Annotated in this window: 111 protein-coding genes, 1 pseudogene and 1 riboswitch (1 of these 113 cut by a window edge); of the genes and pseudogenes, 62 read left to right on the top strand and 50 right to left on the bottom strand. The window is 67.3% G+C overall.

Annotated features, from left to right (window positions below):
• The 6 genes from OCH239_RS08065 to OCH239_RS08040 all read left to right on the top strand — a co-directional run.
• A protein-coding gene (locus tag OCH239_RS08065) for a thiamine ABC transporter substrate-binding protein (RefSeq protein WP_037260796.1) crosses the window boundary here: on the top strand, positions 1 to 176 show its 3' portion. Its footprint begins 808 nt before the window's first position; only the last 176 of its 984 coding nucleotides appear in the window; its start codon lies beyond the left edge, outside the window; the stop codon is at positions 174 to 176.
• Positions 152 to 1,666: an ABC transporter permease family protein gene (locus tag OCH239_RS08060; protein WP_037260794.1), complete on the top strand. Its 1,515-nt coding sequence runs from the start codon at positions 152 to 154 to the stop codon at positions 1,664 to 1,666. The genes OCH239_RS08065 and OCH239_RS08060 overlap by 25 nt, the downstream gene beginning before the upstream one ends.
• A complete protein-coding gene (locus OCH239_RS08055) occupies positions 1,653 to 2,351 on the top strand; it encodes a thiamine ABC transporter ATP-binding protein (protein ID WP_037260793.1) in 699 nt (232 codons plus the stop codon). The genes OCH239_RS08060 and OCH239_RS08055 overlap by 14 nt, the downstream gene beginning before the upstream one ends.
• A gap of 151 nt (positions 2,352 to 2,502) precedes the next feature.
• A complete protein-coding gene (locus OCH239_RS08050) occupies positions 2,503 to 3,210 on the top strand; it encodes a DUF484 family protein (RefSeq protein ID WP_037260918.1) in 708 nt (235 codons plus the stop codon).
• Positions 3,207 to 4,133 carry a tyrosine recombinase XerC gene (locus OCH239_RS08045; protein WP_037260790.1) on the top strand — a complete coding sequence of 309 codons (927 nt, stop codon included), beginning with the start codon at positions 3,207 to 3,209 and terminating at the stop codon, positions 4,131 to 4,133. Before OCH239_RS08050 ends, OCH239_RS08045 begins: the two co-directional genes overlap by 4 nt.
• 61 nt (positions 4,134 to 4,194) lie before the next feature.
• Positions 4,195 to 4,800 (top strand): glutathione S-transferase, encoded by a 606-nt coding sequence (locus OCH239_RS08040; RefSeq protein WP_037260786.1) that lies wholly within the window; start codon positions 4,195 to 4,197, stop codon positions 4,798 to 4,800.
• Between the two features lie 79 nt (positions 4,801 to 4,879).
• On the opposite strand, the gene OCH239_RS08035 is transcribed toward OCH239_RS08040, so the two are convergent.
• On the bottom strand, positions 4,880 to 5,551 hold the full coding sequence (locus tag OCH239_RS08035; RefSeq protein ID WP_037260783.1) for an outer membrane protein: 672 nt from the start codon (positions 5,549 to 5,551) through the stop codon (positions 4,880 to 4,882).
• Positions 5,552 to 5,777: 226 nt separating this feature from the next.
• Between OCH239_RS08035 and petA the strand changes: the two genes are divergently transcribed.
• Genes petA through OCH239_RS08020 form a run of 3 tightly spaced genes read left to right on the top strand, consistent with a single transcriptional unit; the run spans position 5,778 to position 8,499 of the window.
• Positions 5,778 to 6,341: a ubiquinol-cytochrome c reductase iron-sulfur subunit gene (gene petA, locus OCH239_RS08030; protein ID WP_037260780.1), complete on the top strand. Its 564-nt coding sequence runs from the start codon at positions 5,778 to 5,780 to the stop codon at positions 6,339 to 6,341.
• 11 nt (positions 6,342 to 6,352) lie between these two features.
• Positions 6,353 to 7,699: a cytochrome b gene (gene petB / locus OCH239_RS08025; RefSeq protein ID WP_037260776.1), complete on the top strand. Its 1,347-nt coding sequence runs from the start codon at positions 6,353 to 6,355 to the stop codon at positions 7,697 to 7,699.
• 14 nt (positions 7,700 to 7,713) lie between these two features.
• Positions 7,714 to 8,499, top strand: a complete 786-nt coding sequence (locus tag OCH239_RS08020) for a cytochrome c1 (protein WP_037260773.1) — start codon at positions 7,714 to 7,716, stop codon at positions 8,497 to 8,499.
• A 139-nt stretch (positions 8,500 to 8,638) separates the two neighbouring features.
• On the opposite strand, the gene fsa is transcribed toward OCH239_RS08020, so the two are convergent.
• The gene (fsa, locus tag OCH239_RS08015; protein WP_037260770.1) at positions 8,639 to 9,292 is read right to left on the bottom strand and encodes a fructose-6-phosphate aldolase; all 654 of its coding nucleotides are present in this window, start codon (positions 9,290 to 9,292) and stop codon (positions 8,639 to 8,641) included.
• A 109-nt stretch (positions 9,293 to 9,401) separates the two neighbouring features.
• Here fsa and OCH239_RS08010 point away from each other — a divergent pair, with 109 nt between their 5' ends.
• The 7 genes from OCH239_RS08010 (at position 9,402) to OCH239_RS21655 (ending at position 17,229) form a co-directional block, all read left to right on the top strand.
• The gene (locus OCH239_RS08010) at positions 9,402 to 11,591 is read left to right on the top strand and encodes a primosomal protein N' (protein WP_037260767.1); all 2,190 of its coding nucleotides are present in this window, start codon (positions 9,402 to 9,404) and stop codon (positions 11,589 to 11,591) included.
• A gap of 107 nt (positions 11,592 to 11,698) precedes the next feature.
• Positions 11,699 to 12,496, top strand: coding sequence for a S49 family peptidase (locus tag OCH239_RS08005; protein ID WP_037260764.1), 798 nt, complete (start codon positions 11,699 to 11,701; stop codon positions 12,494 to 12,496).
• 1 nt (position 12,497) lies between these two features.
• Positions 12,498 to 12,665: a hypothetical protein gene (locus OCH239_RS23270; RefSeq protein WP_037260761.1), complete on the top strand. Its 168-nt coding sequence runs from the start codon at positions 12,498 to 12,500 to the stop codon at positions 12,663 to 12,665.
• A gap of 1 nt (position 12,666) precedes the next feature.
• A complete protein-coding gene (locus OCH239_RS07995) occupies positions 12,667 to 13,614 on the top strand; it encodes a calcium/sodium antiporter (RefSeq protein ID WP_037260758.1) in 948 nt (315 codons plus the stop codon).
• A 16-nt stretch (positions 13,615 to 13,630) separates the two neighbouring features.
• Positions 13,631 to 14,425, top strand: a complete 795-nt coding sequence (locus OCH239_RS07990; protein ID WP_037260755.1) for an SDR family oxidoreductase — start codon at positions 13,631 to 13,633, stop codon at positions 14,423 to 14,425.
• 328 nt (positions 14,426 to 14,753) lie between these two features.
• Positions 14,754 to 16,628: an excinuclease ABC subunit UvrC gene (gene uvrC, locus OCH239_RS07985; protein WP_037260752.1), complete on the top strand. Its 1,875-nt coding sequence runs from the start codon at positions 14,754 to 14,756 to the stop codon at positions 16,626 to 16,628.
• A gap of 148 nt (positions 16,629 to 16,776) precedes the next feature.
• Positions 16,777 to 17,229: a PRC-barrel domain-containing protein gene (locus OCH239_RS21655; RefSeq protein WP_051489361.1), complete on the top strand. Its 453-nt coding sequence runs from the start codon at positions 16,777 to 16,779 to the stop codon at positions 17,227 to 17,229.
• Here OCH239_RS21655 and OCH239_RS07975 read toward each other — a convergent pair whose 3' ends face one another.
• Genes OCH239_RS07975 through OCH239_RS07965 form a run of 3 tightly spaced genes read right to left on the bottom strand, consistent with a single transcriptional unit; the run spans position 17,230 to position 19,338 of the window.
• Positions 17,230 to 17,661: an acyl-CoA thioesterase gene (locus OCH239_RS07975; protein WP_037260749.1), complete on the bottom strand. Its 432-nt coding sequence runs from the start codon at positions 17,659 to 17,661 to the stop codon at positions 17,230 to 17,232.
• Positions 17,662 to 17,665: 4 nt separating this feature from the next.
• Positions 17,666 to 18,424, bottom strand: coding sequence for a TIGR02186 family protein (locus tag OCH239_RS07970; protein ID WP_037260746.1), 759 nt, complete (start codon positions 18,422 to 18,424; stop codon positions 17,666 to 17,668).
• Positions 18,421 to 19,338, bottom strand: a complete 918-nt coding sequence (locus OCH239_RS07965) for a sulfite exporter TauE/SafE family protein (RefSeq protein WP_037260743.1) — start codon at positions 19,336 to 19,338, stop codon at positions 18,421 to 18,423. The genes OCH239_RS07970 and OCH239_RS07965 overlap by 4 nt, the downstream gene beginning before the upstream one ends.
• Positions 19,339 to 19,589: 251 nt before the next feature.
• Between OCH239_RS07965 and truA the strand changes: the two genes are divergently transcribed.
• The gene (gene truA, locus OCH239_RS07960; RefSeq protein ID WP_037260740.1) at positions 19,590 to 20,357 is read left to right on the top strand and encodes a tRNA pseudouridine(38-40) synthase TruA; all 768 of its coding nucleotides are present in this window, start codon (positions 19,590 to 19,592) and stop codon (positions 20,355 to 20,357) included.
• Positions 20,358 to 20,421: 64 nt separating this feature from the next.
• Positions 20,422 to 20,637 (top strand): hypervirulence associated TUDOR domain-containing protein, encoded by a 216-nt coding sequence (locus tag OCH239_RS07955; protein ID WP_037260737.1) that lies wholly within the window; start codon positions 20,422 to 20,424, stop codon positions 20,635 to 20,637.
• A 20-nt stretch (positions 20,638 to 20,657) separates the two neighbouring features.
• Here OCH239_RS07955 and OCH239_RS07950 read toward each other — a convergent pair whose 3' ends face one another.
• The 3 genes from OCH239_RS07950 to OCH239_RS07940 form a co-directional block, all read right to left on the bottom strand.
• On the bottom strand, positions 20,658 to 22,184 hold the full coding sequence (locus tag OCH239_RS07950) for a cryptochrome/photolyase family protein (protein ID WP_211241973.1): 1,527 nt from the start codon (positions 22,182 to 22,184) through the stop codon (positions 20,658 to 20,660).
• Entirely contained in the window at positions 22,181 to 22,846 is a 666-nt protein-coding gene (locus tag OCH239_RS07945; protein ID WP_037260734.1) for an SDR family NAD(P)-dependent oxidoreductase, read from the bottom strand. The genes OCH239_RS07950 and OCH239_RS07945 overlap by 4 nt, the downstream gene beginning before the upstream one ends.
• 75 nt (positions 22,847 to 22,921) lie before the next feature.
• Positions 22,922 to 24,373, bottom strand: a complete 1,452-nt coding sequence (locus OCH239_RS07940) for an MORN repeat-containing protein (RefSeq protein WP_051489360.1) — start codon at positions 24,371 to 24,373, stop codon at positions 22,922 to 22,924.
• Positions 24,374 to 24,554: 181 nt separating this feature from the next.
• Here OCH239_RS07940 and OCH239_RS07935 point away from each other — a divergent pair, with 181 nt between their 5' ends.
• Together OCH239_RS07935 and OCH239_RS07930 are read left to right on the top strand one after the other, a co-directional pair.
• Positions 24,555 to 26,216, top strand: a complete 1,662-nt coding sequence (locus tag OCH239_RS07935) for an NAD+ synthase (RefSeq protein ID WP_037260910.1) — start codon at positions 24,555 to 24,557, stop codon at positions 26,214 to 26,216.
• A gap of 34 nt (positions 26,217 to 26,250) precedes the next feature.
• Positions 26,251 to 26,691, top strand: coding sequence for a phosphate-starvation-inducible PsiE family protein (locus tag OCH239_RS07930; protein WP_037260733.1), 441 nt, complete (start codon positions 26,251 to 26,253; stop codon positions 26,689 to 26,691).
• 4 nt (positions 26,692 to 26,695) lie between these two features.
• Here OCH239_RS07930 and OCH239_RS07925 read toward each other — a convergent pair whose 3' ends face one another.
• Entirely contained in the window at positions 26,696 to 27,085 is a 390-nt protein-coding gene (locus OCH239_RS07925) for a metallopeptidase family protein (RefSeq protein ID WP_037260730.1), read from the bottom strand.
• 129 nt (positions 27,086 to 27,214) lie between these two features.
• Between OCH239_RS07925 and wrbA the strand changes: the two genes are divergently transcribed.
• The gene (wrbA, locus tag OCH239_RS07920; protein ID WP_037260729.1) at positions 27,215 to 27,808 is read left to right on the top strand and encodes an NAD(P)H:quinone oxidoreductase; all 594 of its coding nucleotides are present in this window, start codon (positions 27,215 to 27,217) and stop codon (positions 27,806 to 27,808) included.
• A gap of 102 nt (positions 27,809 to 27,910) precedes the next feature.
• On the top strand, positions 27,911 to 28,462 hold the full coding sequence (locus tag OCH239_RS07915) for a 2OG-Fe(II) oxygenase (protein WP_037260726.1): 552 nt from the start codon (positions 27,911 to 27,913) through the stop codon (positions 28,460 to 28,462).
• A 16-nt stretch (positions 28,463 to 28,478) separates the two neighbouring features.
• Here the strand turns inward: OCH239_RS07915 and thpR are convergent, their stop codons facing one another.
• Positions 28,479 to 29,033: an RNA 2',3'-cyclic phosphodiesterase gene (gene thpR / locus OCH239_RS07910; protein WP_051489359.1), complete on the bottom strand. Its 555-nt coding sequence runs from the start codon at positions 29,031 to 29,033 to the stop codon at positions 28,479 to 28,481.
• Positions 29,034 to 29,232: 199 nt separating this feature from the next.
• Here thpR and gltX point away from each other — a divergent pair, with 199 nt between their 5' ends.
• On the top strand, positions 29,233 to 30,567 hold the full coding sequence (gltX, locus tag OCH239_RS07905; RefSeq protein WP_037260725.1) for a glutamate--tRNA ligase: 1,335 nt from the start codon (positions 29,233 to 29,235) through the stop codon (positions 30,565 to 30,567).
• On the opposite strand, the gene OCH239_RS07900 is transcribed toward gltX, so the two are convergent.
• Both OCH239_RS07900 and OCH239_RS07895 read right to left on the bottom strand, forming a co-directional pair.
• Positions 30,564 to 31,796 carry a DUF2254 domain-containing protein gene (locus OCH239_RS07900; protein WP_051489358.1) on the bottom strand — a complete coding sequence of 411 codons (1,233 nt, stop codon included), beginning with the start codon at positions 31,794 to 31,796 and terminating at the stop codon, positions 30,564 to 30,566. The two genes, gltX and OCH239_RS07900, sit on opposite strands and share 4 nt — an antisense overlap.
• Positions 31,793 to 32,359: a gamma-glutamylcyclotransferase family protein gene (locus OCH239_RS07895; RefSeq protein WP_037260724.1), complete on the bottom strand. Its 567-nt coding sequence runs from the start codon at positions 32,357 to 32,359 to the stop codon at positions 31,793 to 31,795. The genes OCH239_RS07900 and OCH239_RS07895 overlap by 4 nt, the downstream gene beginning before the upstream one ends.
• Positions 32,360 to 32,444: 85 nt before the next feature.
• On the opposite strand from OCH239_RS07895, the gene OCH239_RS07890 reads away from it, so the two are divergent.
• From OCH239_RS07890 to gcvP, 4 genes are all read left to right on the top strand, one after another.
• Entirely contained in the window at positions 32,445 to 32,915 is a 471-nt protein-coding gene (locus OCH239_RS07890; RefSeq protein WP_037260722.1) for an RrF2 family transcriptional regulator, read from the top strand.
• A gap of 56 nt (positions 32,916 to 32,971) precedes the next feature.
• Positions 32,972 to 33,060, top strand: a riboswitch (glycine riboswitch).
• 190 nt (positions 33,061 to 33,250) lie between these two features.
• Entirely contained in the window at positions 33,251 to 34,501 is a 1,251-nt protein-coding gene (gcvT, locus tag OCH239_RS07885) for a glycine cleavage system aminomethyltransferase GcvT (RefSeq protein WP_084782273.1), read from the top strand.
• Positions 34,502 to 34,526: 25 nt separating this feature from the next.
• Positions 34,527 to 34,889, top strand: coding sequence for a glycine cleavage system protein GcvH (gene gcvH, locus OCH239_RS07880; protein ID WP_037260721.1), 363 nt, complete (start codon positions 34,527 to 34,529; stop codon positions 34,887 to 34,889).
• 104 nt (positions 34,890 to 34,993) lie between these two features.
• A complete protein-coding gene (gene gcvP / locus OCH239_RS07875; protein ID WP_037260719.1) occupies positions 34,994 to 37,837 on the top strand; it encodes an aminomethyl-transferring glycine dehydrogenase in 2,844 nt (947 codons plus the stop codon).
• 68 nt (positions 37,838 to 37,905) lie between these two features.
• Here the strand turns inward: gcvP and OCH239_RS07870 are convergent, their stop codons facing one another.
• From OCH239_RS07870 to OCH239_RS07855, 4 genes are all read right to left on the bottom strand, one after another.
• Entirely contained in the window at positions 37,906 to 38,205 is a 300-nt protein-coding gene (locus OCH239_RS07870) for a hypothetical protein (protein ID WP_037260717.1), read from the bottom strand.
• Positions 38,206 to 38,485: 280 nt separating this feature from the next.
• The gene (locus OCH239_RS07865) at positions 38,486 to 39,352 is read right to left on the bottom strand and encodes an inositol monophosphatase family protein (RefSeq protein ID WP_037260716.1); all 867 of its coding nucleotides are present in this window, start codon (positions 39,350 to 39,352) and stop codon (positions 38,486 to 38,488) included.
• An 88-nt stretch (positions 39,353 to 39,440) separates the two neighbouring features.
• Positions 39,441 to 41,957: an ABC transporter permease gene (locus tag OCH239_RS07860; protein ID WP_037260714.1), complete on the bottom strand. Its 2,517-nt coding sequence runs from the start codon at positions 41,955 to 41,957 to the stop codon at positions 39,441 to 39,443.
• Positions 41,954 to 42,649, bottom strand: a complete 696-nt coding sequence (locus OCH239_RS07855; protein WP_037260712.1) for an ABC transporter ATP-binding protein — start codon at positions 42,647 to 42,649, stop codon at positions 41,954 to 41,956. The genes OCH239_RS07860 and OCH239_RS07855 overlap by 4 nt, the downstream gene beginning before the upstream one ends.
• A gap of 22 nt (positions 42,650 to 42,671) precedes the next feature.
• On the opposite strand from OCH239_RS07855, the gene OCH239_RS07850 reads away from it, so the two are divergent.
• Both OCH239_RS07850 and OCH239_RS07845 read left to right on the top strand, forming a co-directional pair.
• Positions 42,672 to 43,367, top strand: coding sequence for an arylesterase (locus tag OCH239_RS07850; RefSeq protein WP_037260711.1), 696 nt, complete (start codon positions 42,672 to 42,674; stop codon positions 43,365 to 43,367).
• Position 43,368: 1 nt separating this feature from the next.
• Positions 43,369 to 43,968, top strand: a complete 600-nt coding sequence (locus OCH239_RS07845; RefSeq protein ID WP_037260708.1) for an SOS response-associated peptidase — start codon at positions 43,369 to 43,371, stop codon at positions 43,966 to 43,968.
• Positions 43,969 to 44,032: 64 nt separating this feature from the next.
• Here the strand turns inward: OCH239_RS07845 and OCH239_RS07840 are convergent, their stop codons facing one another.
• On the bottom strand, positions 44,033 to 44,239 hold the full coding sequence (locus tag OCH239_RS07840; RefSeq protein WP_037260706.1) for a cold-shock protein: 207 nt from the start codon (positions 44,237 to 44,239) through the stop codon (positions 44,033 to 44,035).
• A 252-nt stretch (positions 44,240 to 44,491) separates the two neighbouring features.
• On the opposite strand from OCH239_RS07840, the gene OCH239_RS07835 reads away from it, so the two are divergent.
• Positions 44,492 to 44,752, top strand: coding sequence for a hypothetical protein (locus OCH239_RS07835; RefSeq protein WP_037260705.1), 261 nt, complete (start codon positions 44,492 to 44,494; stop codon positions 44,750 to 44,752).
• Between the two features lie 7 nt (positions 44,753 to 44,759).
• Here OCH239_RS07835 and OCH239_RS07830 read toward each other — a convergent pair whose 3' ends face one another.
• Both OCH239_RS07830 and OCH239_RS07825 read right to left on the bottom strand, forming a co-directional pair.
• Positions 44,760 to 44,963 carry a hypothetical protein gene (locus OCH239_RS07830; RefSeq protein ID WP_037260703.1) on the bottom strand — a complete coding sequence of 68 codons (204 nt, stop codon included), beginning with the start codon at positions 44,961 to 44,963 and terminating at the stop codon, positions 44,760 to 44,762.
• A 146-nt stretch (positions 44,964 to 45,109) separates the two neighbouring features.
• Entirely contained in the window at positions 45,110 to 45,673 is a 564-nt protein-coding gene (locus tag OCH239_RS07825) for a L,D-transpeptidase (RefSeq protein ID WP_037260701.1), read from the bottom strand.
• Between the two features lie 329 nt (positions 45,674 to 46,002).
• On the opposite strand from OCH239_RS07825, the gene OCH239_RS07820 reads away from it, so the two are divergent.
• Together OCH239_RS07820 and OCH239_RS07815 are read left to right on the top strand one after the other, a co-directional pair.
• Entirely contained in the window at positions 46,003 to 46,437 is a 435-nt protein-coding gene (locus OCH239_RS07820) for an FKBP-type peptidyl-prolyl cis-trans isomerase (protein WP_037260700.1), read from the top strand.
• Positions 46,438 to 46,444: 7 nt separating this feature from the next.
• The gene (locus tag OCH239_RS07815) at positions 46,445 to 47,296 is read left to right on the top strand and encodes a dienelactone hydrolase family protein (protein WP_037260698.1); all 852 of its coding nucleotides are present in this window, start codon (positions 46,445 to 46,447) and stop codon (positions 47,294 to 47,296) included.
• Between the two features lie 3 nt (positions 47,297 to 47,299).
• Here the strand turns inward: OCH239_RS07815 and metG are convergent, their stop codons facing one another.
• The 15 genes from metG to OCH239_RS07740 all read right to left on the bottom strand — a co-directional run bounded on the left by metG (position 47,300) and on the right by OCH239_RS07740 (position 60,837).
• Positions 47,300 to 49,009 (bottom strand): methionine--tRNA ligase, encoded by a 1,710-nt coding sequence (gene metG / locus OCH239_RS07810; RefSeq protein ID WP_037260696.1) that lies wholly within the window; start codon positions 49,007 to 49,009, stop codon positions 47,300 to 47,302.
• Between the two features lie 68 nt (positions 49,010 to 49,077).
• Positions 49,078 to 49,497 carry a DUF1284 domain-containing protein gene (locus OCH239_RS07805; RefSeq protein WP_037260694.1) on the bottom strand — a complete coding sequence of 140 codons (420 nt, stop codon included), beginning with the start codon at positions 49,495 to 49,497 and terminating at the stop codon, positions 49,078 to 49,080.
• The gene (locus OCH239_RS07800; RefSeq protein ID WP_037260692.1) at positions 49,494 to 50,060 is read right to left on the bottom strand and encodes a biotin transporter BioY; all 567 of its coding nucleotides are present in this window, start codon (positions 50,058 to 50,060) and stop codon (positions 49,494 to 49,496) included. Before OCH239_RS07800 ends, OCH239_RS07805 begins: the two co-directional genes overlap by 4 nt.
• A 66-nt stretch (positions 50,061 to 50,126) precedes the next feature.
• Positions 50,127 to 50,750, bottom strand: a complete 624-nt coding sequence (locus OCH239_RS07795) for an ImuA family protein (RefSeq protein WP_037260691.1) — start codon at positions 50,748 to 50,750, stop codon at positions 50,127 to 50,129.
• Positions 50,751 to 50,852: 102 nt separating this feature from the next.
• Positions 50,853 to 51,818 (bottom strand): ABC transporter permease, encoded by a 966-nt coding sequence (locus tag OCH239_RS07790; RefSeq protein WP_037260689.1) that lies wholly within the window; start codon positions 51,816 to 51,818, stop codon positions 50,853 to 50,855.
• Between the two features lie 19 nt (positions 51,819 to 51,837).
• Complete coding sequence (locus tag OCH239_RS07785) at positions 51,838 to 52,947, bottom strand: ABC transporter permease (protein WP_037260686.1); 1,110 nt, start codon at positions 52,945 to 52,947, stop codon at positions 51,838 to 51,840.
• Positions 52,940 to 54,544 carry an ABC transporter ATP-binding protein gene (locus OCH239_RS07780; RefSeq protein ID WP_037260685.1) on the bottom strand — a complete coding sequence of 535 codons (1,605 nt, stop codon included), beginning with the start codon at positions 54,542 to 54,544 and terminating at the stop codon, positions 52,940 to 52,942. Before OCH239_RS07780 ends, OCH239_RS07785 begins: the two co-directional genes overlap by 8 nt.
• A gap of 78 nt (positions 54,545 to 54,622) precedes the next feature.
• Positions 54,623 to 55,627: a BMP family lipoprotein gene (locus OCH239_RS07775; RefSeq protein ID WP_037260683.1), complete on the bottom strand. Its 1,005-nt coding sequence runs from the start codon at positions 55,625 to 55,627 to the stop codon at positions 54,623 to 54,625.
• Positions 55,628 to 55,769: 142 nt separating this feature from the next.
• A complete protein-coding gene (locus tag OCH239_RS07770) occupies positions 55,770 to 56,201 on the bottom strand; it encodes a GNAT family N-acetyltransferase (protein WP_037260681.1) in 432 nt (143 codons plus the stop codon).
• The gene (gene tsaB, locus OCH239_RS07765) at positions 56,191 to 56,757 is read right to left on the bottom strand and encodes a tRNA (adenosine(37)-N6)-threonylcarbamoyltransferase complex dimerization subunit type 1 TsaB (RefSeq protein ID WP_037260678.1); all 567 of its coding nucleotides are present in this window, start codon (positions 56,755 to 56,757) and stop codon (positions 56,191 to 56,193) included. Before tsaB ends, OCH239_RS07770 begins: the two co-directional genes overlap by 11 nt.
• Positions 56,747 to 57,316: a NifU family protein gene (locus OCH239_RS07760; protein WP_037260675.1), complete on the bottom strand. Its 570-nt coding sequence runs from the start codon at positions 57,314 to 57,316 to the stop codon at positions 56,747 to 56,749. The genes tsaB and OCH239_RS07760 overlap by 11 nt, the downstream gene beginning before the upstream one ends.
• 134 nt (positions 57,317 to 57,450) lie before the next feature.
• Complete coding sequence (locus tag OCH239_RS07755) at positions 57,451 to 57,906, bottom strand: universal stress protein (protein ID WP_037260672.1); 456 nt, start codon at positions 57,904 to 57,906, stop codon at positions 57,451 to 57,453.
• A gap of 81 nt (positions 57,907 to 57,987) precedes the next feature.
• Complete coding sequence (locus OCH239_RS07750; RefSeq protein ID WP_037260669.1) at positions 57,988 to 58,860, bottom strand: branched-chain amino acid aminotransferase; 873 nt, start codon at positions 58,858 to 58,860, stop codon at positions 57,988 to 57,990.
• 73 nt (positions 58,861 to 58,933) lie between these two features.
• Positions 58,934 to 59,410, bottom strand: a complete 477-nt coding sequence (locus OCH239_RS07745; RefSeq protein WP_037260666.1) for a VOC family protein — start codon at positions 59,408 to 59,410, stop codon at positions 58,934 to 58,936.
• Between the two features lie 101 nt (positions 59,411 to 59,511).
• Complete coding sequence (locus OCH239_RS07740) at positions 59,512 to 60,837, bottom strand: ABC1 kinase family protein (RefSeq protein ID WP_037260663.1); 1,326 nt, start codon at positions 60,835 to 60,837, stop codon at positions 59,512 to 59,514.
• A gap of 112 nt (positions 60,838 to 60,949) precedes the next feature.
• Between OCH239_RS07740 and OCH239_RS07735 the strand changes: the two genes are divergently transcribed.
• The gene (locus tag OCH239_RS07735) at positions 60,950 to 61,630 is read left to right on the top strand and encodes a rhomboid family intramembrane serine protease (protein WP_037260661.1); all 681 of its coding nucleotides are present in this window, start codon (positions 60,950 to 60,952) and stop codon (positions 61,628 to 61,630) included.
• Between the two features lie 4 nt (positions 61,631 to 61,634).
• Here the strand turns inward: OCH239_RS07735 and OCH239_RS07730 are convergent, their stop codons facing one another.
• From OCH239_RS07730 to OCH239_RS07715, 4 genes are all read right to left on the bottom strand, one after another.
• On the bottom strand, positions 61,635 to 63,203 hold the full coding sequence (locus tag OCH239_RS07730) for a phospholipase D family protein (protein ID WP_084782266.1): 1,569 nt from the start codon (positions 63,201 to 63,203) through the stop codon (positions 61,635 to 61,637).
• Positions 63,127 to 64,674 carry a murein biosynthesis integral membrane protein MurJ gene (gene murJ, locus OCH239_RS07725; RefSeq protein WP_037260660.1) on the bottom strand — a complete coding sequence of 516 codons (1,548 nt, stop codon included), beginning with the start codon at positions 64,672 to 64,674 and terminating at the stop codon, positions 63,127 to 63,129. The genes OCH239_RS07730 and murJ overlap by 77 nt, the downstream gene beginning before the upstream one ends.
• Positions 64,675 to 64,823: 149 nt before the next feature.
• The gene (locus OCH239_RS07720) at positions 64,824 to 67,661 is read right to left on the bottom strand and encodes a [protein-PII] uridylyltransferase (protein WP_084782264.1); all 2,838 of its coding nucleotides are present in this window, start codon (positions 67,659 to 67,661) and stop codon (positions 64,824 to 64,826) included.
• Positions 67,621 to 68,796, bottom strand: a complete 1,176-nt coding sequence (locus tag OCH239_RS07715) for a penicillin-binding protein activator (RefSeq protein ID WP_037260658.1) — start codon at positions 68,794 to 68,796, stop codon at positions 67,621 to 67,623. Before OCH239_RS07715 ends, OCH239_RS07720 begins: the two co-directional genes overlap by 41 nt.
• A 100-nt stretch (positions 68,797 to 68,896) precedes the next feature.
• Between OCH239_RS07715 and rsmI the strand changes: the two genes are divergently transcribed.
• The 4 genes from rsmI to OCH239_RS07695 all read left to right on the top strand — a co-directional run bounded on the left by rsmI (position 68,897) and on the right by OCH239_RS07695 (position 72,028).
• Positions 68,897 to 69,757: a 16S rRNA (cytidine(1402)-2'-O)-methyltransferase gene (gene rsmI / locus OCH239_RS07710; protein WP_037260656.1), complete on the top strand. Its 861-nt coding sequence runs from the start codon at positions 68,897 to 68,899 to the stop codon at positions 69,755 to 69,757.
• A complete protein-coding gene (locus tag OCH239_RS07705) occupies positions 69,747 to 70,130 on the top strand; it encodes a YraN family protein (protein ID WP_037260654.1) in 384 nt (127 codons plus the stop codon). Before rsmI ends, OCH239_RS07705 begins: the two co-directional genes overlap by 11 nt.
• A gap of 63 nt (positions 70,131 to 70,193) precedes the next feature.
• Positions 70,194 to 71,132 (top strand): glutathione synthase, encoded by a 939-nt coding sequence (gene gshB / locus OCH239_RS07700; RefSeq protein WP_037260652.1) that lies wholly within the window; start codon positions 70,194 to 70,196, stop codon positions 71,130 to 71,132.
• Positions 71,129 to 72,028 carry an alpha/beta hydrolase gene (locus tag OCH239_RS07695; protein WP_037260650.1) on the top strand — a complete coding sequence of 300 codons (900 nt, stop codon included), beginning with the start codon at positions 71,129 to 71,131 and terminating at the stop codon, positions 72,026 to 72,028. Before gshB ends, OCH239_RS07695 begins: the two co-directional genes overlap by 4 nt.
• Here the strand turns inward: OCH239_RS07695 and OCH239_RS07690 are convergent.
• Positions 71,995 to 73,510: pseudogene (locus OCH239_RS07690) on the bottom strand (YifB family Mg chelatase-like AAA ATPase). The gene OCH239_RS07695 and the pseudogene OCH239_RS07690 sit on opposite strands and share 34 nt — an antisense overlap.
• Before the next feature lie 302 nt (positions 73,511 to 73,812).
• Between OCH239_RS07690 and OCH239_RS07685 the strand changes: the two are divergent.
• The 17 genes from OCH239_RS07685 to OCH239_RS07605 all read left to right on the top strand — a co-directional run bounded on the left by OCH239_RS07685 (position 73,813) and on the right by OCH239_RS07605 (position 89,736).
• Positions 73,813 to 74,691 (top strand): RNA polymerase factor sigma-32, encoded by an 879-nt coding sequence (locus OCH239_RS07685; protein ID WP_037260648.1) that lies wholly within the window; start codon positions 73,813 to 73,815, stop codon positions 74,689 to 74,691.
• A gap of 35 nt (positions 74,692 to 74,726) precedes the next feature.
• Positions 74,727 to 75,479: a ChaN family lipoprotein gene (locus OCH239_RS07680; protein ID WP_244430323.1), complete on the top strand. Its 753-nt coding sequence runs from the start codon at positions 74,727 to 74,729 to the stop codon at positions 75,477 to 75,479.
• Between the two features lie 63 nt (positions 75,480 to 75,542).
• The gene (coaBC, locus tag OCH239_RS07675) at positions 75,543 to 76,736 is read left to right on the top strand and encodes a bifunctional phosphopantothenoylcysteine decarboxylase/phosphopantothenate--cysteine ligase CoaBC (RefSeq protein WP_037260646.1); all 1,194 of its coding nucleotides are present in this window, start codon (positions 75,543 to 75,545) and stop codon (positions 76,734 to 76,736) included.
• Positions 76,733 to 77,194 (top strand): dUTP diphosphatase, encoded by a 462-nt coding sequence (gene dut / locus OCH239_RS07670; RefSeq protein ID WP_037260644.1) that lies wholly within the window; start codon positions 76,733 to 76,735, stop codon positions 77,192 to 77,194. Before coaBC ends, dut begins: the two co-directional genes overlap by 4 nt.
• Positions 77,194 to 78,264, top strand: coding sequence for a HesA/MoeB/ThiF family protein (locus tag OCH239_RS07665; protein WP_037260643.1), 1,071 nt, complete (start codon positions 77,194 to 77,196; stop codon positions 78,262 to 78,264). Before dut ends, OCH239_RS07665 begins: the two co-directional genes overlap by 1 nt.
• A 125-nt stretch (positions 78,265 to 78,389) precedes the next feature.
• Complete coding sequence (locus OCH239_RS07660) at positions 78,390 to 79,034, top strand: hypothetical protein (RefSeq protein WP_037260641.1); 645 nt, start codon at positions 78,390 to 78,392, stop codon at positions 79,032 to 79,034.
• A gap of 24 nt (positions 79,035 to 79,058) precedes the next feature.
• Complete coding sequence (gene ybgC, locus OCH239_RS07655; protein WP_037260892.1) at positions 79,059 to 79,445, top strand: tol-pal system-associated acyl-CoA thioesterase; 387 nt, start codon at positions 79,059 to 79,061, stop codon at positions 79,443 to 79,445.
• Positions 79,446 to 79,564: 119 nt separating this feature from the next.
• Positions 79,565 to 80,260: a protein TolQ gene (tolQ, locus tag OCH239_RS07650; protein WP_037260639.1), complete on the top strand. Its 696-nt coding sequence runs from the start codon at positions 79,565 to 79,567 to the stop codon at positions 80,258 to 80,260.
• 1 nt (position 80,261) lies between these two features.
• On the top strand, positions 80,262 to 80,765 hold the full coding sequence (gene tolR / locus OCH239_RS07645) for a protein TolR (RefSeq protein ID WP_037260635.1): 504 nt from the start codon (positions 80,262 to 80,264) through the stop codon (positions 80,763 to 80,765).
• A gap of 10 nt (positions 80,766 to 80,775) precedes the next feature.
• Entirely contained in the window at positions 80,776 to 81,900 is a 1,125-nt protein-coding gene (locus OCH239_RS07640; protein ID WP_037260632.1) for a hypothetical protein, read from the top strand.
• Positions 81,901 to 82,042: 142 nt separating this feature from the next.
• Positions 82,043 to 83,365, top strand: a complete 1,323-nt coding sequence (tolB, locus tag OCH239_RS07635; RefSeq protein ID WP_051489356.1) for a Tol-Pal system beta propeller repeat protein TolB — start codon at positions 82,043 to 82,045, stop codon at positions 83,363 to 83,365.
• 133 nt (positions 83,366 to 83,498) lie between these two features.
• Complete coding sequence (gene pal, locus OCH239_RS07630; RefSeq protein WP_037260629.1) at positions 83,499 to 84,038, top strand: peptidoglycan-associated lipoprotein Pal; 540 nt, start codon at positions 83,499 to 83,501, stop codon at positions 84,036 to 84,038.
• 11 nt (positions 84,039 to 84,049) lie between these two features.
• A complete protein-coding gene (gene ybgF / locus OCH239_RS07625; RefSeq protein ID WP_037260626.1) occupies positions 84,050 to 84,940 on the top strand; it encodes a tol-pal system protein YbgF in 891 nt (296 codons plus the stop codon).
• The gene (gene tilS, locus OCH239_RS07620) at positions 84,937 to 86,277 is read left to right on the top strand and encodes a tRNA lysidine(34) synthetase TilS (RefSeq protein WP_037260625.1); all 1,341 of its coding nucleotides are present in this window, start codon (positions 84,937 to 84,939) and stop codon (positions 86,275 to 86,277) included. Before ybgF ends, tilS begins: the two co-directional genes overlap by 4 nt.
• Before the next feature lie 79 nt (positions 86,278 to 86,356).
• On the top strand, positions 86,357 to 88,279 hold the full coding sequence (gene ftsH, locus OCH239_RS07615) for an ATP-dependent zinc metalloprotease FtsH (RefSeq protein ID WP_037260623.1): 1,923 nt from the start codon (positions 86,357 to 86,359) through the stop codon (positions 88,277 to 88,279).
• Positions 88,276 to 89,055 carry a methyltransferase domain-containing protein gene (locus tag OCH239_RS07610; protein ID WP_037260620.1) on the top strand — a complete coding sequence of 260 codons (780 nt, stop codon included), beginning with the start codon at positions 88,276 to 88,278 and terminating at the stop codon, positions 89,053 to 89,055. The genes ftsH and OCH239_RS07610 overlap by 4 nt, the downstream gene beginning before the upstream one ends.
• Positions 89,056 to 89,139: 84 nt before the next feature.
• Positions 89,140 to 89,736, top strand: a complete 597-nt coding sequence (locus OCH239_RS07605) for an MOSC domain-containing protein (protein WP_037260617.1) — start codon at positions 89,140 to 89,142, stop codon at positions 89,734 to 89,736.
• Between the two features lie 3 nt (positions 89,737 to 89,739).
• Here OCH239_RS07605 and OCH239_RS07600 read toward each other — a convergent pair whose 3' ends face one another.
• From OCH239_RS07600 to OCH239_RS07590, 3 genes are all read right to left on the bottom strand, one after another.
• Positions 89,740 to 90,150 carry a PaaI family thioesterase gene (locus OCH239_RS07600; RefSeq protein WP_037260615.1) on the bottom strand — a complete coding sequence of 137 codons (411 nt, stop codon included), beginning with the start codon at positions 90,148 to 90,150 and terminating at the stop codon, positions 89,740 to 89,742.
• Positions 90,147 to 90,836 (bottom strand): ligase-associated DNA damage response endonuclease PdeM, encoded by a 690-nt coding sequence (gene pdeM, locus OCH239_RS07595; RefSeq protein ID WP_037260613.1) that lies wholly within the window; start codon positions 90,834 to 90,836, stop codon positions 90,147 to 90,149. Before pdeM ends, OCH239_RS07600 begins: the two co-directional genes overlap by 4 nt.
• Before the next feature lie 159 nt (positions 90,837 to 90,995).
• On the bottom strand, positions 90,996 to 93,440 hold the full coding sequence (locus tag OCH239_RS07590) for a ligase-associated DNA damage response DEXH box helicase (RefSeq protein WP_037260611.1): 2,445 nt from the start codon (positions 93,438 to 93,440) through the stop codon (positions 90,996 to 90,998).
• Positions 93,441 to 93,517: 77 nt separating this feature from the next.
• Between OCH239_RS07590 and OCH239_RS07585 the strand changes: the two genes are divergently transcribed.
• From OCH239_RS07585 to pnp, 4 genes are all read left to right on the top strand, one after another.
• A complete protein-coding gene (locus OCH239_RS07585) occupies positions 93,518 to 94,045 on the top strand; it encodes a DUF1643 domain-containing protein (protein ID WP_037260609.1) in 528 nt (175 codons plus the stop codon).
• 148 nt (positions 94,046 to 94,193) lie between these two features.
• Positions 94,194 to 94,463 carry a 30S ribosomal protein S15 gene (gene rpsO, locus OCH239_RS07580; protein ID WP_037260607.1) on the top strand — a complete coding sequence of 90 codons (270 nt, stop codon included), beginning with the start codon at positions 94,194 to 94,196 and terminating at the stop codon, positions 94,461 to 94,463.
• Positions 94,464 to 94,653: 190 nt separating this feature from the next.
• Positions 94,654 to 95,505, top strand: a complete 852-nt coding sequence (locus OCH239_RS07575) for a hypothetical protein (RefSeq protein WP_037260604.1) — start codon at positions 94,654 to 94,656, stop codon at positions 95,503 to 95,505.
• Between the two features lie 241 nt (positions 95,506 to 95,746).
• Entirely contained in the window at positions 95,747 to 97,891 is a 2,145-nt protein-coding gene (gene pnp / locus OCH239_RS07570; RefSeq protein WP_037260603.1) for a polyribonucleotide nucleotidyltransferase, read from the top strand.
• Between the two features lie 486 nt (positions 97,892 to 98,377).
• On the opposite strand, the gene OCH239_RS07565 is transcribed toward pnp, so the two are convergent.
• The 6 genes from OCH239_RS07565 to OCH239_RS07540 form a co-directional block, all read right to left on the bottom strand.
• Positions 98,378 to 98,860 (bottom strand): YciE/YciF ferroxidase family protein, encoded by a 483-nt coding sequence (locus OCH239_RS07565; RefSeq protein ID WP_037260602.1) that lies wholly within the window; start codon positions 98,858 to 98,860, stop codon positions 98,378 to 98,380.
• Between the two features lie 161 nt (positions 98,861 to 99,021).
• Complete coding sequence (locus tag OCH239_RS07560) at positions 99,022 to 99,504, bottom strand: YciE/YciF ferroxidase family protein (RefSeq protein ID WP_037260600.1); 483 nt, start codon at positions 99,502 to 99,504, stop codon at positions 99,022 to 99,024.
• 191 nt (positions 99,505 to 99,695) lie between these two features.
• Positions 99,696 to 101,981, bottom strand: a complete 2,286-nt coding sequence (locus tag OCH239_RS07555) for an outer membrane protein assembly factor BamB family protein (protein ID WP_037260598.1) — start codon at positions 101,979 to 101,981, stop codon at positions 99,696 to 99,698.
• The gene (locus OCH239_RS07550) at positions 101,978 to 102,337 is read right to left on the bottom strand and encodes a hypothetical protein (protein ID WP_037260595.1); all 360 of its coding nucleotides are present in this window, start codon (positions 102,335 to 102,337) and stop codon (positions 101,978 to 101,980) included. Before OCH239_RS07550 ends, OCH239_RS07555 begins: the two co-directional genes overlap by 4 nt.
• Before the next feature lie 113 nt (positions 102,338 to 102,450).
• Positions 102,451 to 103,155 (bottom strand): winged helix-turn-helix domain-containing protein, encoded by a 705-nt coding sequence (locus OCH239_RS07545; RefSeq protein ID WP_037260593.1) that lies wholly within the window; start codon positions 103,153 to 103,155, stop codon positions 102,451 to 102,453.
• Positions 103,127 to 103,402 carry a hypothetical protein gene (locus OCH239_RS07540; RefSeq protein WP_037260590.1) on the bottom strand — a complete coding sequence of 92 codons (276 nt, stop codon included), beginning with the start codon at positions 103,400 to 103,402 and terminating at the stop codon, positions 103,127 to 103,129. The genes OCH239_RS07545 and OCH239_RS07540 overlap by 29 nt, the downstream gene beginning before the upstream one ends.
• 175 nt (positions 103,403 to 103,577) lie before the next feature.
• Between OCH239_RS07540 and OCH239_RS07535 the strand changes: the two genes are divergently transcribed.
• From OCH239_RS07535 to OCH239_RS07520, 4 genes are all read left to right on the top strand, one after another.
• Positions 103,578 to 104,201, top strand: a complete 624-nt coding sequence (locus OCH239_RS07535; protein ID WP_037260588.1) for a hypothetical protein — start codon at positions 103,578 to 103,580, stop codon at positions 104,199 to 104,201.
• Positions 104,202 to 104,242: 41 nt separating this feature from the next.
• Positions 104,243 to 104,872: a ribonuclease HII gene (locus tag OCH239_RS07530; protein WP_037260586.1), complete on the top strand. Its 630-nt coding sequence runs from the start codon at positions 104,243 to 104,245 to the stop codon at positions 104,870 to 104,872.
• A 105-nt stretch (positions 104,873 to 104,977) separates the two neighbouring features.
• Entirely contained in the window at positions 104,978 to 106,078 is a 1,101-nt protein-coding gene (locus OCH239_RS07525; RefSeq protein ID WP_037260887.1) for a site-specific DNA-methyltransferase, read from the top strand.
• A 224-nt stretch (positions 106,079 to 106,302) separates the two neighbouring features.
• Positions 106,303 to 107,190, top strand: a complete 888-nt coding sequence (locus tag OCH239_RS07520) for a DMT family transporter (protein WP_037260585.1) — start codon at positions 106,303 to 106,305, stop codon at positions 107,188 to 107,190.
• A gap of 3 nt (positions 107,191 to 107,193) precedes the next feature.
• Here OCH239_RS07520 and OCH239_RS07515 read toward each other — a convergent pair whose 3' ends face one another.
• Positions 107,194 to 107,517, bottom strand: coding sequence for a hypothetical protein (locus OCH239_RS07515; RefSeq protein WP_037260583.1), 324 nt, complete (start codon positions 107,515 to 107,517; stop codon positions 107,194 to 107,196).
• Positions 107,504 to 109,456, bottom strand: a complete 1,953-nt coding sequence (locus OCH239_RS07510) for an OmpA family protein (RefSeq protein WP_037260581.1) — start codon at positions 109,454 to 109,456, stop codon at positions 107,504 to 107,506. The genes OCH239_RS07515 and OCH239_RS07510 overlap by 14 nt, the downstream gene beginning before the upstream one ends.
• Between the last annotated feature and the right edge of the window lies 1 nt (position 109,457).

Below are 109,457 nucleotides of genomic sequence, written 5' to 3'. Positions count from 1 at the left end.
AGTCCATGATCGCGACAGGCAACTGGTCGTTCCCGGCCAAGCTCCCGCGGGAGGACTGGCCCGAGGGCTTCCGGCAGCTCGAGCTTCCCGAAAAGGTGCTGTTCTACACCGAGGACGAGGCCGCCGAACTCAAGGATCAGGCGATCGAGGCATGGCGCAGCGCCCTCTCGCGCTGATCGCGGGGGCGCTCGTCTGCGCCCTGACGCTGGTGCCCGTCGGAGCGGTGCTCTGGCGGGCCGACGGGCTGTCGGCGTTCGGGCCGGGCGCGTGGCAGGCGCTTCGCTTCACGCTCTGGCAGGCGATGCTGTCGGCGGCGCTCAGCGTCCTTCTCGCCATCCCGGTGGCGCGCGCGCTGGCGCGGCGCCGCTTTCGGGGGCGCTCGCTTCTCGTGACGCTTCTCGGCGCGCCGTTCATCCTGCCGGTGATCGTCGCGGTGCTGGGGCTGGTTTCGGTCTTCGGCGCGTCCGGCCTCGTGAACCGCGGACTCGATGTGCTCGGGGTCCCCGGCATGACCATCTACGGGGCGCATGGGGTGATCCTCGCGCATGTCTTCTTCAACCTGCCGCTCGCCACGCGGATGATCCTGCAGGGCTGGCTCGCCATTCCGGGCGAGCGGTTCCGTCTCGCCGCCTCGCTCGGCCTTAGCTCGCGAGAGATGTTCCGGGTGATCGAATGGCCGATGCTCGTCCGGATCGGGCCCCAGGCGGCGGCGGTCATTTTCGTCATCTGCCTCTCGTCCTTTGCCGTCGCCCTGACGCTCGGGGGCGGGCCGCGCGCGACGACTGTGGAGCTCGCCATATATCAGGCGCTCCGGTTCGATTTCGATCTCGGGCGCGCGGCCATGCTGGCCTGCCTGCAACTGGCGCTCGCGCTCGCGGCCGGGCTGGTTGCACTGCGGCTCTCGGGCCGGGCAGGGCAGGGCGCAGGGCTCGACCGTGTGGTGCCGCGCTGGGATGCCGCACGGGGCCCGGCCCGCGCACTCGACGCATTCGCCATCGGGCTTGCCGCTCTTTTCCTTCTGACCCCACTCGCGCTTGTCGCGCTGAACGGAGCGCCGGGGCTCCCGGATCTCGGCTGGCCGGTCTGGCGCGCCGCGCTGCACTCTATCGCCGTGGCGCTACTCTCGACGGCACTTTGCCTGATCTGGGCATTGCCGCTTGCCACGCGGCGCGGAGAGGTGGTCGGCCTTCTCGGCATCGCCGTCTCGCCCCTCGTGCTCGGGACGGGGCTCTTCATTCTCGTGCGTCCTTACGTGAACCCGGTTGCGCTGGCGCTGCCGGCCACGGCACTCGTCAACGCGCTGGTCGCCCTGCCGTTTGCGCTGCGCATCCTGCGTCCCGAGGCAGAAGCCGTCCGCACGGATTACGGCAGGCTCGCGGCGGCGCTTGGCCTCTCGCCCCGGCTCTGGCTGACGCGGATCCTTCTGCCCCGCCTGCGCCGGCCGCTCGGATTCGCCGCGGGGCTGACCGCGGCGCTGTCGATGGGCGATCTCGGCGTGATCGCGCTCTTTGCCGATCCCGAGCGGGCGACGCTGCCCCTGCAGGTCTACCGCCTCATGGGCAGCTACCGGATGGAGGCGGCGCAGGGCGCGGCGCTTCTTCTTCTGGCGCTGTCGCTCGCGCTCTTCTGGCTCTTCGACCGGGGAGGACGCGTTGCTGACGCTTGAGGCCCTGACTGTCCGAGCGGGCGATTTCGCCCTGTCGGCCGACCTCTCGCTGGACGCGCCGGGGCGGGTCGCGGTGATCGGACCGTCCGGGGCGGGCAAGTCTACCCTGCTCGATGCCGTCGCGGGATTTAGGACGCCCGCATCGGGCCGCGTCCTCTGGAACGGCTTGGACATCACGGGTCTGCCGCCGGGCAAGCGTCCGGTCGCGACGCTCTTCCAGGACAACAACCTCTTTCCGCATCTCAGTCTCGACGAGAACCTCGCGCTCGCCATTCGGCCGCGCGGGGGGCGGCTCGACAAGTCCGAGGCGCAGCGAAGGGACGCCGCCTTGTCTCGTGTCGGGCTCGGCGGGTTCGGGCAGCGCCGCCCCGGGGAGGTGTCGGGCGGACAGCAGAGCCGCGCAGCGCTCGCCCGCGTGATCCTGCAGAACCGCCCGGTCATGCTGCTCGACGAGCCCTTCGCGGCGCTCGGTCCCGCGCTGAAGGCGGAGATGCTCTCGGAGGTGCGCCGAGTCGCGGACGAGATGGGCGCGCTCGCCCTGATCGTCACCCATGATCCGGGGGACGCCCGCCGCTTCGCCGAACGGACCGTCGTCGTCGCCGAGGGGCGGGCTGCACCCGCGCGACCGACGGAGGAGCTTTTTGCCGATCCGCCGCCGGCGCTGCGCGACTATCTCGGGACCTGAACGGCACGTGGCCGATGCGCCACCCAGGGTCAGGGCCGGGCTTCGGCACGATTGACTTGGCCTGCGGACTTCAAGACATTCGCCCAAGACCATGACGGGCCGCATCATTCGTCTGCGCGCCTTCCGCAACGATGAGAAGACGAGGCCCCCCATGAGCGATCCCGCCCAAATCGACGACACCCTGCGCGACACGATCATCGCCAAGCCGGATATCGTTCTGGAGGACGCGGACCTGATGCGCGCTCTCGTCGCCGCGAACGAGCGCTCGATGGGAAGCAACATCGTCGATCTGCGCGGCATCGCGATGGAGCGGCTTGAAACACGGCTCGACCGACTCGAGGAGACCCACCGCTCGGTGATCGCGGCGGCCTACGAGAATCTCGCCGGCACAAACCAGATCCACCGCGCGATCCTCCGGCTGCTCGATCCGCTCGATTTTGAGACCTTCCTGCGCGATCTCGGTGGCGACGTGGCCGATATCCTGCGGGTCGATTGCGTGAAGTTGGTTCTCGAGAGCCGCGAGGGCGGCGAGGTGCCGGCGGTGCGCAAGCTTGGCGAGGTGCTGACCGTGGCCGAGCCCGGTTTCGTCGACCAGTATATCGGCGAGGGGCGCAACGCGCCGGTGCGTCAGGTGACGCTGCGCCAGCTCGCTCAGGGTGACAAACGTGTCTATGGCGAGCTCGCAGGCTGGGTCGGCTCCGAGGCCTGTCTCAAGCTCGATTTCGGCGACGGACGTCTTCCGGGCCTGCTCGTGCTCGGCGCGGAGGATGCGCAGCAATTCTCGCCGGCGCAGGGCACCGACCTTCTCGCCTTCTTCGCCGGCGTGTTCGAGCGCTCCATGCGGCGCTGGCTCTCGTGACAGTCGAGATCAGCCCGCAGGCGCGCGATGCGCTCGAGGGCTGGCTCGCGGCGAGCCGGGCGCTCAAGGGCAGCGCCGAGGCGACGCTCGCCGCGTATCGAACGGACGTTGTCGGCTTCATCACCTTCATGACGGGCCATTTCGCGGAGCCGCAGGGCCTCGCGCCGCTCTCGCGGATCGAGACGCGCGACATGCGCTCGTGGATGGCCGCCGTGCGTGCGGACGGGGCGGGAGCCCGGACGATGGCCCGCAAGCTCTCGGCGGTGAAGGCGTTCTATCGCTGGCTGGCCGAGCGCGAAGGCTTCGAGCCGACCGCGGTGCTGTTGGCGCGGGCCCCGAAATTCGAGAAGAAGCTGCCGCGTCCGCTGACCGAGGAGGCCGCCCGCGACATGATCGGCGCGGTCGAGGTGCAGGCGGGCGAGGGCTGGATCGCCGCGCGCGATGTCGCGGTCATCACGCTACTCTGGGGCTGCGGTCTGCGGATCTCCGAGGCGCTCGGGCTGACAGGGGCCGATCTGCCGATGGGGCAATCCCTTCGAATCCTCGGCAAGGGCGGGAAGGAGCGGCTCGTTCCCCTGCTGCCCGTCGCGCGGCGGGCGGTGGAGGAGTATATCGCGGTCTGCCCCTTCGAGATGACGGCAGGAGATGCGCTCTTTCGCGGAGCGAAAGGCGGCCCTCTCAATCCCCGGCTCGTCCGGTCGGCGACCGAGAAGGCGCGCGCGCAGCTCGGCCTGCCTTCGAGCGCGACGCCGCACGCGTTCCGGCACAGCTTCGCGACGCACCTTCTGGCCTCGGGCGGCGATTTGCGGGCGATCCAGGAACTCCTCGGCCACGCTTCGCTCTCGACGACGCAGGCCTATACCTCGGTCGACAGCGCCCATCTCATGCGCGTCTATGCGGCGGCGCACCCCAAGGGCGGATAGGGCTTTCGCCCGTCCCGGCCGCGCCATAGGCTCGCGGCTGACCGAACCCGGGAGATCCGCGATGCTAACGCTCTATTCCTCCGATGCCTCGCCCTTTGCGCGCATGGTGAGGGTGTGCCTGCACGAGACCGGCCTCGGGGCGAAGACCGAGATCCGTAACGTCAAGAGCACGCCGATGGAGCCCGACACGGGGCTGGCGGCGGCGAACCCGATCGGCAAGCTGCCGGCGCTTGCGCGCGACGAGGGGCCTGCGATCTACGACAGCCGCGTCATCTGTCGGTATCTCGACGCGCGGTGCGGGGCGGGGCTCTATCCGGAAAGCCGGCTCTGGGAGGTTCTGACGCTCGAGGCGCTGGCGCACGGCATCGCGGAGGCGGCGCTGGCAATGACCTACGAGGTGCGCCTGCGTCCCGAGGACAAGGTGCATGAGCCCTGGCGCGAGGCCCAATGGGCCAAGATCGCGCGCGCGCTCGACGCGCTGGAGGAGCGCTGGACTTCGCTGCTGAAAGGCCGCGTGACGATGGCGCAGGTGGCTCTGGGATGTGCCCTCGGCTATCTCGACCTGCGGCTGGCGGACCGCGACTGGCGCGCGGGTCATCCCCAGCTCGCCGAGTGGCAGTCGGCGTTCGCGCAGCGCCCGTCCATGACGGAGACTGCGCCCGCCTGAGGCTAAAACGCTGCGCCGCATGATCGAATGCAGCGCGGCGCCCAGAAGAACGGACGCCCGGCGAGGGCGCCCCGCGTCCTCAGAACTTCAGCGTCAGGCCGAAATTCACCGCGTTGGTCTTGATGTTCGACTCGATGGAGCCGTCGCCCTCGAGCTCGACCTCGTTGTGCGACGCGGTGAACTGGTATTCGCCAAAGAGCGAGACGCGCTCGGTGATGTCGTAGCTCGCGCCGGCCATCAGCCGCATCGCAGGGCCGCCGATCTGAAGCTCGTAGGTGTCGAACCCGTTGGAGCTGTCCACGTCCACATGCGGCAGCGACAGACCGACGCCGCCGCCGACGTAAGGCGTCAGGGAATTGAAGCGGTCGGGCCAGCGGTAGAGCGCGTTCGCCGTGACGATGTTGAGGCCGTCGGTGAATTCGAGGCGGTCGAACCCCGCGTCGTCCTTATCGTCGTCGGGCGCGTAGACCTTGGTGTGGGTGAATTCCGCGCCGAAGCCGAGCCGGTCGGTCCGCCACCAGGTGCCGCGGATACCGTAATAGATGGGCATCTCGAAGGAGCGGCCTTCCCAGCCGATCAACGCGTCGATATCCTCGCCCGTGCCGGGATAGTCGCCGTTGATCCGGCTGTGAGGAGAGGTCTGCCAGCCCGAATAGAGCGAGAACTCGAAGTCCTGTGCGGTCGCGCTCGAGGTGGTGCAGAAAAGCGACAGCGCAGCAATGGCCGCCGCCGCGGAAATGTTCGTCTTCATCGTATACCCCAAGGGAGAGTGCCGCTTCCGACAAAGCGTTATACGCTTAAGTGGTTCCGCTCAACCGCGACACAAGAGCGCTTTGCCGAATTGCGCTCTTTTGACTTCTGGACGGGACCGGGCGGCCTCGTTAAACAGCGGCCGCATGAGCCGCATTGCGTCTGCGCACAAGCGGCCCACCGAATAATGCGCGCCCCGCTGCGGGCTCAGGAATGGAGATGATCTCGTGTCCCACGCAGACGATCACGCAGGCACCCGGAGGGATTTCCTCTTTTACGCCACAGCGGGTGCCGGGACGGTGGCGGCCGGTGCGGCGGTCTGGCCCCTCGTCAACCAGATGAACCCTTCGGCCGACGTGCGTGCCCTGTCGTCGATCCGCGTCGATGTCTCGGGCGTCAACGAAGGCTCGCAGATCACCGTGAAGTGGCTCGGCAAGCCGGTCTTCATCCGCTACCGCACCGCCGAGGAGATCGAGCAGGGCCGCGAGGTCGACCTGTCGCAGCTCGTCGATCCGATCGCGCGCAACGCGAACATCCAGGGCGAAGCCGACGCGACGGACGAGAACCGCACTCTCGACCCCGAAGGCCAGTGGCTCGTGATGATGGGCGTGTGCACACATCTGGGCTGCGTGCCTCTCGGGGACGGAGCCGGCGATTTCGGCGGCTGGTTCTGCCCGTGCCACGGCTCGCATTACGACACCGCCGGCCGCATCCGCCGCGGACCCGCACCGCAGAACCTGCCGGTGCCGGTCGCCGAGTTCGCCGACGAAACAACGATCGTCCTGGGTTAAGGGAGGAAAATATGGCTGGTATTCCCCACGACCATTACGAACCGAAGACCGGGGGCGAGAAGTGGCTGCATTCGCGGCTGCCCGTGCTCGGAATTCTCTACGACACGATCATGATCCCCACGCCCAAGAACCTGAACTGGATGTGGATCTGGGGCATCGTGCTGACCTTCACGCTTGTGTTGCAGATCGCCACCGGCATCACGCTGGTCATGCACTACACGCCTGACGTGAGCCTCGCCTTTGCGTCGGTCGAGCATATCATGCGGGACGTTAACGGCGGATGGGCCCTGCGCTACATCCACGCGAACGGTGCCTCGCTGTTCTTTGTCGCCGTCTACTTCCACATCTTCCGCGGCCTCTACTACGGCTCCTACAAGCAGCCGCGCGAGGTCACCTGGATCATCGGCATCCTGATCTACCTGCTGATGATGGGCACCGCGTTCATGGGCTACGTTCTGCCCTGGGGGCAGATGTCGTTCTGGGGCGCGACGGTGATCACCGGTCTCTTCGGCGCCATCCCGTTCATCGGTGAAGGCATCCAGACCTGGCTGCTCGGCGGGCCCGCGGTGGGCAACTACACCCTGACGCGGTTCTTCTCGCTGCACTACCTCTTCCCGTTCGTCATCCTCGGGCTGGTGATCGTGCACATCTGGGCCTTCCACACGACGGGCAACAACAACCCGTCGGGCGTCGAGGTCCGCCGCGGCTCCAAGGCCGAAGCGGCGAAGGACACCGTGCCGTTCTGGCCCTATTACGTGCTGAAGGACCTCTTCGCGCTCGCCGTGATCCTCGCCGTCTTCTTCGCGATCGTCGGCTTCATGCCGAACTACCTCGGTCACCCCGACAACTACATCGAGGCCAACCCGCTCGCGACGCCGGCGCACATCGTGCCCGAATGGTACTTCCTGCCGTTCTACGCGATCCTGCGCGCCTTCACCGGCGAGGTCTGGGTCGTGCAGCTGGCGAGCTTCATCACCGGCGGCATCGTCGACGCGAAGTTCTTCGGCGTGCTCGCGATGTTCGGTGCGATCGCGGTCATGGCGCTGGCACCCTGGCTCGACACCTCCTCGGTCCGCTCGGGACGCTATCGTCCGATGTTCAAGTGGTGGTTCGCCCTGCTGATCGTTGACTTCATGGTCCTGATGTGGGTGGGCGCCCAGCCGACCACGTTCCCCTACGACTGGATCTCGCTGATCGCCTCGACCTACTGGTTCGCGTACTTCCTCGTGATCCTGCCGCTGCTCGGCGTGATCGAGAAACCGCTCCAGCGTCCCGACACGATCGAGGCCGAGTTCGAGGCGCATCACGGCGCGTCCGGCGGCGAAGCCCAGAAGCCCAACGTGGCGCCGGCGGAATGAGAAAGGACCGAAGCATGTTCAAGAAACTCGCAGCTTCCGCCCTGGTCGCGACCCTCGTCGGCACCGGCGCCTATGCCGCGGAGGAGGGCCACGTCACCGATTACGACTTCTCATTCGAGGGGCCGTTCGGCAGCTACGATCAGGCCCAGTTGCAGCGCGGCCTGCAGGTCTACACGCAGGTCTGCTCGGCCTGCCACGGCCTGCGCTACGTGCCGCTGCGCTCGCTCGGCGACGAGAGCGGGCCGGGCTACTCGGATGCGGAGGTTCGCGCCTACGCCGAGGGCAACTTCGAGGTCTTCGACGAGGAGATCGACGATTACCGTCCTGCGCGTCCGACCGACACGTTCCCGGCGAACGAGGCGGCCGGTGCTCCCGACCTGTCGCTCATGGCCAAGGCGCGCGCAGGCTTCCACGGCCCTTACGGAACCGGCCTCAATCAGTTCTTCAAGGGGATGGGCGGACCTGAATACATCGTCTCGCTCCTGACCGGGTATACCGGCGAGGAGCGGCAGCAGGCGGGCACCATCCTCTACGAGAACGAGGCGTTCCCGGGCGGCTGGATCTCGATGGCGCCGCCGCTCTACGGCGAGGATGTCGAGTACGCGGAGGGTCAGCCCGAGCCGACGCTCGAGCAGGAGGCGAAGGACGTCGCGGCGTTCCTGATGTGGACGGCCGAGCCCAAGATGATGGCGCGCAAGCAGGCGGGTCTGACGGGCGTGCTGTTCCTCATCGGGCTCTCCGTGCTGCTTTACCTGACCAACAAGCGCATCTGGAAGCCGATCAAGCACAAGCACAGCTGATCGCGCCTGCGCCGATCCGATCTCGAAAGCCCCGCCGAACAGGCGGGGCTTTTTCGTTTGGCTTCGGAGCATTTTCACAAAGAAAAGCCCCCGCCGCAGGGCGAGGGCTGATCGGGAGGTTCGAAAGCCGCAGCTTAGATCAGACGATCTTGATACCGGCTTCCTGCGCGTCCTTGACGAAGGCGTCGAGGCCCTTGTCGGTCAGCACGTGGTTCGCCATCGCGTGGATCACCTGCGGCGGCGCCGTGCAGACATCCGCGCCGAGCTTGGCGCATTCGGACATGTGGTTCGCCGTGCGGATCGAGGCCGCCAGGACCTGCGTCTCGTAGCCGTAATTGTCGTAGATCTGCCGGATGTCCGAGATGAGGTCGAGCCCGTCGAGGTTCAGATCGTCGAGGCGCCCGATGAACGGCGAGATGAAGGTCGCCCCGGCCTTGGCCGCGAGCAGCGCCTGGTTGGCCGAGAAGCAGAGCGTGACGTTGACCATCCGGCCCTCTTCCGAGAGGACCTTGCAGGCTTTGAGCCCGTCCCAGGTCAGCGGGACCTTCACGGTGATGTTCTCGGCGATCTCGGCAAGCTTGCGGCCTTCGGCGATCATGTCTTCGGCGGTCAGCGCGATCACCTCGGCCGAAACGGGGCCGTCGACCAGCTCGCAGATCTCCTTGGTGACCTCGTGGATGTCCCGGCCGGATTTCTTGATGAGCGACGGATTGGTGGTCACGCCGTCGACCATGCCGAGCTCGTTGAGCTCGCGGATGGCGTCGATGTCGGCGGTGTCGACGAAGAATTTCATGGAGTCAGCGTCCTTCGGGGATTGCTTGGCAAAGGCTCCCGGGTGTCTTACCCCATGCGGGCAGGCGGCGAAAGCCTCGCCCGCCGCATAGGCGACAGGCATCGGGGACATGGACGGGTTCTTTCACGAGGGCGATCTGGTGGCCGTGCTCACGACGCAGCCGCTCGACCGCCCGCTCGATTACCGCGCGCCGGAGGGCGGCTGCTGGCAGGGCGCCTTCGTCGAGGTGCCGCTCGGTCCGCGCCGCGTCGTCGGCGTGATCTGGGGGCCGGGGAAGGGCGATTTCGACTATGCCAAGGTCCGGCCCGTCACCCGCGTTCTCGACGTCGCCCCGATGCGCGACGAGCTGCGGGACTTCCTCGAGAAGGCCGGGGCCTACACGCTGACGCCGCTGCCGGCGATGCTGCGGCTGGCGACCCGGGCACCGGCGGTCGGCGATGCACCGTCCATGCGCAAGATCTACCGGAAGGGCGAGGGACGGCCTGACCGCGAAACCGATGCGCGGCGGCGGGTGCTCGACGTTCTGGACGAGATGGGAGGCCTCGCGCTCACCCAGAAGGAACTGGCCGATGCGGCCGGCGTGACCGCCTCGGTGATCAAGGGCCTCGTCAAGCAGGGCGTCGTCCGCGAGGAGGATGCGCCCCGAGACACCCCCTATCCGCGGCTCGACCCCGATTGGGGTGGCAAGGCGCTGACCGAGGATCAGCAGGCGGGCGCCGATGATCTCCGCGACGGCGTCCGCAGCGGGCGCTACGGCACGACGCTCCTGAAGGGTGTGACCGGGTCCGGCAAGACCGAGGTCTATCTCGAGGCGGTCGCGGAATGTCTGAGGCAGGGACGTCAGGCGCTGGTCCTTCTGCCGGAGATCGCGTTGACGTCCGAGTTCCTCACCCGGGTCGAGGCGCGGTTCGGCGCAAGACCCGCTGAATGGCACCACGGCGTCACCTCGACCGAGCGCCGCCGGGCCTGGAAGATGATCGCCACCGGCGGCGCACAGCTCGTCGTAGGTGCGCGCTCGGCGCTGTTCCTGCCGTTCCGGAACCTCGGCCTCGTCGTCGTCGACGAGGAGCACGACACCTCCTACAAGCAGGAGGACGGGGTTCTCTACAACGCGCGCGACATGGCGGTTCTCCGCGCCTCGCTGAACGACGCACAGGTGGTGCTCGCCTCCGCGACGCCCTCGCTCGAAAGCTGGGCCAATGCCGAGGCGGGGAAGTACCGGCGCCTGACACTGACGTCGCGTTTCGGCGAGGCGGTCATGCCCGAGATGCGACCCATCGACATGCGCGGGGAGGACCTCCCGTCGAACCGCTGGATCTCGCCCACGCTCAAAAAAGCGGTGACATCGCGGATCGAGCGCGGCGAGCAGGCGCTCCTGTTCCTAAACCGCCGCGGCTACGCTCCGGTCACCATCTGCCGGGCCTGCGGGCACCAGATCGGCTGCGACCATTGCGACGCTCGGATGGTGGAACACCGCTTCGCCAAGCGGCTCGTCTGCCACCAATGCGGCGAGAGCAAGCCGCTCCCCGAGGCCTGCCCCTCCTGCGAGGCCGAGGGTAAGCTCGCAGCCGTGGGCCCCGGGGTAGAGCGCATGGCAGAGGAGGCGCGCGAGGCCTTCCCGGAGGCGCGCATCGCTGTGCTGTCGTCCGATCTCTACGGCTCGGCCCGGCAGCTCAAGGCCGAGATCGAGGAGATCGCGAACGGCGGTGCCGACCTCATCATCGGAACTCGGCTGGTGGCAAAGGGACACAATTTTCCGCTCCTGACGCTTGTCGGCGTGATCGACGCGGATCTGGGCCTACAGGGATCCGACCTGCGCGCCGCCGAGCGCACGTTCCAGCTCATGCGGCAGGTCGCGGGACGCGCCGGCCGGGCCGAGAAGCGTGGCATCGCGCTCATGCAAACCTACCAGCCGGAGCATCCGGTGATCCGCGCGATCCTCTCGGGCGACGAGGAGGGATTCTGGCGCGCGGAAGCCGAGGAGCGGCGGCAGGCGGGCGTGCCGCCCTACGGTCGCATGGCGGGGGTGATCCTGTCCTCGACCGACGTGCAGGAGGTGTTCGAACTGGGCAATGCCATGGCCCGGCAGGACGGCGCGCTGCGGCGTGTCGGGGCCGAAGTCTACGGACCCGCACCGGCGCCGGTCGCGCGGGTCAGGGGGCGCCACCGCGTGCGGCTTCTGGTCAAGGCGCCGAAGGGCGTGCCGCTGCAGCGCGCGCTCGCGGAATGGGCCGGACAGTTCCGCCTGAAGGGAGAGCTGCGCATGGCGATCGACATCGATCCGCAGAGCTTCATGTGAGCGGCGCGGCTGCCCTAGCGTCAGGTTTGGTTTCCATCCGCATGCTTCGATCCGCCGCCGCGGAAGGCCGCTTGTTTGTGCGCCCACCCGCCTCTACATCAGGGCGCATGAAGCTCCGCGTTCCTTTCGTGAACCCCGCCCCCGTGATCTCGGTCGTCCGGCTGCAGGGGGCCATCGGCGGCCCCGGCCGCGGCGCCCTGAGCGACCGCAGCGTCGCCGCCCAGATCGAAAAAGCCTTCTCCCGCGGCAAGCCGAAGGCGGTCGCGCTCGAGATCAACTCTCCCGGCGGCTCGCCCGTGCAATCGGCCCTGATCGGCGCCCGCATCCGCCGTCTCGCCACGGAGAAGAAGATCCCCGTCTTCGCTTTTGTCGAGGACGTCGCCGCCTCGGGCGGCTACTGGCTTGCCTCGGCGGCGGACGAGATTCACGCCGACCGCTCCTCGATCCTCGGCTCCATCGGCGTCATCTCGGCGGGCTTCGGGGCGCATGTCTTCCTGCAGCGGCAGGGCTTTGAGCGGCGCGTGCATACGGCCGGGCGCTCGAAGTCGATGCTGGATCCGTTCCGTCCGGAGAACGAGGAGGACGTCGAGCGCCTCAACCGCTGGCTCGAGCAGCTGCACGGCAACTTCATTTCCCATGTGAAGGAGCGGCGCGGAGAAAAGCTCGCCGACAATGACGAGCTCTTCACCGGCGAGGTCTGGATCGGCGAGAAGGCGGTCGAGGTCGGGCTCGCGGACGGGATCGGTCATCTCGTCCCGATGATGAAGGACCGCTTCGGCGACAAGGTGAAGTTCCGCCGCTACGAGCAGAAGAAGCCGTTCCTCGCCCGGTTCGGAACCCAGATCGCGCAGGACGCGCTTGCCGGGATCGAGGAGCGGGCCGAATTCGCGCGCTTCGGCCTCTGACATGATCCTGAAGATCGTCATCCTCTTTCTCGTCTTCATGGGCGTGATCGGCATGTTCGGCAAGTTGCGCATGCCCAAGGGATTGCGGGTCGGCCAAAGGAAATGCCCCGATTGCGGACGCTACCGGATCGGGAAAGGGCCATGCCCTTGCAAGGTGGGAAAGGGCTGACATGGTCTGGTTGATGGCGGCGCTGGGGCTGGGAATCCTGCTCCTCGCAGGGGATGCTCTGGTGAAAGGGGCGGTCAACGTCGCATTGAGGCTCGGCGTGCCGGCTCTCATCGTCTCTCTCACGATCGTGGCCTTTGGCACCTCGGCCCCGGAGCTGTTGATCTCGGTCAATGCCGCGCTCGACGGTGTGCCGGGCATCGCGCTCGGCAACGTGGTCGGATCCAACACCGCCAACATCCTGATGGTGCTGGGCATTCCGGCGATCATCGCGGTCATGCACACTGTGGATTGCGATTCCCGAAAGAGCTACGTGCTGATGCTCGGCGCGTCGGTTCTCTTCATCGGGCTTGCCTTCCGCGGGACCTTCGACTGGATTTCCGGCATCGTGCTGCTTGCCGTTCTGGCAGCGATCCTCGCCGACAATTTCCGCGACACGGTCAAGCACCGGCGCGCGGGCGAGGCGGCGCTGGACGAGGAGGAGGTCGAGGGCGCCGATCCGGGCATGGCCTGGTGGAAGATCCTGCTCTACCTCGCGCTCGGCCTGATCGGCTTGCCGCTCGGGGCGGACCTGCTCGTCGACAGCGCGCGCGAGATTGCGCAGCGTTTCGGCGTCTCGGACACGGTCATCGGCCTCACGCTCGTCGCCGTCGGCACGTCATTGCCCGAGCTTGCCACCACGGTCTCCGCGGCTTTGCGGAGGCAGACGGACGTGGCGCTCGGCAACGTGATCGGGTCGAACATGTTCAACCTGCTTGCCATCATCGGCATCGCCTCCCTGATCACCCCGATCGAGGTGGATCCGGAGTTCCTGCGCCAGGATCTCTGGGTGATGCTGGCCGCGTCCCTGGCGCTCGCGCCGTTCGTATTCCTGAAATGGAGCCTCAGCCGGGTCTGGGGGATCGTCTTGTCCCTCGCATATGTGGGCTACGTCCTCAGCGTGTTGGGGTAATTGGGGGTCTCCGGGCATGACTGAAACGATCCGGCACCGCGCTCTCGTGACCGGCGGCGGCAAGAGGCTGGGCCGCGCCATGGCGCTCTATCTCGCCGACCGCGGATGCGACGTCGCCGTGCACTACAACGGGTCGGCCGATGCGGCCGAACAGGTGGCGCGGATGATCCGCGAGAAAGGCCGCGAGGCGGTCACCGTGCAGGCCGACCTTCTGGACGAGGCGCAGACGCAGGCGCTGCTCGGTCGCGCGGCGGCGGACCTCGGCGGGCAGATCACGCGCCTCGTCAACAACGCCTCGATCTTCGAGCACGACGACATCACAAGCGCTACGCGCGAGAGCTGGGACCGCCACATCGAGAGCAACCTGCGCGCGCCTTTCGTGCTGACGCAGGCGCTGGCAGAGCAGGTGCCGGCCGTGATGTCGGACGCGAACGGAGAGCCGGTGGCGCAGGGCCTCGTCGTCAACATGATCGACCAGCGGGTCCGCAAGCTGACGCCCGAATTCATGTCCTACACGATCGCAAAGATGGGCCTCTGGGCGTTCACCCGCACGGCAGCCCAAGCGCTCGCACCGAGGGTCCGGGTGAATGCCATCGGCCCGGGGCCGACGCTCCAGGGGGGGCGGCAGTCTGACCAGCATTTCGCGAAGCAGCGCGCGGCGACGATCCTCGAGCGCGGAGCGAACCCGGAGGACATCTGCGGCGCCCTCGGATACTTCCACGATTCTCCCGGCATCACTGGTCAGCTTCTCTGCGTCGACGGGGGACAGCATCTCGCCTGGCAGACCCCGGACGTCATCGGAACGGAGTGACGCGGAGCTGAATTGTGGCAAAGTTGTGCACCGCCTCTCTTCCCCGTCATGAAACCGTTACCCAAATCTTAATGATTACATGCCTTTGCAATAGGGAGCGAATTTTGTGCTTCAAAAACAGTACCTTGTTATTCCGCCTGTTTTTTGGGCAAAGTAACGAAGGCCCTTGTTTACAAGGTTAATAGGCGCCAATTCCAGACTTTCCCTCAGACTTGTCCACAACTTCGGTGGATGTCTTTGGACTTGATTGTCGGCCGAAGCGTGTGAGTCGCGAGGAGAATCGCGATGGGCGTTGCAATTCTGACGTGATGAGCGATCCACCGAACGGATGAGTGAAGAGAACACCGAAAACGCCCCGCAGCTGACCGGGCATGCCTGCATCCAGAGTTACCTGAAGACTCTCGAAACGAGCCCGGGGGTCTACCGGATGCTCGATGCCCAGAGCCGGGTGCTTTATGTCGGCAAGGCCCGGAACTTGCGCGCGCGGGTGTCGAACTACGCGCGGCCCTCGGGACACAGCCCGCGCATCTCGCGCATGATCCGCGAAACCGCGTCGATGATGTTCCTCACGACGCGGACGGAGACGGAGGCGCTGCTGCTCGAGCAGAACCTCATCAAGCAGCTCAAGCCCAAGTTCAACGTGCTCCTGCGGGACGACAAGTCGTTCCCGAACATCCTCGTGACCGGCGATCATCCCTATCCGATGATCAAGAAGCACCGCGGCGCCAAGAAGGAGAAGGGTAGCTATTACGGCCCCTTCGCGAGCGCCGGGGCGGTGAACCGCTCGCTCAACCAGCTGCAGAAGGTATTCCTTCTGCGCAGCTGCACGGATTCGGTGTTCGAGACCCGGACGCGGCCGTGCCTGCTGCACCAGATCAAGCGGTGCTCGGCGCCCTGCGTGGGCAAGATCTCGGAGGAGGATTACGCCGAGAGCGTGTCGGACGCGGAGCGGTTCCTTTCGGGCCGCACCACGCAGATCCAGGAAACGCTCGCCAAGCAGATGCAGGCCGCCTCCGAGGCAATGGAGTTCGAACGGGCGGCGGCGCTGCGCGACCGCATCCGCGCGATGACGCAGGTGCAGACTTCTCAGGGGATCAACCCGCGGGGCGTGACCGAGGCGGACATCCTCGCCCTTCACATGGAGAACGGGCAGGCCTGCGTTCAGGTCTTCTTCATCCGTGCGAACCAGAACTGGGGCAACCGCGACTTCTATCCGCGGGTCGGCGAGGATGTGGGCGAGGCCGAGGTGCTCGAGGCCTTCATCGGCCAGTTCTACGACACCAAGGACCCGCCGCCGCTGCTGCTCCTGTCGCACGATATCGAGAGCCCCGACCTCATGACCGAGGCGCTGACCGAGAAGCTGGGGCGCAAGGTCGAGATCGCGGTGCCGAAGCGCGGCGAGAAGGCCGAGCTGATGGACGGCGCACTGCGCAACGCGCGCGAGAGCCTCGGGCGCAAGATGGCCGAGAGCGCGGCCCAGGGGAAGCTTCTGCGGGGTCTTGCGGATGCCTTCGGGCTGCAGACGGTGCCGGAGCGGATCGAGGTCTACGACAACTCCCACATCCAGGGCGCGCACGCGGTCGGCGCGATGATTGTCGCCGGGGCGGACGGGTTCATGAAGAACCAGTACCGCAAGTTCAACATCCGCGGCGACGAGCTGACCCCCGGCGACGATTTCGGCATGATGAAGGAGGTGCTCGCGCGGCGTTTCAAGCGGCTGCTGAAGGAGGATCCCGACCGCGACAAGGGGCTCTGGCCCGATCTGCTGTTGATCGACGGCGGCGCGGGGCAGGTCTCGGCGGTGCACGAGATCATGGCCGAGCACGGGGTCGAGGACGTGGCGATGGTCGGCGTCGCCAAGGGCGTCGACCGTGACCACGGCAAGGAGGAGTTCCATCGCTTCGGCGAGAGGCCCTTCGCGCTCCGGCGCAACGATCCGGTGCTTTATTTCGTCCAGCGCCTGCGGGACGAGGCGCACCGGTTCGCCATCGGAACGCATCGGGCCAAACGCTCGAAGGCGGTCTCGGCCAATCCGCTGGACGAGATCGCCGGGGTGGGGGCGTCGCGCAAACGCGCGCTTCTGCAGCATTTCGGGTCGGCGAAGGCGGTGGGTCGGGCGAATCTCGCCGACCTGAAGGCGGTCGAAGGCGTCAGCGCGGCGCTGGCCGAGCGTATCTACGGCCATTTCCACGAAAGCGGCTGACGGCTGGGCGGCCGCTCGGCCTGCGGCCATCGCCCCGCCCACCGTCCCGTGGACCGCCCGACGAGGACAAGAGCGCGCATGTCCCGCGGGAACCGTCGGGCGACGCCACGGTTTGTCGAGGACACAATTCCCTCGAAAGGTATTCGCCATGCGCCGCACCGCCCTCGTCACCATTCTCATGGCCGGGCTCGCCGTCCCCGCCATCGCGCAAGAGACCGGCTCGTCCGACCCGGCGCCGCAGCAGGAGCAGCAGCAGGCGCCCTACATCACCGCGACGATGCTGCAGGACGCAAGGATCGTATCGCTCGAGGGCGAATACGATGCCGGCACCTGGGACGGCGGCGAGCCCCTGCAGCCCATCCTCGCCGGCCTGAGCGAGATCGGCGACGTGTCGGAAATCCTTCTCGACGATGCAGGGCAGGTGCAGGGCATCACCACCGATATCGGCGGTTTCATCGGGATCGGGCAGAAGACCGTGATGATTCCCCTCGCCGATCTGCGCCTTGCCCGCTCTCCCGACGACGAGGACATCACGATCGTCACGCGGCTTGGCAAGGAGCAGCTGGAACAGGCGCCCGAGTTCCAGACCGCCGAGGACTGATCACACCCTGAGGTGGTCGAGCGTCGCGCGCAGATGGTCCGGGATCGCGCGCGGCGCACCCTCGCGGTCGGTCAGCACGTTCTGGAAGAAGCCGAGGGTCGCCGCCGGGTCCGCGTCACCGCGGAAGAGGCCGACCTCGATCCGGTAGGACGAAGTGCCCATGCCGGCCAGCCTGAGGCCCGCCTCGATCTCGTCCGGAAAGCCGATCTCGCGGAAATAGGTGCAGCCGTTCTCGACGACGACGAACCGGATCGCCTCGGGCCCCCTTATCGCGATCCCCTGCGCCATCTGCCAGAGCGAGATCACGTTGTCGAAGATCGCGTAATAGGCCGCGTTGTTCATGTGGCCGTATTCGTCGTTGTCCGCCCAGCGGGTCTGCACGGGCAGGAATGCGGCGAATTCGGAACGGGTCGGCGGCGGGATGCGGGGCATGGGGTCAGCTCCGGATCAGGCGGAACGCGGTGGAGGCGCCCCAGCCCGCGGCGATGGCGAGGGTCAGCGAGAGAAGGCCGTAGACCAGCGGCAGGTCGCGGGAGAGATTGTAGAGCCAGCGCTCCAGGCCGACCTTCCGGACCTCGATGACTCGCTCCTCCTCTCCGATCACGGTGCCGCCCCGGGTGAGGAAGATGCGTGTGGCATAGGCTCCCTCGGTGAGGTTCGCAGGCAGCCGGATGCGGGTCGAGAAGAGCGTCTCCTCCCGCACGTCCACCGCCCCTTCGCGAAGTTGATAGAGACCGGCATCGCCGCGGATGCGGATGACCGCCTCGGAGAAGGCCGCGGCATCCTCGATGTCCATCGGCGCACCGACCGAGCGTATCGCACGGGGGACGGAGATGCTGTGGCGCAGGTCCTCGACGTTCGAGACGACCTGACCGAAGGGCCCCGAAGTCGCGACCGCGTAAAAGGACGGCGCGAGGTCGATCTCGACGGCATCGGCGTTCACCCAGATGCCGAAGCGGCGCTCCTTGCGGTAGACCGTCAGCGGCACGAACGGCCCTGAGACGGTCACCACCACCTCGAGCGGGGGATCCTCCGGAATAGGCACCTCGCGTTTGACCGCGCCGTAGACGAGGATCTCCGAGCCGTCGAAATCTGTGGAGATCGACACCGCGTCCTGGCTGAGGCCGAGAACCACGTCCTCTTGCGCTGCGGCGGGCAGGGAGAAGGCGATCAGGAGAAGCGCGAGACGGATCATGTCGGCGAGCCTTCCTGGCTGATCACGTAGAGCTCGCCCGGAGACAGCACGAGATCGAAGGCCAGCTTGATGCAGACGCCGACCACGAGGAGCGCGAGCAGGATGCGCAGCTGCTCGGCCCTGAGCCGCGCGCCGAGGGCGGTACCGATCTGCGCCCCGACGACACCCCCGGTGATGAGCGCGAGGGCGAGGAAGATGTCGACGGTCTGGGTCGTGACCGCATGCAGGATCGTCGTGAAGCCGGTGACGAAGATGATCTGGAAGAGCGACGTGCCGACGACCACCTTCGTCGGCATGCCGAGGAGATAGATCATCGCGGGCACCATAATGAAGCCGCCGCCCACGCCCATGATCGCCGCGAGGATGCCGACGGAGGCGCCGACGAGCAGCGGCGGGATGGCCGAGATGTAGAGGCCGGAGGTCCGGAACCGCATCTTGAACGGCAGGCCGTGCACCCATCCGTGGCTCCGGCGCTTGGGCGCGGCGCCCTTCTTGGCATTGAGGAGCGCGCGGAGGCTCTCGACCAGCATCAGCCCGCCGATGATGCCAAGGAAGACCACGTAGCAGAGGCGGACCAGCAGATCGACCTGGCCCTGCTCCTTGAGGAAGTTGAAAAGCCAGACCCCGAGCGCCGATCCGAAGAGCCCGCCGACGAGGAGGACCGTGCCCATGCGTAGATCCACCGTCTTTCGCCTGAGATGGGCGAGAACGGCCGAGACGGAGCTCGCCACGATCTGGTTCGCGCCCGTGGCCACGGCGACGGCAGGCGGGATGCCCAAGAAGAAGAGGAGAGGCGTGATCAGGAAACCGCCCCCGACGCCGAACATACCCGAAAGGATCCCCACCATGACACCGAGGCCCAGCAGAAGGATCAGACTGACCGAAACCTCGGCGATGGGGAGGTAAAGCTGCATGGCAGCAATCTGCGAGAGGGCTGCGGGGAAGGCAACGGGGTGTTGGGTGTCGCAGGGATCAATGTTGCGCAGAGGGTGCTCCCTGACGGTGACGAAACGGTCTGGCCGCTTGCGACACGCGTCAGCCGAGCTCGAGCCGCGCGTCCCGCGGCCCGAAGGTCGGCTCAAGCTCCGGTGAGGACGCCTGGCGGCATGGGGCTCCGCCTCCGTCGCGCTTGCCCGGACCAGGCGGCTGGGCTAGGCCCCGCGCCATGCCCAGATATGCGCTCAAGGTGGAATACGACGGCGGGCCCTTCTCGGGCTGGCAATGGCAGGACGATCGCCCCTCCGTTCAGGGTGCGATCGAAGCCGCGTTGGCACGGCTCGAGCGTGGCGTTCCGCGCATCGGGGCGGCGGGGCGGACCGATGCCGGCGTGCATGCGCGTGGACAGGTCTGCCATTGCGACATGGCGAAGGACTGGGCGCCCGGAACGCTGATGAACGCGCTCAACCATCACCTGAAGCCGTCGCCGGTCGCGATCGTGGCGGCGGCGTCTGTGCCGGAGGACTGGCACGCGCGGTTCTCGGCACGGGAGCGGAGGTACCTTTTCCGGATCCTCAATCGCCGGGCGCGGGCGACGATGGAGGCGGGGCAGGTCTGGCAGGTGCAGCGCCCGCTCGATGTGGACGCGATGCGGCAGGGAGCGGCGCATCTGGTCGGACGGCACGACTTCACGACGTTCCGCTCGACGATGTGCCAGGCGAAGAGCCCGGTGAAGACCCTCGATGCGCTCGATATCGCCGAGGTCGAGACCGGCGCGGGGCGCGAGATCCATGTCTCGCTCAGCGCACGATCATTCCTGCACAACCAGGTGCGCAGCTTCGTCGGCACGCTCGAGAAGGTCGGCAGCGGGTCTTGGCCGCCGGAGCGGGTGCGCGAGGCGCTCGATGCGCGGGACCGGGCCGCCTGCGGGCCGGTGGCGCCGCCGCAGGGGCTCTACCTGACGGGCGTGGGCTATCCCGAGGATCCCTTCGCCTGAGGGCGGGAACCGCGCCGCGCGTTCGCCGTTTGCTCGGGATACCCGGCATTCGGAAGGACAGGACATGGGCTATTCCAAGGGCGATCGCGTCGAGTGGGACTGGGGCAACGGCACCGCCGACGGCGAGATCGAAGAGCGCTTCACCCAGAAGGTCACGCGCACGATCAAAGGGAGCGAGGTGACGCGCGACGCCAGCGTCAACGAGCCCGCCTTCCTGATCCGGCAGGACGACGGCACGCCTGTCCTCAAGAAGAGCACCGAGGTTCGGAAGAAGAGCTGAGATGCGGGGCGGGGCGGGGCCTAGACGGTCTCGCCCTTCGACATCCGGTCGAGGAAAACTTCCGCCTCGGACAGCACTGTTTCTTTCCGGTCGTCCTTCATTCGGTCCCAGGTCGCGTACATCTGCGCCATGCGGGGGTTCTTCTCGAACTTCTCGCGATGCCGGTCCATGAAGTGCCAGTAGAGCAAGTTGAAAGGGCAGGCGCCCTCGCCGGTCTTCTTCTTCACGGAGTAGGCGCAGTCCGAGCAATAGTCCGACATCCGGTCGATGTAGCTGCCGGAGGAGACGTAAGGCTTTGAGGCGATCACCCCGCCGTCTGCGAATTGGCTCATGCCCACAGTGTTTGGCGCCGTGACCCATTCGAAGGCGTCGACATAGACCCGCATGTACCAGTCCTCGACCTCCGCGGGATCGATCCCGCAGAGCAGTGCGAAGTTGCCCGTCACCATCAGTCGCTGGATGTGGTGGGCATAGGCGTCCTCCCGTGTCTGCTCCACCGTCTGCGCGAGGCATCGCATATGCGTCTCGGCCCCCCAGTAGAGCGGGGGCAGGGCACGCTGGTGATTGAGCCCGTTGCGACGGGGGTAGTCCGGCCCTTCGTGGAAGTAGATCCCGCGCATGTATTCGCGCCAGCCGATGACCTGGCGGATGTAGCCTTCGGCGGCGTTGATCGGCGTGTCGCCGTCGCGCCAGCTCTGCTCGACTGCGTCGCAGACCTCGCGCGGATCGAGGAGGCCCACGTTCATGTAGGCCGAGATCACCGAGTGATAGAGGAAGCGCTCGCCCCCCATCATCGCGTCCTGGTAATCGCCGAACCAAGGCAGGGCGTGCTTGACGAAATGGGTGAGCGCGCGGCGGGCCTCTTCTTGCGTCGTCGCGAACCAGAACGGGCGGGCCTCTCCGAACCAGTTGCCGAAGCGGCTCTCGACGAGGTCGAGCACCGCTTCGACGGTCTCGTCGGGGCTGAAGTGCATCGGGCCGCCGAAATCGATCTCGCCGGGCGCGGGCTTGCGGTTGTCGTGGTCGTAGTTCCACTTGCCGCCCGCCGGCTCGCCGTCCTCCATGAGATAGCCGGTCTTCTTGCGCTGCTCGCGGTAGAAATACTCCATCCGGAGCGTCTTGCGGCCCTTCGCCCAGATCTCGAAATCCTCGTGACTGGCGATGAACCGGTCGTCGGGCAACTGCCGGCACTTGAGCGGCATGTCCGACAGCGCCTCGATCAGCCGCCATTCTCCGGGTTCGGTGGCGAGGACGTCGGTGGCGCCGGTCTCCTCGGCGCGGCGCAGCAGCTCGCCGGGGATGGAACCCGCGTTCTCGGTGTCGTCGAGCTCGCTGTATCGTACATCCCAGCCGTCCTGCCGCAGCTTCGCGGCAAACTTGCGCATGATCGAGAAGATCAGCGCGATCTTCTTGGGGTGGTGCTGGACGTAGGTGGCCTCTTCGGCAACCTCGGCCATGACGACGATATCGCTGGTCTTGTCGGCCTCGCGCAGGGCCGAAAGCCGCTCGGAGCATTGGTCGCCGAGGACGAGGATCAGGCGGCTCACCAGGGGATCTCCTCGAAGGCGTAGTCGTAGAAGCGACCGGTATGCTCGGGTCCGAGCCTATCGAAGAGATCGCAGAGGCGCCGGGCGGCGACATCCGCGGTGACCGTCGGATGGTGGTCGGAATAATCCGCCGTGAAGCGCGTCTCCACCGTGCCGGGATGGAGGGCGACGCAGGCGAGGTGCCGGTGCGACCGGGCGAACTCCACGGCGGCGGTATGGATTACCTGGTTCACCGCGGCCTTCGCGGTGCGGTAGGAATACCACCCCCCGAGTCCGTTGTCGCCGATCGACCCGACGCGCGCCGACAGCGTCGCCATCACCGCGGGTGTGCGGCGCGGCACGAGCCGGATCGCGTGTTTCAGCACCAGCGCCGGGCCAATCGCGTTGAGGCGGAACTGGCCGAGCATCGCCTCGGGATCGAGCCGCCTGATCGTCTTCTCGGGATGCGCACCGTCCACCTCGAGCGCGCCGGTCGCCGTGAACATCAGATCGAACGGGCCCTCCAGCGCCCCGAGCTGGGCCTCGACCGAGCCTTCGTCGGTGACGTCGAGACCGTCCTTCGAGCGCGAGAGCCCCGTGACGGACACGCCGCGCGCTTCGAGTTCGGCCACCACCGCCGAACCGATGCCACCCGAGGCGCCGATGATGAGTGCGTTTTCCATGCGCCGCGAGTTAGGGGAGGGGAGCGGCGCGGCAAGAAGATCGTGCGCGACAGAAGGTCCGGGGCGACCGGCGGCCTAGCCTTCCGGCGCTTCGGGCGTTTCCGGTGCGTCCTCGGCGCTCGCCGCGGGCGTCTCTTGCGCGAGAGCTCCGTTCACCCACTCGCCGGAGCGCGTTTCACCCGACGCATAGGACATGGTGCCCTCGCCTTGCCGCTTGCCGTCGACGAACATGCCCTCGTAGACATCGCCGCTCGAATAGGTGGCGACACCCTCGCCGTAGATTTCCCCATTGCGCCACTGGCCGTCGTATCGGAAGCCGTCGTCCATCTCGATCCGACCCTCGCCATGCCGCCGGCCGCCTTCGAATGTGCCGGTATAGACGGTCCCGTCGGGATATGTCGCGGTGCCGAGACCCTCGCGCTGGCCGTCCACCCACTCGCCTTCGTAGCGGTAGCCGTCGGGATAGCTCATCGTGCCCTGGCCATGGTTCTTGGCGTTGCGGAACCCGCCTTCGTAGACGAGACCGTTTGCGTATTCCGCCCGGCCCGTCCCGTCGATCACGCCATCGGCCCAGTTGCCCTCGTAGGTGGAGCCGTCGGGATAGGTGATCTTGCCTGTGCCGTTTGCGAGGCCGTCCGCGACCTCGCCCACATAGACCGACCCGTCGGGATAGGTGATCTGACCCTCGCCCTCGATCTCACCCTCGGACCAGGACCCGATGTATTCGTAGCCGTCGGAGCCCGAGAAGGTGCCTTGACCGTGCCGCTGGTCGTTGCGGAACGCGCCGACATAGCTGTCGCCGTTCTCGTAGGTCACCGTGCCCTGACCGTTGCGGCGCCCGTCGACAAGCTCGCCTTCGTAGACATCGCCGTTGGGCTGGGTGAGCGTGCCCTCGCCGTCGATCTGCCCGGCGGTCCAGGTGCCTTCGTAGGTCAGCCCGTCGGGCGTGGTGAGCGTGCCCTGGCCCTCGCGTTCGCCCTCCGAGACGCGGCCCTCGTAGACCGAGCCGTCGGGATAGGTGATCGTGCCGTTGCCTTCCTTGACCCCGTTCACCCAATCGCCCTGGTAGGAATAGCCGGAGTGAGCCGTCATGGTGCCCCGGCCATGGTGCAGCGCGTTGCGGAAACTGCCCTCGTAGCGCACGCCGTTGGCGTAGATCGCAACGCCCTGACCGGATATCTTGCCGTCCTTCCAGGTGCCTTCGTAGGTGCCGCCGTCCGCGAAAGTGATGTGCCCGACGCCTTCGGGTTTGCCCTTGGCGAACTGGCCCTCGTAGACGGAGCCGTTGGGGAAATGCGCAGCGCCTTCGCCGCGGATTTCCCCCTCGACCCATTCGCCGGTATATTCGTAGCCGTTGGGCAGCCGGTATGTCCCGGTTCCGTGCTGGAAGCCGTCCCGGAAGGTCCCCTTGTAGATGCCGCCGTCGTCATATTGCTTGGTCGCGACATCATCGGACTGCGCGGAAACGAGCGCCGGCAGCAGCCAGGCCGCCGCTGCGAATAGATAAAGACGAGCCTGCCCGCTCATGCCTCTTCCTGCCCCCAAATCTTGTGATGCCGGGTGGAAATTAGCCGAAACCTAACGGGCGCGGGGATGTGGCACAACGTCTTTTGGGGGCGATATCGGCCGCGCGTTCTGCGCCCCGCTTCCCCTCGCGGACGCATCTGCTATGTCCACGCCGACCGAAGACCGACCGAAGGGGCCCGCGATGGCTGACAGGTTCCGCCTGACACTGGCACAGCTCAACGCTACGGTGGGCGATCTCGAGGGCAATGCCGCGCTCGCCCGCGACGCCTGGGAGGCCGGGCGCGAGGCGGGGGCGGATCTCGTGGCGCTGCCGGAGATGTTCATCACCGGCTACAACACGCAGGACCTCGTGCTGAAGCCCGCCTTCCACTTGGCGGCCATCGAGACGGTCCGCCAGCTCGCGACCGATTGTGCCGACGGCCCGGCGCTCGCCATCGGCGGGCCCTGGATCGAAGGGACAGAGCTCTACAACGCCTATTTCATCCTCAGGGGCGGCGCGATCACGGCGGTCCAGCTCAAGCACCACCTTCCGAACGCCGCGGTCTTCGACGAGGTGAGGATTTTCGACGCCGGTGCCATCGGCGGTCCCTACAGCGTCGGGAACACGCGCATCGGCTCGCCGATCTGCGAGGACGCCTGGTACGAGGACGTGGCCGAAACCCATGCCGAAACGGGGGCGGAGTTCCTGCTGGTGCCGAACGGCTCGCCCTATCATCGCGGCAAGCAGGAGATCCGGCTCAACCACATGGTCTCCCGCGTGGTCGAGACGGGCTTGCCTCTGGTCTATCTCAATCTGGTGGGCGGCCAGGACGACCAGGTCTTCGACGGCGGCTCTTTCGTCCTGAATCCGGGCGGAGAGATGGCGGTGCAGCTGCCGGTCTTCGACCAATGCGTGGAGCATGTGGATCTCGAGCGCCCCGATGCCGGCTGGCGCTGCGTGCCGGGCCGGTTCGATCCGCACCCGGACGCGTTCGAGCAGGATTACCGCGCGATGGTCGAGGCTCTTCGCGACTACCTGCGCAAGTCGGGTTTCCCGAAGGTGCTGCTCGGCCTCTCGGGCGGCATCGACAGCGCAATCGTCGCGGTCATCGCTGCCGATGCGATCGGCCCGGAGAACGTGCGGTGCGTGATGCTACCGTCGGAATACACGTCCGAGCATTCTTTGGAGGACGCCCGCCAGGTCGCCGAACGGCTCGGCTGCCACTACGATTTCGTGCCGATCGCGCAGGGGCGGGACGCGATCACCGACACGCTCGCGCCGCTCTTCGACGGGCGGGCCGAGGACGTGACCGAGGAGAACCTGCAGTCCCGCCTGCGCGGCCTTCTCCTCATGGCGATGTCGAACAAGTTCGGGGAGATGCTGCTCACGACCGGCAACAAGTCAGAGGTCGCGGTCGGCTACGCCACGATCTATGGCGACATGGCGGGCGGCTACAATCCGATCAAGGATCTCTACAAGACGCGCGTCTTCGAAATCGCGCGCTGGCGCAACGAGACGCACCGCGACTGGATGAAGGCTCCGGCGGGCGAGGTGATCCCGCCGCGGGTGATCTCCAAGGCGCCCTCGGCAGAGCTGCGCGCCGACCAGAAGGACAGCGACTCTCTGCCCGACTACCCGGTGCTGGACGGCATCCTCGAGATCCTGATCGACCGGGACGGATCCCTCGCGGATTGTGTCGATGCGGGCTATTCGGCGGAGGATGCCGCCAAGGTCGAGCACCTCGTCTATGTCAGCGAATACAAGCGCTTCCAGTCGGCGCCGGGGACGCGGCTCTCGTCCAAGGCGTTCTGGCTCGATCGCCGCTATCCGATCGTGAACCGCTGGCGCGAGGGGCGGCGCTGAGGACAAGCGCGCGCCGCGCACTAGTTCGTCGCGGATGAAGGCGATCATCGACGCAGGCTACGGGATTTTCGCGCGGGTCGTGGCATTCGTCCTGCTGCTCGGAACGGCTGCCGTGTCCGTGGTGGCAACGGCGAGTTTCGTTCAGCTCACTTACGAGGTGGCGACGGGCTCCATCGCGGAAGTCCCCTACAGCACGCTCCAGCAGCTCTTCGACCTTCTGCTCGGCGCGATCATCGCGCTCGAGCTGTCGCATTCGGTGCATCTCATGGTGTCGGGAGAGCGCGGCTTCGCGCAGGTTCGGACGGTTCTCGTCATCGGCATCCTGGCCGTGGTGCGAAAATTTATCCTGATCGAGATGGAGGGCATCTCGGGCCTCGTCCTTCTCGGCCTTGCCGCTGCGGTGCTGGCGCTCGGGTCCGCCTATGCGATGATGGTCTGGCTCGACCGGCGCGGCGAGGGCGACCGGACGCTCTGAGGGCTCACTCCCACCATCGGTCGATCTCGGCGATGTCGTCGTCGGACCAGCCGAAATGATGCGCGATCTCGTGCACCACGACATGCGCGACGAGATCCTCGAGCTCCACGTTTCCCCGCTCGCGCCATTCCGAGAGGATCGGTTCGCGAAAAAGCCACACGGTGTCGGGAAAGGGCGCGGGATCGCTCACCGACTTTTCCGGCAGCGGCACCCCGTCGTAGAGGCCGGTCAGGTCCAGCGGATCGTCCATCCCGAGCTCCGACAGCATCCGGTCGTCCGGCCAGTCCTCGATCCTGAGAAGCACATCGCGGGCATAGGCGTCGAAGGGCGCGGGCAAAGCGCCGAGGGCGGCCTGGGCCATCTTCTCGAAGCTGTCGTGATCGGTGCGTGTCATGGCCGCAGATATGCCGCGCCTTGCGCTGCTCGGAAAGCCCTGCGGACACGCACAGCACCTTTGCGCAGGCCCGCGGAACGGTGATCCGGGCTAGATGTTGCCCGTGCGAACAAGCTCAGGAGGTACGACATGGCACAGCCGAAGATCGCGATCATCTTCTATTCGACCTATGGCACCAACCACACGATGGCGCTCGAGGCGAAATCCGCCTCCGAGGCCGCCGGTGCCGAGGTGCGGCTCCGCCGGGTGCCGGAGACGGCGCCCAAGGAGGTGGTCGAGGGGCAGGACGCCTGGAAGGAGCAACTCGACCAGATGTCCGATATCAAGGAGGTGAGCCACGACGACATGACCTGGGCCGACGGCTACTTCTTCCTGACGCCGACGCGCTACGGCAACCCGACCAGCCAGATGCGCGCGTTCATCGACACGCTCGGGCCGCTCTGGATGGAAGGCAAGCTAGAGGACAAGGTCGTGACGGCGGCCACCTCGGCCAACACCACGCATGGCGGGCAGGAAACGACGCTACTGACGCTCTACACCACGTTCATGCACTGGGGCACGGTCATCGTCGCGCCCGGCTATACCGACCAGTCGATCTTCGAGGCCGGCGGCAACCCGTACGGTTTCTCCAAGGCGGCCGGCGAGATGGGCGATGCCGAGACGCGGGCGTTGCGCCATCAGGCAACGCGCCTCGTCAAGAAGACGGCGAAGCTGGCAGCCTGATCCACACGAATGTCGCTTTCCGCCCCGCGCGTCGCAAACCGGCGCGCGGGGCGACACGTCTTGTGTCAGGAGCATCGGCCTTGACCGGAGTTCCCGACTGCAATGACCACCTGCCACACCATCCCCGACGCCTTCAGCCCCGTCGAATGCGACCGCATCGTCGCCCTGTCCGAGACCGCCACACCACGTGACGCAGGCCTTACCCGCGCGCAGAAGGACCACAACCAGAGGCGGGCGGATCTCGTCTGGCTCGACGAGGTGGAGGGCGCGGACTGGGTGATGGACCGAATCGTCGACCTCGTCCGCGTGGCCAACCGCGAGGCCTTCGACTTCGACCTGACGGACTTCGCCGAAAGCCCCCAGATCGCGCGCTACGGGGCCGAGCGGGAGGGACATTTCGACTGGCACGCGGATATCGGCGACGGACGCGCGGCGTCGCGGCGCAAGCTCACCATGGTCGTGCAACTGTCCGAGCCGGGGGATTATGCCGGAGGCGGGCTCGAGATCATGCCCGGTGCGAACATCCTCGAGGCGAAGCGGGACAGGGGCACGGCGACGCTCTTTCCGTCCTACGCTGTGCACCGCGTCACCCCTGTCACGAAGGGCGCGCGCCAGTCCCTGACGATCTGGGCGCACGGACCGGCGTTCCGCTAGGCGCATGCGCTACCGGTCAGCCGGGAGGGGCGAGCGGATACTCGACGAGCGGTTCGTAGACCGATCCGTCCTTGGTCAGGATCGACTCGTAAAGCGTGAACCTGTCCGCCGGAATGTCCTCGATCGCCATATGCGCCTCGCGTTCGAGGAACGCCTTGAGTTTGCCCTCCTCCTCGATGGTCAGCCGACCCGGCAGCCGGGCGAAGGTCACGTGTGGGCGGAAGCGCCGTCGCTCGAGCGGCATGCCCGCGCCGTAGAGTCTCGAGCGTACGCGGTCGTGCAGGTCCTTGAGCGGCGCGCCGCCCTCGGCCCCCATGGCGAGCGCATGGCCGCCGTGGCTGTTGCCGAAGCTCCTCACACCGGAAAGGCGATAGGTGAAGGCGGCAGGCGAGAGGCTCTCGAGACCCTCGGCGATTTCGGCGAGGTCGGCCTCGGGCACGTCGCCGAGAAAGGCGAGCGTCAGATGCACGTTCTCGGACGGGATCACCCGGCCAAAGCCGAGCCTGTCACCCATCGCTTCGAGAACGTCCGCGTCGGACGGGGGCAGGGGCAGGGCGATGAAGGCGCGCATTGGGTGTCTCCGCTCTCTGTGCCTCGGACGTCGCGTATCCGTGGCGCAACCGCAAGGCCGTGGGCATGTCTGCCCGGGGGCGCCGCTGTGAACCGCCCGGCTTTCTAAGGAGCTCGCGGAGGATGACGCGACGGCCGTGCGGCATGGACAAATCGAAGGTCCCGTGCAACACCCCGCGCCGCATGCACGGAGCCCGCTCATGACCACAACTCGTTTCGCCCCGTCGCCCACGGGCCACATCCACGTCGGCAACCTGCGCACGGCGCTCTTCAATTTCCTGATCGCCCGCAAGGCCGGCGGGACCTTCATCCTGCGCATCGACGACACCGATCCCGAGCGCTCGAAGGAGGAATATGTCGACGGCATCAAGCGCGACCTCGACTGGCTCGGGCTCGGATGGGACAAGATCGAGCGGCAGTCGGAACGGCTCGACCGCTATCATGCCGCCGCGGACGAGCTGCGCGACAAGGGCCGGTTCTACGAGGCGTTCGAGACGCCGGGCGAGCTCGACCTCAAGCGCAAGAAGCAGCTGAACATGGGTCGTCCGCCGGTCTATGACCGCGCGGCCCTGTCGCTGACGGACGAGGACAAGGCCCGCCTGCGCGAAGAGCGCGGCGACGGCGTATGGCGCTTCAAACTCGCGCAGGAGCGGATCGAGTGGGAGGACGGCATTCTCGGCCCGCTCTCGATCGACGCGGCGAGCGTGTCCGACCCGGTGCTGATCCGCGGCGACGGGCAGGTGCTCTACACGCTCGCCTCGGTGGTCGACGACACCGACATGGGCGTGACCCACGTTGTGCGCGGCTCGGACCACGTGACCAACACCGCAACGCAGATCCAGATCATGGCGGCGCTCGGGCACGGGCACCCGTCCTTCGCCCACCATTCGCTGCTGACCGGCCCTGGGGGTGAGGGGCTCTCGAAGCGTCTCGGCTCGCTTGCGCTCAAGGATCTGCGCGAGAACGGCGTGGAGCCTGCGGCGCTCCTGTCGCTGATGGCGCGTCTTGGCTCGTCGCAGCCGGTGGAACTGCGCGCTTCGCTCGACGAGATCGCGGACGGCTTCGATCCGGCGCAGTTCGGGTCGGCTCCGACCAAGTTCGACGTGAACGACCTCTATCCGCTGACCGCCCGCTACCTGCATGCGCTGCCCTACGAGGCGGTCGAGGGCGAGATCCGCGCGCTCGGCGTACCGGACGACAAGGCGCCGCTCTTCTGGCAGGTGGCGCGCGACAACATCACAACGCGCAACGACCTCGGGCCGTGGTGGCAGATGTTCAGCGAGGGTGCCGAGCCCAAGATCGACGACGAGGACCGCGCCTTCGTCGCCGAGGCCATGACTCTCCTGCCCGAGCCGCCCTACACCGCCGACACCTGGAGCGAGTGGACGTCGGCCGTGAAGGAGCAGACCGGTCGGAAGGGCAAGGGCCTCTTCATGCCGCTGCGCCGCGCGGTGACGGGCATGGACCGCGGCCCCGAGATGGCCGACGTCATGCCGCTGATGCAGGTCGTGCGCGCGAAGGACCTCGCGCGCTAGAGCTCTGCGGCTCGGCGATCGAGCCGCTCGCGATCTTCGTCGAAATCGATCGCGGCCCGCGCCTGACGGACCGCGTAATCGTGCTTGTTCCGCGCGGCTCCCGCGAGGCCCGGATCCTCGCAGGATGCGATGCGCTGAAGGGCGCGCAGCATCTCGTCCATCACTTCGATCCTGTCTGCGCCGTCGCGGATCACCATGTCATAGGCCGATGACAGCAGGGCGGCCGGATCCTGCGGCGCGATGCGGATGCGGGTCGTCCGGTGCAAGGGCTCGGTCCGCTCGGCGCGGGCATGGTCCCAGAGGAGCCTCGTCTGACGTTTGATGACGTCGATCGCGGTGCCGGGGTCGTTGACGCCGGGAGAGAGCGCCCTCGCGCCGATCTCGGCCAGCACGGTCAGGCCGAAGCGGGTATCCTGCTCCTGCTCGCGTGCATTCGCGATGAGGATGCCGCCGCGCAACTCCTCGTCGTCCACCTTCCTGTCCGTCACTCCGACCGATTGCCCCGCGAGCACGAAGTCGCCCGGCCGCACGGTCAGCCAGAGCGTGGCGTCGCGTTCCGTCAGGACGGAATCGAGGGAGTCGATATCGATGCTGGTGACGTGACCTGTCTGGGATGCGGCAAGCGGATGGCCGTCTCCGGGAACGGGCTCGTCCGTCGCATATGCGCCGAAGCCCGGCTCGCGCGCGGCATCACCCAGTGCCTCGGCGGCTGCGCGCTCGCACAGGTCGAGCGTGTGATCCATGCTCCCGAGCCGGCTGAGATGCGCGATCCAGCGGAGGATGGCGACGATGATCAGGGTGATGGTGACGCCGGTAAGCAGCGCGATGACGACCGAGGATTCGGGGCTCAGGAAGCCCGCCCGATACATGACGATGGCCGTCAGCGCGAAGAGGAACGAGCCCACGAAGGTGCCGAGCACGGTCTGGGTCGTGCTGTCCTGCACGAGAATCCGGAAGGCGCGCGGCGTCGCCTGCCCGGAGGCGGTGTGGAACGCCTGCACCATCACGCCGAGCGAGAACGTCGTCACCGCCAGCATCGACGAGGCGAGGATGTCGAGCACCGGGAGGACCGCGTCGCGCCCGAACCGTTCGGTGAGGCCGTCCGGAATGATGCCGGTGAGCAGCGGGGCCGCGGCGGTTCCCACGAGAGCGAGCACCGCCATCATCACGACGCGTACACTCAGCCGCCGGCTGAGCCGCAGCAGCTTGCGACCGAGGCCGAGGATCACGCGGCGAACGGCGCTATGCCGCGGCGGGCGAGGGCGTCGTCCACCCAGGCCGTCTCCGCGTCGGTCAGATGCTGGGCGCGCGGATATCGGGGGGCGCCGCGGTCGTTCAGGATCGGGGCGTCCCAGCCGTCTGTGGTCTCGATGAAGCGCTCGGCGCCCTCCGGGCCGAAAACGTGCAGGTAGCCCTGCAGGACGACGTCGAGGTAACTGAGCAAGACCGGCACCTCGCGCGTTGGCCGGGTACTTGTCGTTTCGGGAACCGCAAAGACCGCGATCCTCGCCTTGTCCCCTGCTGCGTGTCTGAGCAGAGGGGTGGCATCGTGCTTGTCGTAGAAGGCCTCGCGGGCGTGCAGCGCGTCCCATTCCTCGGGGGCGACTGCGGCGACGAGCCCGTCGATCTCCGATTCGGCGTCGGGCACCGCGGTCAGGAAGGACACGCTCCGGTTGGGCAGCGCACGCCAGGCGCGGCGCCATCCCGACAGGCTCGCCGGGTGATTCGGGCGGTTCGTGTGAGTCTGCGTATTCACCAGACTTCCGTAGCCGAAGAAGAAATCGAAGGTCATCACCAGCGTTTAATTACCTTTATGCGATACACTCATTGTCATGTATTAAGATTGAACTGCGATTCTACACAGGCGGGTTTGCACAATGCGAATTACCAAGAGGGCAAATATCGCTCTGCGTGTGCTCATGTATTGTGCCGCCCGCCCGGACCAACGCATCACCAAGACCGCCATCGCCGAAGCGTGCAACGCATCGGAGCATCATCTGGGCCAGATCGTCAACCAATTGGCCCAGATGGGGTATCTCAGGACGTGGCGCGGCCGGTATGGCGGCATCGCTCTCGGCCGCCCGGCGAGGGAGATCCGGGTCGGTTCGGTTTTCCGGGAATTCGAGTCGGGTGTGCCGATCGCGGAATGTTTTGCGGCGGATACCAACACCTGCCCGCTGGTGCAGGCGTGCCGGCTCCGCTCTGCTCTCACGCTCGCCGGCCAGGCGTTCTACCAGGTGCTCGACGCCGTGACGCTGCACAGTCTCGTCGAGAACAATTTCGACCTCGCGTCGCTCTTCTCCGGCGAGGAGCCGATGAGACTCGTATCGCGTGCCGCGAGCGGCTGATCCGGTCATCCGCGACCTTCAGGTTGCCAGCGCCCCGACCTTCGTCTAGCTTCGCGCCGACTGCGATGGGAGAACCGGCCTTGCGCCGGTGCCGAAGGAGCAACCGCCCCGGAAACTCTCAGGCCAGACGGACCGTCGCGGCGACACGAACTCTGGAGAGAGGTTCGGGCGAGATCCCGGACCCGCCGAAGGGATAACGATCTCAGGCGGATGGACAGAGGGGGCGTTCCGGGTGCGGGAGCATTGCGCTTTCCGTACCGTATCCGAACCGCCCGCTTCTGGCGTTTCACCGCCGGCGCCGGGCCATGTGACGAGGCAGCCGGACGGGGACCCGCATGAGCCAGAGAGACGACGAGTTCAGCCATCTCAAGACCCGTGACATCTGCGGCTGCGGCGTGCCGCACGGTCCCGGAGAGCACCACCATGACCATGCGGTGCAGCAGCAACAGGCGGACGGATCGCCCAAGGGCGGGCTGAAGCGCACGCCGCTCCACGCGCTCCATGTGGAGCTCGGCGCCAAGATGGTGGAGTTCGCAGGCTATGACATGCCTGTGCAATTCCCTCTCGGCGTCATGAAGGAACATCTGCACACCCGTGAGAAGGCCGGGCTCTTCGACGTCAGCCACATGGGGCAGGTCGTGCTGCGGTCGCGGTCGGCGGATGTCGCGCAGGCGCTCGAGCGCCTGACGCCGGCCAACGTGAGCGGTCTCGCCGAGGGGCGGCAGCGCTATGCGCTCCTGACAAACGACGCGGGCGGGATCGAGGACGACTTCATGGTCGCCAATTACGGCGATCACCTCTTTCTCGTGGTGAACGCTGCACGCAAGGCCGAGGATATCGCGCGGTTGCGGGCCGGGCTCGAGCCGGACGTGACCGTAAAGGAGCTGGAGGGCCGCGGGCTGCTGGCGCTGCAGGGCCCCGCCGCGGAGAGCGTGCTTGCAGAGCTCGCGCCGGGCGTCGCGGAGATGAAATTCATGGATGTCGGCACCTACGAGATGGAGGGGGCCGAGGTCTGGGTTTCCCGCTCGGGCTATACCGGTGAGGACGGCTACGAGATCTCCGTGCCCGCCGAGGCAGCCGAGACTTTGGCGCGCCGGCTGCTTGCGCATGATGCGGTGGAGCCCATCGGCCTCGGCGCGCGCGACTCGCTCAGGCTCGAGGCCGGGCTCTGCCTTTACGGTCACGACATCGACGAAGGCACCTCGCCGGTCGAGGCGGCTCTGTCCTGGGCCGTGTCGAAGCTCCGCCGGGCGGATGGAGCGCGCGCCGGCGGATTTCCGGGGGACGAGCGCATCCTGCGGGAACTGGCCGAGGCCGCACCGCGTATGCGTGTCGGTCTCAGACCGGAGGGACGGGCACCCATGCGCGAGGGCGTCGAGCTTTATGCCGCCGAGGACGGCGGACAACCGGTGGGGCGGATCACCTCCGGCGGTTTCGGCCCCACAATCGGTGGCCCCATAGCCATGGGATACGTCCCCGCCGCGATGACCGCTCCGGGCACGACGCTCTGGGGCGATCTGCGCGGCAAGCGCCGTCCCGTCATGGTCGAGCGGCTTCCCTTCACCTCCCCCGGCTTCAAGCGCTGAGACAGACAGCAGGAGAGAATTGCACATGAAGTTCACTGAAGAGCACGAGTGGCTGCGTCCCGAAGAGGACAACATCATCACCGTGGGCATCACCACCCATGCGGCCGAACAGCTGGGCGACGTGGTGTTCGTCGAGCTTCCCGACACCGGACGGACCGTCTCGAAGGACGACGAGGTCGTGGTGATCGAGAGCGTCAAGGCGGCCTCCGACATCCTCGCGCCGGTCGACGGCGAGATCGTCGAGGTCAACGATGCGATCGTGGAGGACCCGTCCAAGGTGAACGACGACCCCGAGGGGGATGCGTGGTTCTTCAAGATCCAGGTCGAGGACCTCTCGGTGCTCGACGACATGATGGACGAGGCCGCCTACAAGGACTTCGTCGGCTGACCGAGCGGATGCCGAGTGCCGGCGCTGCGGCGGTCCCACGGGCCGATCCGCAGTCCGCCCAATGATATGCCGGGGGCGGCCCGCCCTCGCCGGGGAGATGTGACATGACCTTCGAACCCACCGACTACCTGCCCTACGACTTCGCCAACCGCCGCCACATCGGACCGTCGCCGTCGGAGATGGACGCGATGTTCGAGACACTCGGCGTGGACGGGATCGAGGCGCTGATGTCCGAGACCGTGCCCGAGGCGATCCGGCAGGACGCGCCGCTCGAGACCGGCAAGCCGATGTCCGAACGGCAGCTGCTCTGGTGGATGCGGCAGACGGCCAAGAAGAACAAGGTGTTCACCTCGTTCCTCGGGCAGGGCTACCACGGAACGATCTGTCCGCCCGCGATTCAGCGTAACATTCTCGAGAACCCCGCCTGGTACACGGCTTACACGCCTTACCAGCCCGAGATCAGCCAGGGCAGGCTCGAGGCGCTCTTGAACTACCAGACGATGATCTCGGACCTCACCGGGCTCGAGATCGCGAACGCCTCGCTGCTCGACGAGGCGACGGCCTGCGCCGAGGCGATGACCATGGCCGAGCGGGTCTCGAAGTCGAAGGCGAAGACGTTCTTCGTCGACGAGAATTGCCACGCGCAGAACATTTCGGTGGTCAAGACGCGAGCGAAGCCCCTCGGGATCGAGGTCATCGTGGGCGATCCCGACGACATGGACCCGAGCGCCGTCTTCGGTGCGCTCTTTCAATATCCGGGTACCTACGGCCATGTGCGTGACTTCACCGCGCATATTTCCAAGCTCCACGAGCAGAACGCGATCGCCGTCGTCTCGGCCGACCCGATGGCGCTCTGCCTGCTGAAATCGCCCGGTGAGATGGGCGCCGACATCGCCGTCGGCACCACCCAGCGCTTCGGTGTCCCGATGGGCTACGGCGGCCCGCACGCCGCCTACATCGCCTGCAAGGACAGCATGAAGCGCTCGCTGCCCGGGCGCCTCGTCGGGGTGTCGGTCGATGCCCGCGGCAACCGCGCCTACCGCCTCGCCCTGCAGACGCGCGAGCAGCATATCCGGCGCGAGAAGGCGACCTCGAATGTCTGCACCGCGCAGGCGCTGCTTGCGGTCATGGCAAGCTTCTATGCGGTCTTCCATGGCCCGGACGGCCTCAAGGCCATCGCGCAGCGCATCCATCGCAAGACCGTCCGACTCGCCCGAGGGCTCGAGGAGGCCGGGTTCGCCGTCGAGCCGGGCGAATTCTTCGATACGATCACTGTGGATGTGGGCCTCTTCCAGAAGGGTGTGATCGCCGCCGGTTGGCGCGAAGAGGTCAACATGCGCCCGATCGGCAAGACCAAGATCGGTCTCACGGTCGACGAGACCACGCGCCCTGCCAAGATCGAGGCGGTCTGGCGCGCCTTCGGCTTCGAGCGCAAGGACGATCCGCAATCGACCGAGTACCGCCTGCCGCAGGGGCTGATCCGGACAAGCGATTACCTCACCCACGAGGTCTTCCACATGAACCGGGCCGAGACCGAGATGGTGCGCTACATGCGCCGGCTTGCCGACCGGGACCTGGCGCTCGACCGCGCGATGATCCCTCTCGGCTCCTGCACGATGAAGCTCAACTCCGCCGCCGAGATGATGCCGCTCTCGTGGCACGAATTCGCGAATCTGCATCCCTATTGCCCCGACGATCAGGCCACCGGCTACCTAGAGATGATCGAGGGCCTGAACGCCAAGCTCTGCGAGATCACCGGGTACGACGCGATCTCGATGCAGCCGAACTCGGGCGCGCAAGGAGAATATGCGGGCCTGCTGACCATCGCGGCCTGGCACGAGGCGCAGGGGCAGGGGCACCGGAACGTCTGCCTGATTCCAGTCAATGCGCACGGGACCAACCCGGCCTCGGCGCAGATGGTCGGCTGGAAGGTCGTGGCGGTGAAGTGCGACGAGATGGGGTCCATCGACCTCGCCGATTTCCGCGAGAAGGCCGAGAAGCATTCGGACAATCTCGCCGGGATTATGATCACCTATCCTTCGACGCATGGCGTCTTCGAGGAGACGGTGAAGGAGGTCTGCGAGATCACCCACCAGCACGGCGGGCAGGTCTATATCGATGGCGCGAACCTGAACGCGATGGTTGGGATCTCGAAGCCGGGCGATCTCGGCGGCGACGTGAGCCACCTCAATCTGCACAAGACGTTCTGCATCCCGCATGGCGGCGGCGGCCCCGGCATGGGGCCGATCGGGGTTAAGGCGCATCTCTCAGAACATCTGCCAGCCGATCCCCGGTCGGGCGAGGGGGCCGTCTCGGCGGCGCCGTTCGGATCGCCGTCGCTCCTGCCGATCTCCTGGGCCTATATCCAGATGATGGGCGGCGAGGGCCTGACGCAGGCGACGCGGGTCGCGATCCTCAACGCCAACTACATCGCCAAGCGGCTCGAAGGCGCTTACAAGATCCTCTACCGCGGGCCGAAGGGGAGGGTCGCCCACGAATGCATCATCGACACGCGGCCCTTCCAGGAGAGCGCCGGCATTTCCGTGGACGACATCGCCAAGCGGCTGGTCGATTGCGGCTTCCACGCCCCGACGATGAGCTGGCCGGTGTCGGGAACGCTGATGGTCGAACCGACGGAATCCGAGACGAAGGCCGAACTCGACCGTTTCTGCGACGCCATGCTCGGTATTCGCGAAGAGATCAGGGCGATCGAGGAGGGTGAGATGAACCGCGAGGACAATCCGCTCAAGAACGCGCCGCACACGGTCGAGGATCTCGTGGGTGCCTGGGAGCGGTCCTACAGCCGCGAGCAGGGCTGCTTCCCGCCGGGGGCGTTCCGGGTCGACAAGTACTGGCCGCCGGTGAACCGCGTCGACAACGTCTACGGCGACCGGAACCTCATCTGCACTTGCCCGCCGATGTCGGACTATGCCGAAGCCGCGGAGTGAGCAACGGGATCAGACAAACGCCGCGGGGTCGTCCCGCGGCTTTCTTCCGGCAGGGCGCGTGACGCCTGTTACATCGGGTCGTCTTTGCGGCAGAGATCCTCGTGGATCATCGCGGCGTATTGCTGAAGCTTCGAGGCGTCCTGCTCGGTCAGTTCCCCGCTCATCAGGAGCGTCCGGCAGAGACCGCGGAATTCCTGCACTTCGGAGGGTTGCGTGCGGCTGAAATCGCGTGTGGCGAGCGAGTTCAGGGCCAGACTGAGCAGACGCTTTGCCGACTGGCGTACGCGGTTGCGGCCAAGGGCGCTTATCGGGACCGACGCAACCAGGGCGGCATCTGCACGGGGGGAAACCGAAACTGTACTCGACATGGACCTGAACTCCTTCTGAGTCGCCACTAACGCGGCGTAACCTGAAGGAACCCGCGCAACATACACTGTAAGTTGCGATCATTATTATTCCAGTCGCTCGTCGTGCGGTATACGGGAAATCGCGTATTCAGGCCACAGCATTACGGTATTCCAGAAACGGTGATTAAGAGCTTTGGGGTATTGTCTCCTCGTCGCGGAGCGGGCTGCGCCAATGCCCGCGCTTCGCGATCTCGTTCTCTCTCATGGAGCCGCGCCGCAGACGTATCCGGTCCGGCGCGATTCACTCCTCGAGCAGGAAGTCCCAAAGATCGCGCAGGCGGGACCAAGTCGCCTCGTCGCATGCCGCGAGGAGGTATCCTTCGGTCTTGCCGGCCGTGTAATCCGAGCCGTCGAGCATGCGGACAACGCCTCCCGCGCGCTCCACGATCAAGGCGCCGGGTGTGTGATCCCATGGCGTGACCTTGGTGGCGAGCACGAAGTCCACGCCGCCCTGCGCAAGCGTCCGGAACTCGTGGCACGCGCACCGCATCGACACCGCGCGCGCGAGCTTGGGAAAGGTCGTCGCGAACCGCTCCTGCTTGTCTTCGGGCAGGAGGTGGAGGGAAGTGAAGCCCGAAAGCTCCGGGAGCGGCCCGCCGGACGAGACCCGCAGCGTACGGGGACGCATCCGCCCCCTGACAAGCTCCGCCGGCCCGTCGAGCCCGGCCCAGATCACGTCGTCCATGATCGGATCGTAGAGCATGCCCCAGACGGGGCGGCCGTACCGGGTCATCGCAACCATCACCCCGAAGAGCGGCAGCCCCTTGGCGAAGTTCCAGGTCCCGTCGACGGGATCGATCGTGAAGCCGAGCTCGGCCTCCCTCAGCGTCTCGATCACCTCCGGGTTGGCGCTTGCGTCTTCCTCGCCGACGATACGCGCGTGCGGCCAGATCGCCAGAAGCCCGCGAGCGATCATCTTTTCTGCCTCGCGGTCGGCATCCGTCGCGAGATCTTGGGGCCCCGACTTGGTGTCGATCTCGGCCTCGCCAAGAGACCGGAAGCGGGGCAGGATCTCGGCGCGGGCGGCTCGGCGCACGAGGTTCAACACCTGCGTTCTCTGGGCCCGGCTGATCGGAGCGGTAAGGGGGATCGGCAGGCTCTCGGTCATCGTGAGGGGTGTCCCTGTCTGGCTGAAGAGTCGGTCTCAGGGCTTAGGGGGGTGACGCTGTGCGTTCAAGCGGGAAGGTGGCACCGCGTCATTCGCGCGCGCGGAGCACCTGCGCCGGACGTGCCGCGAGCGGGCGCCACGCAAATGCCAGTCCGGCGGCGAGCGTCGCGACGATGCCGCCGAGGACGATGCCGAGAGCCGAAGGCCAGACCGGGGCAAAGGAGGTCTCCATGACAAAGGCGGTCACCGCCCAGCCGCCGCCGATGCCGGCGACGATCGCGACGATGCCGGCACCGGCGCCGAGGAGCGCCGAGCGGATCGCGAAGCTCGCGAGAATGCGCCTCCGGCTCGCGCCCATCGTCTTCAGGACCGCGGCCTCGTAGGTGCGGGCCTGCTCTCCGGCGGCCGCCGCGCCGATGAGGACGAGGAAGCCGGTCAGCAGCGTCGCCGCAGCGCCCCAGCGCACGGCCTCAGACACCCCGGCGAGAAGCTCCGAGACCCTGTCGATGGCGTCGCGCACGCCGATCGCGGTGACGTTCGGCATGGCGTCGGCGACCTCGCGGAGAACGTCTGCCTCCGCTTCGGCATCGGCGTAGACGGTGGAGATGAAGCTATGCGGCGCGCCTTCGAGCGCGGCGGGGTTCATGGTCATGACGAACCCTATGCCGGCGGTCGAGAAATCCACCACGCGAAAGCTCGTCACCTCGGCGGTGATGTCGCGGCCAAGAATGTTGACCGTGATCGCGTCGCCGAGTTCGAGCCCGATCTCTTCCGCCTCCTCGGCGGCGAAGCTGACCTGAGGCGATCCGTCGTAATCCGCGGGCCACCATTCGCCCGCGGTGATGCGCGTGTCTTCGGCCGGCGTCTCGGAATAGGTCACCCCGCGGTCGCCCTGGATGACCCAGTGGTCGCCGGCGACCTCTCGCGCCGGGCGGCCGTTGATCTCGGTGATGATCCCGCGGAGCATCGGTGCGGATTGCACCCGGCTCACGGCGGGATCGGACGTCACGATCTCGCGGAATTCCGGCATCTGTTCCTTCTGGATATCCACGAAGAAGTAGGACGGCGCCACATCCGGCAGATCGCGCGAGATCGCGCTGCGCAGGTTGCCGTCGATCTGGCCGATGGCGGCAAGGACGGCGAGGCCGAGCCCGAGAGAGAGTACCACCGAGGCCGCCTCGTCCCTCGGGCCACCGATGGCGCCGAGCGCCCACCGCAGGGCGGGCCGACCGCGGGCGGCGGGCGCGACGCGGCGGGCGAGGGCGCGCAGACCGAAGGCCGCGGCGACGAGGATCAGGAGCGAGCCGAGGATGCCGCCGGCCGTCCAGAGCGTGAGCTCGATGGCGCCGGAGAACAGCATTGCGAGGCCCACGAGGAGCGCGAGCAGCACCCCGGTCGCGACCACGTAGCGCGTCGCGGGCAGGGCGCGGGCCGACGAAAGCGCGTCGCGAAAGAGTGTGGCGGCACGGACGTCCTCGGTGCGGGCCAGCGGCCACAGCGTGAACACGAGCGCGGTCAGGATGCCGTATATCGCCGCTTCGAAGAGCGGTCCCGGGTGAACGCCGAAGAGCGTGGGGATCGGTAGCGCCTCCGAGATGATCGGCGCGAAAAGAAGCGGCACCAGCGCGCCCAGGACCAGCCCGATGGCAATGCCGAGAAGCGCAAGCGCGCCCACCTGAAGGAAATAGGTCTGGAAGATCGTCGCCCGGTCCGCCCCGAGCGTGCGCAGGGTGGCGATCACGGATGTCTTTCGGGCGAGGTATGCGCGCACGGCGGACGACACGCCGATGCCCCCGACCGCGAGGCCCGAGAGTCCCACGAGGATCAGGAACGCCCCGAGCCGGTCGACGAACTGCGCCGTGCCCGGCGCACCGTTGCGCATGTCGCGCCATCGGATACCGCTGTCGCGGAAACGGCTTTCCGCCTCCGCCTCGAGCGCGTCGAGATCCGCGTCCTCGGGCAGCAGCATCCGGTACTCGGTCTCGAAGAGCGTGCCCGGCTCCAGCAGTCCCGTCCCGTCGAGCGCGGCGGTCGCGACGATTGTGCGCGGTCCGAGCTCGAAGCCGCCTCCCGCATCGTCTGGTTCGGTCTCGAGAATGGCCCGGAGGGTGAAGTCCTTGTCGCCGAGCCGCAGCGTGTCGCCGGTCGCGAGGCCGAGCCTGTCGGCGAGGATCGGAGCCATGACGACGCCATCGTCCGAAAGTGCCTCGGCGAGCGGCATTTGGGGCGAGAGTTCCACGGCGCCGAGGAGCGGATAGGCGTCGTCGACCGCCTTGACCTGCGTCAGGGCGCGGTCGTTGCCGCCTTCGCGGCGCACGACCGCCATGGAACGGAAATCGGCCACCTCCGAGAGGCCGATCGAGACGGTTTCCAGCCAGTCCCGTTCCTCTTCGCTTGCGAAGCGGTAGGTGAATTGAGCCTGAGCCTCGCCGCCCAGAAGCACCGCGCCCTGATCCTGAAGACCAGCCTGGATCGCGGAGCGGACCGAGCCGACCCCGGCGATTGCCGCGACCCCGAGCGCGAGGCAAGCGAGGAAAATGCGAAAGCCCTTGAGCCCGCCGCGGAGCTCGCGCCGGGCGAAGCGGGAGGCGACGGCGAGGGTCATTCCGCCGCGGCCCGGACGCGGTCTCTCTCGGCGCGGCCGTCGCGCAGGCGGACGACGCGGTCGCAGCGGTCGGCAAGGGCCGGCGCGTGCGTGACGAGCACCAGCGTTGCGCCGTGCCTGTCCCGCAGCCCGAAGAGCGCGTCGATGATTGCATCGCCCGTCTGCCCGTCGAGGTTCCCGGTGGGCTCGTCCGCCAGCAGGATCTGCGGGCGCGGCGCGGCGGCGCGGGCGAGCGCCACGCGCTGCTGCTCGCCCCCAGACATCTGCGAGGGGTAGTGATCGAGGCGCGCGCCAAGACCCATTCCCTCCAGTTCCGCCTGCGCACGCGAGAAGGCATCCTCAGCGCCGGCAAGCTCCAGCGGGGTCGCGACGTTCTCGAGCGCCGTCATCGTCGGGATGAGGTGGAAGGACTGGAACACCACGCCCATGTGATCGCGTCGGAAGCGCGCGAGGGCATCCTCGTCCATTTCCGTCAGATCGTGCCCGAGCGCATGAACCGACCCTCCCGTCGCGCGTTCGAGACCTCCGAGGATCATCAGCAGCGACGACTTGCCCGAGCCCGACGGCCCGACGAGGCCGAGCGTCTCGCCGCGGGCGACATCGAGCGTGATGCCGTGCAGGATCTCGACCGGGCCGGCATTGCCCATCAGCCGCAAGGTCACATCTTTGAGCGAGAGTACGGTATCGGTCATACGAGGAAAGGGTCCCGGGATCATGCGCAACGCAACGGGATATGGGGTCGCGGGCAGGCTCAGCAAGGCGGTGCTGGTGCTTGCGGTGCTGGCAGGCACGGCACGGGCAGAGCCGCTCGAACTGGTCGCACTGGGGGATTCTCTCACGCAGGGCTACGGTCTGATGGAGGAGGACGGCTTCGTGCCGCAGCTCGAGGCGTGGCTTACGGAGCGCGGTCATGACGTGGACGTGATCAATGCCGGGGTTTCGGGCGACACGACGGCGGGGGGCCTGTCCCGGGCCGAATGGTCGCTGAACGACGAGACCGACGCCATGATCGTGGCGCTTGGCGGAAACGATCTGCTGCGCGGGATCGACCCTGCCGTGTCAAAGGAGAACCTCTCGGGGATACTCGATGTGGCTGCCGCGGAGGGCCTGCCGGTGCTGCTCGCCGGGCTGCCGGCGCCGGGAAATTTCGGGGCCGAGTTCAAGCGCGAGTTCGACGCCATGTACCCCGATCTGGCCGAGGCGTACGGCGTCAGCCTCTACCCCAATTTCCTCGCGGGGCTCGCCGACGGCGGGGACACGCCCGCGCGCATGACCCGGTTCATGCAATCCGACGGTATCCACCCCAACGCAGAAGGCGTTGCGCGCATCGTGGCGGATATCGGGCCCATGGTCGAAGAGCTGCTGAGAGAGGCGAGCGGCGGCACCGGGGCCGAGCCCGGATCCAACTGACATGCCGGGGCGGCTGTTCCTCACAGCGCCCCTGAGCGGTGCGGCGGGCGAAGTCGGGTTGCCGCCACCGAGTGCCGACGATCACGGGCGGGACGACATCAGGCCAGGCGAGGCTCTCTGGCTGGTGACGTCGGATGGCTGGCGCCAGATGCGCTGGGGCCTCATTCCGCAGGGGCGCAGGAACGCCCGCGGGCGGCCGGTGATGGAAACGCTGGTCAATGCACGGTCCGAGACCGTCTTCGACAAGACGGCCTTCGAGGGCGTTCGGCGCGCCGCCCTTCCCGTCACGGGCTGGTACGAATGGACGGGGCATGCGCGCCGCAAGACCCGCTGGACCATCTCGGACAGTGGCGGAGGTTGGCTCTGGTTCGCTTGCGTCTGGGATGTCTGGTCGGCGCCGGGTGGGACCGAAGTGGCGCAATTCGCCACCGTGACCTGTGCGCCGAACGAGGACGTGGCGCCGGTGCATGACCGAATGGGCGTGCTGCTGGAGCCGGCCGGTCTTTCCGATTGGCTGAACGGAGATGTCGCGACGGCGCGGACAAAGATGGTGCTCTGGCCGGCGGGACGGCTGGCGGTCGCCAAGTCGCCCGAGAGCTAGCCGACAAAGAAAACGGGCGCCCGAGGGGCGCCCGTCCATCACGCCTCGGTCCGTTCCGAAGCGATCAGGCGAGAGCCAGATCGACGGCGGACTCGCGGCCGTCACGGCCGGACTGGATCTCGAAGGTGACCTTCTGGTTGTCCTTCAGCTCGGTCAGGCCGGAGCGCTCGACCGCGGAGATGTGCACGAACACATCCTTGGAGCCGCCGTCGGGTGCGATGAAGCCGTAGCCTTTGGTGCTGTTGAACCATTTCACGGTGCCGGTGGCCATCGTGATAATCCTCTCAATTGGTGGCCTGACCGCGGTATTGCGTCAGGGTCGGCTCAGTATGGGTCGATCGAGAGACTGAGCCCCGAGAGAGGACAGGTCGATAACGGTAACTTAGCGTAGTTATCATGACGCTGAACACGGGTTCACGCAAGTACCATTCATGTGACCCGGAGATACGTTGCCCGGACCGACATGCGCGCCATCTGACAACGTCGGGTTCTGGCCCGGGTTTTGAAGGCACTGGAGATCGATATGCACGGCACGACGGATCATGTGCAAAGCAGTGACAACGACGCGATGCGCAAACGCTACGAGATGCTGAAGGCCCGTGTCGAGCACAAGCTCCGAATCGAGGAAGGTCAGGCCGAGGCCCTCCCGTTCCTGGCTCAGGCTTACGGGGACACACTAAAAAGCAGCTCCATGCTGACGCGCGCCACCGATATCGCTCAGAAGTTCTGCATTATCGCCGCCGGGGTGATCCCGATCCTGCTCTTTCTGAGGGTGGCGTTTTAGGGCCGGGTCAGTCCGCGAAGGCGAGATGCGTCTCGCTTTTGCGTCCCGGTCGGACCGTGCGCACGACACAGGTGATCGCGACGAGCAGGAGCGGGGTCCCGACATAGATCCCGAATGCCGTCCAAAGGCCTAGGCCCACGAGAAAATATCCGACCACCGACATGACGGCGCCCAAGATGCTGCCCAGTACGATCACGCCCACCATGTCCATTTCCCTCCGCCTGATCGGATGCTGCGCTGGACCGGTTAAGAATCGGTGCACACTATACGGTCGCGGACAAATGAGGCGAGATATGGGCGGGCCAGGGGCAATCCCCGGGCTCGCCGTTGCTTAATGTGGAAAAACCGCGTCTCGCCTCAGAGCACCGTGACCTTTGTCCCGATCGGCACCCGCTGATAGAGGTCGATGACGTGCTCGTTCAGCATCCGGATGCACCCGTTCGACACCGATCGCCCGATCGATTGCGGCTGGGTGGTGCCGTGGATCCGGTAGAACGTGTCGCGGCCGTTCTGAAAGAGATACAGCGCCCGCGCGCCGAGCGGGTTCTGCGGTCCGCCGGGTTGAACGTAATCATTGCCCGCAAAACGCCCGTAGGTCTGCGGTTCGCGCTCGATCATCTCCTGGGTCGGACGCCAGGTCGGCCATTCCTTCTTCACGCGGATGACCGCCTCGCCGGAGAATTCGAGACCTGCGCGACCGACCCCGACGCCGTAACGGAGCGCGGAGCCCTGCTGATCGACGAAGTAGAGGAAGTGGGCGCGCGGAAGGATCAGGATCTGCGGCGCCCCGAGGCTGGACTTGATCCGCACGCGCTGCGGCCGATAGATCGGCTCCAGCGTGAACCCCTGCTGCGCGATGGCCGGAGAAGCGAGCGCCGAGGCGGCCGCTGCGGTGACGAGGAAATGGCGTCGGGAGATCATGGCAGCACTCTTTTTGGTGTAACGGGACGACAATGGTCGAATCAGGGACCCGGAATCAACGCAGGCCGAACCGGTCGAACCCCGTGGCATGGCGCACCTGCCACAGAAACGCGCCACGCCTGTGACCGGTTTCTGCCTGACGTCTGGTCAGAAGATCGGCCGGAAGGGGGCGGTTTCGGGCCGACCCCCTTTGCATTCCGTCTATCGGATGACTACTTTCCCGGCTGTGCAAGACGCGTGCGAGGCGCGTGGCGCGATCCCGCGGGAGCACGACAACATATCCCGGGGCCGCCGATCCAAACCCACCCCGAATAGAATTGGACAGACCCATGACCGAAGTCAAAGCGGGTGACACCGTCCGCATCCATTATACCGGAACCCTCACCGACGGTTCGACCTTCGACTCGAGCGAAGGCCGTGATCCGCTGGAATTCACCGTCGGCTCCGGCCAGATCATCCCTGGGCTCGACAACGCGATGCCGGGCATGACGGTCGGCGACAAGAAATCCGTCGAGGTGCCCGCCGCAGAAGCCTATGGCGACCGCAACCCGGATGCCCTGCAGGCCGTGCCGCGCACCGAGATCCCCGAGGACATCCCGCTCGATCCGGGCACGCAGCTGCAGGTGCAGACGCCGAACGGCCAGACCGTACCGGTCGTGGTGACCGAAGTGACCGACAGCGAAGTGACGCTCGACGCGAACCACCCGCTCGCGGGCCGCGACCTAAAGTTCGACATCGAACTGGTCGAGATCAAAGCGGCCTGATCGATCCGTGAGCAGGCGCCGCCCCGCCATCGTCGTCACGCTGCTTGTCGTGACGCTACTCGTGGGGGCGGCGGCACTGAACGTCTTTCGCCGGCAGGCGGGTCTCGTACCCGAGGACACGCCTGCCGCGCGTTGGGAGATGCTGGCCCCTGCGGCGCGGCTCTCCCTCCCCTCCGGGGGTCCCCCCTACAAGACGGCGCTGCTGCTCTCCGGCTGTGACGGCGTGCGCGACAACATGGATCGTTGGGCCAAGGCGCTGAACGCGGCGGGCTGGGCCACGATGATCCTCGACAGCCATACCCCCAGAAAACTGGATGACGATCCCATGTGGCGGCTGGTGTGCAGCGGACAGCGCATGATCGGCGCCGAACGGGCAGGGGACATCGCCGTCGCGCTGGCCGAGATCGATGGCGATCCGCGCCTCGACGGTGAGCATCTGGCGCTTGTCGGAGCCTCGCATGGCGGCTGGGCCATCCTTGACTATCTGCGCCTCGCCGAGCTCGACCGGGTGCCGCCCGGGCTGACGCGCTGGCCCGAGGGCAGGGATCCCCTCGGCGGCATCACCGGCGCCGTGACGCTCTATCCCTATTGCGGATTGCTGTCCGAAGTCGCGGCCGAGGGTCTTGCGACTTCCGTGCCGACGCTGATGCTGCTGGCCCGCGACGATGCCATCGTCGACGAGACCGAATGCGAGGCTCTGGCCGAGGACGTTCCCGAGGCCGTCGAGGTCCATGTCTACGACGGCGCGACGCACGGCTTCGACCAGAAGGAACGCTCGTGGCTGAGCGATCTAGAGTTCAATGCGACGATCACCGAGGATGCGCTGGCCCGGGGGATTGCGCATCTCTCGGCGGATTGACTTCTACCGAACCCCGGCGAAACGCTCCTGCCACTCCTCCCGCTCGGCATCGGCGATCTTGCGGAAGGTCACGTCCGGAACGGTGAAGGCGTGTCCGGGGGCGAGACGCTGCAGGTCGGTCTCGAGATCCTGCGGCCATTCCGCCTCCTGCACGCCGAGCGCCTCGCGCAATTGCGCCGAGGCATCGGGAATGAAGGGCTGCGACAGCACCGCGTAGAGGCGGATGAGGTTCAGCCCGAGCCGGATCTGCATCGCGGCGGTGTCGGGATCCTCCTTGAAGGTCGCCCAGGGCGCGGCCTCCTGAAGGTATTCGTTGCCGGCGACCCAGATCGCACGAAGGGACGCGGCCGCCTTTCGGATCTCCATCGCCTCCATCTGCGCCTCGTACTCGGCGAGCTTGCCCTTCAGCTCTTCCACCAGAGCGCTCTCGCGCTCGCCCCACGCGCCGCCTTCGGGCACGACTTCGCCGAACTTGGAGCGGCAGAACTTGGTCACGCGGCTGGCAAAGTTGCCAAGCACGTCCGCGAGGTCCTTGTTCACGGAGGACTGGAAGTTCTCCCAGGTGAACTCGGCGTCGTTGCTCTCGGGTGCATGTGACAGCAGCCACCAGCGCCAGTAATCCGCGGGCAGGATCTCGAGCGCCTGATCCATGAAGACGCCCCGCCCGCGAGACGTCGAGAACTGGCCGCCCTCGTAATTGAGGTAGTTGAACGACTTGATGTAGTCGACGAGCTTCCACGGCTCGGCGCTCCCGAGGATCGTCGCGGGGAAGGACAGGGTGTGGAACGGCACGTTGTCCTTGCCCATGAACTGGGTGTAGCGCACGTCGTCCGCGCCCGCGTCGGTGCGCCACCAGCGCTGCCAGTCCGAGCCCTTGCCGGCCTCTTCCCATTCCTGCGCACAGGCGATGTACTCGATGGGCGCGTCGAACCAGACGTAGAAGACCTTGCCTTCCATGCCCGGCCAGTCCTCGTCGCCCTTCCGGACCGGAATGCCCCAGTCGAGATCCCGGGTGATGCCGCGGTCCTGCAGACCGTCGCCGTCGAAGAGCCATTTCTTGGCGATGGAGGTCGTGAGCACCGGCCAGTCCGCCTTGCTGTCGATCCACTCAGCCAAGCGATCGCGCATCTGCGACTGGCAGAGGAAAAGGTGCTTTGTCTCGCGCATCTCGAGATTGGTCGCGCCCGAGATCGTGGAGCGGGGATTAATCAGGTCCACGGGATCGAGCTGCTTGGTGCAATTGTCGCATTGGTCGCCGCGGGCGCTGTCGAAGCCGCAATTGGGGCAGGTGCCCTCGATGTAGCGATCGGGCAGGAAGCGCCCGTCCTCTGGCGAATACATCTGCGTCTCACTGACCTCGCGAATGAGGCCCGCCTCGTCGAGCTTCGCGGCGAAATGCTGGGTCAGCTTGTGGTTCTGCGGCGAAGAGGAGCGTCCGAAATGATCGAACGACAGACGGAAGCCGTTCGCGAGCTCCTCCTGAACCTTGTGCATCTCAGCGCAGTATTCGGCGACGGGCTTGCCAGCCTTCTTGGCGGCGAGCTCGGCCGGAGTGCCGTGCTCGTCGGTGGCGCAGAGGAACAGAACCTCGTGGCCGCGGGCGCGCAGGTAACGGGCATAGAGATCCGCGGGCAGCTGCGAGCCGACGAGGTTCCCCAGATGCTTGATGCCGTTGATGTAGGGAATGGCCGAGGTGATGAGGTGCCGTGCCATGTCGCTCCGCCGTCGTGTGGAAAGGTCGCGCCGTCCTTAGCGGATCGGTCCGGCAGGGGCCAGTGGGGCTATGAGAGGCGCGTTCCCGGATAGGCGCGGCGCGAGACCGAGGTGCAGAGCGCGGACCACGGGCAGCCCGTGCAGGCGGACCGTACGCGGCCTCTTGCAAAGCTGCGGCGAAGCCGCGCGAGTGTCGCGGCGTCGAGCGTGAAGGTTGCGCCGGGCACGATGGGGTGGCCGAGATGGCGCGTGCCGTCGCGGGCGGCGCGCCTGTCGCGGGTTCTGACGCGCGGCCCGTGGCAATGGGCCGAAGGATCGGAGCTTAGCGGGACGCAGATGTCGTCGGGGCCGGCTACGATCCGGACGGGTTCCCGGCGCGAGAGCCGTCCGACCACCCGGTCCATGTTCGCGGTGAAGGCGGGCGTGTAGCCCGCCCCCACATAGGTCAGCACGCACAGAAGGTGGTGGGGCCGGAGCCGGACGGTCACTCGGCGCGCTTGCCCGACATCTGCGCGATCTGGCGCAGCACCACCGCGCCGAGCGCGGATTTGAGGGCGAGGCCGACGAGGAACGGCGCGACTCCCGTGGCGATGGCGGTCTCGAAGCCGAAGAGCACGGTCAGCCACGCCGCGCCGAGCGTAAGGCATAGCACGTGGCCGATGCCCATTGCCGCAAGGGCGAGCAGCGGGCGACGGCCGTTCCAGCCACGTTCGGCGAGCCAACCGGTGAGGGCCGCGCAGATCGGGAAGGCGGCGAGATAGCCCGCGGTCGGGCCGACGAACGGCGCGGGGCCGCCCGCGCCGCCGGAGAGGACCGGCGCGCCCAGCATCGCTTCGCCGAGCCATGCGAGCACCGTGAGCGCGCCGAGCTTCCAGCCGTAGAGCGCGCCAAGCGTCATCACCGCGAAGGTCTGCATGGTCACGGGGACCGGGACCATCGGGACGGAGATCTGCGAGGCAACGGCGAGCGCGACGGTTCCGAAAAACACGGCAGCGATCTGCCAGTGCAGCGGGCGGCTTTCGAGGGCGAGAGGGGAACGGGCGAGGGCCATGCGGGCGTCTCCGTGATATTGGTGCTGAAAGTCTTTGCCGGAGAAGGACATATCGGTGCCTGGTGTTCAAGCCGGTACACCGCCGGGCTCGGGCTCGGGCACGGCCGCGGGATGTGCCACGCCCTCTCCGTCGATCCGCCAGGCGCGCGGCGGGGCCATGCGGGCGCGGAGCCGCTCGAGGCGCCAGCCCTCGGCGTCGCCGGCGTGATCGGGCTCCATCCGCGTGCGGGTCTCGACGCCGGGCGCGCCGCCCGCGCCGGGGGTGAGGATCACGCCGAGGGGGCGCAGCCCGTGCGCGGCCGCTCCGGCCTCGGCGGCGAGCTGCAGGCGGCGGATTGGGGTCAGGCCCGGCGGCTCGGTCAGTTCGGCCACGGCGAGCGGGGCGACCCCGGCGCGCAGGCTTTCCTCCAGCGCCCAGAGCAGATCCTCGGTGCGGCGGGCCGTGACGAAAAGCACCCGCCCGGGATCGCAGAGCACCGCCGCCCCGTCGGGGTTGAGCGGATCGCGCGCATGGGCCGGGGCGATCCAGAGGATCGTGCCTTCGGTCGCGGCGGCGAGGCGCAGCGCGAGGGTCCGGCGCGCCCGGCCGCAGATCTCGTGCACTCGGGCGAGGGGGAACGCCACCTCGCTCCAGAGCGTGAGGGCGGGCGGCGCGTCGTGATGTCGGCGGGCGAGTCGGGGCAGGGACATGGCGGAACGATACTTGGTTCTCTTTATGTTCTCAATCCGGACATGGACACCGAGGGTCTTTGCGTCCGGCCGGCAGCTTCCCCGTGAGAGCCGCCGGCGCGCTCAGCGTTCCTTGACGTAGGGCTCCCCGCCCGCCCGCGGCGGGATCGCCTTGCCGACAAACCCGGCAAGGATCACCACGGTCAGGATGTAGGGCAGGGCGTCCATCACCTGCACCGGGATGGTGATCCCGCCGAGGTCGATGTTCTGGTAGCGGAGCGCCACCGCCTGCAGGAGGCCGAAGAGCAGGCAGGCGCCGAGCGCATGCCACGGCCGCCACTTGGCGAAGATGAGCGCCGCGAGGGCGATGTAGCCCCGGCCCGCGGTCATGTCCTTGACGAAGCCCGCCTGAAGGCCGGTGGCGAGGTAGGAACCCGCGATCCCGCAGAGGAGCCCGCAGATCGCCACCGCGGCGTAGCGCAGCCCGACGACCGAGACGCCCGCCGTGTCGACCGCCTCGGGCGACTCGCCGACCGCACGCAGGCGCAGGCCGAACCGCGTCCGGAAGAGCACCCACCAGGTCAGCGGCACCATCAGGAAGCCCACGTAAACGAGGAGCGAATGGCCCGAGATGAGCTGGGCGTAAAGCGGACCGATCACCGGAACGCCCGACAGAGTGTCCGCGAAGGGGAGCGTGATGTTGCCCCAGCGGCCGCCGCCGATCAGCGACGGCGTGCGCCCGCCCTGACCGAACCAGTCCTGCGCGATGAGAACTGTCAGACCGGCAGCCAGGAAGTTGATCGCGACGCCCGAGATCAGCTGATTGCCGCGGAACGTGATCGAGGCGAGCCCGTGCACGAGGCTCAGCAGCACGGCGGAGACGATGCCTGCACCAAGTCCAAGCCACACCGACCCCGTCATTGCGGCGATCGCGGCCGAGAAGAAGGCGGCGATCAGCATCTTGCCCTCGAGGCCGATATCGATGACGCCAGAGCGCTCGGAAAAGAGCCCCGCGAGACAGGCGAGGAGGAGCGGCGTCGCGAGCCGCACCGTGGAGTCGAGCACCTGAAGGAGGGTGTTGTAATCCATCTCGGGTCCGTCCTCGGGCTTATTCGGCAGGCGTCTTGCGGGCGGCGCGGCGGCGGGCAGCGAAGACCCGCTCGAGCGGCATCCGCACCATGTTGTCGAGGGCGCCGGTGAAGAGGATCACCAGCGCCTGGATCACCACGATCAGCTCCCGCGGAATGTTGGTCCAGAGCGCCAGCTCCGCGCCGCCCTGATAGAGGAACCCGAAGAGGATCGCGGCGAGGAAGACCCCGATCGGGTGATTGCGCCCCATCAGCGCCACGGCGATGCCGATGAAGCCCGCGCCCTCGGTCGCGTTCATCACGAGCCGCTCGGCCTCGCCCATCGCGGTGTTGACGCCCATGAGGCCTGCGAGCGCGCCCGATATGAGCATGGCGATAACGATGGTCCGCACGGGCGAGATGCCGGCATATCTGGCGGCGCTTTCGGAATGGCCGAGGGCGCGGATCTCGTATCCGAGCCGGGTGCGCCAGATCAGGGCCCAGACGACGAGGCAGGCCGCGATGGCCAGGAAGAACGTCACGTTGCCCGGAGAGCCGCGGAAGAGCGGCATCGCCTCGGTCGCGAACATGTCCTGGAAGGTCGGCAGATGCGTCGCGGCGGGGAAGATCGCGGTCGCCGGATCCTGCTGACCCTCGGGCTTCATCACGTTGACAAGCAGGTAGTTCAGAAGCGCCGCGGCGATGAAGTTGAACATGATCGTCGTGATCACGATGTGACTGCCGCGCTTGGCCTGCAGGTAGGCGGGAATGAACGCCCAGACCGCGCCGAAGAGCGCAGCCGCGACCGATGCCGCGACGAGAGCGAGCGACCAGTGCGGCCAGGGCAGGTAGAGGCAGACGAGCGCGACGCCCAAGCCCCCGATCATCGCCTGCCCCTCGCCGCCGATGTTGAAGAGCTTGGCGTGGAAGGCGACCGACACCGCGAGCCCGGTGAAGATGAAGTTCGTCGCGTAGTAGAGCGTGTAGCCCCATCCGGCGGACCGCAGGAGCGCGCCTTCGACCATGAGCTTCAGCGCCTCGATCGGGTTCTCGCCGATCCCGAGAATGACAAGCGCCGACAGGAGGGCCGCGAGCAGGAGCGAGATGAGGGGCACGAGCACCGCGTCGGCCCAGGCGGGCATCCTATCCATGACGGGCAGCCTCCCGGTGATCTTTTTGGTCCATGGCAGCGTCCACGGCCTCGTAGGCATCCCCGCCCGGATCCTCGGTGATCCCGGCCATCAGGAGGCCGAGCTCGCGCTGGTCGGTCTCTCCGGCGTCGCGCACACCCATGATCCTGCCGTCGAACATGACCGCGATGCGGTCCGAGAGCGCGAAGATCTCGTCGAGCTCCACCGACACCAGCAGGATCGCCTTGCCCATGTCGCGCAGCCGCACGATCTGCTCGTGAATGAACTCGATCGCTCCGATATCGACGCCGCGGGTCGGCTGGCCGATAAGAAGAACATCCGGGTTCCGCTCGATCTCGCGCGCGAGGACGATCTTCTGCTGGTTGCCACCCGAGAAGTTCTTGGCGGCCAGCGACGGGTCGGGTGGCCGCACGTCGAACCGCTCCATCTTGGCGGCGGCTTCCTTGCGGATCGCGGCGTTGTCCATCAGAAGTCCCGATCCGGTCTCGGGCCCGTGGTGATAGCCGAAGACCGTGTTCTCCCACGCGGAGTAGGGCATGATGAGCCCCTCGCGCTGGCGGTCCTCGGGGACGTGTCCGATGCCTGCGGCCCGACGCGCCATGCCGTCGCAGCCACGGCCGGAGAGCGGGATCTCCCTGCCGTTCACCCGCACGGTTCCGGTCGCGTCGGCATAGCCCCCGAGCACGTTCAGAAGTTCGGACTGACCGTTGCCCGCGACACCCGCGAGGCCGACGATCTCGCCGGCACGCACCTCGAGAGAGATGTTGCGCAGCTTCTCGACGCCCTGTCCGTCCAAGTGGCGAAGGTTCTCGATCTCGAGCAGGGCCTCTTTCGGTTTGGCCGGCGCCTTGTCGACCCGCAGGAGCACCTTGCGGCCCACCATGAGCTCGGCAAGCTCTTCGGGGCTCGTCTCGGCGGTCTTCACGGTCGCCGTCATCTCGCCGCGGCGCATGACCGAAACCGTGTCGGTGATCTCCATGATCTCGCGCAGCTTGTGCGTGATGAGGATGATCGTCTTCCCCTCGGCGCGCAGGTTGTCGAGGATGCGGAAGAGGTGGTCGGCCTCGGCGGGCGTCAGAACGCCCGTCGGCTCGTCGAGGATCAGGATATCCGCCTGCCGGTAGAGCGCCTTGAGGATCTCGACCCGCTGCTGGTGGCCGACCGACAGATGCTGGACCTGGGTGTCGGGATCGACGGACAGCTCGTATTCCTCGGCGAGCTGCTTCAGCACGCCCCGCGCCTTCGAGAGCGACGGTTTCAGGAGCCCGCCATCCTCGGCCCCGAGGATCACGTTCTCGAGCACTGTGAAGTTCTGCACCAGCTTGAAGTGCTGGAAGACCATGCCGATGCCTGCGCGGATCGCCGCCTGGCTGTCGGGGATCACGGTCTTCTCGCCCTTCACCCAGATCTCGCCCGCATCGGCCGAGTAGAACCCGTAGAGAATCGACATCAAGGTGGACTTGCCGGCCCCGTTCTCGCCGATGATGCCGTGGATCGTGCCCGGCATCACGCGGATCGAGATGTCCTTGTTCGCCTGGACCGGTCCGAAGGACTTGGAGATGCCCTTGAGTTCGATGGCGGGGGCGGTGTCGGTCATGCGCGGGCCCTGCGTGGCGTATACGGGCAAGGGCCGCGAAATCCGCGGCCCTTGTCAATCATGGCTGATCCGGTGCGATCAGAACGACAGTGCGGGGCAGCTGTCGTCCGAGCGGTAATCGTGCACTTCGATCTCGCCGTCGATGATCTTCTGGCGCGCCTCGTCGACGGCGGCCTGCATCTCTTCGGTGATGAGCTCGCGGTTGTTGTCGTCGAGAGCGTAGCCCACGCCGTTGTCCTCGAGCGCCAGCGTCTCCACGCCGGTCTCGAGATCCGCGCCCGCCTGCATCGCGTCATAGGTCGCCACGTCCACCCGCTTGAGCATGGAGGTCAGGACCTGGCCGGGATGCAGGTAGTTCTGGTTGCTGTCGACGCCGATCGACAGGATGTCCTTGTCGGCGGCGGTCTGCAGGACGCCGATGCCGGTACCTCCCGCAGCCGCGAAGACGACGTCGGATCCCTGGCTGATCTGCGCATTGGTGAGCTCGGAGCCCTTCACCGGGTCGTTCCACGCCGCGGGCGTGGTGCCGGTCATGTTCGCGATCACCTCGATGTCGTCGCTCACGGCCTTGGCGCCCTGAGCGTAGCCGCAGGCGAAGGCGCGGATCAGCGGGATGTCCATGCCGCCGACAAAGGACACGGTGTTCGTCTCGGAGGCCATCGCCGCGAGCATGCCGACGAGATAGGAGCCCTGTTCCTCGGCGAAGAGGATCGACTTCACGTTCGGATGCTCCTCGGGATCGACGTAGCCGTCGATCGTCACGAACTTCGTGTCGGGGTAGTCGCCGGCCACGTTGTCGATCGGGGTCGACATCGAGAAGCCGGTGGTGATGATCGGGTTGAAGCCGGCCTCGGCGAACCGGCGCAGGGCCTGCTCGCGCTGCGCTTCGGACTGGAGCTCGATGTCGCGGTAGGAGCCGCCGGTTTCCTCGGCCCAACGCTCGGCGCCGTTGAAGGCCGCCTCGTTGAAGGATTTGTCGAACTTGCCGCCGAGGTCGTAGATCAGCGCCGGGTCTGCGAGCGCGGCACCGGACGTCAGCGCCAGCGCTGCCGTGGCGCCGAGAAGGGATTTCATCATCGTCATCGAGGGCTCCCTGGCCTTGGAAGTGTCGCGGCGCGGGTCATGGCCGGCCGCCAGTCTTGGATCGAGCGATCTGGCGGCAATTTAGGCCGCAGGGGGTCAAGAGGGTCAACCGCTTTTTCCCCCACAGACCCTCCCGGCCCGCTCACGATCCATTGTGACCTTTCGTCATTGTGCGCGACATGAGCAGCGCCGCGGCCGCCGGCCCGTCCCGGCGCGGGTAATAGCCCGCCCGCCGAGCGGTCTCCTCATAGCCGTGCCGGGTGTAGAGAGCGCGTGCGGAAAGGTTGTCCTCGGCCACGTCGAGGACCGTGCGGACCACCCCGCCTGACCAGGTATCGGCGTGGAAGTCGCCCAGAAGGCGGGAGGCGATGCCCTGCCGTTGCGCCGAAGGATCGACGGCCAGGGCGAGGATCTCCGCCTCGTCGGCGATGACCTGCGCGATCAGAAAACCGTTCTCGGCGGTGTAGATGCGCGTGACCTTGCGGCCGGCGAGGTCCTCGATGTCGGACGCTCTCCACGGCGTCTGGTGCTCGTAGGCGCGGGCCATGAGCCCGGCCATCGCCTCAGGCGTCATCGAGGATGACCGGTGGCGCGTCCCGCGCCGGAGCCGCATCCGCCGGCCGGGCATAGAGCGGTGCGGGAGGCGGTCCCGGCACCCGGTCGCGGGCGAGAGTCGCGATGGAGACGGCCAGCGCGCCGCAGGCGGGCGGCCAGGAGGCGTTCGTGGGCACCTCGGTGCGCGGGCTGAGGGTGATGCGCCCTTCGGCGTCCCGCAGATATGCCTGCTCGCGCGGGGCAGGGACCGCTGGGCAGGGCCCGCCGATTGCGTCGTGGGTGGAGATGCCGATCGCCGGGATGCCGAGCGACATCGCAAGCCCGCGCGCCGCGGCGACGGAAATGCGGATGCCGGTGAAGTTTCCCGGGCCGATGCCGACGCCGACCCGCGCGAGGTCGCGCCAAGTGAGACCCGCTTCGGCCAGGATGTCCTCGATGAGCGGGATCAGTCGTTCGGCCTGTCCCCGCGCCATTCCCTCTCCGCGGACCGAAAGAACCAGGTCGCCACACAGCAAAGCGGCCGCGCAATGCGCGGCCGATGTGTCGAAGCCGAGGACGATGGGGTCAGACGCCAACCGGCCGGACCTCCGTCACTTCCGGAATGTAATGCCGCAGCAGGTTCTCGATGCCCATCTTCAGAGTGAGCGTCGAAGACGGGCAGCCGGCGCAGGCGCCCTGCATGTGGAGGTAGACGACACCCCGCTCGAAGCCGTGGAAGGTGATGTCGCCGCCGTCCTGAGCAACCGCCGGACGCACGCGGGTGTCGAGCAGTTCCTTGATCTGGCCGACGATCTCGCCGTCCTCGCCGGTATGCTCGGCATGGCCGTCACCGGCGGCCTCCATCGCGCCGTCCGCCATGACCGGCTGGCCGGACTGGAAGTGCTCCATGATCGCGCCGAGGATCGCGGGCTTCACGTGGTCCCAGTCGGTTTCTTCCGCCTTGGTCACGGTGACGAAATCGTTGCCGAGGAAGACGCCGCGCACGCCGTTCACCGAGAAGAGGCGCTGAGCGAGCGGCGAGGATCCCGCGCCCTCGGCCGAGGGGAAGTCCGCGGTGCCCGCTTCGAGCACCGTCTGGCCCGGCAGGAACTTGAGCGTCGCCGGGTTGGGGGTCGATTCGGTCTGGATGAACATGGGCAGGCCCCTTTCGTGGTTGACCGGAATATGCGCATGCCGCCGCACAGGGTCAAGGTTTGGAACAATTCTAAACTTTGACCGCGGCCCAGAGTGGGCCTTCGGCGCGATCCGCTTTTCGCCCGATGGTTGGCTCAGGTGATCGCTTCGAGGCGTTCCTTCGAGAGGTCGCCGGGCACCACGGTGATGGGGATCGGAAGGTTGCCGGCGATGCGCGTGAGCTGCGTCACCAGCGGGCCGGGGCCCTGCTTGTCGGTACCGGCCCCGAGAACCAGAACGCCGATATCGGGATCCTCGTCCACCTGCGCGATGATCTGGGTCACCGGATCGCCTTCGCGGATCACCAGCTCGGGGTCGACCTTCTGCCGGTCCCGCATCCACTTGGCGAAGACCTCGAAATGCGCGGTGATGCGCTCGCGGCTCTCCTCTCGCATGATCTCGCCGACGCCGACCCAATGGTTGAACTCGTCGGGCGGGATGACGGACAGGACGGCCACGCCGCCGCCGGTCTTGGACGCCCGCATCGCGGCAAACCGCATCGCGTTGAGGCATTCGCGGCTGTCGTCGAGGACGACAAGGAACTTGCGCATGATGGTTCTCCTCGGGGCGGGATCATGGCGCAGGGGGCGGATCCAGGCAACCGCCGACGAGCGCAGCGAAGTTTGCCCGCTCTAGACCGTCTGCGAGGCCGCCCAGTCCCAGTAGATCTCACGCGCACGCCGGGTGATGGGGCCGAACTGGTAATAGGTGTCTTCGAACTGGCCGACCGGCGTCACCTTGTTGAGGTTGCCGGTGAGGAAGATCTCGTCGGCTTCCTGGAAGTCGCGGAAGGTCAGGACCGTCTCGACCACCTCGAAGCCGTCGGCGCGCAGGTTCTCGATGTGACGCGCCCGCGTGATCCCGGCAAGGAAGGTTCCGTTCGGGATAGGGGTGAAGACGACGCCGTCGCGGACCATGAAGACGTTCGACGTCGCGGTTTCGGCCACGTTGCCCATGGCGTCGGCGACGAGCGCGTTCTCGAAGCCGCGCAGCCCCACGTCGCGCAGCATCCGCGCGTTGTTGGCGTAAAGCGCTCCGGCCTTGGCGTTCACCACGTTGTCCTCGAGCACCGGACGGCGGAAGCGCGTGCGGCCGAGCGAGACAAGGTGCTCGTCGGGCAGCATCGGGAACTCCTCGAGGCAGAGCGCGAAGCCGGTATGGCTCTCGCCGATCTTGGGCATGATCGCGGAAGGCTCGCTGTCCGTGGACCAGTACATCGGCCGGACGTAGACAGGCGCGGATTTCGGGAACATCCGCAGGCCCTCGCAGGCGATCTGGAAGATCTCCTCGCCGCTCATGGTGGGGGCGATCATCAACGCCTCTGCCGAGCGGTTGGTGCGGGCGCAGTGGCGGTCAAGATCCGGGGCCACGCCGTCGATGAACCGCGCGCCGTCGAAGACCGTCGAGCCGAGCCACGCCCCGTGATCCGCCGCGCGCATGACGGGCACATCCCCCTCGTGCCATTCGCCTTCGAAATACGTGCGGATGTTGCGCCCGGTCGCCATGGTCTGCCCTCGTCTCTGGTGCGGGCGCGACGCTAGTCCCGGGCGCCGCAAAGGTCCACCCGGGTCAGGCGGCCTAGGCCAGAAGCGCCTCGAGGTCGAGCGGGGCGTTGATGATCGCGAGATTTCCTGCCCCGTCGCGAGGCCACTCCGCCTCGGCACGGTCGCGGTAGATCTCGATCCCGTTGCCGTCGGGATCCGAAAAATAGACCGCCTCGGACACGCCGTGATCCGCCGCGCCCTCGATCTCGACCCCGGCCGCGATCGCCTGTTTCAGCGCCGCGCCCAGCGAGGCTCGGTCCGGGAAAAGGAACGCAGTGTGGAACAGCCCCGGGTGACCTGTCGGAGCCGGCGGTGCACCCTCGCTGCCCCAGGTGTTGAGCCCGATGTGATGGTGATAGCCGCCCGCAGAGAGGAACGCGGCCTTGGAGCCGTAACGCTGCATGAGCGTCAGGCCGAGGACGTCGCGGTAGAACGCGATCGAGCGTTCCAGATCCGAGACGCGCAGGTGGACGTGCCCGATCCTCATGTCGGGTGGGGCTTTGGTGGTCATGATGTCGATCCCGTGTGGACGTGTTCCTCAAGAATAGGTCTGCGCCCCGTCTCGCGAAATTGTCGAAAGAGGACCGGCGTTGTGCGCAGGCGCACCGAACGTCAGACGTAGGGGGCGACCAGAGGTCGAAGCGCGACGCGGGCCCCGAGCCGTGCCGAAAGAAGGTAAATTCCCGCCACCTTGCGCTGGAGGAACAGCGCGTCCGTCGGCGGCACCGGCACGATCTCGCGGTCGCGTCCGAGCGCGATCCCGGCCTCGGTGAGGCGCCTCGGCAGGTCCGAGGCCCCAAAGTCGAAGGGGGACGTCTGACGGAGCGGGGCAAAGCACATCTCCATCATTTCGAGCAGCACCGAGAGGCGCGCAGGCGGGAGGTCCGAGTTCAGGTAGCCGATCCGTGTCGCGGCCTCCTGCATGGCGCACCGATCCTCGGCAAGGCCTGCGCGCAGCAGGGCTCGGAAATCCTCGACCAGAGGCTCCGGATAGCTTCGGGTCGCGCCGAAATCGAGCAGGACGATCCGGCCTTCGGTCTCGTCGTAGCGGTAATTGGCAAAGTTAGGATCGGTCTGGATCAGGCGGAACTCGAAGAGCTCGCGCAGCAGGAGCGCGATGAGCCGTTCGGCGATCCCGTCGCGCAACTTCTGCGGTGCGGAGGTCATCCGCTCGACCGGGATGCCGGGCATGAACTCCATCGCGAGGACGTCGCGGGTGCAGAGCTCCGGATGAGGGCGGGGCACGGCGAAATGGGCGTCGCCCTCGAGAAGGTCCGCAAAGCGCGTCATCGACTCCGCTTCGGCGGCATAATCCGCTTCCTCGTGAAGCTGGCTCCGCGCGTCCTCGAGAAGCGGCGCGAGGTCGAGGCCGCGGGGCACCAAGCCCGACCACCGGATGACGGCACCGAGATTGGCGATGTCGCTGTCGATGCTCTCGCGCACGCCCGGATATTGCACCTTGATCGCCAGCTCCGCCCCGTCCTTCGTCACCGCGCGATGAACCTGCCCGATCGAGGCGGCGGCGATGGGCGTGACGTCGAATTTCCGGAACCGTTTAAGGAAATCCCGCCCCAGATTGTCCGCGAGCACTTTCTTCAGCTGCGGGCCGGGCATCGCATGCGCCTCGGAGCGGAGGCTCGCGAGGATCTCCGAAAGCTCTGGGGCAAGGTACTCGCCCGCTTCCATGGAGATGAGCTGGCCGAGCTTCATAGCGGCGCCGCGCATCCGCGCGAGTTCGACCGTCACGCGGGCGGCGTTGGCCGGTGTCAGCATCAGCCGCTCGAAATCGGGACGCCGTCCGCGTGCGAGTTCCCCGGCTCCGACCCAGGCGGCGCGGCCCACGAGGCCCCCGGTCAGCCCGCCGATGCGCACGAGACGGCCGAGGCGTCGCGAGGGCACCGGCAGAGGGCGGGAGAGATAACGGTCGCGGTCGGACATTCGGGCGCTCCGGGAGCGGGCGGGACGCAGGGTAGCTAGGCCGTGCGCCCGTGCTGGCCATCCGGCCGGCCGCCTTGTAGTCAGGCGCGACAAAGAGCCCCGGAGGTGCCGCGTGCCCAGCCATCACAATGCCAGCCCGGTGAACCCGATCCCTCCCGCGATCCCTGCGCTCTTCGGCGTGATGGCGGTCGCGGAGCTGACCTTCTCGCTCGGCGCTCGCGGACTTGCCGGCGGACCGGAAGCGATCGGCTGGCGGGTTGCCGCGATCGAGCGCTTCGCGTTCTCGGGCGAGATCCTCGGCTGGATGGCGCAGACAAGGAGCTTTCCCCCAGAGCACGTGATGCGGCTCGTGACCTATCCCTTCGTCAACGGCGCCTTCACCTCGACGCTTTTTGCCTGCGTGATGCTGCTCGCCCTCGGCAAGATGGTGGCGGAGGCGCTTGGACAGGGCCGTACGCTTGGCATCTTCTTCGGCTCGGCGGCGGGCGGCGCGCTGATCTATGCGGCTCTGGGCATCGGCACGCCGCTCTACGGAGGCTTTCCCCCGGTCTACGGGCTCATCGGAGCGTTCACCTATCTCGCCTGGATCCGTGCCAAGCGGCTCGGCGAGGCGCAGCTGCGCGCATTCTCGCTGATCGGCGTCCTGCTCGGGCTGCAGCTCGTCTTCGGCCTGCTCTTCGGCGGGGGCCCGTGGTGGGTGGCCGAGGTCGGCGGATTCGTCTGCGGGTTCGGACTGACGATGCTCATGGTGCCGGGCGGAACGCGGCGGTTGATCGCACGTATCCGGCGCTGAGGCTTCAGAACATCTCGTCGGGCAGTATGGGAAGGTGCCGCGAGAAGCGGCGCGCCCGGCCGAGCGGGTAGGGCATCGCAAAACCGATCCGCTTCTCCGGCGCGAGATCGGCATTGGCCTGAGCGGCATGCGTCCACGTCTCGGCCCGGGCGGAATCCTCTTCGCCGAGCCGCGAGCCGATCCATTTCGATGCGAGCCGCAGGCGCAGGTCGCGCGCGCGTTTCTCGTCGCGGAAGAGGATCGACGCTTCGGTGTCCCAGCGCATCGAGCGGCCGTTGAGATTGGCCGATCCGACGATCCCGAAGACGTCGTCGATCAGCGTCACCTTGGCGTGCACGTAGATCGGCCCTGCTCCGCCGAGCGCACGCGAGAAGCCTTCGGTCGCCGCCTGCTTCTGGCCGGGCGAGATCAGGGCAGCGCGGCTGCCGAACGCCTTGCGGATGTCGGTCAGGGCCAGCGTCTGCAGCGCGTGGGCATGGCGGGCATCCCAGCTCTTCGCGCCCCCGAAGAGGATGCGCTCGGGCTCGGGCGGGAGGAGGAGGATGAATTGCAGATCCGGCTCCCTCCGCGCGGCGGCGCATAGCGCGTCCGAGATCGGACGGTGGCGCAGGAACTGGCTCTCCATGTAGATGAGCTTCTTCGCCTGCCCGATGGCGGCGATGGTTTCCTCTTCATGCTCAACCTTGTCGGGCTTCGGGCCGAAGCTGAACGGGCCGTTGCTCGGCTTGGACATGGTGCGGATGAAGCGCAGATCGTGCGTTCCCTCCACCCGCGCCGGCTCTTTCATCGGCTCCGCCGGGTCGGCCATCGACGTCGCCTCGTCGCGCAACGCCGCCGCCCAGGTTTCCACGAAATGCGCGCGCGCCGCCTGGGCGATCTCGCCCTCAGCATAGAGGCTCACGTCATGCCAGGTCTCTTCCGACGGCTGCTCGTGATCGTTGTCGTCCCAGCGCCGCTCGTTGACGTCGAGCCCGCCGGTGATCGTGCGCGCGCCGTCGACCACCGCCACCTTCTGGTGGAGGGAAACGGGACGGAGATAGGGACGCTCCTTGAGCACCTTGCGCTGGATCGGGGTCAGCTTGTCCTTGGTCTTTTCCTTCAGCTTCTTGAGCTTTTCCACGACCTTGAGAAACAGCGCCCGGCGCCAGATCCATCCGACCTCCTGCCCGTGCGGTGCGAGCAGGATCTGAACGTCCCCGGACACATGCTCGGCAAAGCAGCTTGCCGAAAGATAGGACAGCTCGTGCAGGTCGTCGGCGAAGAGCGGATCGAAATCGGTGATGATCATCCTCAGGCTGACGCCGCGGTTCGTCACCGAGTCGAGCAGGTCGAGCCACGTGTCGAGGCCCTGCTCACGCAGTTCGGGCGCGCGCAGCTTGGTGTCGGGCTCGAACACCCGGTACGAGAGGAGGACCTCGCGCTTGGCGCCCGCTACCATCCGCTCGAGAGCCGGATAGATTTCGGCGGCGGTGATGTAGGCAGTGAGCTTGGCAGCGTCAGCCGCGCTTGCGCCGGAAGGCGTCTCGGAATTCCGAGAGCCGGAAGGCTCCGATAGCGTGTCCGACGGCTGCATATATCACGACCCCGATGGTAATCAGCACGATTAGGGCGACGTAACGCACGCCGCCCCTCTCCAGTAAAGGGTCGAGTGCGATCATCGTTCCCCAGAGTGCCACGCCCATCACGGTCGAGGCGGCCGCCACGCGCCAGACGCGGGTCCGGAATCGGGTGTCGAAGCGGGCGACGGGGCCGAGGCGACGGCCCCCGATGGCCAGGAGGATCACCAGCACCCAGCCGGCCGCCGTCGTCGCGATGGCGGGGGCGATCCAGCCGAGCACCGGTGCAAGACCGACGGCAAGGGCGGCGTTCACGATCATCGATACGACCGCGTAGCGGAACGGCGTTTTCGTGTCCTCGCGCGCAAAGAACAGCGGCTGGAGGACCTTCTGCAGCACGAAGGCGGGTAGGCCGAGCCCGTAGATCGCGACGGCGAGCGCGATCGCCTGCGCGTCCGACGCTGAAGTCGCACCACGTTCGAAGAGGACGCTGACGACCGGGAGCGGCACAACGATGAGCGCGACGGCCGCGGGCAGGGTCAGAGCGAGGGATATCTCGCCCGCACGCGAGAAGGCCGCCTTGCCCCCTTCGTGATCTTCCGCCTTCAGGCGTCGCGAGAGGTCGGGAAGCAGGACGATGCCCACGGCGATGCCGACGACGCCGAGCGGCAGCTGGTAGAGCCGGTCGGCGGCATAGAGCCAGCCCACCGCCTTGTCGAAATTGGAGGCGACCTGCTGGCCGACGAGGAGGTTGATCTGCATGACCCCACCCGCGAGCGCGGCGGGCACCGCAACGCGCGTGAGATGCTTCATCTCGGGCGACCAGCGGGGGCGGCGTGGCCGGAGCGAGATGTCCGCCCGCTCGGCCGCGATCCAGACGAGCGCCAGCTGCGCGACGCCCGCGAGCGGTATAGTCCAGACAAGAACCGTGACGACCTGGCCGCCGAGATATTCCGCGGCGATCATGGCGCCTATCACCATGACGTTCAGAAGGACGGGGGCTGCCGCCGCAGCGGCGAACCGGCCCGACGCGTTCAGCGCGCCCGAGAGCAGCGCCGCGATCGAGATGAAGAAGATATAGGGAAAGACGATGCGTCCATAAGCGACCGTCATGTCGAACCGCTCGTCCCCGGCAAAGCCCTCGGCCGTCGCCCAGACCAGCGCGGGCATGAAGACGAGCGCGAGGCCGGTGAGGATCAGGAGCACGAAGGCGAGGCCGGAGAGCGCCTCGGAGCCGAAGCCGAGCGGGTCGTCATCCGCTTCGAGGCGCTTCGAGAACATCGGCACGAAGGCGGCGTTGAACGCACCCTCGGCGAAGAACCGGCGGAACATGTTGGGCAGGCGGAATGCCGCGACGAAGGCATCCATCACCGGGCCCGGACCGATCAGGGCGAGGATGACGATCTCTCGAACGAGCCCGAGCACGCGCGAGAGGAGTGTCCAGACGCCCACGGTGAGAACGCCGGTCAGAAGTCGGATGGGTCGCATGCTCGATGGCCTCTGCCCGCAGATCGGGCGTTGTTTTCCCGTCGCTTATCCCAATATGCGGGGGCGGGGAAAGAGCGCGCTTGCGCAGGCCGTGCCATTGCCCGCCCGCTCGGCCGGGACGCGCCGATCCGGTCCGCCCGGCCCCCCAATCAGCTGTAGGCGCGCTCCACCCCTGCGGCGATGGCGTCGCGCATCTTCTTCTCGAGCGCCTTCTGCTTCTGCGACGAGTGCAGCTTCAGCCCGAACATGTCCTTCACATAGAAGCTGTCGACGACCTGCTCGCCGAAGGTCGCGATGACGGCGCTCGCGATGTAGATGTTCTGCGCCGCGAGCGTGCGGGTGAGATCGTAGAGAAGTCCGGGACGATCGCGGGTATCGACCTCGATGATGGTGTAGATTTCGGAGCCGTCATTGTCGAAGGTGATCGAGGTCGGCACCTTGAAGGCGCGTTCGCGCTTCTTGATCTTGTCCTTCGACTTCATCGCCTCGCGGGCCACGACCTCGCCCCGCAGGGTCTTGCGGATCATGTCGCGCAGGCGCGGCAGGCGCTCGGCCTCGTAGGGGCTGCCGTCGCCGTCCTGGATCCAGAACGCCGCGGTCGCGAAGCCGTCCTTGGTCGTGTAAGTCCGCGCGTCGACGACGTCGGCGCCGACGAGCGCCAGCGCCCCGGCGAGGCGCGAGAAGATGCCGGGATGGTCGACGAGCGCAAAGCAGACGCGCGTCGCGTCGCGGTCCTCGTCGGGGTGGATGTCGATGCGGATCTCGTCGGTCTCGATCCCGTTCAGAAGGCGGGCGAAGACTTCGTGCGCGGTGACGTGCAGGCCCTGCCAGTAGGGGTCGTAATGGCGCTCGATCTCGGTCTCGAGGTCGGCCTCGTCCCAGCCCGAAAGCCGCTCGCGCAGGAGCTTGACCGCCTCGGTGCCGCGGTTCTCGCGGTTGAGGTCCTCCATCCCGTTCTCGAGCCCGCGCCGCGTCTGGCGGTAGAGCGCGCGGAGCAGGGCGGCCTTCCAGTTGTTCCAAGTGGTGGGACCGACGCCGCGGATGTCGCAGACCGTGAGCAGGAGCAGCAGGTCCAGCCGTTCGCGGGTCTGGACGGCCTTGGCGAAATCGCGAACCGTCCGGGGATCGGCAATGTCGCGCTTCTGGGCCATGTCAGACATCAGCAGGTGATGGCGCACCAGCCACTCGACCTTGGCGCATTCGTCGGGATCGAGCCCAAGCCGCGGCGCCACCTTGCGCGCGATCTTGGCGCCGACGATGGAATGGTCCTCGTCCCGCCCCTTGCCGATGTCGTGCAACAAAAGGGCGACGTAGAGCACGCGGCGGTTCACCTCGCCCTCGAGGATCGAGGTCGCGACGGGAAGCTCCTCGACCAGCTTGTGCTCCTCGATCTCGGAGAGGTGCCAGATGCACTGGATGGTGTGCTCGTCCACCGTGTAGCTGTGATACATGTTGAACTGCATCATCGCCACAATGGGCTCGAATTCGGGGATGAAGGCGGCGAGCACGCCGACCTCGTTCATCCGCCGGAGTGCCCGGTCGGGGTTGCCGTGCTCGAGCAGCATGTCGAGGAAGATCGCGCTCGCTTCGGGCGACTGGCGCATCTCCTCGTCGATCAGCCGCAGATTCGCCTTGATGAGGCGGAGCGCGTCCGCGTGGATCAGAAGACCCGTGCGCAGAGCCTCCTGGTAGATCCGCAGGATGTTGAGCTTGTCCGAGAGGAACGCCTTCTCGTCCGCGAAGGTCAGCCGCCCGGCCGCGACCGTCCAGCCCGGGCCGGTTCGCGGCGTGCGCTTGAAGACGCGCATGAGCAAAGGCGGCTCCTTGCGCTGCTCGGCCTCGAGCGAGGTCAGCAGGATCCGTGTGAGATCGCCCACCGCGGTCGCGTGGCGGAAATAGGACTGCATGAAGACCTCGACGCCGCGGCGGCCCGCGCGATCCTCGAACCCCATCGCCGCCGCGACCTCGACCTGCAGATCGAAGGTGAGCTGCTCCATCGCACGGCCCGCGATGAGGTGCAGATGGCAGCGCACCGCCCAGAGGAAGGCCTCGGCCTTCACGAAGGTCTCGTGCTCGTCGGGTCGGAAGACGCCGTGTCGCACGAGTTCGGCGGTGTCGTCGGTGCGGTAGACGTATTTCGTGATCCAGAAGAGCGATTGCAGGTCGCGAAGCCCGCCCTTGCCTTCCTTCACGTTGGGCTCGACGAGGTAGCGCTGGCCGCCCTGCTTCTCGTGCCGGACATCGCGTTCGGCGAGCTTTGCCTCGACGAACTCGCGCTCCGTGCCTTGGAAGAGGTCGGACCAGAGCCGTTGCTCGAGCTCGTCGGCCAGCGGCTCGTGGCCGACAAGGTAGCGATGTTCGAGCATCGCGGTGCGGATGGTGAAATCCTCCGCCCCGAGCCGCAGGCAATCCTTCACCGTGCGCGAGGCGTGGCCGACCTTCAGCTTGAGGTCCCACAGGATGTAGAGCATCGATTCGATGACGCTCTCGGCCCAGGGCGTGATCTTGTAGGGCGTGAGGAACAGCAGATCGACATCGGAATGCGGAGCCATCGCGCCGCGGCCGTAGCCCCCGACGGCGAGCACCGCGATGCGCTCTCCCTGGGTCGGGTTCGGCCTGCGGTGCAGTGTTTGTGTCGCGACCTCCCAGGCGAGCGTCACGAGGCCGTCGGTCACCCAGGTGTAGCTGCGGATCGCCTCGCCCGAGGCGCGGGGCTTCTCCCGGAATGCCGTGGCAATTGCGTCTCGGCCGCGGTCGCGGGCCGCTCCGAGGATCTGCACGGTGGCGCGGCGTATGTCGGGCTCGCCGGACAGGTCTTCCAGCGCTGCGGCCAGCTCGGCGCGGACGGCGTCGAGGTCGAACACCGAAGCGGCCGGCGCGATCAGGTCGGGATCGCGTCCGGCCGCCGGTCTTGGGGTCAGGATGTCCTGCGTTTCGGTGGCCGGTTTAGAAACCGGCGCCGCGGAAGCCGCTCGGGGCTGGGTCAAGGATCACCACCTGCTGATTGCGCACCGTGGCGACGGCGAGGCCGCGCTCGTTGGTGCCGTCGGATCTCAGGCGGAATACACCGGTGGCACCCTGGAAACCAGAGTTCTGGGTGAGGGCGCGGGCGGAAAGTGCATCGGATCGTCCCTGTTCGGCCAGCGCGCCGATGGCCGCGATGCCGTCGAAGGCGAGCCCGGCGAGCGGGTGCGGGGCGGCGCCGTAAGCACTCCGGTAACGGCTTTCGAAGGATTGCGAGGCACCTTGCGAGGGCAGTGCGAACCACGCTCCTTCGATGCCGGGGAGGCTGAAGCCGTCCGGACGGGTGTCCCAGCGCGTAAGGCCCATGTACTGGACCGCACCGGGCGCGAGGCCCTGGTCCGGGCCGAGCTGCAGCACCACCGACAGTCCTCCCTCCCAAGTATCGGTCAGGAAGAGCGCTTCGGCCTGGTCATTGTCGACCAGCGGCTTCACGCGCCCGAGCGCCGCCGAGAGGCTGTCAGCGTTCAGCTGGTAGCCCTCCGCAGCGACCACGCGGGCGCCGTTTCGGCTCGCGGCGGACTGGATCGCGTTGCGGCCGACCTGGCCGGGGACGTTGTCGGTGTAGAGCACCGCGAGGTCGTCGACCCCGTTGCGAGCGCCGTAGGAGACGAGGCGGTCGGCGGTGTTCTCGAAGGTTGAGCCGAGCAGGAAGAGGTTGCCGCCCGCGATCTGCGTGTTGTTGGAGAACGTCAGAACGTTCACGCCCTCGTCCGCCACCGCCACGGCCGCGGCATTCGCCGCCTCGCCGTAGAGCGGCCCGAGGATCACGCCCGCACCCTCGTCGACGGCCCGCTGCGCCACTGCCGCCGCGGTCTGGGTGTTGCCCGCGGTGTCGTAGACCCGAAGGTCGATCTGAGCCCCGTCGAGGTCTGCGATGGCAAGGCGCGCGGCGTTCTCGAGGCTGCGCGCGATGTTGGCGGCGTTCGCGTCCGATTGCGGCACCAGGAGCGCGACCGGGACCGGCTCGCTGGTGTCGATGCCGGGGCCGGAGCTGATGTTGGGCAGCGGGACGGCGTCGCAGGCGGCAAGCGCGGTCAGCGCGAGCGCGCCGGCCGCCCGGGCAATCGCCTTGCGGGCAGGGGCGAGTTGGGCAAACATATGTGGAGGGCTCCCTCGATCTTGGATTGTCGTGCGCGGGCCGCCGAACACCGCGCGATTTTGACGCACAGTGTAGAGCAGGCCGAGGAGTCGTCCAATCATGAATCCCCCCCATGGCGAGGTTGCGCCGGGCCTTACTCTCGTGTCCACCCCCATCGGAAACGCGCGCGACATCACGCTGCGCGCGCTCGATGTTTTGGCTGCGGCCGACGTGCTCGTCGCCGAGGATACGCGGTCTCTGAAACGGCTGATGGAAATCCACGGTATCGGCCTCGGGAGCCGACCGTGCCTCTCCTATCACGAGCACAACGGCGCCAAGATGCGGCCCCGGATCATGGCCGAGCTCGAGGCCGGCCGGTCAGTCGTCTACTGCTCTGAGGCCGGAACGCCGCTCATCTCGGATCCGGGCTTCGACCTCGTCCGTGCCGCCCGCGAAGCGGGCCATGCCGTTACGGCAGCGCCCGGCGCGTCCGCTGCGGTGACCGGGCTGACGCTGTCGGGGCTGCCGAGCGACCGGTTTCTCTTCGCGGGCTTCCTGCCGAACGCCAAGGGCGCGCGTGACAAGGCGCTCGCCGAATTGCGCGAGGTGCCGGCGACGCTGATCTTCTACGAATCGCCCAAACGGCTCGGCGCGACGCTTGCAGCCGCCGCGCGGGTCCTGGGAGACCGGCCGGCGACGATGGCGCGCGAGCTGACCAAACGTTTCGAGGAGGTGCGCACCGGCACGCTCGAGAGCCTCGCGGCGGAGTATGCGGGTGCCCCTCCGAAGGGCGAAGTCGTTCTTCTGGTGGGACGGGGGCGTTCAGCGGACGTTAGCGAAGAGGAAATAGACCAGGCCCTGGACGAGGCGCTTGAGGAGATGTCGGTGCGCGATGCGGCCGATCACGTCTCGGGCGTGTTCGGTGTGGCGCGCCGTCCCGTCTATCAGAAGGCGATGCAGAGGAGGCGCGATGCAGAGTGACGCCGCTTGCAGAGGGACGCGGAGGGCGCGGAGTTTCGAGGCCGGGCGTTCGGCGGAATTCACCGTCGCGCAGGATTATGCGCGCCGGGGCCATGCGGTCGTCGACACGCGGTGGCGCGGCGAGGCTGGCGAAATCGACCTGATCGTTCGCGACGGCGAGGGGTTCATCTTCGTCGAAGTGAAGAAGAGCCGGTCCTTCGAGAATGCGGCGGTTCGGCTCGGGCGCCGTCAGATGGATCGGATCTGCCGCACGGCGGGCGAATTCTGCGAGGGTGAACCGCTTGGCGCCCTGACCGCGATGCGTTTCGACGTCGCGCTGGTCGACGGGCAGGGGCTTGTGAAGGTGATCGAGAACGCCTTCGGCGAAAGCTGAGACGCATTGCCTCCCCGCGCGCGCTGCCCCATCTAGGGATCGACCAGAGCCGCGAGGAATTCCATGAAGATCGCCTTTCAGATGGACCCGATCGGGCCCGTCAACATCGACGCCGACAGCACCTTCCGGATCGCGGAGGAGGCGCAGGCCCGCGGTCACGAGCTGTTCTACTACACGCCCGATCACCTCGCCTACGAGGAAGGGCGCATCACTGCACGCGGGCAATCACTGAAGGTACAGCGCGAGCGCGGCAATCACGCCACGCTCGGCGAGATGACTCATGTGGATCTCGCCGATTTCGACGTGGTCTGGCTGCGGCAGGACCCGCCATTCGACATGCACTATATCACCACGACCCATCTGCTCGAAAGGCTCGGGCCGGGCACGCTTGTGGTGAACGATCCCTTCTGGGTCAGGAACTCTCCCGAGAAGCTGCTCGTCCTCAACTTCCCCGATCTCACGCCGCCGACCACGATCGCGCGCGATCTCGAGACCCTGAAGGCGTTCCGGGAGAGGCACGGCGACGTGATCCTCAAGCCCCTCTACGGCAATGGCGGCGCGGGCATCTTCAAGCTGGGCGCCGACGACAGGAACCTGACGTCCCTGCACGAGATGTTCACCGGCTTCTCGCGCGAGCCGCTCATCGTGCAGAAATTCCTGCCCGACGTGACCAAGGGCGATAAGCGCATCATCCTCGTCGACGGAGAGGCGGTCGGTGCGATCAACCGCGTGCCCGCGAAGGGTGAGGTACGCTCCAACATGCATGTGGGCGGCCGCCCCGAGAAGGTCTCGCTCACCGAGCGCGATCACGAGATCTGCGCTGCCATCGGCCCGACGCTGCGGGAAAAGGGCCAGATCTTCGTCGGCATCGACGTGATCGGCAACTGGCTGACGGAAATCAACGTCACCTCCCCGACCGGCATTCAGGAACTGGAACGGTTCGACGGCATTAACATCACACAGCGCATCTGGGAGGCCATCGAGGCAAAACGACGATCATGAGCTGGCAATCGAAGCTTCTGGGATTCCACATGCGCGCGCTGGTCAAGCCGTATCTCGCGCGCATCGAGGATCCCGGGGTGTTCGCTCACGACGCAGGCCAGATGAACCTCTTCCTCAGGCCGCCTCCCTTCATGCGCCGGTTCTCGCGGCCTGACGGGCTGACCTGGATTTCCGCGGGGCCGGTCGCAGAGGGCAAGGCGGTCCTCTACTTCCACGGCGGCGCCTACGTGGCGGGATCGCCGGAAAACTACGCCGGGCCCCTCGCCAAACTTTCGGATCGCTGCGGCATTGAGGTTTGCGCTCCGCGCTACCGCCTCGCGCCCGAACATCCCTTCCCGGCGGCCTATCACGACGCGAAGCGGGCCTGGCGCAATCTGCGGCGGCTCGGCTATGCGCCCGAGGATATCGTGATCGGCGGCGACAGCGCGGGCGGAGGGCTCGCGCTCGCGCTCCTGTCGAAGCTCTGTCTGCGCGGCACGCCGCCGCGCGCGGCCTTCGCCTTTTCGCCGTGGACCGATCTTGCGCTGACGGGCGACAGCATCCGCGAGAATGCCGAGGCCGACGTCATGCTGCCGGGGGAGCGGCTCGAGGACGTTGTCGAGCTCTTTCTAGGCCGTCATCGCAGGACCGATCCCCGTGCCTCGCCGCTCTATGCCGCGTTCCCGAACTGCCCGCCGGTGCTGCTGCAATACGGCGAAGGAGAGATCCTGCGCGACGATTCCCGCCGAATGGCGGAACGGCTCCGCGCCTACGGAGCAGAGGTGACCGAGGAGGTCCTGCCGGATGTGCCACATGTCTGGCAGATCCTCGACGGCTGGATCCCCGAGGCGCGCGCCAGCCTTCAGAGCGCGGCGAACTTCATTCAATCCTCGCTCGACGCGAAGGCAAGCCGGTAGGACAAGGCCTCCGCGACATGCGGGCCGCTCACACCGTCGCTGCCCTCGAGATCGGCGATCGTTCGCGCCACGCGTATGACCCTGTGATACCCGCGCGCCGATAGCCCCAGCCGGTCCGCGGCCCGGGTCAGCAAGGCCTTCCCGGCGGCATCCGGCATGATCGTCTCGAGCATGCCACCTTGCGCATCGGCATTGGTGTAGGCCCCCGGCGCGTTCGCAAAACGGGCGGCCTGAACCGATCGGGCCTCCGACACCCGCGCCGCCACTTCGACCGAGGACGGCCCCGATGCCGGCAGGTCGAGATCCGTGTAGGCGACGGGGGGGCACCTCGACGCGGAGATCGAACCGGTCCATCAGCGGTCCCGAGATCCGCGCCATGTAATCCTCGCCGCAGATCGGCGCGCGGGAGCAGGCGCGTCCGGGTTCCGCAAGATGGCCGCATTTGCAGGGGTTTGCAGCCGCGATCAGCAGGAATCGGCAAGGATAGCGGATATGCGCGTTGGCGCGGGCGACCATGACCTCTCCGGTCTCGATTGGCTGGCGCAGCGTCTCGAGCACTTGGCGCGGGAATTCCGGGAACTCGTCCATGAAGAGGACGCCGTTATGCGCGAGGCTGATCTCACCCGGCTTGGCCCCCCGTCCACCGCCGATGATCGCCGCCTGGCTCGCCGTGTGGTGCGGCTCGCGGAACGGGCGTTCGCGCGAGATACCTCCCTCGTCGAGAAGGCCGGCGAGCGAATGGATCATCGATGTCTCGAGCGCCTCGAGAGGGGAAAGCAACGGGAGGAGCCCCGGCATACGCGCCGCGAGCATCGACTTTCCCGATCCCGGCGATCCCACCATCATCAAATGATGGCGGCCCGCCGCCGCGATCTCGAGCGCCCGCTTGGCTTTCTCCTGCCCCTTCACGTCCCGAAGATCGCGTATGGAGGCAGGGGGCGCGACTTCGCCGGCCTCACAGGGGGCGAGCACGGCCTGACCGGTGAAATGCTTGATCACGTCAAGCAGCGATCCGGCCCCGATGACCCTGCAGGCATCGACCCACGCAGCCTCGGCTCCGCATGCTTTGGGACATAGCAGCTGGCGGCCCTCCTCGGCGGCGGTCATTGCCGCGGGCAGGGCGCCGATCACCGGGACGAGCTGACCGCCGAGGGAGAGCTCTCCGAGCGCCAGCGTCCCCGCAACCGCGTCGAGGGGAACGACGTCGAGCGCCGCAAGCAGGGCGAGAGCAATCGGCAGATCGAAATGCGAGCCCTCCTTCGGCAGATCGGCTGGCGAGAGGTTCACAGTGATCTTCTTCGAGGGCAGGGCGACCGACATCGAGGCAAGCGCCGCGCGGACGCGGTCTCGCGCCTCGCTCACCGCCTTGTCCGGCAGGCCGACCAGAGAAAAGCCGGGGAGACCGGGCGTGATGGCGCATTGCACTTCGACGAGGCGCGCCTCGACGCCCTCGAACGCAACTGTGTAAGCCTGAGCGACCATGTCTCCCCCGCAACCGCCCGCCAGACTGACAGCAACAAGGTTATCGGGCGGTTAACGCCTTGCTTTTGTAAAAGGCAGCGTCATCTTTTCCTGACAGATGCGCACTAGCGCGCCGGAAGAAGCGGCAGGAACCCGCTCGAAAAGGTGCGCAAGTCACGAGACCGCGATGGTCTTGTGTCGCAGGATCGCGCGGTTCCGCAACTTTCTATGCAACCTTTACTGATCCGGCGGCGTTCCGCTCACGTATACGAGTACGAGAGGCCAACCTGAGCTGACTATCGTACCTGACACGGGGAGCGACCATGGCACTTGAAGCATTCAACGATCAGACCCTGTCACGCCGCGCCATGAAGGCCGAGTTGCTGGACGCCGAAACGGAACTCAGACTTGCCTATGCATGGCGTGACGAGCGGTGCGAAAAGTCGCTTCACCGCCTGATCAACGCTTACATGCGCCTCGCCATCTCGATGGCATCGAAGTTCAAGCGCTACGGCGCGCCCATGAACGATCTCATCCAGGAAGCGGGCCTCGGCCTTATGAAGGCTGCCGACAAGTTCGACCCCGACCGCGGCGTGCGCTTCTCGACCTACGCGGTGTGGTGGATCAAGGCGTCGATCCAGGATTACGTGATGCGCAACTGGTCGATGGTACGCACCGGGTCGACCTCCTCGCAGAAATCGCTGTTCTTCAACATGCGCCGGGTGCAGGCGAGGCTCGAGCGTGAGGCCGCCGCATCGGGCGAGACGCTCGACCGGCACCAGCTGCGCCAGCTCATCTCGACCGAAATCGGCGTGCCACTGCACGATGTCGAGATGATGGAAGGGCGCCTTTCCGGCTCCGACTATTCGCTCAACGCGACGCAATCGGTGGACGACGAGGGCCGCGAATGGATCGACGCGCTCGAGGACGAGGCCGATCAGGCCTCCGAGCTCGTCGAGAATACCCACGACATCGCACGTCTGCGCGAGTGGCTCCTGTCGGCGATGAACGCTCTCAACGACCGCGAGCGCTTCATCGTGCGGGAGCGGAAGCTGCGCGACGAGGCGCGGACGCTCGAAAGCCTCGGCAACGAGCTGGGTCTGTCGAAGGAGCGTGTCCGCCAGCTCGAGGCGGCGGCGTTCCAGAAGATGCGCCGCTCGCTCGAGACGCAATCTCGCGAAGTTCACGCCTTCCTCGCGTGATCCGCGCCATTTTGACACTTGCTGTCCTGGGACCCGTGGCCGCCGCCGCGGGTCCCGTCACGTTCGAGGGGGCGGACATCGTCTTTCTCGGAGAGCAGCACGACAATCCGGCTCACCACGCCCGTCAGGCAGAACTCGTGGCCGAGATCGCTCCGACGGCGCTCGTGTTCGAGATGCTGACGCCCGATCAGGCAGCGGCCGCGCCCGGGGCACGGGGCGACGAGGCAAGCCTCGAAGCCGCTCTCGGCTGGGCGGAGAGCGGATGGCCCGACTTCTCGCTCTACTGGCCGATCTTTGCAGCGGCACCCGAGGCGGCGATCTACGGCGCGGCCGTCCCTCGGGAGGCTGCGCGCTCGGCGATGGACGGACCGATCTCGGACACGTTTGGCCCGGACGCAGCGGATTGGGGGCTGACGGAGACGCTCCCCGACGAGCAACAGGTCGCGCGTGAAGCCCTTCAGGCCGAGGCGCATTGCAACGCGCTCCCTGACGAGATGCTGCCGGTGATGGTCGAGATCCAGCGTCTCCGGGACGCGGTCATCGCACGCGCCGCCCTGGGCGCGCTCCGCGAGACCGGCGGTCCGGTCGCCGTGATAACGGGCAACGGACACGCGCGGCTCGACTGGGGCGCGCCCTCCTATCTCGGGCGCGTCGCGCCCGATGTGACGGTCGCATCCCTCGGGCAGGGCGAGCGCGCGCACGGGGATCCCGAGGGCGAGTTCGACCTCGTCGAGATCGGCCCGGATGTCGACCGCGGCGATCCCTGCGCGGAGTTCCGCGAGGGCTGAGCCGCCTTGCCCCGGACCGGCGCGCGGCCTAGGGTCCGCCGCGTCGAAGAACGGGGGCCGGCGATGTTGGCAGGAAAGCGCATCCTATTGGTGATCGGAGGCGGCATCGCCGCCTTCAAGACGCTCGAGCTGATCCGCCGCCTGCGCGACCGCGGCGCGGCCGTCACCCCCGTCATGACCCGCGCGGCCGAGGAATTCGTGACGCCGCTCTCGGTCGCCGCGCTGGCGGGTGAGGAGGTGCATCGCGATCTCTTCGACCTCACCAAGGAGGCGGAGATGGGGCATATCCAGCTCAGCCGCGTCGCCGATCTCGTCGTGGTCGCCCCGGCCACGGCCGACCTGATGGCCAAGATGGCGCAGGGCCATGCCGACGATCTGGCATCGACGCTGCTGATGGCGACCGACACCCGCGTGATGATCGCCCCCGCCATGAACGTGCGCATGTGGGAACATGCCGCAACCCGACGCAACCGCGAGATCCTGGCAAAGGACGGCGTGCTGAGCGTCGGGCCGAACGACGGCTCGATGGCCTGCGGGGAGTTCGGCCCGGGGCGGATGGCCGAACCGCTCGAGATCCTCTCCGCCATCGACGCGGCGCTTGGCGACGGACCGCTTGCGGGCAAGCGCATCGTCGTGACGTCCGGCCCGACACATGAGCCCATTGATCCCGTCCGCTATATCGCCAACCGATCGTCGGGAGCGCAGGGGGCCGCGATCGGCCGGGCGCTCGTCGGCATGGGCGCGCAGGTGACCTTCGTGACCGGCCCGGCCGCCGTCCCGCCGCCCGACGGCGTGGAGGTGATCCGGGTCGAGACTGCGCGCCAGATGCGCGACGCCACCCTCAGCGCGCTGCCGGCCGATGCCGCGATTTTCGCGGCGGCAGTCGCCGACTGGCGCGTGGCTTCGGAATCCGCGACAAAGATCAAGAAGGGGCCAGACGGCGCCCCGATCCTCGAATTCGCCGAGAACCCCGACATCCTCAGGGAAGTGTCCCACCTCGAAACCGGCCGCCCGCGGCTCGTCATCGGCTTTGCGGCCGAGACCCATGACGTGATCCGCCACGCGACCGAAAAACGGTCCCGCAAGGGCTGCGACTGGATCCTCGCCAACGATGTCTCGCCCGCCACCGGGATCATGGGCGGCTCGGAGAACGCGGTGACGCTGATCACCGAATCCGGTGCCGAGACCTGGGATCGCATGACCAAGGACGCCGTCGCGATGGCGCTCGGCACACGCATCGCCGAGGCTCTCGCATGAGGGGGGTGGAGATCGGGTTCCTCTGGGACGAGGGCGCGGACCGGACGCTCGGACTTCCGACTTACGCGACGCGCGGAGCCGCGGGAGCCGACCTGCGCGCGAACCTGCCCGATGGCGGGCACCTGGAGCTTGAACCCGGCGCGCGGAACCTCGTGCCGACGGGGCTGCGGCTGGTGATCCCCGAGGGTTACGAGGCCCAGATCCGGCCCCGCTCCGGACTGGCGCTCAAGCACGGGATCACGCTGCCGAATTCGCCCGGCACCATCGACAGCGATTACCGCGGCCCGCTCGGCGTCATCGTGATGAATGCCGGGAGCGAGGCCTTCCGCATCACGCACGGCGACCGGATCGCGCAGATTGTCTTCGCGCCGGTGGTGAAGGTCCGTTTTTCCGAGATCGACACACTGGACGAGACCGCGCGCGGCACGGGCGGCTTCGGCTCCACGGGCGCGGCCTGATGCTCTTCGTCCTGATCCTCGCCGCGGCGATCTGGTTCGGGGGAAAACGCCTGAGCCAGCCGGTGCAGGCGCGGCTCTACATGCTCGGCCTCCTCTACGTGCTAATCCTGGTGGTGAACGTGCTCCTGCCGCCCGGACATCCTTTGCGCGAAGCGACCGGCGGCAGCGCGGGGGAATGGCTTGTCCTTGGCGGCCTCGCGCTGCTGGTGCTGGCCTACCGGCAGATCCTCAAGCGCGTGAAGGCGCGCGCCGCCGACAACGAGGCGGAAGTGGCTGCGGAGGAAGCTGAGGCGAAACCGCAAAAGCCGGGGACCTTCGGGACGGCAGAGCTCGACCGCTATGCCCGCCACATCGTCCTGCGTGAGATCGGCGGGCCCGGGCAGAAGGCCCTTCGCGAGGCGCGCGTTCTGGTCCTCGGCGCGGGCGGGCTCGGTGCGCCGGCGCTGCAATATCTCGCGGCCGCCGGGGTCGGGACGATCGGGGTGATCGACGACGATTTGGTCGAGAACGCCAACCTCCAGCGCCAGGTGATCCACCGCGACGCCGATATCGGCATGCCCAAGGTCTTCTCCGCCGAGGCCGCCATGCGCGCCCAGAACCCCCATGTGACGATCCGCCCCTACAACCGACGCTTCGAAGACGGCATCGCCGCGGATCTTGTGGCCGATTACGACCTCGTTCTCGACGGGACGGACAATTTCGATACCCGCTACCTCGTGAACCGCGTCGCGGCCGCAGCCGGCAAGCCGCTGGTATCAGGTGCACTCAGCCAGTGGGAGGGCCAGCTTTCGGTGTTCGACCCGGCAGCGGGAGGCCCCTGTTATCAATGCGTCTTTCCCGCACGTCCGGCGCCGGGCCTCGCTCCCTCCTGCGCGGAGGCGGGGGTGCTCGGCCCGCTGCCCGGGGTCGTCGGGGCCATGATGGCGGTCGAAGCCGTGAAGCTCGTGACGGGCGCCGGGGCGCCGCTCCGGGGCGAGATGCTGATCTACGACGCGCTCTGGGGCGAGACGCGGAAGATCGCCCTCAAGCGACGGGACGATTGCCCGGTCTGCGGCGTTCCACCGGCCTGACCGGGACACGTTCGATGCGGCATCATCGTGCGTCCGAAGGGTGATATCCTGCTCTGGCGGGGAATTGCAGGTTGGACTTGCACCTGCGCTATGGCAGGTGAGGCGCGATCTGCTGGAGGCCCCACATGACCGACGCGCCCGCCCCCGACGATATCGCCCTCTATTTCACCCGGTCGGACGGAACCTATCTTTGCGCGCGATGGGGTCGTCCGATCGCACCGGTGGTGTTCGGGGTCGAGGACGCGACCCTCGCCACCGTCAAGGGCGCGTTCGAGGCGGTGGCCGAGCTGGCGGGTCACGAGATCGCCGAGACCGATCCCGAGCTCGGCTCGAACGTCATGATGTTCTTCTTCCGCGACTGGCAGGAGCTTCTGGGCGTGCCCAACCTCGACCGGCTGATCGAGGGACTCGGGCCGCTGGTCGAGCGCCTCGAGGCGGCGGATGCGAACCAGTACCGGGTTTTCCGTTTCGACGATCAGGGTGCGATCCGCGCCTGTTTCGTCTTCCTGCGCGTGGACGAGGAGCTCTCCAAGGTCTCCGCGGACACGCTGGCTCTGTCGCAGGTGGTGCAGACCATGCTGCTCTGGTCCGATCTGGCATTCACCGAACGTTCGCCGCTTGCGCGGCTGGAGGACGGGCGCACGGTTCTGAAGCCGGAGGTCGCCGCCATCTTGCGTGCCGCCTACGATCCGGTCATGCCCGCGGTGGCGCGCGACACCTCCCATGCCCTCCGCCTTCATGCCCGGCTGACCGCCGGCAGACTGGCCTGAGCCCTCCAAGGAGACCCGACGATGATGCCCCACGAATTCCGCGTTCAGGTCTATTACGAGGACACCGACATGGGCGGCATCGTCTACCATGCCAATTACCTCAAATACATCGAACGGGCGCGCTCGGCGTGGGTGCGCGACCTCGGCATCGACCAGAACGCCATGCGCGAGCAGGGGATCGTCTTCGTGGTGCGGCGGGTCGAGGCGGATTTCCTCGGGCCGGCCAAGCTCGATGACGAGCTCATCGTCAAGACCGAAACGGTGAGCGTCTCCGGCGCGCGGCTCGTGATGTCGCAAGAGGTGACGCGAACCGGGAAACCTCTCTTCCGGGCAGAGGTCACCGCGGTTTGCGCCACTTTGTCCGGCCAGCCGGTACGTCTTCCGGCGGAGATCCGCCAAAAAGTCCATTGAGTCGCCGGGGCTTTTCCGCGTTCGCTTACGACATCGTGTTGGCCGCGCCGTCGCATTTCGTGTAGAGCCGTGCTTAAGGCGGCCCGGCAGAGGCCGATCACGAGACAAAGAGCAGGCACATGGAAACCGAAGCACTCCAGGCGGCGTCGCAGGTCGATTTCTCGATGTGGGCGCTGTTTGCCCGCGCCACGCTGACCGTCAAGCTGGTCATGCTGGCGCTGATCCTCGCGTCCTTCTGGTCGTGGGCGATCATCATCCAGAAGATCATCACCTTCCGCGCCGCGCGCCGCGAGGCGGCCCGGTTCGACCGCGCCTTCTGGTCCGGCGATCCGCTCGACGAACTCTTCGACCAGATCGGCCCGGAGCCGCGCGGGCGCTCGGAGCGGGTCTTTGCCGCGGGAATGTCGGAATGGCGCCGCTCGCACCGGGACGACGGCGCGCTTATCGCCGGGGCGCAGGCGCGGATCGACAGGTCGATGGACGTCGCCGTGCAGAAGGAAGCCGAGGATCTGCAAAGCGGGCTCGGCGTGCTCGCGACCGTCGGGTCCGTGTCGCCCTTCGTCGGCCTCTTCGGCACCGTCTTCGGCATCATGAACGCCTTCATCGAGATCGCCGAGCAGCAGAACACCAACCTCGCCGTGGTGGCGCCGGGCATCGCCGAGGCGCTGCTGGCCACTGGCCTCGGCCTGCTCGCGGCGATTCCCGCGGTCATCTTCTACAACAAACTCTCTACCGACGCGGACAGGCTGGTCGGCGGCTACGAGGCTTTCTCCGACGAGTTCTCGACCATTCTCTCGCGCCAGCTGGACGGCTGACATGGCGGCGAGTGTCATCAAGAAGGGCGGGAGCGGCGGACGGCGAAGGCGCAACAGCCGCGGCCGCGCGCAGCCCATGGCCGAGATCAACGTCACGCCCTTCGTGGACGTGATGCTGGTTCTCCTGATCATCTTCATGGTCGCGGCGCCGCTGTTGACCGTCGGCGTGCCGGTGGAGCTTCCGAAGACCGCCGCGACCGCGCTTCCCTCCGACAACGAGGAGCCGCTGACCGTGACGGTCGAGGCCGACGGCACCGTGACGATCATGACCACCGAAGTGGCGCGGGAAGAGCTTGTGGGGCGTCTGCGGGCCATCGCGGCCGAACGATCTGACGACCGAGTCTATCTGCGCGCCGACGGTGCGGTCTCCTACAGGGACGTGGCCGAGGTCATGGGCGCGCTCAACGCGGGCGGTTTCGCCTCGATCGGGCTCGTGACCGATATCGGGGGACCAGCGCTCGACGACGGCCCGCGGCTCGGCGCGCCCGAGAGCGAAGGCAACTGAGGGGCGGCCCATGCACACGGGCCATTACATCTCGGGCGGGGCGCATGCCGCCCTGATCCTCTGGGTCCTGTTCGGGGGCGTGTTCCGCTCCGAGCCGGATCCGGCGGAGGTGCGCGAGGTCTCGGTAATCTCGGAAGAGGAATTCGCCGCGCTGACCGAGCGCAGCCAGCCTCCCGAAGCGGATCAGGACGTGGACGCACCACCCGAGCCGGAGGCAGGGGAGACCGCACCGCCGCCAGAACCGGAGCCAGAACCGCAGCCCGAGCCGGAGCCGGAGAGCCCGCCCGAACCCGAGGCCGAGGCGCCGGACACGCCGCCTGCGCCCGAGCCACCGGCGCCCGAACCGCAGCCGCAGCCCGACACGCCGGAGGTATCCGACACACCCACGCCGCCACCGGCGCCGCGGGTTGCGCCCGATCCCGTTCCGCAGCCCGAACCCGACGCGGAGGTGGCCGAGGACGTGCAGGACAGCGTCGAGCCCGAGCCCGCGGAGGAAGTCTCTCCCGAGCCACCGCAGGAGGCGACCGCGCCCGAAGCCGCGACCTCCGAGATCGTGACCGAGGCCGAGGAGCCCGCCCGCGCGCCCGACAGCTCGGCCCGTCCCCGGACCCGGCCGAACCGGCCCACTCCGGAGCCGGAACCCGAACCGCGGACCGCCGAAGCTTCCGAACCGGAGCCCACGCCCGAGCCGGAACCGGAGCCGCAGGAGCCAGAGCCCGAGACCGATACCGGTGTGTCGGGCGTCGACGCCGCGCTCGCCGAGGCGCTCGGCGGGGGCGGCACGACCGATCCCGAACCCGACGTGCCGACCGGTCCGCCGATGAGCTCGGGCGAGAGGGATGCGTTCCGCGTCGCGGTGCAGCGCTGCTGGGTCGTCGATGTCGGCAGTCAGGCGGCGAACGTGACCATTACCGTGGGCATGGACATGCAGCAGAACGGTCAGGTGGTCTCGAACTCGATCGAACAGCTGAGCGCCTCGGGCGGCAACGCGCAGGCGGTCGAGACCGCGTTCCAGGCCGCGCGCCGCGCGATCCTGCGCTGCCAGGGGAACGGCTACGACCTGCCGCCCGAGAAATACGGGCAGTGGGACCGGATCGAGATCACCTTCGACCCCTCCGGGATGCGCCTGCGGTGAAAGTTGCTATCGCATACCGCACCCCGCGCAGGGCAGGAGGGGGCCGCGCTTCGGCGCGCAGCCGGTTCCAATCCGGGGCGCGCATCCCTACCGTTCCGCCAACCGGGCCTTGGGTGACAGGCCCGGCCAGAAAGGGTGACATATGAGACAGATCCTCTCCGGCATCGCTGCCGCCTTCCTCCTCGCGCTGACCGCCTGGCCGGCCTCCGCGCAGGACGGCCCGCTGCGCATCGACATCACCGAGGGCGTGATCGAGCCCGTGCCCGTCGCGCTTCCGCAATTCATCGCCGAAACGGCGGGAGCGGAGGAGATGGCGCGGCAGGTCACTCAGGTCATCGCCGAAGATCTCACCGGGACCGGCCTCTTCCGCCGGATCCCGCAGGAGGCCTTCATCTCGTCGGTGTCGAGCTTCTCGAGCCCGGTGCAATATGCCGACTGGAAGGCGATCAACGCCCAGGCGCTGGTCACCGGTGCCATCAGCGTCGAGGGCGGGCGCGTCGTCGCCAAGTTCCGCCTCTACGACGTGTTCGCGGGCACCGAGATGGGCGAGGGCATGCAGTTCGCCGCAACCGACAGCGGCTGGCGCAGGCTCGCCCACAAGGTCGCCGACCAGGTCTATTCCCGCATCACCGGCGAGGCAGGCTATTTCGACAGCCGCGTCGTCTTCGTGTCCGAAAGCGGCCCCAAGGACGAGCGCGCCAAGCGGATCGCGGTCATGGATTACGACGGCGCCAACGTGCAGTACCTCACCGACAGCGGGGCGATCGTCCTCGCGCCGCGCTTTTCGCCGGACGGCAACCGGGTGATCTACACCAGCTACCAGACCGGCAGCCCGCGCATCCACATGCTGAACGTGGGCGACGTGCAGAGCCGCGTGCTGCCCGCGCAGTCGGGGCAGATGAGCTTTTCGCCGCGCTTCACCCCGAACGGGCAGAGCCTGCTCTACTCGGCGACGACGGGCTCGAATACCGACATCTACCGCATGGACATCTCGTCGGGGTCGACCTCGGCGATCACCTCGGGCCCCGCCATCGAGACCGCGCCGTCCTTCTCGCCCGACGGCAGCCGCATCGTCTTCGAGAGCGACCGCTCGGGCACCCAGCAGCTTTACGTGATGCCCGCGAACGGCGGCGAGCCGCAGCGGATCAGCTTCGGTCCGGGGCGCTACGGCACGCCGGTCTGGTCGCCGCGCGGGGACCTCATCGCCTTCACCAAGCAGAATGCGGGGCGTTTCCACATCGGCGTGATGCGCATCGACGGCTCGGAAGAGCGGCTTCTGACGGCGTCCTTCCTCGACGAGAGCCCGACCTGGGCCCCGAACGGGCGTGTGCTGATGTTCGCCCGCGAGACGCAGGGCGCGCAGGGCACCTCGTCGCTCTATTCGGTCGACATTTCGGGGCGGAACCTCAAGCGCGTGCCGACGCCCGACGGTGCCTCCGACCCGAGCTGGGGGCCGCTGCAGTGACGGATCGACGGAGCCTTTCCGGCCCGGACAGGCTCCGTCACGTTCCCGTGCGTCCTGCCATACGGCGCGGGCGACATTCCCAAGCGAATCCGGCTGTGATACGGTCCGGCAAAACCCGAGCAGGACAGTGACAATGACCCATCTGACCAAGGCCCTTCTTCTCTCGACGGCGCTTCTGGCGGCCGCGTGCACCAATCCCGACCGCTTCGGCGGCGCCGGGGCAGGTGGTGCGGGCGCCGGCGGGATGGCCGGAGCGGGCGCGGGCGGCATCGTCCCGGGCAGCGCGAACGATCCGCAATCGCCGGCCTATTTCAACCAGACCATCGGCGACCGCGTTCTCTTTGCGGTCGACCAGTCGACGCTCTCACCCGAAGCGCAGGCGACGCTCGACGGGCAGGCGCAGTGGCTCCAGCGCAATGCCGACTACCTCGCCGTAATCGAGGGGCATGCGGACGAGCAGGGCACCCGCGAGTACAACATCGCGCTCGGCGCACGCCGGGCGAGCGCCGTGATGGAGTACCTCATCGCCAACGGCGTCGCCGCGAACCGCCTGCGCACCGTGAGCTACGGCAAGGAGCGCCCGATCGAGGTCTGTTCCACCGAGGCCTGCTATTCCAAGAACCGCCGGGCGGTGACCGTCATCTCCTTCGGCACCGCCGGCGCCATCAGCTGATCGAGGGCCGCATGAGCCGTATCGCCGCGTTCCTTCTGTCCACCGTCCTGCTCGCATCGCCCGTGGCGGCGCAGGACGGCCAGACGCTTGCCGACATCCGCCAGGACGTCTCGGCGCTTTCCTACGAGTTGCAGAGACTGAAGCGCGAGCTCTCGACGACGGGGACCTCTTCGGTGAACGTCGCCGGCTCCACGCTCGATCGGGTGAACCAGATCGAGCAGGCGCTTCAGGATCTCACCGGTCGGACGGAGGAGATCGAAAACCGCATCGAACGGGTCGTTCAGGACGGCTCCAATCGGATCGGCGACCTCAAGTTCCGGCTTTGCGAGCTCGAAGAGGGCTGCGATATCGGTTCGCTCGATACCGAGGATCCGCTGGGCGGTGCCGCACCGGCCGGAAGCGCGGCGGGCGGTGGCGGTGCCGCGACGCCGACACCCGCACCGCAGACTGATGCGGGCAATACCGGAGGCGCGGATAGTGGGGCTCCGCTGCCGCTCTCCGATCCCGACCTGCAGCTCGCCGCCGCCGAGGAGCAGGATTACCGCCGCGCCCGCGCGGCGCTCGAGGCGGGCGACTACCAATCCGCGGCAGACCAGTTCGAGGCGTTCCGCACGACATACCCCGGCGGGCCGCTCGATGCCGCGGCGCTGCTCGGACGGGGACAAGCGCTCGAAGGGCTCGACAACACACGCGAGGCGGCGCGCGCCTATCTCGACGTCTATTCGGGCTATCCCGACACGCCCGTGGCGCCCGAGGCGCTCTGGCGGCTCGGTGCGGCGCTCGGCGAGCTCGGCTCCACCCGAGAGGCCTGCGTGACGCTTGCGGAAGTGCCGAACCGGTATCCCGGCAGCGATGCCGTCGCCCGGGCACAGGAGGCGAGGTCCGGCCTCTCCTGCCAGTGACCGAAACTCTCGAGACGCGGTTTGCGTCCGAGATGGGCCGTCTCCTCGGCCCGGATTTCCCGAGCGAGATCGGACTCGCCGTATCGGGCGGAGGCGACAGCATGGCGATGCTGGCGCTCGCACATGGCTGGGCGCGCGTCTTCGGCATCCGTCTCTGGGTGGTGACCATCGACCACGGATTGCGTGCGGACAGCGCGTCCGAGGCCGAGATGGTGGCGCGGGAATGCGCTCTTCTTGGTCATTCCCATGCGATCCTGCGCTGGCACTGGTCCGGGCAGGGGAACGTGATGGATGCGGCCCGGCGCGCCCGTCTGAGGCTGATCGACGGCTGGCGCGGACGGCTCGTCCATGTCGCCATGGCGCATACGCGCGACGACCTGGCCGAGACCTTTCTGATGCGCCTCGCCCGCGGAGCCGGGGTGGACGGGCTGGCGGCGATGAAGAGCGCTCGCCGGATCGTGCCAGAGGCCGGGGGCACGGCAGAGCCGCGTCAGGCGGGCTGGCCGCCCGAAGTCCCCGCGCCGGGCTCGGCCTTTACCCTGATCCGGCCCTGCCTCGGGATGGGGCGCGAGGAGCTTCGCCACTACAACCGGACGCTCAAGGTGCCCTGGGTGGACGATCCGACGAACGCCGATCCCGACTACGAGCGCGCGCGCATCCGGGCGGCGCTGCCGGCAGTCGCGGAGGCCGGGATTGATGTCGCGGCGCTGGCCGACGCCGCCAATCGCCTCGGGCGCGCCCGGGAGGCGCTGAAACGCCGCGCATCCGAGGCGGCGGAGCGCATTTCGAGCGCTCCCACATCGCAGGGCGTACCGACCGGTGAGCTGCATTTCGACCGCGACTCCTTCGCCGCGCTCGACCGCGAAACCCAAGCGCGTCTCCTCGTCGGGGCGCTTCGCTGGGTCGCGGGCGGCGACTACAAACCACGCGCCGCGCCGCTCGAGGCTCTGCTCGACCGGCTGCTCTCCGGCGGCGGCGGCACCCTTGCGGGTTGCGAGGCGGGTTGCGACAGATCCGCCCTGTGGGTCGCGCGCGAGCCTGCCGCGGTGAAGGGCCTCAGCGCGGCGGCGGGCGCGCTCTGGGACGGGCGGTGGCGCCTCTCCGGCAGCGCTGCGGAGGGCTTGGAGGTGCGCGCCCTCGGAGAGGAGGGCTGGCAGCAAGTCCCGGAAAAGCCCGCAGATGTCCCGCCGCACCGCCGGGCGAGGGCGCTGCCTGCGCTCTGGGACGGGGACAGGCTGGTGGCCTCGGTGCATCTGGGGGTCGGACCCGGTCACGATGTCGAAATTTTGCCGCGAAGGGGAGCCAACCGCTTTGCGGATTTCCTGCTTTCGGATTGAACGCCCCGCCCTGATCCTTATGTTGGCGTGATACGAGGCTGCCACGGGCGGCCCCAAACCTCATTCAAGGAGGCTCCTCGTGGGCAACGCTCGCAATATCGCCTTCTGGGTCGTGCTGTTTCTGCTCGTCCTGGCGCTATTCAACCTCTTCTCCGGCGGCGGCTCGACGCTGCAAAGCCGCGAGGTCAGCTACACCGAGTTCGTCGAGCGCGTCGAGGACAACGCCGTCCAGTCCGCCACGATCGATGGAGAGCGCGTCCGCTTCCGGTCCTCCGACGGCCAGGATTACATCACGGTCAAGCCCGAGGATGCGCAGGTCACCGACCTGCTTGTCGACAACGGCGTGACCGTCCGCGCCGAGCAGCAGGAGCAGTCGGGCTTCCAGTCCTTCCTGATCTCGCTGCTGCCGTTCCTCCTCCTGATCGGCGTCTGGATCTACTTCATGAACCGGATGCAGGGCGGCGGCCGCGGCGGCGCCATGGGCTTCGGCAAGTCCAAGGCCAAGATGCTGACCGAGAAGCACGGCCGCGTCACCTTTGACGACGTCGCCGGCATCGACGAGGCCAAGGAAGAGCTCGAGGAGATCGTCGAATTCCTGCGCAACCCTCAGAAATTCAGCCGCCTCGGCGGCAAGATCCCGAAGGGCGCGCTGCTCGTGGGCCCTCCGGGCACCGGTAAGACGCTGCTCGCACGTGCCATCGCGGGCGAGGCGGGCGTGCCGTTCTTCACCATCTCGGGCTCCGACTTCGTCGAGATGTTCGTCGGCGTCGGCGCGTCCCGCGTTCGGGACATGTTCGAGCAGGCCAAGAAGAACGCGCCGTGCATTGTCTTCATCGACGAAATCGACGCCGTCGGTCGCAACCGTGGCTCGGGATATGGCGGCGGCAACGACGAGCGCGAGCAGACGCTGAACCAGCTTCTCGTCGAGATGGACGGCTTCGAGGCCAACGAGGGCGTCATCATCGTGGCCGCGACCAACCGCCGCGACGTGCTCGATCCGGCGCTGCTTCGCCCCGGCCGCTTCGACCGCCAGATCACCGTGCCGAACCCCGACATCAAGGGTCGCGAGAAGATCCTCGGCGTGCATGCCCGCAAGACCCCGCTCGGTCCGGATGTCGACCTGCGCATCATCGCGCGCGGCACACCCGGCTTCTCGGGCGCTGATCTCGCCAACCTCGTGAACGAGGCGGCGCTGATGGCGGCGCGTGTGGGCCGGCGTTTCGTCACGATGGTCGATTTCGAGAACGCCAAGGACAAGGTGATGATGGGCTCGGAGCGCCGCTCCATGGTCCTCACCCCCGAGCAGAAGGAGAAGACCGCGTACCACGAAGCAGGGCATGCCGTCGTCGGCCTGTCACTTCCGCAATGCGATCCGGTCTACAAGGCGACGATTATCCCGCGGGGCGGCGCGCTCGGCATGGTGGTCTCGCTTCCCGAGATCGACCGCCTCAACTGGCACAAGTCGGAATGCGAGGAGAAACTCGCGATGACGATGGCCGGCAAGGCGGCCGAGATCATCAAGTACGGCGACGACATGGTGTCGAACGGCCCGGCCGGCGACATCCAGCAGGCGTCCGCCCTCGCACGCGCCATGGTCCTGCGCTGGGGCATGTCGGACAAGATCGGCAACATTGACTATTCCGAGGCGCACGAGGGCTACCAGGGCAACACCGCGGGCCTGTCGGTCTCGGCGCATACCAAGGAGCTGATCGAGGCGGAGGTGCAGCGCTTCATCACCGAAGCTTACGAGCGCGCCTACAACATCCTCAGCGACCGCAAGACCGAATGGGAGCGTCTGGCCCAGGGGCTTCTCGAATACGAGACGCTCACCGGCGAGGAGATCAAGCGCGTGATGAACGGCGATCCGCCGAGTGCCGGCGACGACGGCGCGGGCACGCCTGTGATCGAGGACGACAAGCCGAGCGTCACCGCGATCCCCAAGACCAAGCCGAAGTCCAAGCCCGCGGGCGATGGCGGATTGGAGCCTGAACCGTCCGCATGACCGATCTGCAAGAACCGGACTGGGACCCCGGGACCTATTACAGGTTCCGGGGTCTTCGACTGAGACCCGCCCTCGACCTGCTGCGTACGGTCGGACCTCTGCCCGACGGCGATATCGTCGATCTCGGATGCGGCGACGGCGCCGTGGGGCCTGCGCTCGGGCAGCTCCGGCGCCCTCTGATCGGCGTAGATTCGAGCCCGGCGATGCTGGAGCATGCCCGCCGCACTGGCGTCTATGCCGAGGTGATCGAACAGGATCTCGCGGAGTGGCGCCCCAAGGCTCCCCCCGCGCTCATCTTCGCCAACGCCTCGCTCCACTGGGTCGGCAATCATCCGGAGCTGATCCCCGATCTCGCCCGGTCGCTCGCACCGGGGGGCGTGCTCGCCGTGCAGCTTCCGAACCAGAACAACGCGCCGTCGCACCGCCTCTGGGTGCAGATCGCCGACGAGATGTTCCCCGGAAAGGTCGATCCGAAACGGCGTCCGCGCATCCTGCTTCCGGCCGAATATTTCCGCATGCTCGCCGAATTCGGCCGCGTCACGGTGTGGGAGACCGAGTATTACCAGGAGCTTGCGCCCGACGGCGAGGGTCATCCGGTGCGCCGGTTCACGGAAGGCACCTATGCGCGGCCGATCATGCATCCCTTGGACGAGCGTGAGCGGGCCCAGTTGATCGCCGCCTACGAAGCCTCGATCGGCAAGGCCTATCCGAAGGATGCACAGGGAACCGTCCTTTTCCCCTTCCGCCGTCTCTTTTTCACGGTGCATCTACACTAGTCTCACGCAGCCATGACGCCCGAGCGTCTGGACTCGGGGTGACAGGCGGCGGATATCGTGCCGCCGGCCGCCAAGGAGACGTGAATGCCCGCCCTGATGCCTACCGAGTTCATGGCCACGATCGTGTGGCTCGGCACAGTGCCACCCGATGCATCCGGCATAAGATCGAGCGGAACCGCCCGGATTTTCCTGGGGTGGGACGGGCCTCGGGGCGACCGCCACGCCGGCGTGACGCGCCTGTCCTGCAGCCGCGTGCTGTTGCAGCATCCGCGGGGAACGGAAATCCGGAACGTCCGTCAGCTCGCCATCGTCTCGGCCGAGGAAATGGCCGAGATCGCCGAGCGCATGTCGCTGGGCGCGGTGGCTCCCGAATGGCTGGGCGCGACGATGGTGGTCGAGGGACTACCCGATCTCACCAATCTGCCTCCGTCCTCGCGCCTGCAGGGACCGGACGGAACGACGCTCGTCGTCGACATGGCGAACAGGCCCTGCAATCTGCCCGCCCGCGAGATCGCGCAGGAGCACGAGGTGGCGGGCAAGCGCTTCAAGGCCGCTGCCAAGGGACGTCGGGGCGTCACGGCATGGGTAGAGCGACCGGGCGAGCTTGGGCTTGGGGACGTGTTGCGGCTGCACGTGCCCGACCAGCCGGTCTGGGCGCATCACGAGGCGCTGCGCTCCTGAGGGTCAGGGATCGACGGGAACCATCGTTCCGGTCAGGAGCGCGATCTGCCGCTCGGCCCCGTCCGTCACCGCGAAGACCTCTCCCAGAACAACGATGAGCCTGCGGCCGGGCTTCATCACCCGGCCGCGCGCGATCAGTCGATCGCCGCGAGCTGGCGCGAGAAGGTTGGTCTTGATCTCGGACGTCACCACCTCGCGGTCCTCGGGAAGGATCGATAGCGCCGCGTACCCCATCGCGCTGTCGCCGATCGAGAAGGTGAGGCCGGCATGGCCGAAGCCATGCTGCTGCGTCGCAATATCCAGCACCGGGGCCTCGATCTCGCAGGCGCCGGCGTCGCAGGAGAGGAGCCGCGCGCCCAGCGTGGCCATCATCGCCTGCCGGTCGAAACTGGCCTGGCAGCGGGGCTGGATCATGTGCCCGTCCGGGCCTGGACCGCCGCGCGGGGCATCGGGATGCGCACGGGTTTCGGGCCGCAGAGGATCGCGTGCGCGTCGGGCGCCATGAGATCAGACAGCGTCGGGCTGTCCGTCCGGAGACCGCCGGTATATGCGCCGTAGGCGGGCAGGATCAGCCGCTCGGCGTCCAAGAGAAAGCAGGGGCGCGAGATCATCCTGCCGCGCAAAGCCAGCCTCGCCTTCGGGTGGTAATGCCCGGAGATCTCGCCGCCTGGGTCCGGGCGGGCGATGTGGCGGAAGGTCAGGGGACCGAGGCCGAGGTCGGCCCGGGTCTCGCCGCCGAGGCCTGCGGTCCCCGGGTCGTGATTGCCTTCGATCCACGTCCAGCGTCGCGCGCCAGCAAGATCGGCGATGCGCGACCGCTCCTCCATCGGCAGATGGGCCCGGATATCGGCCGTGTCGAAACTGTCGCCGAGACAGATCACATGGGCCGGCGAAGTTGCGGCGATGTCGCGCTCGAGCCGCCCCAGCGTCTCGCGAGCGTCATAAGGCGGCAGCGCCGCGCCGCCGGTTGCCGAGAGCCGCGCGCATTTCCCGAGATGCAGATCCGACACGACGAGCACGCTTCGAGCCGGCCAGTGCAACGCACCGGAGCCGAGCGCTTCGAGATGCTCTCCGCGGAAATCGAAGGACAGTCGGTTCATGCTTTGTCTGATCGCCCGTGGCGAGTGCCGGTGCAAGGGGGCTTGTGCCGGCGCGGCCGACCGCCTCCTCCGGCGGGATACTTTTGTCGAGACGACGCAGCATGTTCGGGGGAAGGCTGCTGCCGCGCGAGGCACTCGGCATCCGTTTGGTGAATTGCGTCACCACGGCACCCGCCAGACGGGTTTGGCTGGCGCGTCGATCCCGGCGAGGCCCGATGCGTCGAGGAGGCGGGTGACCTCTTCTTCGAGGAGGCGCTCGTCCGCGGTGCCCTTGATCGGCACCCGACCGGGTTCGAGGAAAAGCGGTGCGGAGAGCGGCGTGATGCGCGAGAGCCGCAAGAGGTCGATCCGGTCTTCGACACGCGCGGCCATCTCGCGGATCCGGTCGAAATCGACGAGGCCGCGCATCGCCTCCTCGCGGGTGATCTGCATGAGCAGGTGGTCGGGGTCGTACTTGAGCAGCGTGTCGTAGAGGATGTCCGACGACATCGTGGCCTGCTTGCCGGACTTGCGCTGGCCACCCACCTGACGCTCCAAGAGGCCGGCGATATGCGCCGAGGCCCGGAAGGTGCGCTTCATCACCGCGTTGCCCGCGAGCCAGCCGTCGAGGCCCGCCTCAAGCCGGTCGATGTCGAAGAGGGGCGTTGGATTCGTGACCGCGTCGAGCCCCCAGATCAGCGTTGCGTAGTCCGTGGCGACGAAGCCCATGGGCGCGAGACCCTCTTCCTCCATGCGCTTTGTGAGCAGGAGGCCGAGCGTCTGCATCGCGTTACGGCCCGCGAAGCCGTAAACGACGAGCTGTTCGCGGCCGTCATGGGGGAAGCTCTCGATGAGCAGGCGCCCGGGCTGCGGCAGGCGCGAGACCTCGCGCTGGAGGCGCAGCCAGTCGGCGGTGTGTTCGGGCAGTTCCGGCCAGTCCGCCTGCTGGCACATCTCGACGATCCGGTGCGAGAGCTGCGTGGAGGTCGCGAATTTCGTGCCCATGAAGGTGGCGATCTTGGGCTTCTGCGCGGCGTCCCGGCTGACCTCGACGGTCATCTCGCGCAGGCCTTCATAGCGCACGATCTGGCCGCCGATGAGGAACGTGTCGCCCTTGGTGAGCGTCGCGGCGAAGCCTTCCTCGACCTCGCCGAGCGGTTTGCCGCCGCGGCCGCGCATCCGGACCTTGAGCGTGTCGGTGTCCTGGATCGTGCCGATGTTCATGCGGATGCGCTGCGCCGAGCGGGGATCGCGCAGCTGCCAGAGTCCGTCCTCGCGCTGCAGGATCCGCCGCCACTGGTCGTAGGCGCGGAGCGCGTAGCCCCCGGTGGCGCAGAAATCGAGGCAGGCGTCGAACTCGGCCCGGGTGAGCCCGGCATATGCCCCGGCCGAGATCATCTCGGCATAGAGCATGTCGGCGTCGAACGGTCCCGCGCAGGCGGCGATGAGGATGTGCTGGCAGAGCACGTCGCGGGGGCCGGGGCCGCGCGGATCGCCGTCGAGATCGCGCGCGCGCACCGCGTTCAGGGCGGCGACGCATTCCACCACCTCGAAGCGATTGGCGGGGACGAGCAGCGCCTTCGACGGCGCGTTGTAGCGGTGGTTGGCGCGGCCGATCCGCTGGACGAGTCGCTTGACGTTCTTGGGCGCGCCGACCTGGATCACGAGGTCCACGTCGCCCCAGTCGATGCCGAGGTCCAGACTGCCGGTGCAGACGATGGCGCGCAGATCGCCCGCGACCATCGCCGCCTCCACGCGCTCGCGCTGTCCGCGGTCGAGCGAGCCGTGATGGATTCCGATCGGCAGGCCCTCGTCGTTGGCGAGCCAGAGGTGGTGAAAGAAGATCTCGGCCTGCGCGCGGGTGTTGTGAAAGATGAGTGTTGTCTTGTGCTTGCGGACCTCATCGAGCACGGCGGGGATCGCGTATTTCGCGCCGCCGCCGGACCAGGGCGGGGGCGTATCCGTCACCAGCATCTCGATGTCGGGGTCGGGTCCGGGATCCGCCTCGAGGATTTCGGTTCGGTCGGGATGGCGGGCGAGGAGCCGCGCGATGGCCTCGGGGTCGTCCACGGTGGCCGACAGGCCGACGCGCCGCAGGTCGGGGCAGAGCGTCTGCAGGCGGGCGAGGGCGAGCATGAGCTGATCGCCGCGCTTGCTTTCGGCAAGGGAGTGGATCTCGTCGATGACGACGCGTTTGAGGCCCGCGAACATGCGGGGGGCATCCTCGTAGGAGGTCAGGAGCGCGAGGCTTTCGGGGGTCGTCAGCAGGATATGCGGCGGATCGGCGCGCTGGCGTTTCTTCTGCGTTGCGGTGGTGTCGCCGGTGCGGTCCTCGACGCGGATGTTGAGGCCCGCCTCCTCGATCGGAGTGCGCAGGTTGCGCTTGATGTCGGCCGCGAGCGCCTTGAGCGGCGAGACGTAGAGCGTGTGCAGGCCGGGGGCGGGGGCCTCGCTAAGCTCCGAGAGAGTCGGGAGAAATCCCGCCAGCGTCTTGCCGCCTCCGGTCGGGGCGATGAGCAGGAGCGCGGGCGCCGAGGCGCGGTCGAGCATCGCTTGCTGGTGGGGATGCATCTGCCATCCGCGGGCGTCGAACCATCTCTGGAGCTTTTGTGGCAAGTCGGTCATGGGCGGCAATCTATGCGGCGCGGGCCGGAGGCCAAGCGGGCTTGTGTATCGGCGGGTTCGAGGGCAGGAGGGGGCCCATGATCTCGCGTCGACATATCCACGAAGGCACTGTTTCGGAAGCGTTTTATTCGGAATGCGAGCGGTATCGCTACGGATTGTCCCGGGTCTGGGACGAGAGCGTGCCGCCGGTGCTTTTCGTCATGCTGAACCCCTCGACGGCGACCGAGCTGGCCAACGATCCGACCATCCATCGCTGCGAGACGCGGGCGCAGCGGATGGGCGCGGGCGGGGTAAGTATCGCCAATCTCTTCGCTTTTCGGGCCACCAAACCGTCCGATCTTAAGCGTGCCGAGGATCCCGAGGGGCCGGAGAACGCGGCGCTTCTGGCCGATTGGCACGACAGGGCGGCGTGGACCATCGCGGCCTGGGGCGTGCACGGGGGCTTTCGAGAGGCGGGGCAGAGAGCGGCGCGGAGCATGGCGGATCTCTGGCATCTGGGGACCACCAAGGACGGTCACCCACGGCATCCTCTGTACGTTTCTTACAAAATCGACCCTGTTTTGTGGTTAATTTCGGATAGATACGCGCCACTTCCGGCAGCCTGAGGCTTCTCCGGGATTTCCCTTTGCGGTCCGGAGCGATTCGCCCTATACGCGCCCATCCAGCCCCGGCGGCCGGATCTCTCCATGGGCCCTGCTGGACGACATCCCGGCTTGCGCCATCACCGAAACACGTATCCGAAAGGAGATCCCGATGTCGATCACGCAGGAAGACAAGCAGAAGGTCATGAAGGACTTCGCGACCAAGGACGGCGACACCGGTTCGCCCGAGGTTCAGGTCGCCATCCTGACGACGCGCATCACCGCGCTGACCGAGCACTTCAAGACGCACCACAAGGACAACCACTCGCGCCGTGGCCTCCTGAAGCTGGTCGCGCAGCGCCGCAAGCTGCTCGACTACCTCAAGGGCAACGACGAAGAGCGGTATCGCACGCTGATCGGCAAGCTGGGCATCCGCCGCTGATCGAGCGCCGATAATGCGGGCCCCGCGCCCGACGGAGAAGGACCGCAGATGCGGTCCTTTTTCGTTTGTAACGCCGAATTTGCGGCATTCGGGCCGATCCGACGCGGAACCGCTGCGGTCTGCCGGCAGTTTCTGAGGTGCCGGCGGAGAAGCGTATGACGCAAGACAAGCGTCCGGAGGAGAACCTGACATGATCATCACACGCAAGTTCGCGCTCGTCGCGGGCACCGCACTCGTTATGGCTGGTGCCGCGCATTCCCAATCTTCGGAAACGAGCGAGACGACCTCTTCGGAGAGCATGGCCGGAAGCGGCGGGCAGACCGCCAGCGCAGGGCAGGGATCGGCGGACATCACCTGCGCCGAGTTCCTCGTGCTCGATACCCCGGCTCAGGGCCAGATCCTGATGCCGATCATGCCATCCTCGAGCGGCGCCGCCGGCCAGACCGGCGAGGCCATGTCGGAAGGCATGGAGGGTGGTGCGACGGGCACCGACGGAATGGACGGAACGCAGAGCGGCGAAAGCACGACCGCCAGCTCCGACGGGTCCTCGGGCAGCATGTCGGGCGATACCGCCGAAGGTGGCACGACGACCATGTCGTCCGACAGCGGAAGCGATACCGATCTCGGAACGTCCGACACGACTGCAGGCACCGTGGGCGCCGGCGATGTCGAGGACGGCTCCGGCACCACGACCGCCGAAACCGAGGTCGAGCCGGGCACGACCGAGATGGATTCGGCGACCGTCGGTGCGGACAATGCTGGCAGCTCCGGCAGCATGAGTTCGGACGACAGCGACATGGCATCCGGCAGCGACACGTCCGGCAGCTCCATGTCGGGCGATACGGACATGGCGTCCGGCAGCGGCACGTCGGGAAGCTCCATGTCGGGCGACAGCGGCATGGGCTCGGGCGGCGAGATGAACGACGTCCACCTGACCGCGCTCGTGACCGGCGTATTCGAGGTCTGTGGCACGGACGGCGAGCAGAGCGTGCAGGACGCGATGAATTCGGCTGCGGAAGAGGCGCAGACGAGCGTCAACTGATCCCGGCACAGAGTATGCGAAGAGGGGCGGTCTGCGGGCCGCCCTTTTTCATTGGGAGGGACCGCTACCGAATGGCGGTTTCATCGCAGGCGGTTTTGCGTTAGAGGCGAGCCATCTGAGACGTGGCGCCCGGGCCCCGGCGCCGTGAAGGATAGGATAATGGGGCCGGCGGCAATGGGGCCGCCACATGCAACGGGAGACTTGGCATCCGGCCAAGGGCGCTCCCAGCTAGGATACGCTGATGTTCAACGTAACGAAAAAGTCGATGCAGTGGGGAGAAGATACCCTCACGCTCGAAACCGGCAAGGTCGCGCGCCAGGCCGACGGCACCGTCATCGCCACTCTGGGCGAGACCTCTGTCATGGCCAACGTGACGTTTGCCAAGCAGCAGAAGGAAGGCCAGGACTTCTTTCCGCTGACCGTCCACTACCAGGAAAAATACTACGCCGCGGGCAAGGTGCCCGGCGGCTTCTTCAAGCGCGAGGCGCGGCCGACCGAGAAGGAAACGCTGACCGCGCGCCTGATCGACCGTCCGATCCGTCCGCTGTTCGTGCCGGGCTTCAAGAACGAAGTCTTGGTGATGTGCACCGTGCTGAGCCATGACCTCGTCAACGATCCGGATATCGTGGCGATGATCGCGGCCTCGGCGGCGCTGACCATCTCGGGCGCGCCCTTCATGGGGCCGATCGCGGGCTGCCGCGTGGGCTACGAGGGTGGCGAATACGTGCTCAACCCCGATGTCGAGGACATGCAGGGGCTGCGCAACAATCCCGACCAGAAGCTCGACCTCGTCGTCGCCGGCACCAAGAACGCCGTCATGATGGTCGAATCCGAGGCCTACGAGCTTACCGAGGAAGAGATGCTGGGCGCGGTGAACTTCGCGCACGAGCAGATCCAGCCGGTCGTGGACCTCATCGTCGACCTCGCCGAGGACGCCGCGAAGGATCCGTTCGACTTCACGCCGCCGGATTACTCCGCGCTTTCGGACAAGGTGAAGTCGCTCGGCGAAGCCAAGATGCGCGACGCCTACGCGATCACCGACAAGCTCGAGCGTCAGGCGGCGGTGTCGTCCGCGAAAGAGGCCATCAAGGCCGAGCTTTCCGAGGACGAGCTTGCCGATCCGAACCTCGGCTCCGCGCTCAAGAAGCTCGAGTCGACCGTCCTTCGCGCTGACGTGGTGAAGAACAAGCGCCGCATCGACGGGCGTGCGCTCGACGAGGTGCGTTCGATCGAGGCCGAGACCGGCTTCCTTCCGCGGACCCACGGCTCGGCGCTCTTCACGCGCGGCGAGACGCAGGCGCTGGCGGTCACCACGCTCGGCACCGGCGACGACGAGCAGATCATCGACGCGCTGCACGGGAACTTCCGCTCGAACTTCCTGCTGCACTACAACTTCCCGCCCTACTCGGTCGGCGAAGCAGGTCGCGTGGGCCCTCCGGGACGCCGCGAGATCGGTCACGGCAAGCTCGCATGGCGCGCGCTGCAGGCAGTCCTGCCGGCGGCGACGGACTTCCCCTACACGATCCGCGTCGTGTCGGAGATCACCGAATCCAACGGCTCGTCCTCGATGGCCTCCGTCTGCGGCGGTTCGCTGTCGATGATGGATGCGGGCGTTCCGCTGACCGCGCCGGTTGCCGGCGTCGCCATGGGCCTCGTGCTCGAGGATGACGGCGACTACGCGATCCTGACCGACATCCTCGGCGACGAGGATCACCTCGGCGACATGGACTTCAAGGTCGCGGGCACCGAGAAGGGCATCACCTCGCTGCAGATGGACATCAAGGTCGCGGGCATCACGTCCGAGATCATGTCCAAGGCGCTGGCGCAGGCCAAGACCGGCCGGCTGCACATCCTCGGCGAGATGAACAAGGCGCTGAGCGAAGTCGGTTCCTTCTCGCAGCACGCGCCGCGGATCGAGACCATGACCGTGCCGCAGGACAAGATCCGCGAAGTCATCGGCTCGGGCGGCAAGGTCATCCGCGAGATCGTCGAGACGTCGGGCGCGAAGGTCGACATCAACGACGACGGCGTGATCAAGATCGCGTCCTCGAGCGGGGAGGCGATCCAGAAGGCCTACGACATGATCTACTCGATCGTGGCGGAGCCGGAAGAGGGCAAGGTCTACAAGGGCCGCGTCGTGAAGATCGTCGATTTCGGCGCCTTCGTGAACTTCTTCGGCAAGCGCGACGGCCTCGTGCATGTCAGCCAGATCAAGCCGACGCGCCTCAACCATCCGTCGGATGTGCTGAAGGAAGGCCAGGACGTCTGGGTCAAGCTTCTAGGCTTCGACGATCGCGGCAAGGTGCGCCTGTCGATGAAGGTCGTCGATCAGGAGACCGGCGAAGAGGTCACCGAAGAGAAGAAGGAAGAGCCGGCCGAGGAGTGATCCTCACCGCCTTCCCATCGTGAGAGCGCCCCGGACCCGCAACGGTCCGGGGCGTTTTCGTTTTTGCTGCGGTGGTCTGGTCACAGAAAACCCCGGCGCGGGGGCCGGGGCTTTCGTTGGGTCTTTGAATGTCTGCGGGCTTGCCGCCCTTCGACTCAGCGCTGTTTGCGCTGGAAGTCCCACACGATGACGGCGCCGGACAGGGTTGCTGCTGCGATGATGGCGTAGGTGATGATGTCGACGAACATGGGCTTGATCCTGGCCATGGGTGGGTTCTGCGGTCTCACCGGTCAGATAGGTGTGATGGAGAGAAAAGCAGACTTTGAGAGCGGCTTTTTGAGATCCAAAAGCGACCTGTCGGGAATTTTCTTTCCGGGCGGCCCTCGGTTCGGGCAATCGGCGTGAAAATGTCCTTGCGGGAGCGGGCGTTACGGAATTGTCCGCAGGGATGTCCGCGCCGGCCCGTGAGCCGGCGCGAAGTCGCGATCAGGCCGCGTCCTTGTTGATCTCGGTCTTGCCGAGCTTCGAGAGCTTCTCGTCCGCCGCGTATTCCTGCTTGAGGTTGCGGCCGAGAAGATCGGCGACCTCGGGATGGCCGAGTTCCTTGGCCCAGGCGACGAGCGTTCCGTAGCGCGTGATCTCGTAATGCTCCACGGCCTGCGCCGCGGCGATCATGCCGGCATCGCGCGCGGTGCCTTCGTCGGTCTCGTCCATGATCTCGGAGCCTTCCTCGAGGATGCCCTCGATCGCCTCGCAGGTGACGCCCTTGACCTTGAGGCCGAGGCTCTCGAACACCTTCTTGAGGTTCTCGATCTGCTCCTCGGTCTCTTCCTCGTGTTCCTCGAAGGCGGCCTTGAGGTCGGAATCGGTCGCCTTCCGGGCCATCTTGGGCAGGGTCTTCAGGACTTGCTTCTCCGCGTAGTAGATGTCGCGCAGGAAGTGTTCGAACAATCCGCTGAGATCTTTCATATCGCGTCTCCTTCTGGATGCGATGTCCCCGGAACACCATTGCCCCGGGGGCTCTGCGGCGGAAACCGCATCATACGGGAGACGTTCCCTCGGGCCTCCGCCGGTTCGCGTTTCGCAATCGGGGCGGCTTCGGCAGGAACGTGCCGGGGGCTTCCTGCCCCTCACGCCGCCTCCTTGTTCACCTCGGTCTGGCCGAGCTTCGAGAGCTTCGCATCCGCGGCGTGTTCGCGCGCGAGATTGGCGCGCAGCTGTTCCGCGATGTCGGATTTTCCGAGCTCGTCGGCCCAGGCGATGAGCGTGCCGTAGCGGGCGATCTTGTAGTGACCAAGCGTCTGGGCGGCGGCGATGAGGCCCGCGTCGCGGGTTTCGCACTTTGCGGCCTCGCTCATGAAGAGCCCGCTTTCGACGAGGATGGATCCGATGGCCGGGCAGAGGCCGGGCTTTGCCGCGATCCCGAGCGTGGCGAACACCTCGGTCAGCACGTCGATCTGTGCCTGCGTGTCCCGGCGGAGCTGTTCCAGCGCCGCGCGGAGGTCGTCGTCCGATGCCTTTCCCGACATCGTCGGCATTGCCGTCAGGATCTGGTGCTCGGCGCAGTACATGTCGCCGAGGATGTACGTGAAAAGGTCACCAAGGTCTTTCATTGGTTCTCTCCCATCGCGTGGTGCTGGACGGTCTCGTCGTCACGCGTGAGATGGTAACCAGCTACCGATCATAGCGTTCCGCAGGGTCCGGCCCGAAAGATGCGAGAAGGCGCGGGAAGCCGCTCACGAAGCGCGCAACGCCCCGCCGGTGAGGGCGGGGCGCTGGAAATTGTCAATTCGGATCAAAGGGTTCAGTCGGGCAGGGCGTAGACGGCCAGCTGGTCGCCGACCTGATCCTTGATGATCGAATTCCCGCCGGCGGTGAAGGCGACATATTGCTTGCCCTCATGCTCGAAGACCGCGGGGTTCGACACGGCGGGGGCCATGACGTTGTCTTCCCAGAGCTCCTCGCCGGTCTCGACCGAATAGGCGCGGACCTTGGCGTCCATCGAGGCGCCGATGAAGATCAGGCCGCCCGCGGTGACGGCCGGACCGCCGATGGTGGGCGAGCCCATGCTCTCGGGCATGTAGAAGCCGTATTTCTGCGACGCGCCCATGGGGCGGGTCCAGAGCGTCTCTCCGGTCTTCATGTCGATGGCCCGGATGTCGCCGTAGGGCGGCTCCCAGCAGGGCATGCCGAGCCAGTTGAGCGGCACGTAGAGCTCGAAGCCGTAGGGCGATCCGGTCTGCGGGTAGAAGCCGACCTCGTTGCCGGAGCCGCCCGCCTCTTCGTCGTATTCCTCGCGCTCGTAGAGCTTGAGCATCTGCACCGCGCGGGACGAGTTCACGATCGCGATCTGGTTCTCGGGATCGTAACCGACGCCACCCCATTGCTGGCCGCCGAAGGTCGCCGGATAGACGAGCGTGCCGGAGCCTTCGGTGGTGAGCGGGGTGAAGACGCCCTCGTAGCGGGCGTTGTCGAAGATGCGGCTGCACTTGCCGAGCGACAAGAGGTCGGCGATCCACCAGGCCTCGGGCCGGTTCTCGAGATCGACGACCGGTTCGGGAACGGTGGGCACCGGCTGGGTCGGGCTCAGCTCCTCGCCTTCGATGTTCTGGTCGGTCGGAACCTCGATCTCCTCGACGGGCCAGATCGGCTCGCCGGTTTCGCGGTTGAGCGCCCAGAGCGTGCCCATCTTGGTCGATTGCAGGAGAGCCGGGATCTCCTCGCCGTCGACCGTGATGTCCATGAGGGTCGGGGCCGCGTTGGTGTCGTAATCCCAGACGTCATGATGCACGTACTGGTAGGACCAGACGACCTCGCCCGTCTCGACGTCCACGGCGGTGGTCGAGGTGGCGAGCGGGATGTCCTCGGTGCGGTTGCCGCCCCAGTAGTTCGGGGAGGGCGAGGAGACCGGCAGGTAGACGAGCCCCAGCTCCTCGTCGGCGCTCATATGCGTCCAGACATTCGCGGTGCCGGTGCGCTCGCGCACGTCCTCGGGCAGAAGCTCGACCGTCCATTCGAGCTCGCCGGTCCGCGGATCGACCGAGAAGACGGTGCCCGGAGGCGCGGTTTCCCATTCCCAGTCCTTGCCGGCCCAGCCGATGACGACGTGGTCGCCGACGATGGTCGGCGGCTGCAGGAGCGAGAGGGGCCAGCGGTCCTCGGTCTCGTTCCACTGGTTGACGTTGAGCACGCCGTTCTCGCCGAAGCTTTCGCAGGGCTGTCCGTCTTCCGCGTCGATGGCGAAGAGCTGCGCGTCCATCGTGCCGAGATAGACGATCTTCTGGCAGGCCTCGCCATCGACCGGGTTCTCGGCCTCCCAGTAGGAGACGCCGCGGTTCTTGAGGGCGGGCTGGGTCAGGGCCTCGAGCGTCGACTGGCTGTCGAAGCTCCAGACCTCCTCGCCCGTCGCAGGATCGAGGGCGATGACGCGGTAGAAGGGCGTGCCGATGATCAGCAGGCCGTTCGCATAGATCGGAGTGGCGGACCAGACGGTGGCGGGGCGCTCGCCCGAGCCGTCCGAGACGTCGCCGGTATGGTAGTCCCACACCTTCTCGAGATCGCCGACATTGTCCGCGTTGATCTGGTCGAGAGGCGAATATTTCTGCGCGCTGAGCTGGCCGTGGAAGCCGGTCCAGGTGGGTTCCGTGGGAACGATCGGGGAGGGCGTGCGCGGCGCTCGTGCCTGCTCCGTGCCCTCGGATGCGTCGGTGGCCGTCCCGGTCGGGGCTTGGTCGGCCTCGGGCGTGCCGGTTTCCGTCGCGCTGCCCTCGTCGGGATTGGTCTCTTGCGCCTCCGGGGACGTGGCGCTGCCGGAATCTGCGCCGTCGCCGGTGGCCTCGTCGGTGGTCGCGTCGTCCTCATCCGAGGCGGCGTCCGGCTGCCCGGACGTGTCGTTGTCGTCCGCGCTGTCCTGGATCCCGGTATCCTCGGTGGCATCGCTCGACGGGGCCTGATCGCCGTCCTGCTGCGCGTCGCCGGAACCGGTGTCCGACGGTAGGTCCTGGGCGGGCTGCTCCTCCTGCGCGGGAAGGGCGATGGGGGCGAAGCCGAGTGCGGCGGTGAGGGCGATGACGCTGGTCGTGCGGATCATGCTGTGGCTCCTTGGGTCTTGCGGACGGGACCGATGCCCGCGAGCACCACACCCACGAGGGCGACGAGCATCGCCAGCATGATCCACCAGCCGTGGAGGAAGAAGGCCGCGAGCGCCGTGCCGAGGATGCCGAGCACCGTGAGCCAGCGCCAGACCGCGCTGCCTGTGGCCATCATGAGGAGGCCGCCGAGCGCGACGGCGAGAGAGGCGGCGAGCACGATGAGCGCGCCGATCGTGCCGGTCACGCCGCTCAGCGGCGTAAGGAAGAGATAAAGCGCGATGGCTGCTCCCGCGAGGCCGGCGAGGACGATGAGCCCCGAGCCCAGGGGAGAGCGGCGTTTCAGGCGGTCAGGCATGTGAGACTCCCCAATGTGTCTGCATTAGGAAAATCACGGGTTCCGCCGATTGTTCCGATAGAAATGCGCAAGTTCCCGCTGACGTCGGGACAGTCTCTCTGAAATTTGCGCGATCACACCATTTCGATGACGCCCTTGTCGACCGCGAGCACGTAACCGCGGCGGGCGATCGTCTTGACGATGAGCTCCGAGACGAGCTGGTTTCCGAGCCCGTCGCGCAGGCGCTTGATGCGGGTGGCGCCGGCGGCCTCGTCGCAATCCTCGGCCGGGCGGCCCGAGATCATGCCCTCGATCTGCGCGCCGGTGAGCATGTCGCCGTCGAGCCGGGCCTCGGCGAGGATGGCCAGCGTCTCCATCATCGCCTCGGTGAGCTTGAAGCCCATCGTGTTGAGATAGACCGTGTTCTCCTCGCGGCTGACGATCAGTGAGGAGATGTCGATGCCCGAGCGCTCGATCTCGGCCATGCGGCGGTTGAGCGTGACCAGCATCACGAGGAAGACCAGTGCGGCGATCATCAGCGCGGTGGCGAAGACCATCAGCACGAAGATCGTCATCCGGTAGGAGGCGAGCGTCTCCGAAAAGGCGGTGCCGGACTGGGCGAGGATCTCGAGAAGCTTGACCTCGGCCTGCGTGGTGAGATCGTCGTTCGCGATGAAGAGCTGCTCGACCCGCGCGTTGAAGGCGCCCGCGTCGGGCAGGGTGAGCAGCAGCCACGCGCCCGCGCCGAGCAGCAGCGCCACGATGGCGGCGATGCCGAAGGCGACGATCCGCGTGCCCGAGCGCCGCGCGTCAGTAGCGGAGGAAGTTCTGGCCGGCACTGTCCCGTCTCTCCTCGAGGCCGTTGTCGTCGAAGACCGACACGATGTTCAGAAGCTGCCAGCCGGCCTCGGCGAGGCGGGGCCGGAGTTCGGCCGCGGCGGCGTTGGCGTTGCAGGCGCCTGCGATCTCGGCGACGCCGTAATGGAGCCGCAGGGGATCGTCCTGCTTGGCCTTGTAATCGGCGTAGCAGGCCGCCTGTGCGGTGGCGGGCGCCATGAGCGCCAGGAAGAGCAATGGTCTCAACATGCGGCGAGAGTGGCGGCGGGGCGGCGGAAAGACAATAACCGCGCGGCGCCGAGCGGGCCGTTATTCCATAGCGCCCGGGTGAAATTGCGAGGCGGCGCGGGGAGGGTGAGGCTTTCGGGACATTCCGGCGGCGGCCGCGACGGCGCGCCGCGCTTCCGAACAAGGAGATCCAGACATGCTCTGCCGAACCCTGATCCTCGCCGGTGCGCTTGCGACCGCCCTGGTGCCGATGTCGTCCGTTCCTGCGCGTGCGGCCGATGCCGCGGACGTCGCCAAGATCGTGGGCGGCATCGCCACGCTCTACATCGTCGGCCGCGCCGTCAGTCAGGCACGCGCGGACGATGACGACGACGATGACGACGACGACGACGACAAGAAGCGCGACCGGCGCGAGGCGGAGAACCGGGAGCACGACCGCAGATCGTGGACGCCTGACGATCGCTTCGACCGGGGGCGGGATCGCTGGCACGAGGGTCGCAGGTCCAGGGGGCATGACGGCTGGCACGGTGGCGGCGATCGCTGGGGCGATCGCGGCCACCGGGCCGACCGCGGGCCGGGGCGGTATGGTGCGATCGGGGGCGCTCGGCACATGACGCTGCCGGTCGCGTGCCAGGGGACGATGCATGTGCGCCACAAGGGGCCGCAGGTCGTGATGGGGCCGGGCTGCCTTGCCCGTGCGGGCCATTCCTGGCGGGATCTGCCGCAGCAATGCCGGGTGACGGTGCGGACTCGGGACGGACTTGCGCAGGCCTACAACTCGGTGTGCCTGCAGCGGGCGGGTTACCGCATCCGCCGCTGAGCGTCTGGCGCGGCCTTGCGTCTTGCGCTACCCCGCGCGGCATGGAGCCGGACGACACATTCGAGCGTGCGCTCATCGCGCGCGGGGACGCCCCGGTGGCCGGGGTCGACGAGGTGGGACGCGGGCCGCTGGCCGGTCCGGTCATCGCGGCGGCGGTGCTTTTCGATCCCGCGGCGCTGCCCGAGGGGCTGATGGATTCCAAGGCGCTCGGCCCGAAGCGGCGCGAGGCGCTCGCCGCGCATATCCGCGATCATTGCGAGAGCGGGGTCGGCGTCGCCTCGGTCGAGGAGATCGATGCGCACAACATCCTCCGCGCCAGCCACATCGCGATGATGCGGGCGGTCGCGGCGCTGCCGCGCGTGCCGGCACATCTGCTCATCGACGGGCCGCTCTGCCCGCGGACCTGCGAGCTGCCGAACACCTGCCTCGTGAAGGGGGACGGGCGCTCGGTGTCGATCGCGGCGGCGAGCATTCTCGCCAAGGTGGTGCGCGATGCCCTCATGCGGGATTTGGCGCAACAATTTCCCGGCTACGGCTGGGAGACCAACATGGGATACCCGTCTAAAAACCACAGATCGGCGCTGCAAAATCTCGGTGTGACCCCACACCATAGACGGAGCTTTGCGCCCGTGCGCAACATCTTGTATCAAGAAGATTTGCCAAGTCCCTGATTCAAAAACCTAATTGACCGCGAATCACCAATGACTCATTCTCGTCTCGAACCGCATTAGAGCGCCCGTCAGAGGCGCCGGGTATCGAGGCAGAGAATGACGAAGATGGACCGGATGACGAGCGCCGCCGCGCTCCCACTGAACACGATCCTGGCAGGAGACTGCGTGGAGGCGATGGCGTCGCTGCCGGATGCCTGCGTCGACCTGATCTTTGCCGATCCGCCCTACAATCTTCAGCTGCGCGGCGATCTGCGCCGGCCGGACAATTCCCGCGTCGACGCGGTCGACGACGACTGGGACCGCTTCGCGAGCTTCGAGACCTACGATACCTTCACCCGGACCTGGCTGCGCGAGGCGCGCCGGGTGCTGAAGCCCGACGGCGCGATCTGGGTGATCGGCTCCTACCACAACATCTACCGAGTCGGCGCGGCGCTGCAGGACGAGGGCTACTGGCTTCTCAACGACGTGATCTGGCGCAAGTCGAACCCGATGCCGAATTTCCGCGGCAAGCGGCTTACCAATGCGCACGAGACGCTGATCTGGGCCTCGCGGTCGGAAGGGGCGAAATACACCTTCAACTACGAGGCGCTGAAGGCGCTCAACGAGGGCATCCAGATGCGCTCGGACTGGGTGCTGCCGATCTGCTCGGGCGGGGAGCGGCTGAAGAATGCGGACGGGGTGAAGGCGCATCCGACGCAGAAGCCGGTGAGCCTTCTGCATCGCGTGCTCGTCGGATGTTCGAAGCCGGGTGACGTGGTGCTGGATCCCTTCTTCGGGACCGGGACGACTGGCGCCGTCGCCAAGATGCTCGGCCGCGACTGGATCGGGATCGAGCGGGATGCGGGCTATCGCGAGGTCGCCGAGGCGCGGATCGCGGGCGTGCGCAAGTTCGACAAGGCGGCGCTCGAGGTCTCGCGTCCGAAGCGGGCCGAGCCGCGGGTGCCCTTCGGGCAGCTGGTCGAGCGCGGCATGCTGCGCCCCGGAGAGACGCTGGTGTCGAGCACCGGCAAGAGCGCCAAGGTGCGCGCCGACGGAACGCTGGTGGGGCTCGACGTAAAGGGCTCGATCCACCAGGTCGGTGCGGCGCTCGAAGGGGCGCCCTCGTGCAACGGCTGGACCTACTGGCATTTCGTCAAGGACGGGCAGACCGTGCCGATCGACGTGCTGCGCCAGCAGATCCGTTCGGAGATGGCCGAGCACGGCTGACCCTCGCCTTCAGGAGAATTCGGTTACCGCCAGCGCCCGGCCTCGCGGCCCGCGGCGCCACTCGCCCCGTCTGCGCGTTGCAGGCGGGGTTTTTTGTGCCGGCGCTGCCGTGTCGGTACGCGCCTTCGGGGAGCGGTGTGGCCTTCGGGGCGCCTTCCCGGGTCACTTGCTTGACCCCGGCGCGCCAGCGCTGTCTCGTGCGGCCGAACGTCACGGGAGCCGTCATGGACATTCGCGCCATTCTCGCAGGTCTCGCCTTTGCGGCGATGTGGTCATCCGCCTTCACATCCGCACGGATCATCGTCACCGCGGCGCCGCCGCTCTCGGCACTGGCGCTGCGCTTCCTGCTGTCGGGACTGATCGCCGTGGTCATCGCCAGGGCGCTGGGCCAGTCGATGCGGCTGACGCGCCAGCAATGGCGGGCGACGATCGTCTTCGGGATCTGCCAGAACACGCTCTATCTGGGGCTCAACTTCGTTGCGATGCAGACGGTTCAGGCGTCGCTGGCGGCGATCATCGCCTCGACCATGCCGCTCATGGTGGCCTTCGCAAGCTGGGTCGTGTTCCGCGAGAAGCTTCCGCCGCTGGGCGTCGCGGGGCTCGTGGCGGGGGTCACCGGCGTCGGGCTCATCATGGGCGCGCGGCTCTCGGGCGGGATCGACGGCTTCGGGCTGATGCTCTGCCTGCTCGGCGCGATGTCCCTGACGGTGGCGACGCTGGCGCTGCGCACGGCAAGTTCGGGCGGAAACCTTCTGATGGTCGTCGGGCTGCAGATGCTGGTCGGAGCGGCCGCGCTCGCGGTCCCCGCGGCGTTCGAGGAGCATGTGGTCGCGATGTCCTGGCCGCTCTTCTGGGCGTTCCTCTACACGACGCTGGTGCCGGGGCTGCTCGCCACGCTGGTCTGGTTCTGGCTCGTCGGGCAGATCGGCGCGACGCGGGCGGCGACCTTCCACTTCCTCAACCCGTTCTTCGGGGTCGCGATCGCCGCGCTCTTTCTCGGCGAGCAGATGGGCCCGCTCGACGCTCTCGGCGTCGCGGTCATCGCGGGCGGCATCCTGGCGGTGCAGATCAGCCGCGCCCAGGCCAAGACCCGGGCCGCGGCGCAGGCGTGAGGATCAGATGCTCATCCGCTCGACGCGGGAGCGCATCTCTTCGGCCTCGTGGCGGGCATCGCGCAGACCCTCCATCGCGGCGGCCAGCTCGGCCTCGGTCTGGGCGAGTTGGTTGGTGAGCTCGGCCTCGCGCTGCTGGAGGTAGGTGATCGCCTGATCGCGCGTCTCCTCGGCCTCGTGCAGCTCCTGGCTCATGCGCTCGAGCTCGTTCACGTCCGCCTGGCTGACGCGCGTGAAGCGGTGCACCAGCCAGTTGGCGAACCAGCCGAGGCAGAATGCCACGAACAGGATGATCGCTGTGGTGAAAATGAACTCAGTCCTGTTCATCCTCCGGCCCTTCCTCGGCGCTTGTTTCAGCCTCGTCGGTGGCCGTGGCCTCCGTCAAGGCTTCTTCGCCCGTCGGGGCAGGATATTCAATGTCTTCCGTCGGTGTCTCGCCCTCGGGAGTTTCGGGCGTCTCCGGCTCGATGAGGTGGAACTCGATCCGGCGGTTCGCCTCGCGGCCCGCTTCGGTGTCGTTGTCGGCGATGGGCTCTGCCTCGCCGTAGCCTTCGGCGTCGTAGGAGGCGGTCAGAACGCGGCGCTGGCGCAGCTGGTCGAGCACCGCTTCGGCGCGCTGCTGTGACAGCTGCTGGTTCATCACCTCGCGGCCCTGGCTGTCGGTGTGGCCCTGGATCTCGAGCGGGATGTCGCCGCAGATCTTCAGAAGGTCGGCGACCTCGTCGAGGATCTCCTTGGCGGAGACGTCGAGCGTGGCCGAGCCGGGCTCGAAGGTGATCTTGCGGGCGCCGATGATCTGGCGGACCTGATCGACGCATTCCGCGGGCGTCGGGATGCCGAGCGTCGGATCGAGCTTCTCCTCGTAGGTCAAGTCGATCTCGAAGGCGTCGGGGCCGAACTTTTCCGACAGGAGCGCCGTGATCTCGGAATTGGCCTCGGCATTGCCGGTGCGGCCGCCGACGGTGACGATCTCGGGGGTGACGCGCACCTCGCCGTCGGCGAGCATCGACAGCGCCTCGAGCCCGGCGAGAACGCGGGCGGACCAGCCGTCGGGCAGATCGTCGTCGATGCGGGTGCCGACGCGAACCGCCTCGGATCCGAAGCGGGCGCGGGCGTAGCTGTCGGCGGTGGTGCGCGACATTTCCGATTCCATGCGGCCGCGCAGCTGCACCTTGCCCTCGGTGCCGAGCGTCGCGACGAACTCCGTCGGCCCGTCATCCTCGGGATCCTCGGGTTCGGGCAGGACCGCGTCGAGCACGAAGGGCGCCGACAGGGCGGCTTCGAGGTCGCCGACAACCGTGTCGAACGTGTCGGGCGCGGTGCCCTGCGCGGCGATCAGCGAGACGTCCGCATTCGAGAGCGTCAGCTCGCCGCCCCCGAGGCGCGCGAGCGCGGCGATGCCGGCCGAGGCGGCGTCGCCCCAGGAAGGCGAGGGAACGCCGAGGCCGATGACGCAGCCGGGAGTGCCCTTGGCGCCGGCCTCTTGGGCCGCGGCGAGGATCGCGTCCCTGGCGGTTTCGGTATTGGCCGAGCAACTGTCGAAGCGGGCGCCCCGATCGTCGATGACGAAGCGCAGAGTGAAGGGCGAGATGACCGGCCGGGGGGCGGTCAGGTCGAGGGCGAGCGCGATGCCTTCGGGGGCCGCGCCTTCGAGAGCGGCGGAGACCTCGCGCCGTTCCTCGACGCTGTTCGTCATGGCCTGGACCGACACTACGCCGGTCGCGGCGGAGATCTTGGCGCGGGGCAGGTCTTCGAGCGCCTGCGTCGCGAGATCCATGGCAGCATCCCAGCCCTCGGGAACGGGAAAATCAGCCGTTTCGAGCAGGTCCGACACGCCCTCGGGGTCGCCGATGATGCCGGCCACGGTCTTGATCAGGATCTCGCGGTCGTAATCGGCGGGCACGAGACCGATCAGCTGCACCTCGTCGCCGTTGCGCAGGATCTCGACCGAGAAGCGCGGCGGCTTGATGTCCTCGGCCTCCTCGACCAGCGTCTCGTCGATGACGCGGGCGGCGTCGACGACCTTGCCGGCGGCCGAGACGGCGCGGAAGCGTTCGGATTCGGAGGGAGCGGTGCCGTGCACGAAGACCTGAAGTCCGTTCGCATCGACCCCGGCCCAGTCGATTCCCTCGCTCGTCAGCCGGTTCTCGACGCCGGCGATCGAGCCCTGCTCGACCATGCGGACCGAAAAGACCGCGGCGACGGCGCAGGCTGCGGCTGCTGTCGTGAAGGTGCCGGCGAGGATCGCGACGGAGGAAAGGCGCATG

The sequence above is a fragment of the Roseivivax halodurans JCM 10272 genome, assembly GCF_000521785.1.
GTDB lineage: Bacteria > Pseudomonadota > Alphaproteobacteria > Rhodobacterales > Rhodobacteraceae > Roseivivax > Roseivivax halodurans.
The sequence above is the reverse complement of the archived record's forward strand: the minus strand, read 5'-3'. Positions and strand labels throughout refer to the sequence as shown.

Excerpts from the sequence above, each read along its gene's own strand:
- OCH239_RS07995 (WP_037260758.1), top strand. The coding sequence starts at position 12,667 with ATGGTCTGGTTGATGGCGGCGCTGGGGCTGGGAATCCTGCTCCTCGCA.
- OCH239_RS08010 (WP_037260767.1), top strand. The coding sequence starts at position 9,402 with ATGGACGGGTTCTTTCACGAGGGCGATCTGGTGGCCGTGCTCACGACG.
- OCH239_RS07685 (WP_037260648.1), top strand. The coding sequence starts at position 73,813 with ATGGCACTTGAAGCATTCAACGATCAGACCCTGTCACGCCGCGCCATG.
- OCH239_RS07695 (WP_037260650.1), top strand. The coding sequence starts at position 71,129 with ATGAGCTGGCAATCGAAGCTTCTGGGATTCCACATGCGCGCGCTGGTC.
- tolB (WP_051489356.1), top strand. The coding sequence starts at position 82,043 with ATGAGACAGATCCTCTCCGGCATCGCTGCCGCCTTCCTCCTCGCGCTG.
- OCH239_RS07940 (WP_051489360.1), bottom strand. The coding sequence starts at position 24,373 with ATGAGCGGGCAGGCTCGTCTTTATCTATTCGCAGCGGCGGCCTGGCTG.
- OCH239_RS07590 (WP_037260611.1), bottom strand. The coding sequence starts at position 93,440 with ATGACCGACTTGCCACAAAAGCTCCAGAGATGGTTCGACGCCCGCGGA.
- OCH239_RS07555 (WP_037260598.1), bottom strand. The coding sequence starts at position 101,981 with ATGATCCGCACGACCAGCGTCATCGCCCTCACCGCCGCACTCGGCTTC.
- OCH239_RS07820 (WP_037260700.1), top strand. The coding sequence starts at position 46,003 with ATGACCGAAGTCAAAGCGGGTGACACCGTCCGCATCCATTATACCGGA.
- metG (WP_037260696.1), bottom strand. The coding sequence starts at position 49,009 with ATGGCACGGCACCTCATCACCTCGGCCATTCCCTACATCAACGGCATC.
- OCH239_RS07605 (WP_037260617.1), top strand. The coding sequence starts at position 89,140 with ATGCCCGCCCTGATGCCTACCGAGTTCATGGCCACGATCGTGTGGCTC.
- truA (WP_037260740.1), top strand. The coding sequence starts at position 19,590 with ATGCCCAGATATGCGCTCAAGGTGGAATACGACGGCGGGCCCTTCTCG.
- OCH239_RS07640 (WP_037260632.1), top strand. The coding sequence starts at position 80,776 with ATGCACACGGGCCATTACATCTCGGGCGGGGCGCATGCCGCCCTGATC.
- OCH239_RS07870 (WP_037260717.1), bottom strand. The coding sequence starts at position 38,205 with ATGTCGAGTACAGTTTCGGTTTCCCCCCGTGCAGATGCCGCCCTGGTT.
- uvrC (WP_037260752.1), top strand. The coding sequence starts at position 14,754 with ATGAGTGAAGAGAACACCGAAAACGCCCCGCAGCTGACCGGGCATGCC.
- rsmI (WP_037260656.1), top strand. The coding sequence starts at position 68,897 with ATGAATCCCCCCCATGGCGAGGTTGCGCCGGGCCTTACTCTCGTGTCC.
- OCH239_RS07540 (WP_037260590.1), bottom strand. The coding sequence starts at position 103,402 with ATGTTGAGACCATTGCTCTTCCTGGCGCTCATGGCGCCCGCCACCGCA.
- OCH239_RS07785 (WP_037260686.1), bottom strand. The coding sequence starts at position 52,947 with ATGGATAGGATGCCCGCCTGGGCCGACGCGGTGCTCGTGCCCCTCATC.
- OCH239_RS07770 (WP_037260681.1), bottom strand. The coding sequence starts at position 56,201 with ATGACGCCTGAGGCGATGGCCGGGCTCATGGCCCGCGCCTACGAGCAC.
- fsa (WP_037260770.1), bottom strand. The coding sequence starts at position 9,292 with ATGAAATTCTTCGTCGACACCGCCGACATCGACGCCATCCGCGAGCTC.
- thpR (WP_051489359.1), bottom strand. The coding sequence starts at position 29,033 with ATGCGCGCCTTCATCGCCCTGCCCCTGCCCCCGTCCGACGCGGACGTT.
- OCH239_RS07600 (WP_037260615.1), bottom strand. The coding sequence starts at position 90,150 with ATGATCCAGCCCCGCTGCCAGGCCAGTTTCGACCGGCAGGCGATGATG.
- OCH239_RS07825 (WP_037260701.1), bottom strand. The coding sequence starts at position 45,673 with ATGATCTCCCGACGCCATTTCCTCGTCACCGCAGCGGCCGCCTCGGCG.
- OCH239_RS07915 (WP_037260726.1), top strand. The coding sequence starts at position 27,911 with ATGACCACCTGCCACACCATCCCCGACGCCTTCAGCCCCGTCGAATGC.
- OCH239_RS07535 (WP_037260588.1), top strand. The coding sequence starts at position 103,578 with ATGCTCTGCCGAACCCTGATCCTCGCCGGTGCGCTTGCGACCGCCCTG.
- OCH239_RS07745 (WP_037260666.1), bottom strand. The coding sequence starts at position 59,410 with ATGACCACCAAAGCCCCACCCGACATGAGGATCGGGCACGTCCACCTG.
- OCH239_RS07990 (WP_037260755.1), top strand. The coding sequence starts at position 13,631 with ATGACTGAAACGATCCGGCACCGCGCTCTCGTGACCGGCGGCGGCAAG.
- OCH239_RS08035 (WP_037260783.1), bottom strand. The coding sequence starts at position 5,551 with ATGAAGACGAACATTTCCGCGGCGGCGGCCATTGCTGCGCTGTCGCTT.
- OCH239_RS07945 (WP_037260734.1), bottom strand. The coding sequence starts at position 22,846 with ATGGAAAACGCACTCATCATCGGCGCCTCGGGTGGCATCGGTTCGGCG.
- gcvT (WP_084782273.1), top strand. The coding sequence starts at position 33,251 with ATGAGCCAGAGAGACGACGAGTTCAGCCATCTCAAGACCCGTGACATC.
- OCH239_RS07715 (WP_037260658.1), bottom strand. The coding sequence starts at position 68,796 with ATGTTTGCCCAACTCGCCCCTGCCCGCAAGGCGATTGCCCGGGCGGCC.
- OCH239_RS07565 (WP_037260602.1), bottom strand. The coding sequence starts at position 98,860 with ATGAAAGATCTCAGCGGATTGTTCGAACACTTCCTGCGCGACATCTAC.
- OCH239_RS07860 (WP_037260714.1), bottom strand. The coding sequence starts at position 41,957 with ATGACCCTCGCCGTCGCCTCCCGCTTCGCCCGGCGCGAGCTCCGCGGC.
- OCH239_RS07660 (WP_037260641.1), top strand. The coding sequence starts at position 78,390 with ATGACCGACGCGCCCGCCCCCGACGATATCGCCCTCTATTTCACCCGG.
- OCH239_RS07930 (WP_037260733.1), top strand. The coding sequence starts at position 26,251 with ATGAAGGCGATCATCGACGCAGGCTACGGGATTTTCGCGCGGGTCGTG.
- OCH239_RS07760 (WP_037260675.1), bottom strand. The coding sequence starts at position 57,316 with ATGTTCATCCAGACCGAATCGACCCCCAACCCGGCGACGCTCAAGTTC.
- tolQ (WP_037260639.1), top strand. The coding sequence starts at position 79,565 with ATGGAAACCGAAGCACTCCAGGCGGCGTCGCAGGTCGATTTCTCGATG.
- tolR (WP_037260635.1), top strand. The coding sequence starts at position 80,262 with ATGGCGGCGAGTGTCATCAAGAAGGGCGGGAGCGGCGGACGGCGAAGG.
- OCH239_RS07830 (WP_037260703.1), bottom strand. The coding sequence starts at position 44,963 with ATGGACATGGTGGGCGTGATCGTACTGGGCAGCATCTTGGGCGCCGTC.
- gltX (WP_037260725.1), top strand. The coding sequence starts at position 29,233 with ATGACCACAACTCGTTTCGCCCCGTCGCCCACGGGCCACATCCACGTC.
- OCH239_RS07845 (WP_037260708.1), top strand. The coding sequence starts at position 43,369 with ATGCCGGGGCGGCTGTTCCTCACAGCGCCCCTGAGCGGTGCGGCGGGC.
- OCH239_RS07835 (WP_037260705.1), top strand. The coding sequence starts at position 44,492 with ATGCACGGCACGACGGATCATGTGCAAAGCAGTGACAACGACGCGATG.
- pdeM (WP_037260613.1), bottom strand. The coding sequence starts at position 90,836 with ATGAACCGACTGTCCTTCGATTTCCGCGGAGAGCATCTCGAAGCGCTC.
- petB (WP_037260776.1), top strand. The coding sequence starts at position 6,353 with ATGGCTGGTATTCCCCACGACCATTACGAACCGAAGACCGGGGGCGAG.
- gshB (WP_037260652.1), top strand. The coding sequence starts at position 70,194 with ATGAAGATCGCCTTTCAGATGGACCCGATCGGGCCCGTCAACATCGAC.
- OCH239_RS08060 (WP_037260794.1), top strand. The coding sequence starts at position 152 with ATGGCGCAGCGCCCTCTCGCGCTGATCGCGGGGGCGCTCGTCTGCGCC.
- OCH239_RS07550 (WP_037260595.1), bottom strand. The coding sequence starts at position 102,337 with ATGCCTGACCGCCTGAAACGCCGCTCTCCCCTGGGCTCGGGGCTCATC.
- pal (WP_037260629.1), top strand. The coding sequence starts at position 83,499 with ATGACCCATCTGACCAAGGCCCTTCTTCTCTCGACGGCGCTTCTGGCG.
- OCH239_RS07775 (WP_037260683.1), bottom strand. The coding sequence starts at position 55,627 with ATGACGATGATGAAATCCCTTCTCGGCGCCACGGCAGCGCTGGCGCTG.
- OCH239_RS07560 (WP_037260600.1), bottom strand. The coding sequence starts at position 99,504 with ATGAAAGACCTTGGTGACCTTTTCACGTACATCCTCGGCGACATGTAC.
- OCH239_RS07730 (WP_084782266.1), bottom strand. The coding sequence starts at position 63,203 with ATGCAGCCGTCGGACACGCTATCGGAGCCTTCCGGCTCTCGGAATTCC.
- murJ (WP_037260660.1), bottom strand. The coding sequence starts at position 64,674 with ATGCGACCCATCCGACTTCTGACCGGCGTTCTCACCGTGGGCGTCTGG.
- ybgF (WP_037260626.1), top strand. The coding sequence starts at position 84,050 with ATGAGCCGTATCGCCGCGTTCCTTCTGTCCACCGTCCTGCTCGCATCG.
- OCH239_RS21655 (WP_051489361.1), top strand. The coding sequence starts at position 16,777 with ATGCGCCGCACCGCCCTCGTCACCATTCTCATGGCCGGGCTCGCCGTC.
- OCH239_RS07935 (WP_037260910.1), top strand. The coding sequence starts at position 24,555 with ATGGCTGACAGGTTCCGCCTGACACTGGCACAGCTCAACGCTACGGTG.
- OCH239_RS07955 (WP_037260737.1), top strand. The coding sequence starts at position 20,422 with ATGGGCTATTCCAAGGGCGATCGCGTCGAGTGGGACTGGGGCAACGGC.
- pnp (WP_037260603.1), top strand. The coding sequence starts at position 95,747 with ATGTTCAACGTAACGAAAAAGTCGATGCAGTGGGGAGAAGATACCCTC.
- OCH239_RS07795 (WP_037260691.1), bottom strand. The coding sequence starts at position 50,750 with ATGTCCCTGCCCCGACTCGCCCGCCGACATCACGACGCGCCGCCCGCC.
- OCH239_RS07965 (WP_037260743.1), bottom strand. The coding sequence starts at position 19,338 with ATGCAGCTTTACCTCCCCATCGCCGAGGTTTCGGTCAGTCTGATCCTT.
- OCH239_RS07970 (WP_037260746.1), bottom strand. The coding sequence starts at position 18,424 with ATGATCCGTCTCGCGCTTCTCCTGATCGCCTTCTCCCTGCCCGCCGCA.
- OCH239_RS07790 (WP_037260689.1), bottom strand. The coding sequence starts at position 51,818 with ATGGATTACAACACCCTCCTTCAGGTGCTCGACTCCACGGTGCGGCTC.
- OCH239_RS07975 (WP_037260749.1), bottom strand. The coding sequence starts at position 17,661 with ATGCCCCGCATCCCGCCGCCGACCCGTTCCGAATTCGCCGCATTCCTG.
- OCH239_RS07585 (WP_037260609.1), top strand. The coding sequence starts at position 93,518 with ATGATCTCGCGTCGACATATCCACGAAGGCACTGTTTCGGAAGCGTTT.
- dut (WP_037260644.1), top strand. The coding sequence starts at position 76,733 with ATGAGGGGGGTGGAGATCGGGTTCCTCTGGGACGAGGGCGCGGACCGG.
- ybgC (WP_037260892.1), top strand. The coding sequence starts at position 79,059 with ATGCCCCACGAATTCCGCGTTCAGGTCTATTACGAGGACACCGACATG.
- gcvH (WP_037260721.1), top strand. The coding sequence starts at position 34,527 with ATGAAGTTCACTGAAGAGCACGAGTGGCTGCGTCCCGAAGAGGACAAC.
- OCH239_RS23270 (WP_037260761.1), top strand. The coding sequence starts at position 12,498 with ATGATCCTGAAGATCGTCATCCTCTTTCTCGTCTTCATGGGCGTGATC.
- OCH239_RS07855 (WP_037260712.1), bottom strand. The coding sequence starts at position 42,649 with ATGACCGATACCGTACTCTCGCTCAAAGATGTGACCTTGCGGCTGATG.
- OCH239_RS07525 (WP_037260887.1), top strand. The coding sequence starts at position 104,978 with ATGGACCGGATGACGAGCGCCGCCGCGCTCCCACTGAACACGATCCTG.
- wrbA (WP_037260729.1), top strand. The coding sequence starts at position 27,215 with ATGGCACAGCCGAAGATCGCGATCATCTTCTATTCGACCTATGGCACC.
- OCH239_RS07575 (WP_037260604.1), top strand. The coding sequence starts at position 94,654 with ATGATCATCACACGCAAGTTCGCGCTCGTCGCGGGCACCGCACTCGTT.
- gcvP (WP_037260719.1), top strand. The coding sequence starts at position 34,994 with ATGACCTTCGAACCCACCGACTACCTGCCCTACGACTTCGCCAACCGC.
- OCH239_RS07515 (WP_037260583.1), bottom strand. The coding sequence starts at position 107,517 with ATGAACAGGACTGAGTTCATTTTCACCACAGCGATCATCCTGTTCGTG.
- OCH239_RS07705 (WP_037260654.1), top strand. The coding sequence starts at position 69,747 with ATGCAGAGTGACGCCGCTTGCAGAGGGACGCGGAGGGCGCGGAGTTTC.
- OCH239_RS07850 (WP_037260711.1), top strand. The coding sequence starts at position 42,672 with ATGCGCAACGCAACGGGATATGGGGTCGCGGGCAGGCTCAGCAAGGCG.
- OCH239_RS07755 (WP_037260672.1), bottom strand. The coding sequence starts at position 57,906 with ATGCGCAAGTTCCTTGTCGTCCTCGACGACAGCCGCGAATGCCTCAAC.
- rpsO (WP_037260607.1), top strand. The coding sequence starts at position 94,194 with ATGTCGATCACGCAGGAAGACAAGCAGAAGGTCATGAAGGACTTCGCG.
- OCH239_RS07840 (WP_037260706.1), bottom strand. The coding sequence starts at position 44,239 with ATGGCCACCGGCACCGTGAAATGGTTCAACAGCACCAAAGGCTACGGC.
- OCH239_RS07925 (WP_037260730.1), bottom strand. The coding sequence starts at position 27,085 with ATGACACGCACCGATCACGACAGCTTCGAGAAGATGGCCCAGGCCGCC.
- coaBC (WP_037260646.1), top strand. The coding sequence starts at position 75,543 with ATGTTGGCAGGAAAGCGCATCCTATTGGTGATCGGAGGCGGCATCGCC.
- OCH239_RS07895 (WP_037260724.1), bottom strand. The coding sequence starts at position 32,359 with ATGACCTTCGATTTCTTCTTCGGCTACGGAAGTCTGGTGAATACGCAG.
- OCH239_RS07510 (WP_037260581.1), bottom strand. The coding sequence starts at position 109,456 with ATGCGCCTTTCCTCCGTCGCGATCCTCGCCGGCACCTTCACGACAGCA.
- OCH239_RS07780 (WP_037260685.1), bottom strand. The coding sequence starts at position 54,544 with ATGACCGACACCGCCCCCGCCATCGAACTCAAGGGCATCTCCAAGTCC.
- OCH239_RS07740 (WP_037260663.1), bottom strand. The coding sequence starts at position 60,837 with ATGTCCGACCGCGACCGTTATCTCTCCCGCCCTCTGCCGGTGCCCTCG.
- OCH239_RS07530 (WP_037260586.1), top strand. The coding sequence starts at position 104,243 with ATGGAGCCGGACGACACATTCGAGCGTGCGCTCATCGCGCGCGGGGAC.
- OCH239_RS07610 (WP_037260620.1), top strand. The coding sequence starts at position 88,276 with ATGACCGATCTGCAAGAACCGGACTGGGACCCCGGGACCTATTACAGG.
- OCH239_RS07750 (WP_037260669.1), bottom strand. The coding sequence starts at position 58,860 with ATGGCGACCGGGCGCAACATCCGCACGTATTTCGAAGGCGAATGGCAC.
- OCH239_RS08005 (WP_037260764.1), top strand. The coding sequence starts at position 11,699 with ATGAAGCTCCGCGTTCCTTTCGTGAACCCCGCCCCCGTGATCTCGGTC.
- OCH239_RS08020 (WP_037260773.1), top strand. The coding sequence starts at position 7,714 with ATGTTCAAGAAACTCGCAGCTTCCGCCCTGGTCGCGACCCTCGTCGGC.
- OCH239_RS07520 (WP_037260585.1), top strand. The coding sequence starts at position 106,303 with ATGGACATTCGCGCCATTCTCGCAGGTCTCGCCTTTGCGGCGATGTGG.
- OCH239_RS07800 (WP_037260692.1), bottom strand. The coding sequence starts at position 50,060 with ATGGCCCTCGCCCGTTCCCCTCTCGCCCTCGAAAGCCGCCCGCTGCAC.
- OCH239_RS07890 (WP_037260722.1), top strand. The coding sequence starts at position 32,445 with ATGCGAATTACCAAGAGGGCAAATATCGCTCTGCGTGTGCTCATGTAT.
- OCH239_RS07865 (WP_037260716.1), bottom strand. The coding sequence starts at position 39,352 with ATGACCGAGAGCCTGCCGATCCCCCTTACCGCTCCGATCAGCCGGGCC.
- OCH239_RS08050 (WP_037260918.1), top strand. The coding sequence starts at position 2,503 with ATGAGCGATCCCGCCCAAATCGACGACACCCTGCGCGACACGATCATC.
- OCH239_RS07665 (WP_037260643.1), top strand. The coding sequence starts at position 77,194 with ATGCTCTTCGTCCTGATCCTCGCCGCGGCGATCTGGTTCGGGGGAAAA.
- OCH239_RS08040 (WP_037260786.1), top strand. The coding sequence starts at position 4,195 with ATGCTAACGCTCTATTCCTCCGATGCCTCGCCCTTTGCGCGCATGGTG.